Annotated in this window: 122 protein-coding genes, 1 tRNA gene and 1 riboswitch (2 of these 124 running past the window's edge); of the genes, 61 read left to right on the forward strand and 62 right to left on the reverse strand. The window is 70.7% G+C overall.

Translation table 11 applies throughout. From position 1 onward, the window contains the following. Nucleotides 1-1503: the 5' portion of an intein-containing Rv2578c family radical SAM protein gene (locus tag ADL03_RS28405; RefSeq protein ID WP_082373539.1), read on the reverse strand. Its footprint begins 492 nt before the window's first position; 1503 of the gene's 1995 nt are visible here — the first part of the coding sequence; its start codon is at nucleotides 1501-1503; its stop codon lies beyond the left edge, outside the window. A gap of 26 nt (nucleotides 1504-1529) precedes the next feature. Here ADL03_RS28405 and pnuC point away from each other — a divergent pair, with 26 nt between their 5' ends. From pnuC to ADL03_RS28420, 3 genes are read left to right on the forward strand one after another with little or no spacing between them, the layout of a single operon-like run. Next, entirely contained in the window at nucleotides 1530-2099 is a 570-nt protein-coding gene (gene pnuC / locus ADL03_RS28410) for a nicotinamide riboside transporter PnuC (RefSeq protein ID WP_053736624.1), read from the forward strand. Further along, entirely contained in the window at nucleotides 2096-3157 is a 1062-nt protein-coding gene (locus ADL03_RS28415) for an AAA family ATPase (RefSeq protein ID WP_053736625.1), read from the forward strand. The genes pnuC and ADL03_RS28415 overlap by 4 nt, the downstream gene beginning before the upstream one ends. Beyond that, complete coding sequence (locus ADL03_RS28420) at nucleotides 3135-4583, forward strand: YibE/F family protein (RefSeq protein ID WP_197288712.1); 1449 nt, start codon at nucleotides 3135-3137, stop codon at nucleotides 4581-4583. The genes ADL03_RS28415 and ADL03_RS28420 overlap by 23 nt, the downstream gene beginning before the upstream one ends. On the opposite strand, the gene ADL03_RS28425 is transcribed toward ADL03_RS28420, so the two are convergent. After that, nucleotides 4504-4857: a DUF1304 domain-containing protein gene (locus ADL03_RS28425; RefSeq protein WP_053736626.1), complete on the reverse strand. Its 354-nt coding sequence runs from the start codon at nucleotides 4855-4857 to the stop codon at nucleotides 4504-4506. The two genes, ADL03_RS28420 and ADL03_RS28425, sit on opposite strands and share 80 nt — an antisense overlap. A gap of 61 nt (nucleotides 4858-4918) precedes the next feature. Here ADL03_RS28425 and ADL03_RS28430 point away from each other — a divergent pair, with 61 nt between their 5' ends. Then, entirely contained in the window at nucleotides 4919-5755 is an 837-nt protein-coding gene (locus ADL03_RS28430; protein WP_053736627.1) for a spermidine synthase, read from the forward strand. A 6-nt stretch (nucleotides 5756-5761) separates the two neighbouring features. Here the strand turns inward: ADL03_RS28430 and ADL03_RS28435 are convergent, their stop codons facing one another. Genes ADL03_RS28435 through ADL03_RS28445 form a run of 3 tightly spaced genes read right to left on the reverse strand, consistent with a single transcriptional unit; the run spans nucleotide 5762 to nucleotide 8336 of the window. Continuing rightward, a complete protein-coding gene (locus ADL03_RS28435; RefSeq protein WP_053736628.1) occupies nucleotides 5762-6391 on the reverse strand; it encodes a hypothetical protein in 630 nt (209 codons plus the stop codon). After that, nucleotides 6388-7644, reverse strand: coding sequence for a histidine--tRNA ligase (hisS, locus tag ADL03_RS28440; RefSeq protein ID WP_053736629.1), 1257 nt, complete (start codon nucleotides 7642-7644; stop codon nucleotides 6388-6390). The genes ADL03_RS28435 and hisS overlap by 4 nt, the downstream gene beginning before the upstream one ends. Then, nucleotides 7641-8336 carry an MBL fold metallo-hydrolase gene (locus ADL03_RS28445; RefSeq protein ID WP_053736630.1) on the reverse strand — a complete coding sequence of 232 codons (696 nt, stop codon included), beginning with the start codon at nucleotides 8334-8336 and terminating at the stop codon, nucleotides 7641-7643. Before ADL03_RS28445 ends, hisS begins: the two co-directional genes overlap by 4 nt. A 114-nt stretch (nucleotides 8337-8450) precedes the next feature. On the opposite strand from ADL03_RS28445, the gene ADL03_RS28450 reads away from it, so the two are divergent. The 6 genes from ADL03_RS28450 to ADL03_RS28475 all read left to right on the forward strand — a co-directional run bounded on the left by ADL03_RS28450 (nucleotide 8451) and on the right by ADL03_RS28475 (nucleotide 13259). Beyond that, nucleotides 8451-9320 carry a peptidylprolyl isomerase gene (locus tag ADL03_RS28450; protein WP_053736631.1) on the forward strand — a complete coding sequence of 290 codons (870 nt, stop codon included), beginning with the start codon at nucleotides 8451-8453 and terminating at the stop codon, nucleotides 9318-9320. A 328-nt stretch (nucleotides 9321-9648) separates the two neighbouring features. Next, nucleotides 9649-9882 (forward strand): hypothetical protein, encoded by a 234-nt coding sequence (locus ADL03_RS28455; RefSeq protein WP_053736632.1) that lies wholly within the window; start codon nucleotides 9649-9651, stop codon nucleotides 9880-9882. Between the two features lie 64 nt (nucleotides 9883-9946). Further along, entirely contained in the window at nucleotides 9947-10492 is a 546-nt protein-coding gene (locus ADL03_RS28460) for a MauE/DoxX family redox-associated membrane protein (protein ID WP_053736633.1), read from the forward strand. A 12-nt stretch (nucleotides 10493-10504) separates the two neighbouring features. Continuing rightward, nucleotides 10505-11017, forward strand: coding sequence for a hypothetical protein (locus tag ADL03_RS28465; RefSeq protein ID WP_053736634.1), 513 nt, complete (start codon nucleotides 10505-10507; stop codon nucleotides 11015-11017). Next, nucleotides 11017-12834, forward strand: a complete 1818-nt coding sequence (locus tag ADL03_RS28470) for an ABC transporter ATP-binding protein (RefSeq protein ID WP_053736635.1) — start codon at nucleotides 11017-11019, stop codon at nucleotides 12832-12834. The genes ADL03_RS28465 and ADL03_RS28470 overlap by 1 nt, the downstream gene beginning before the upstream one ends. Then, entirely contained in the window at nucleotides 12831-13259 is a 429-nt protein-coding gene (locus tag ADL03_RS28475) for a S26 family signal peptidase (RefSeq protein ID WP_053736636.1), read from the forward strand. Before ADL03_RS28470 ends, ADL03_RS28475 begins: the two co-directional genes overlap by 4 nt. On the opposite strand, the gene ADL03_RS28480 is transcribed toward ADL03_RS28475, so the two are convergent. The 3 genes from ADL03_RS28480 to ADL03_RS28485 form a co-directional block, all read right to left on the reverse strand. Then, complete coding sequence (locus ADL03_RS28480) at nucleotides 13235-15526, reverse strand: bifunctional (p)ppGpp synthetase/guanosine-3',5'-bis(diphosphate) 3'-pyrophosphohydrolase (protein ID WP_197288713.1); 2292 nt, start codon at nucleotides 15524-15526, stop codon at nucleotides 13235-13237. The two genes, ADL03_RS28475 and ADL03_RS28480, sit on opposite strands and share 25 nt — an antisense overlap. Before the next feature lie 116 nt (nucleotides 15527-15642). Then, entirely contained in the window at nucleotides 15643-15819 is a 177-nt protein-coding gene (locus tag ADL03_RS45875; RefSeq protein WP_082373540.1) for a DUF397 domain-containing protein, read from the reverse strand. Further along, a complete protein-coding gene (locus ADL03_RS28485) occupies nucleotides 15794-16690 on the reverse strand; it encodes a helix-turn-helix transcriptional regulator (protein WP_197288714.1) in 897 nt (298 codons plus the stop codon). Before ADL03_RS28485 ends, ADL03_RS45875 begins: the two co-directional genes overlap by 26 nt. Nucleotides 16691-16760: 70 nt before the next feature. Between ADL03_RS28485 and ADL03_RS48820 the strand changes: the two genes are divergently transcribed. Genes ADL03_RS48820 through ADL03_RS28495 form a run of 4 tightly spaced genes read left to right on the forward strand, consistent with a single transcriptional unit; the run spans nucleotide 16761 to nucleotide 18190 of the window. Beyond that, the gene (locus tag ADL03_RS48820; protein ID WP_197288715.1) at nucleotides 16761-17003 is read left to right on the forward strand and encodes a hypothetical protein; all 243 of its coding nucleotides are present in this window, start codon (nucleotides 16761-16763) and stop codon (nucleotides 17001-17003) included. Then, a complete protein-coding gene (locus tag ADL03_RS45880) occupies nucleotides 16973-17485 on the forward strand; it encodes a DddA-like double-stranded DNA deaminase toxin (RefSeq protein WP_197288716.1) in 513 nt (170 codons plus the stop codon). The genes ADL03_RS48820 and ADL03_RS45880 overlap by 31 nt, the downstream gene beginning before the upstream one ends. Continuing rightward, nucleotides 17473-17892, forward strand: a complete 420-nt coding sequence (locus tag ADL03_RS28490; protein WP_053736638.1) for an Imm1 family immunity protein — start codon at nucleotides 17473-17475, stop codon at nucleotides 17890-17892. Before ADL03_RS45880 ends, ADL03_RS28490 begins: the two co-directional genes overlap by 13 nt. 7 nt (nucleotides 17893-17899) lie before the next feature. Beyond that, entirely contained in the window at nucleotides 17900-18190 is a 291-nt protein-coding gene (locus ADL03_RS28495) for a hypothetical protein (RefSeq protein ID WP_157529419.1), read from the forward strand. 126 nt (nucleotides 18191-18316) lie between these two features. Here the strand turns inward: ADL03_RS28495 and ADL03_RS28500 are convergent, their stop codons facing one another. The 7 genes from ADL03_RS28500 to ruvC all read right to left on the reverse strand — a co-directional run bounded on the left by ADL03_RS28500 (nucleotide 18317) and on the right by ruvC (nucleotide 25182). Then, nucleotides 18317-18835: an adenine phosphoribosyltransferase gene (locus ADL03_RS28500; RefSeq protein ID WP_053736640.1), complete on the reverse strand. Its 519-nt coding sequence runs from the start codon at nucleotides 18833-18835 to the stop codon at nucleotides 18317-18319. Then, complete coding sequence (gene secF, locus ADL03_RS28505) at nucleotides 18832-20001, reverse strand: protein translocase subunit SecF (protein ID WP_053736641.1); 1170 nt, start codon at nucleotides 19999-20001, stop codon at nucleotides 18832-18834. The genes ADL03_RS28500 and secF overlap by 4 nt, the downstream gene beginning before the upstream one ends. 1 nt (nucleotide 20002) lies before the next feature. After that, nucleotides 20003-21793, reverse strand: coding sequence for a protein translocase subunit SecD (gene secD, locus ADL03_RS28510; protein WP_082373543.1), 1791 nt, complete (start codon nucleotides 21791-21793; stop codon nucleotides 20003-20005). 350 nt (nucleotides 21794-22143) lie between these two features. After that, nucleotides 22144-22524, reverse strand: a complete 381-nt coding sequence (gene yajC / locus ADL03_RS28515) for a preprotein translocase subunit YajC (RefSeq protein ID WP_053736642.1) — start codon at nucleotides 22522-22524, stop codon at nucleotides 22144-22146. A 93-nt stretch (nucleotides 22525-22617) separates the two neighbouring features. Further along, entirely contained in the window at nucleotides 22618-23631 is a 1014-nt protein-coding gene (gene ruvB, locus ADL03_RS28520) for a Holliday junction branch migration DNA helicase RuvB (RefSeq protein ID WP_053736643.1), read from the reverse strand. Beyond that, nucleotides 23628-24212 carry a Holliday junction branch migration protein RuvA gene (ruvA, locus tag ADL03_RS28525; RefSeq protein WP_053736644.1) on the reverse strand — a complete coding sequence of 195 codons (585 nt, stop codon included), beginning with the start codon at nucleotides 24210-24212 and terminating at the stop codon, nucleotides 23628-23630. The genes ruvB and ruvA overlap by 4 nt, the downstream gene beginning before the upstream one ends. 400 nt (nucleotides 24213-24612) lie before the next feature. Next, entirely contained in the window at nucleotides 24613-25182 is a 570-nt protein-coding gene (gene ruvC, locus ADL03_RS28530) for a crossover junction endodeoxyribonuclease RuvC (protein WP_053736645.1), read from the reverse strand. 159 nt (nucleotides 25183-25341) lie between these two features. Here ruvC and ADL03_RS28535 point away from each other — a divergent pair, with 159 nt between their 5' ends. From ADL03_RS28535 to ADL03_RS28550, 4 genes are read left to right on the forward strand one after another with little or no spacing between them, the layout of a single operon-like run. Next, on the forward strand, nucleotides 25342-26829 hold the full coding sequence (locus tag ADL03_RS28535; protein WP_197288717.1) for a GGDEF domain-containing protein: 1488 nt from the start codon (nucleotides 25342-25344) through the stop codon (nucleotides 26827-26829). Next, nucleotides 26826-27257 carry a cupin domain-containing protein gene (locus tag ADL03_RS28540; protein WP_082373544.1) on the forward strand — a complete coding sequence of 144 codons (432 nt, stop codon included), beginning with the start codon at nucleotides 26826-26828 and terminating at the stop codon, nucleotides 27255-27257. Before ADL03_RS28535 ends, ADL03_RS28540 begins: the two co-directional genes overlap by 4 nt. 18 nt (nucleotides 27258-27275) lie before the next feature. Continuing rightward, nucleotides 27276-28079 carry an alpha/beta fold hydrolase gene (locus ADL03_RS28545; protein ID WP_053736646.1) on the forward strand — a complete coding sequence of 268 codons (804 nt, stop codon included), beginning with the start codon at nucleotides 27276-27278 and terminating at the stop codon, nucleotides 28077-28079. Further along, nucleotides 28076-28588, forward strand: a complete 513-nt coding sequence (locus tag ADL03_RS28550; protein ID WP_053736647.1) for a S1 RNA-binding domain-containing protein — start codon at nucleotides 28076-28078, stop codon at nucleotides 28586-28588. The genes ADL03_RS28545 and ADL03_RS28550 overlap by 4 nt, the downstream gene beginning before the upstream one ends. Here ADL03_RS28550 and ADL03_RS28555 read toward each other — a convergent pair. Next, nucleotides 28572-29447 (reverse strand): SBBP repeat-containing protein, encoded by an 876-nt coding sequence (locus ADL03_RS28555; protein ID WP_197288718.1) that lies wholly within the window; start codon nucleotides 29445-29447, stop codon nucleotides 28572-28574. The two genes, ADL03_RS28550 and ADL03_RS28555, sit on opposite strands and share 17 nt — an antisense overlap. Nucleotides 29448-29529: 82 nt before the next feature. Between ADL03_RS28555 and ADL03_RS28560 the strand changes: the two genes are divergently transcribed. Next, entirely contained in the window at nucleotides 29530-29967 is a 438-nt protein-coding gene (locus tag ADL03_RS28560) for a MarR family winged helix-turn-helix transcriptional regulator (RefSeq protein WP_053736649.1), read from the forward strand. On the opposite strand, the gene ADL03_RS28565 is transcribed toward ADL03_RS28560, so the two are convergent. Next, nucleotides 29942-30622 carry an SDR family oxidoreductase gene (locus ADL03_RS28565; RefSeq protein WP_197288719.1) on the reverse strand — a complete coding sequence of 227 codons (681 nt, stop codon included), beginning with the start codon at nucleotides 30620-30622 and terminating at the stop codon, nucleotides 29942-29944. The genes ADL03_RS28560 and ADL03_RS28565 overlap by 26 nt on opposite strands. Nucleotides 30623-30674: 52 nt before the next feature. On the opposite strand from ADL03_RS28565, the gene ADL03_RS28570 reads away from it, so the two are divergent. Further along, nucleotides 30675-31709 (forward strand): serine hydrolase, encoded by a 1035-nt coding sequence (locus ADL03_RS28570; protein ID WP_157529421.1) that lies wholly within the window; start codon nucleotides 30675-30677, stop codon nucleotides 31707-31709. Nucleotides 31710-31819: 110 nt separating this feature from the next. Here the strand turns inward: ADL03_RS28570 and ADL03_RS28575 are convergent, their stop codons facing one another. The 3 genes from ADL03_RS28575 to ADL03_RS28585 are packed head-to-tail and all read right to left on the reverse strand — an operon-like array spanning nucleotide 31820 to nucleotide 34771. Next, nucleotides 31820-32635, reverse strand: coding sequence for a sugar phosphate isomerase/epimerase (locus ADL03_RS28575; RefSeq protein WP_053736650.1), 816 nt, complete (start codon nucleotides 32633-32635; stop codon nucleotides 31820-31822). Continuing rightward, on the reverse strand, nucleotides 32608-33636 hold the full coding sequence (locus ADL03_RS28580; RefSeq protein ID WP_053736651.1) for a dihydrodipicolinate synthase family protein: 1029 nt from the start codon (nucleotides 33634-33636) through the stop codon (nucleotides 32608-32610). Before ADL03_RS28580 ends, ADL03_RS28575 begins: the two co-directional genes overlap by 28 nt. Next, on the reverse strand, nucleotides 33629-34771 hold the full coding sequence (locus ADL03_RS28585) for a Gfo/Idh/MocA family protein (RefSeq protein ID WP_053736652.1): 1143 nt from the start codon (nucleotides 34769-34771) through the stop codon (nucleotides 33629-33631). The genes ADL03_RS28580 and ADL03_RS28585 overlap by 8 nt, the downstream gene beginning before the upstream one ends. A 122-nt stretch (nucleotides 34772-34893) precedes the next feature. On the opposite strand from ADL03_RS28585, the gene ADL03_RS28590 reads away from it, so the two are divergent. From ADL03_RS28590 to ADL03_RS28600, 3 genes are all read left to right on the forward strand, one after another. Then, nucleotides 34894-35916 (forward strand): LacI family DNA-binding transcriptional regulator, encoded by a 1023-nt coding sequence (locus ADL03_RS28590; RefSeq protein WP_053736786.1) that lies wholly within the window; start codon nucleotides 34894-34896, stop codon nucleotides 35914-35916. Nucleotides 35917-36033: 117 nt separating this feature from the next. Further along, nucleotides 36034-37341, forward strand: coding sequence for a hemolysin family protein (locus ADL03_RS28595; protein ID WP_053736653.1), 1308 nt, complete (start codon nucleotides 36034-36036; stop codon nucleotides 37339-37341). Then, a complete protein-coding gene (locus tag ADL03_RS28600) occupies nucleotides 37338-38363 on the forward strand; it encodes a hemolysin family protein (RefSeq protein WP_053736654.1) in 1026 nt (341 codons plus the stop codon). The genes ADL03_RS28595 and ADL03_RS28600 overlap by 4 nt, the downstream gene beginning before the upstream one ends. A 784-nt stretch (nucleotides 38364-39147) precedes the next feature. On the opposite strand, the gene ADL03_RS28610 is transcribed toward ADL03_RS28600, so the two are convergent. After that, entirely contained in the window at nucleotides 39148-39477 is a 330-nt protein-coding gene (locus tag ADL03_RS28610; RefSeq protein ID WP_231642361.1) for a cupin domain-containing protein, read from the reverse strand. After that, nucleotides 39477-40253: a carbon-nitrogen hydrolase family protein gene (locus ADL03_RS28615; RefSeq protein ID WP_157529423.1), complete on the reverse strand. Its 777-nt coding sequence runs from the start codon at nucleotides 40251-40253 to the stop codon at nucleotides 39477-39479. The genes ADL03_RS28610 and ADL03_RS28615 overlap by 1 nt, the downstream gene beginning before the upstream one ends. Between ADL03_RS28615 and ADL03_RS28620 the strand changes: the two genes are divergently transcribed. Continuing rightward, a complete protein-coding gene (locus ADL03_RS28620; protein ID WP_231642363.1) occupies nucleotides 40252-40914 on the forward strand; it encodes a GntR family transcriptional regulator in 663 nt (220 codons plus the stop codon). The two genes, ADL03_RS28615 and ADL03_RS28620, sit on opposite strands and share 2 nt — an antisense overlap. On the opposite strand, the gene ADL03_RS28625 is transcribed toward ADL03_RS28620, so the two are convergent. Further along, nucleotides 40875-42206, reverse strand: a complete 1332-nt coding sequence (locus tag ADL03_RS28625) for an MFS transporter (RefSeq protein WP_053736659.1) — start codon at nucleotides 42204-42206, stop codon at nucleotides 40875-40877. The genes ADL03_RS28620 and ADL03_RS28625 overlap by 40 nt on opposite strands. Before the next feature lie 46 nt (nucleotides 42207-42252). On the opposite strand from ADL03_RS28625, the gene ADL03_RS28630 reads away from it, so the two are divergent. Beyond that, entirely contained in the window at nucleotides 42253-42933 is a 681-nt protein-coding gene (locus ADL03_RS28630; RefSeq protein WP_053736787.1) for a DUF2848 domain-containing protein, read from the forward strand. 414 nt (nucleotides 42934-43347) lie between these two features. Next, nucleotides 43348-43932 (forward strand): dihydrofolate reductase family protein, encoded by a 585-nt coding sequence (locus ADL03_RS28635; RefSeq protein WP_053736660.1) that lies wholly within the window; start codon nucleotides 43348-43350, stop codon nucleotides 43930-43932. A gap of 72 nt (nucleotides 43933-44004) precedes the next feature. Here ADL03_RS28635 and ADL03_RS28640 read toward each other — a convergent pair whose 3' ends face one another. Next, nucleotides 44005-44661 (reverse strand): SDR family oxidoreductase, encoded by a 657-nt coding sequence (locus ADL03_RS28640; RefSeq protein WP_053736661.1) that lies wholly within the window; start codon nucleotides 44659-44661, stop codon nucleotides 44005-44007. A gap of 79 nt (nucleotides 44662-44740) precedes the next feature. On the opposite strand from ADL03_RS28640, the gene ADL03_RS28645 reads away from it, so the two are divergent. From ADL03_RS28645 to ADL03_RS28660, 4 genes are all read left to right on the forward strand, one after another. Further along, nucleotides 44741-45190, forward strand: a complete 450-nt coding sequence (locus tag ADL03_RS28645; RefSeq protein ID WP_053736662.1) for a helix-turn-helix domain-containing protein — start codon at nucleotides 44741-44743, stop codon at nucleotides 45188-45190. A gap of 76 nt (nucleotides 45191-45266) precedes the next feature. Beyond that, complete coding sequence (locus tag ADL03_RS28650; RefSeq protein WP_053736663.1) at nucleotides 45267-45512, forward strand: hypothetical protein; 246 nt, start codon at nucleotides 45267-45269, stop codon at nucleotides 45510-45512. Nucleotides 45513-45560: 48 nt separating this feature from the next. After that, the gene (locus tag ADL03_RS28655; protein WP_053736664.1) at nucleotides 45561-46433 is read left to right on the forward strand and encodes a hypothetical protein; all 873 of its coding nucleotides are present in this window, start codon (nucleotides 45561-45563) and stop codon (nucleotides 46431-46433) included. Between the two features lie 63 nt (nucleotides 46434-46496). Beyond that, the gene (locus ADL03_RS28660) at nucleotides 46497-48203 is read left to right on the forward strand and encodes a substrate-binding domain-containing protein (protein WP_053736665.1); all 1707 of its coding nucleotides are present in this window, start codon (nucleotides 46497-46499) and stop codon (nucleotides 48201-48203) included. 3 nt (nucleotides 48204-48206) lie between these two features. On the opposite strand, the gene ADL03_RS28665 is transcribed toward ADL03_RS28660, so the two are convergent. Continuing rightward, nucleotides 48207-48908, reverse strand: coding sequence for an SDR family NAD(P)-dependent oxidoreductase (locus ADL03_RS28665; protein WP_053736666.1), 702 nt, complete (start codon nucleotides 48906-48908; stop codon nucleotides 48207-48209). Nucleotides 48909-49008: 100 nt separating this feature from the next. Between ADL03_RS28665 and ADL03_RS28670 the strand changes: the two genes are divergently transcribed. Next, nucleotides 49009-49590: a TetR/AcrR family transcriptional regulator gene (locus ADL03_RS28670; RefSeq protein ID WP_053736788.1), complete on the forward strand. Its 582-nt coding sequence runs from the start codon at nucleotides 49009-49011 to the stop codon at nucleotides 49588-49590. 9 nt (nucleotides 49591-49599) lie between these two features. On the opposite strand, the gene ADL03_RS28675 is transcribed toward ADL03_RS28670, so the two are convergent. Beyond that, complete coding sequence (locus ADL03_RS28675; protein WP_053736667.1) at nucleotides 49600-50412, reverse strand: aldo/keto reductase; 813 nt, start codon at nucleotides 50410-50412, stop codon at nucleotides 49600-49602. Beyond that, nucleotides 50400-51371, reverse strand: a complete 972-nt coding sequence (locus tag ADL03_RS28680) for a YafY family protein (protein WP_053736668.1) — start codon at nucleotides 51369-51371, stop codon at nucleotides 50400-50402. Before ADL03_RS28680 ends, ADL03_RS28675 begins: the two co-directional genes overlap by 13 nt. A 50-nt stretch (nucleotides 51372-51421) precedes the next feature. Here ADL03_RS28680 and ADL03_RS28685 point away from each other — a divergent pair, with 50 nt between their 5' ends. The 4 genes from ADL03_RS28685 to ADL03_RS47505 are packed head-to-tail and all read left to right on the forward strand — an operon-like array spanning nucleotide 51422 to nucleotide 53289. Then, on the forward strand, nucleotides 51422-51799 hold the full coding sequence (locus tag ADL03_RS28685; protein WP_053736669.1) for a DUF3224 domain-containing protein: 378 nt from the start codon (nucleotides 51422-51424) through the stop codon (nucleotides 51797-51799). 4 nt (nucleotides 51800-51803) lie between these two features. Then, a complete protein-coding gene (locus tag ADL03_RS28690) occupies nucleotides 51804-52463 on the forward strand; it encodes a maleylpyruvate isomerase family mycothiol-dependent enzyme (RefSeq protein WP_053736670.1) in 660 nt (219 codons plus the stop codon). 10 nt (nucleotides 52464-52473) lie between these two features. Then, nucleotides 52474-53088, forward strand: coding sequence for a trans-aconitate 2-methyltransferase (locus ADL03_RS28695; RefSeq protein ID WP_231642365.1), 615 nt, complete (start codon nucleotides 52474-52476; stop codon nucleotides 53086-53088). A gap of 12 nt (nucleotides 53089-53100) precedes the next feature. After that, entirely contained in the window at nucleotides 53101-53289 is a 189-nt protein-coding gene (locus ADL03_RS47505; RefSeq protein ID WP_157529424.1) for a hypothetical protein, read from the forward strand. Between the two features lie 54 nt (nucleotides 53290-53343). Here ADL03_RS47505 and gcvP read toward each other — a convergent pair whose 3' ends face one another. The 7 genes from gcvP to ADL03_RS28730 all read right to left on the reverse strand — a co-directional run bounded on the left by gcvP (nucleotide 53344) and on the right by ADL03_RS28730 (nucleotide 60574). Continuing rightward, nucleotides 53344-56235: an aminomethyl-transferring glycine dehydrogenase gene (gene gcvP / locus ADL03_RS28700; protein WP_053736672.1), complete on the reverse strand. Its 2892-nt coding sequence runs from the start codon at nucleotides 56233-56235 to the stop codon at nucleotides 53344-53346. A 150-nt stretch (nucleotides 56236-56385) separates the two neighbouring features. After that, a riboswitch (glycine riboswitch) is annotated at nucleotides 56386-56483 on the reverse strand. Nucleotides 56484-56614: 131 nt separating this feature from the next. Next, nucleotides 56615-57181: a MerR family transcriptional regulator gene (locus ADL03_RS28705; protein WP_053736673.1), complete on the reverse strand. Its 567-nt coding sequence runs from the start codon at nucleotides 57179-57181 to the stop codon at nucleotides 56615-56617. 308 nt (nucleotides 57182-57489) lie between these two features. Then, nucleotides 57490-57963 (reverse strand): bifunctional nuclease family protein, encoded by a 474-nt coding sequence (locus ADL03_RS28710; protein WP_030468959.1) that lies wholly within the window; start codon nucleotides 57961-57963, stop codon nucleotides 57490-57492. A gap of 699 nt (nucleotides 57964-58662) precedes the next feature. Continuing rightward, the gene (gene garA / locus ADL03_RS28715) at nucleotides 58663-59121 is read right to left on the reverse strand and encodes a glycogen accumulation regulator GarA (protein WP_053736674.1); all 459 of its coding nucleotides are present in this window, start codon (nucleotides 59119-59121) and stop codon (nucleotides 58663-58665) included. Between the two features lie 113 nt (nucleotides 59122-59234). Beyond that, nucleotides 59235-59648 (reverse strand): glycine cleavage system protein GcvH, encoded by a 414-nt coding sequence (gcvH, locus tag ADL03_RS28720; protein ID WP_369809034.1) that lies wholly within the window; start codon nucleotides 59646-59648, stop codon nucleotides 59235-59237. Nucleotides 59649-59660: 12 nt separating this feature from the next. Next, the gene (locus ADL03_RS28725; protein WP_053736676.1) at nucleotides 59661-60242 is read right to left on the reverse strand and encodes a CDP-alcohol phosphatidyltransferase family protein; all 582 of its coding nucleotides are present in this window, start codon (nucleotides 60240-60242) and stop codon (nucleotides 59661-59663) included. A gap of 128 nt (nucleotides 60243-60370) precedes the next feature. Further along, on the reverse strand, nucleotides 60371-60574 hold the full coding sequence (locus tag ADL03_RS28730; RefSeq protein WP_053736677.1) for a hypothetical protein: 204 nt from the start codon (nucleotides 60572-60574) through the stop codon (nucleotides 60371-60373). 253 nt (nucleotides 60575-60827) lie between these two features. Between ADL03_RS28730 and ADL03_RS28735 the strand changes: the two genes are divergently transcribed. Next, a complete protein-coding gene (locus ADL03_RS28735; protein WP_053736678.1) occupies nucleotides 60828-61496 on the forward strand; it encodes an ANTAR domain-containing protein in 669 nt (222 codons plus the stop codon). Between the two features lie 148 nt (nucleotides 61497-61644). After that, a complete protein-coding gene (locus ADL03_RS45885) occupies nucleotides 61645-61995 on the forward strand; it encodes an STAS domain-containing protein (protein ID WP_231642367.1) in 351 nt (116 codons plus the stop codon). Here ADL03_RS45885 and ADL03_RS28745 read toward each other — a convergent pair. Further along, the gene (locus ADL03_RS28745) at nucleotides 61988-62665 is read right to left on the reverse strand and encodes an ATP-binding protein (RefSeq protein WP_053736680.1); all 678 of its coding nucleotides are present in this window, start codon (nucleotides 62663-62665) and stop codon (nucleotides 61988-61990) included. The two genes, ADL03_RS45885 and ADL03_RS28745, sit on opposite strands and share 8 nt — an antisense overlap. 135 nt (nucleotides 62666-62800) lie before the next feature. Between ADL03_RS28745 and ADL03_RS28750 the strand changes: the two genes are divergently transcribed. Then, nucleotides 62801-63199 (forward strand): ATP-binding protein, encoded by a 399-nt coding sequence (locus ADL03_RS28750; RefSeq protein ID WP_231642370.1) that lies wholly within the window; start codon nucleotides 62801-62803, stop codon nucleotides 63197-63199. 62 nt (nucleotides 63200-63261) lie between these two features. Next, nucleotides 63262-63993, forward strand: a complete 732-nt coding sequence (locus ADL03_RS28755) for a SigB/SigF/SigG family RNA polymerase sigma factor (protein ID WP_197288736.1) — start codon at nucleotides 63262-63264, stop codon at nucleotides 63991-63993. A 103-nt stretch (nucleotides 63994-64096) separates the two neighbouring features. Here the strand turns inward: ADL03_RS28755 and ADL03_RS28760 are convergent, their stop codons facing one another. The 9 genes from ADL03_RS28760 to ADL03_RS28800 form a co-directional block, all read right to left on the reverse strand. Then, complete coding sequence (locus ADL03_RS28760) at nucleotides 64097-64393, reverse strand: WhiB family transcriptional regulator (RefSeq protein ID WP_053736682.1); 297 nt, start codon at nucleotides 64391-64393, stop codon at nucleotides 64097-64099. Nucleotides 64394-64476: 83 nt separating this feature from the next. Next, a complete protein-coding gene (gene argS, locus ADL03_RS28765) occupies nucleotides 64477-66210 on the reverse strand; it encodes an arginine--tRNA ligase (protein WP_053736683.1) in 1734 nt (577 codons plus the stop codon). A gap of 628 nt (nucleotides 66211-66838) precedes the next feature. Next, nucleotides 66839-67522: a M50 family metallopeptidase gene (locus ADL03_RS28770; RefSeq protein WP_053736684.1), complete on the reverse strand. Its 684-nt coding sequence runs from the start codon at nucleotides 67520-67522 to the stop codon at nucleotides 66839-66841. A 96-nt stretch (nucleotides 67523-67618) separates the two neighbouring features. Next, on the reverse strand, nucleotides 67619-68311 hold the full coding sequence (locus tag ADL03_RS28775) for a DUF4383 domain-containing protein (protein ID WP_063798736.1): 693 nt from the start codon (nucleotides 68309-68311) through the stop codon (nucleotides 67619-67621). 36 nt (nucleotides 68312-68347) lie between these two features. Further along, a complete protein-coding gene (locus ADL03_RS28780; RefSeq protein ID WP_053736685.1) occupies nucleotides 68348-68650 on the reverse strand; it encodes a hypothetical protein in 303 nt (100 codons plus the stop codon). Continuing rightward, complete coding sequence (locus ADL03_RS28785) at nucleotides 68647-68826, reverse strand: hypothetical protein (RefSeq protein ID WP_053736686.1); 180 nt, start codon at nucleotides 68824-68826, stop codon at nucleotides 68647-68649. The genes ADL03_RS28780 and ADL03_RS28785 overlap by 4 nt, the downstream gene beginning before the upstream one ends. Before the next feature lie 52 nt (nucleotides 68827-68878). Beyond that, complete coding sequence (locus ADL03_RS28790; protein WP_053736687.1) at nucleotides 68879-69556, reverse strand: SAM-dependent methyltransferase; 678 nt, start codon at nucleotides 69554-69556, stop codon at nucleotides 68879-68881. A 119-nt stretch (nucleotides 69557-69675) separates the two neighbouring features. Further along, nucleotides 69676-69747: transfer RNA gene (locus ADL03_RS28795), tRNA-Glu, on the reverse strand. A 143-nt stretch (nucleotides 69748-69890) separates the two neighbouring features. After that, a complete protein-coding gene (locus ADL03_RS28800) occupies nucleotides 69891-71249 on the reverse strand; it encodes a PucR family transcriptional regulator (protein WP_053736688.1) in 1359 nt (452 codons plus the stop codon). Between the two features lie 125 nt (nucleotides 71250-71374). Here ADL03_RS28800 and ADL03_RS28805 point away from each other — a divergent pair, with 125 nt between their 5' ends. The 4 genes from ADL03_RS28805 to ADL03_RS28820 all read left to right on the forward strand — a co-directional run bounded on the left by ADL03_RS28805 (nucleotide 71375) and on the right by ADL03_RS28820 (nucleotide 76785). Then, nucleotides 71375-72763 (forward strand): sodium:solute symporter, encoded by a 1389-nt coding sequence (locus ADL03_RS28805; protein ID WP_082373563.1) that lies wholly within the window; start codon nucleotides 71375-71377, stop codon nucleotides 72761-72763. Beyond that, on the forward strand, nucleotides 72760-73698 hold the full coding sequence (speB, locus tag ADL03_RS28810) for an agmatinase (protein ID WP_053736690.1): 939 nt from the start codon (nucleotides 72760-72762) through the stop codon (nucleotides 73696-73698). The genes ADL03_RS28805 and speB overlap by 4 nt, the downstream gene beginning before the upstream one ends. A gap of 88 nt (nucleotides 73699-73786) precedes the next feature. Next, nucleotides 73787-75400, forward strand: a complete 1614-nt coding sequence (locus ADL03_RS28815) for a thiamine pyrophosphate-binding protein (RefSeq protein ID WP_053736691.1) — start codon at nucleotides 73787-73789, stop codon at nucleotides 75398-75400. Continuing rightward, nucleotides 75397-76785 carry an aminobutyraldehyde dehydrogenase gene (locus tag ADL03_RS28820; protein WP_053736692.1) on the forward strand — a complete coding sequence of 463 codons (1389 nt, stop codon included), beginning with the start codon at nucleotides 75397-75399 and terminating at the stop codon, nucleotides 76783-76785. The genes ADL03_RS28815 and ADL03_RS28820 overlap by 4 nt, the downstream gene beginning before the upstream one ends. Before the next feature lie 43 nt (nucleotides 76786-76828). Here ADL03_RS28820 and ADL03_RS28825 read toward each other — a convergent pair whose 3' ends face one another. From ADL03_RS28825 to ADL03_RS28845, 5 genes are all read right to left on the reverse strand, one after another. Then, nucleotides 76829-77047 (reverse strand): hypothetical protein, encoded by a 219-nt coding sequence (locus tag ADL03_RS28825; RefSeq protein WP_053736693.1) that lies wholly within the window; start codon nucleotides 77045-77047, stop codon nucleotides 76829-76831. A gap of 201 nt (nucleotides 77048-77248) precedes the next feature. Further along, complete coding sequence (locus ADL03_RS50890; protein ID WP_369809032.1) at nucleotides 77249-77401, reverse strand: hypothetical protein; 153 nt, start codon at nucleotides 77399-77401, stop codon at nucleotides 77249-77251. 79 nt (nucleotides 77402-77480) lie between these two features. Further along, nucleotides 77481-77702, reverse strand: coding sequence for a hypothetical protein (locus ADL03_RS28835; RefSeq protein WP_053736694.1), 222 nt, complete (start codon nucleotides 77700-77702; stop codon nucleotides 77481-77483). Nucleotides 77703-77753: 51 nt separating this feature from the next. Next, entirely contained in the window at nucleotides 77754-77969 is a 216-nt protein-coding gene (locus tag ADL03_RS28840) for a hypothetical protein (protein ID WP_053736695.1), read from the reverse strand. A 73-nt stretch (nucleotides 77970-78042) separates the two neighbouring features. Further along, a complete protein-coding gene (locus ADL03_RS28845) occupies nucleotides 78043-78366 on the reverse strand; it encodes a hypothetical protein (RefSeq protein WP_053736696.1) in 324 nt (107 codons plus the stop codon). 95 nt (nucleotides 78367-78461) lie between these two features. Between ADL03_RS28845 and ADL03_RS28850 the strand changes: the two genes are divergently transcribed. Continuing rightward, nucleotides 78462-79406 carry a zinc-binding dehydrogenase gene (locus ADL03_RS28850; protein WP_053736697.1) on the forward strand — a complete coding sequence of 315 codons (945 nt, stop codon included), beginning with the start codon at nucleotides 78462-78464 and terminating at the stop codon, nucleotides 79404-79406. A gap of 45 nt (nucleotides 79407-79451) precedes the next feature. Here the strand turns inward: ADL03_RS28850 and ADL03_RS28855 are convergent, their stop codons facing one another. The 4 genes from ADL03_RS28855 to ADL03_RS28870 all read right to left on the reverse strand — a co-directional run bounded on the left by ADL03_RS28855 (nucleotide 79452) and on the right by ADL03_RS28870 (nucleotide 82471). Then, nucleotides 79452-80162, reverse strand: a complete 711-nt coding sequence (locus tag ADL03_RS28855; RefSeq protein WP_053736698.1) for an anti-sigma factor — start codon at nucleotides 80160-80162, stop codon at nucleotides 79452-79454. Further along, the gene (locus tag ADL03_RS28860) at nucleotides 80159-80710 is read right to left on the reverse strand and encodes a sigma-70 family RNA polymerase sigma factor (protein WP_053736699.1); all 552 of its coding nucleotides are present in this window, start codon (nucleotides 80708-80710) and stop codon (nucleotides 80159-80161) included. Before ADL03_RS28860 ends, ADL03_RS28855 begins: the two co-directional genes overlap by 4 nt. Nucleotides 80711-80864: 154 nt before the next feature. Next, complete coding sequence (locus tag ADL03_RS28865; protein ID WP_197288720.1) at nucleotides 80865-81806, reverse strand: DUF1996 domain-containing protein; 942 nt, start codon at nucleotides 81804-81806, stop codon at nucleotides 80865-80867. 173 nt (nucleotides 81807-81979) lie between these two features. After that, a complete protein-coding gene (locus ADL03_RS28870) occupies nucleotides 81980-82471 on the reverse strand; it encodes a hypothetical protein (protein ID WP_053736700.1) in 492 nt (163 codons plus the stop codon). A gap of 265 nt (nucleotides 82472-82736) precedes the next feature. Here ADL03_RS28870 and ADL03_RS28875 point away from each other — a divergent pair, with 265 nt between their 5' ends. The 3 genes from ADL03_RS28875 to araD are packed head-to-tail and all read left to right on the forward strand — an operon-like array spanning nucleotide 82737 to nucleotide 85976. Next, nucleotides 82737-83381, forward strand: a complete 645-nt coding sequence (locus tag ADL03_RS28875; protein ID WP_053736791.1) for a GntR family transcriptional regulator — start codon at nucleotides 82737-82739, stop codon at nucleotides 83379-83381. Next, a complete protein-coding gene (locus tag ADL03_RS28880; protein ID WP_053736701.1) occupies nucleotides 83368-84273 on the forward strand; it encodes a dihydrodipicolinate synthase family protein in 906 nt (301 codons plus the stop codon). The genes ADL03_RS28875 and ADL03_RS28880 overlap by 14 nt, the downstream gene beginning before the upstream one ends. Further along, on the forward strand, nucleotides 84270-85976 hold the full coding sequence (gene araD, locus ADL03_RS28885; protein WP_231642372.1) for an L-arabinonate dehydratase: 1707 nt from the start codon (nucleotides 84270-84272) through the stop codon (nucleotides 85974-85976). Before ADL03_RS28880 ends, araD begins: the two co-directional genes overlap by 4 nt. On the opposite strand, the gene ADL03_RS28890 is transcribed toward araD, so the two are convergent. Continuing rightward, nucleotides 85973-86860, reverse strand: a complete 888-nt coding sequence (locus ADL03_RS28890) for an alpha/beta fold hydrolase (protein WP_053736703.1) — start codon at nucleotides 86858-86860, stop codon at nucleotides 85973-85975. The genes araD and ADL03_RS28890 overlap by 4 nt on opposite strands. 101 nt (nucleotides 86861-86961) lie before the next feature. Here ADL03_RS28890 and ADL03_RS28895 point away from each other — a divergent pair, with 101 nt between their 5' ends. Then, a complete protein-coding gene (locus ADL03_RS28895) occupies nucleotides 86962-87513 on the forward strand; it encodes a TetR/AcrR family transcriptional regulator (protein WP_053736704.1) in 552 nt (183 codons plus the stop codon). A gap of 131 nt (nucleotides 87514-87644) precedes the next feature. Next, the gene (locus ADL03_RS28900; protein WP_197288721.1) at nucleotides 87645-88607 is read left to right on the forward strand and encodes a LacI family DNA-binding transcriptional regulator; all 963 of its coding nucleotides are present in this window, start codon (nucleotides 87645-87647) and stop codon (nucleotides 88605-88607) included. Between the two features lie 168 nt (nucleotides 88608-88775). Here the strand turns inward: ADL03_RS28900 and ADL03_RS28905 are convergent, their stop codons facing one another. The 3 genes from ADL03_RS28905 to ADL03_RS28915 are packed head-to-tail and all read right to left on the reverse strand — an operon-like array spanning nucleotide 88776 to nucleotide 93408. Continuing rightward, entirely contained in the window at nucleotides 88776-90557 is a 1782-nt protein-coding gene (locus ADL03_RS28905; RefSeq protein WP_053736706.1) for a long-chain fatty acid--CoA ligase, read from the reverse strand. Between the two features lie 29 nt (nucleotides 90558-90586). Beyond that, a complete protein-coding gene (locus ADL03_RS28910; protein WP_053736707.1) occupies nucleotides 90587-92725 on the reverse strand; it encodes a molybdopterin oxidoreductase family protein in 2139 nt (712 codons plus the stop codon). 35 nt (nucleotides 92726-92760) lie between these two features. Further along, entirely contained in the window at nucleotides 92761-93408 is a 648-nt protein-coding gene (locus tag ADL03_RS28915; RefSeq protein ID WP_053736708.1) for a zinc-binding dehydrogenase, read from the reverse strand. Between the two features lie 177 nt (nucleotides 93409-93585). Between ADL03_RS28915 and ADL03_RS28920 the strand changes: the two genes are divergently transcribed. Together ADL03_RS28920 and ADL03_RS28925 are read left to right on the forward strand one after the other, a co-directional pair. Continuing rightward, entirely contained in the window at nucleotides 93586-94530 is a 945-nt protein-coding gene (locus ADL03_RS28920; RefSeq protein WP_197288722.1) for an MASE1 domain-containing protein, read from the forward strand. Between the two features lie 27 nt (nucleotides 94531-94557). Continuing rightward, a complete protein-coding gene (locus tag ADL03_RS28925; protein ID WP_231642375.1) occupies nucleotides 94558-95631 on the forward strand; it encodes a protein kinase family protein in 1074 nt (357 codons plus the stop codon). Here the strand turns inward: ADL03_RS28925 and ADL03_RS28930 are convergent. Next, nucleotides 95584-98403: an AAA family ATPase gene (locus ADL03_RS28930; RefSeq protein WP_053736711.1), complete on the reverse strand. Its 2820-nt coding sequence runs from the start codon at nucleotides 98401-98403 to the stop codon at nucleotides 95584-95586. The two genes, ADL03_RS28925 and ADL03_RS28930, sit on opposite strands and share 48 nt — an antisense overlap. 434 nt (nucleotides 98404-98837) lie before the next feature. On the opposite strand from ADL03_RS28930, the gene ADL03_RS28935 reads away from it, so the two are divergent. Next, nucleotides 98838-99824, forward strand: coding sequence for a PHP domain-containing protein (locus ADL03_RS28935; RefSeq protein WP_053736712.1), 987 nt, complete (start codon nucleotides 98838-98840; stop codon nucleotides 99822-99824). Here the strand turns inward: ADL03_RS28935 and ADL03_RS28940 are convergent. Beyond that, on the reverse strand, nucleotides 99787-100365 hold the full coding sequence (locus ADL03_RS28940) for a hypothetical protein (RefSeq protein ID WP_053736713.1): 579 nt from the start codon (nucleotides 100363-100365) through the stop codon (nucleotides 99787-99789). The genes ADL03_RS28935 and ADL03_RS28940 overlap by 38 nt on opposite strands. 248 nt (nucleotides 100366-100613) lie before the next feature. Between ADL03_RS28940 and ADL03_RS28945 the strand changes: the two genes are divergently transcribed. Genes ADL03_RS28945 through ADL03_RS28955 form a run of 3 tightly spaced genes read left to right on the forward strand, consistent with a single transcriptional unit; the run spans nucleotide 100614 to nucleotide 104134 of the window. Beyond that, nucleotides 100614-101975 (forward strand): DNRLRE domain-containing protein, encoded by a 1362-nt coding sequence (locus tag ADL03_RS28945; protein ID WP_053736714.1) that lies wholly within the window; start codon nucleotides 100614-100616, stop codon nucleotides 101973-101975. Between the two features lie 33 nt (nucleotides 101976-102008). Further along, nucleotides 102009-103217, forward strand: a complete 1209-nt coding sequence (locus ADL03_RS28950; RefSeq protein ID WP_053736715.1) for an MFS transporter — start codon at nucleotides 102009-102011, stop codon at nucleotides 103215-103217. Further along, complete coding sequence (locus ADL03_RS28955; protein WP_053736716.1) at nucleotides 103214-104134, forward strand: hypothetical protein; 921 nt, start codon at nucleotides 103214-103216, stop codon at nucleotides 104132-104134. The genes ADL03_RS28950 and ADL03_RS28955 overlap by 4 nt, the downstream gene beginning before the upstream one ends. 61 nt (nucleotides 104135-104195) lie before the next feature. On the opposite strand, the gene ADL03_RS28960 is transcribed toward ADL03_RS28955, so the two are convergent. Further along, a complete protein-coding gene (locus ADL03_RS28960) occupies nucleotides 104196-104459 on the reverse strand; it encodes a hypothetical protein (protein WP_053736717.1) in 264 nt (87 codons plus the stop codon). Nucleotides 104460-104965: 506 nt separating this feature from the next. On the opposite strand from ADL03_RS28960, the gene ADL03_RS28965 reads away from it, so the two are divergent. From ADL03_RS28965 to ADL03_RS28975, 3 genes are read left to right on the forward strand one after another with little or no spacing between them, the layout of a single operon-like run. Further along, nucleotides 104966-105430 carry an SRPBCC family protein gene (locus ADL03_RS28965; RefSeq protein ID WP_053736718.1) on the forward strand — a complete coding sequence of 155 codons (465 nt, stop codon included), beginning with the start codon at nucleotides 104966-104968 and terminating at the stop codon, nucleotides 105428-105430. Nucleotides 105431-105442: 12 nt separating this feature from the next. Further along, nucleotides 105443-106162: a SigB/SigF/SigG family RNA polymerase sigma factor gene (locus ADL03_RS28970; RefSeq protein WP_053736719.1), complete on the forward strand. Its 720-nt coding sequence runs from the start codon at nucleotides 105443-105445 to the stop codon at nucleotides 106160-106162. 42 nt (nucleotides 106163-106204) lie between these two features. Then, nucleotides 106205-106630 carry a DUF4383 domain-containing protein gene (locus tag ADL03_RS28975; RefSeq protein WP_053736720.1) on the forward strand — a complete coding sequence of 142 codons (426 nt, stop codon included), beginning with the start codon at nucleotides 106205-106207 and terminating at the stop codon, nucleotides 106628-106630. Here the strand turns inward: ADL03_RS28975 and ADL03_RS28980 are convergent. After that, nucleotides 106617-107540 (reverse strand): DNA topoisomerase IB, encoded by a 924-nt coding sequence (locus ADL03_RS28980; protein ID WP_053736721.1) that lies wholly within the window; start codon nucleotides 107538-107540, stop codon nucleotides 106617-106619. The two genes, ADL03_RS28975 and ADL03_RS28980, sit on opposite strands and share 14 nt — an antisense overlap. 49 nt (nucleotides 107541-107589) lie before the next feature. Here ADL03_RS28980 and ADL03_RS28985 point away from each other — a divergent pair, with 49 nt between their 5' ends. The 3 genes from ADL03_RS28985 to ADL03_RS28995 are packed head-to-tail and all read left to right on the forward strand — an operon-like array spanning nucleotide 107590 to nucleotide 109810. Beyond that, nucleotides 107590-108660, forward strand: a complete 1071-nt coding sequence (locus ADL03_RS28985) for a glutamate--cysteine ligase (RefSeq protein ID WP_053736722.1) — start codon at nucleotides 107590-107592, stop codon at nucleotides 108658-108660. Next, on the forward strand, nucleotides 108660-109427 hold the full coding sequence (locus tag ADL03_RS28990; RefSeq protein ID WP_082373551.1) for an iron-containing redox enzyme family protein: 768 nt from the start codon (nucleotides 108660-108662) through the stop codon (nucleotides 109425-109427). The genes ADL03_RS28985 and ADL03_RS28990 overlap by 1 nt, the downstream gene beginning before the upstream one ends. A gap of 20 nt (nucleotides 109428-109447) precedes the next feature. Then, nucleotides 109448-109810 (forward strand): STAS domain-containing protein, encoded by a 363-nt coding sequence (locus ADL03_RS28995; protein ID WP_197288723.1) that lies wholly within the window; start codon nucleotides 109448-109450, stop codon nucleotides 109808-109810. A gap of 90 nt (nucleotides 109811-109900) precedes the next feature. Here ADL03_RS28995 and ADL03_RS29000 read toward each other — a convergent pair whose 3' ends face one another. Then, nucleotides 109901-110011 carry the 3' end of a nucleoside deaminase gene (locus ADL03_RS29000; protein ID WP_053736725.1) on the reverse strand. It continues 336 nt past the right edge of the window, so the window shows 111 of its 447 coding nt (coding positions 337-447); its start codon lies off the right edge, out of view; the stop codon is at nucleotides 109901-109903.

Consider the following 110011-nt stretch of genomic DNA (forward strand, 5'->3'; position numbering starts at 1 on the left):
CCGGTGCAGGTCGCGGTCCAGCAACGCGAGCGACACGCCGATGCCGACCGGCACCACCTCCGAGGCCGCCACCAGCAGGGGGAGGTCGCGGGCCAGGAGGGTGCCCTTCGTCAGGATCGAGAAGGGCGTGCGGGAGGCGGTCAGCGCCTCGATGATCCCTGGCATCAGGGCGTACCGGCCCTCCGCCCGCTGGTACGGGTCGGTGTTGGTGCCCAGCGCCACGTGCTCCTGCTTCCACTTCGGCGAACGCAGCTGGCGGGACAGCACCTCGGGGGCGTTGACCTTGACGACCAGCTGGTTGTCGAAGTCCTGGCCGGTGTCGAGGTCCAGGTAGGAGTGCGTCTTGCGGGCGAAGCAGTTGTGCGACACCACGCCGTTCGCGATGAAGTCACCGGTGCCGGTCGTGATGTCGTAGAGCGGCATCTCGCCGACCTCCTCCACGGACACCACGCCGAGCGGCTGCTGCGACTTGATCGCCACGCCGTCGATGTCGCGCTTGCGGGTGATCGCCGGGTCGACGAGGTGGAAGAACCGCAGGTTCTCACGCAGGCCGCCACGCAGTCGCACGACCCGCACGCCACGGCGGCGGCGCAGCTCCTCGATCGCGAAGTCGAAGTGGAAGTGCTTCAACGCCAGGACGATCGCCTCGACCACGGTGGCGTTGCGGGTGGACATGCGCAGGATGCTGCGCGAGCAGGTGCCGAGGTAGTCGAACGCACCCGCGAGGAATCCCTTGAGCCAGTCGGGGTTCGGCGCTATCTGCCAGTGCGCTAGCTCGCGCACCTGGTGCAGAAATCCCCTCCCTTCTCGCACACCGAAGTAGTCGAGGTACTCGCGGGTGCGGTCCATGGCCTCGATGTCGGCCAGGGGGATGCGGAACTCGTGCTCGTCCTCGACCATGCCGCGCAGGTAGCCGCGGCGGTAGTCGTCGGTGACGGTGGGCTGCTCGACGAAAGCCCCCGTGCCCATGAGTTTGTTGCCGGTCGTGAGGTGCGGGCGGCGGCCGGTGCCGGCGGTCTCGCCGGTCACGTGCTTCCAGCCGCGGTCGGTCAGGAAGCGGTGGTCACCGGAGGCGACGACCGTGGTGCCGTCCGACAACGTCAGCCGGTGCGCGACCTTGTGCGTCTCCCAGTGCGCCAGCACGGTGGTGAGCTTGTAGCGGCGGTAGTTGCCGACGAGCTCGGTGCCGTAGATCTGGTCGCCGACGCGGAGTTCGGACAACGGCTTGGTGCGGCCGTCGCCCATGAGGACCGGGGTGTCGCCGGCCATGCAGTACGTGCAGGCGTGTGAGCAGCCCCGGTACGGGTTGACCGTCCACGAGAACGGCAGCGCCGAACCCGGTACCCCGTTGAGCACGGATTTGGCGCGGACCTCGTGGAACACCACGTCCGCGAACTCAGGAGTTCGTACGCTGCGCACCAGTCCCGGTAGCCCCGGTAGTGCCTGCTGCGGCTCTGCCTCGAGTTTCTGTCCGTCCCATCGCACACCTCGATTCGAACACATGTTCGAACAGCGGTCAAGGAGAGCACGTGTCACCCATTGAGGTTGCAGGCTTCGTCACCGGCGCACTGTGCGTGTGGCTGGTCGCCCGGCAGAACCCGTGGAACTGGCCGATCGGCATCGCCAACAACATCGCGTTTCTGGTGCTGTTCTGGGGAAGCGGGCTCTACGCGGACTCCGGGCTGCAGGTCGTCTACATCGTCCTGGCGCTCTACGGGTGGTGGGCGTGGGTGCGCGGCGGCGAGCAGCACAGCGCGTTGAAAGTCAGTCGCACGACCACGAGCCAGTGGATCGCCCTTCTCGTCGCAGGAGTCACAGGAACCGCTTTGCTGCACTGGATCCTCACCAGTTTCACGCAGTCGACGGTGCCGTTCTGGGACGCCGTGACGACGGTGCTGTCCCTGCTGGCCACCTGGGGCCAGGCGCGCAAGAAGGTCGAGAGCTGGTGGCTGTGGATCGCCGCCGACGTCATCTACGTGCCGCTCTACGCCTACAAGGAGCTGTACCTGACCGCCGTGTTGTACGTGGGGTTCATGGGGCTGTGCGTGCTGGGGTTGCGCAACTGGAGCAAGGACCTCAAGAGCGAGGTGAGCGTGTGAAGGAGTTCCGCCACGCGCTGGTGCTGGGCAAGTTCTACCCACCGCACAACGGCCACCACCACCTGATCGAGACGGCCGCCGCCCGCAGCGAACGCACCACGGTCACGGTGCTCGCGGCGTCCACAGAGGCCATACCGCTCGCGCACCGCGTCGAGTGGCTCGCGGAACACCACCGGTATACCGACGGTGTACGCGTGGTCGGCGACCTGGACGACCACCCCATGGACTTCGACGACGACCACGTGTGGTCGCTGCACGTCGAGCTCACCAAGGCGGTGCTGGCCCGGCGCGCGATCGCCGACGGCGATCCGGGCGGGGCGCCGGTCGACGTCGTGTTCTCCAGCGAGAAGTATGGCGACGAGCTGGCCCGCAGGCTGGGTGCCCGGCACGTCCTGGTCGACCTCGACCGCACCACGCACGCCGTCTCCGGCACCGCGGTGCGCACGGACCCGGTGCGCAACTGGCACCACCTCTCCCCCGCCACGCAGCGCGGTCTGGCCCGCCGGGTCGTCGTGCTCGGCGCCGAGAGCACCGGCACAACCACGCTGTCCAAGCAGCTCGCGGCCCACTTCCAGGCGCCGTGGGTTCCCGAGTACGGCCGTGAGCACACCGAGCACAAGCTCAGGGCCGCGCGGGCGTTCGACCCGGACGCCACTGTGGACAGTCTGGTGTGGACGCTCGGCGACTTCGAGGACGTCGCGCGCGAACAGGAACGCCACCTCTGGGCCGAAACCGCGCCGCTGGTCATCGCCGACAACGACGCGTTCGCCGCGACCGTCTGGGGCGAGCGCTACCTCGGCTTCCGCCCGGAGGTCCACCAGGGCACGCGGCCGCACCTGTACCTGCTGACCGACCACGTGGGCGTTCCGTTCGAACAGGACGGCTGGCGCGACGGCGAGCACCTCCGGGAGTGGATGACCGGCGTGTTCGAACGCGAGCTGGCGCGGCGCGGCGTGCCCTGGGTCAAGGTCACCGAGGACCGGTTCGCGACCGCCGTGGCGGAGGTCGAACGGCTGATGGGGCAGGATGTCACGCGTGGGTCACGGTCACGGGCATAGTCATCGGGCGGAACCGGCCTCGCAGCGCGTGAAGACGTTGCTGACGTGGTTGCTGGTGCCGTTGGTGCTGGCGACCGTGGCCGGTGCCGTGCTGCTGTACCCGTTCGGGCACGAACAGCGCACCGGCGCGCAGATCGGCCTGCACCAGAAGCCGGTCGACGCGGTCGTCACGGGCGTGCAGGACGGCGTGTGCGGCGAGAAGTGCACCGCCGTCACCGTGAAGATGTCCGACGGCGACGCGAGCGGCCAGAGCGTCACCATCCCCAACCTGCGCGGGCCGGGCGCGCCGAGCTACCAGACCGGCGACGAGGTCGTGCTGTCCTATTCGGGCAGTCAGCCGCAGGCCGCGGAGTCGTACCAGATCGTCGACTACCAGCGCGGCTGGTCGCTCGTGCTGCTGGCGGTGCTGTTCGCGGCGGCCGTGCTGCTGCTGGGCAGGTGGCAGGGCCTCGCGGCGCTCGGCGCGTTGCTGCTGAGCTTCGTGGTGCTGGTGCTGTTCGTGCTGCCGTCGATCCTGGCCGGCGAGAGCCCGCTGCTGGTGGCGGTGGTCGGCGCCGGGCTGATCATGTTCGTGGTGCTGTACCTGTCGCACGGCGTCTCGGCACGCACCTCGACGGCGGTGCTGGGCACGCTCGTCAGCCTCGTGCTGATCGGCGTGCTGGGCGCGGTGTTCTCGTTGGCCGCCAAGCTGACCGGCCTCGACGAGGACACGATCAACCTCGTCACGGTGCTGGGCACCGACATCGACACGCGCGGGCTGCTGCTCGCGGGCACGATCATCGGCGCGCTGGGCGTGCTGGACGACGTGACCGTGACGCAGACCAGCGCGGTGTGGGAGCTGCGGCGCGCCAACGACAAGCTGGGCTGGCGGGAGCTCTTCGCCGCCGGCTCCCGGATCGGGCGCGACCACATGTCGTCGGTCGTGAACACGCTCGTGATGGCGTACGCGGGCGCGGCGCTGCCGTTGCTGCTCGCGATCTCGCTGGCCGGGCGGTCGATGGGCGAGATCCTGACCGCCCAGCAGATCGCCCAGGAGATCGTGCGCACGCTGGTCGGCAGCATCGGCCTGGTCGCGGCGGTGCCGGTCACGACGGCGCTGGCCGCCCTGGTCGCGGTGCGCCAGGAGGTCGATCCCACGCCCGCGAAGCCCGCCGATCCCGAACCCGCCGATCCTGGGCCCGCCGATCCCGAACCCGCCGGTCCTGGGCCCGAGCCGGAACCCGAGCCCAGGACCGTCAAGCGCCCGAAACCGGCACCGAAACCGGCGGTGCAGCCCGCACGGAGCCGGATCGAGGGCGACCTCTACGGCTACGACCCCGGCAAGGGGCCGTGGGAACGACCGGGCCCTAGTGAGCGAGCAGCACGAAGAGCAGCGCCAGGGCGCCCGGCACCACCTGCACGAAGAAGATCTTCCGGCTCGCCGTGAACGTGCCGTAGATGCCCGCCACGATCACGAACACCGTGAACAGCACGGAGGCGCCGAAGTCCTGCCGGACCAGCGCGTAGACCAGACCGGCGGCCAGGAACCCGTTGTAGAGGCCCTGGTTCGCCGCGAGCGCCTTGGACTCCTGCGCGAACTCGGCGGTGATGCCGAACGCCTTCTGGGCGCGCGGGGTCGTCCAGAGGAACATCTCCAGCACCACGATGTAGACGTGGATGAGCGCCACCAGGGCGATCAGGATGTTCGCGATAAGCTGCACTTACGTCCTCCTCTTAGCGGCGCGCACCCCAAAAGGAGATGGGCACTGAGAGGATAGAGCAGTGGGAAGACAGCGGCCCGAGACCGACGCGCTCACCGAGTCCATCGACTCCGGTGTGGCGGAGCTGGTGCCCGAGGTGGGTGGACGGAGCTCGTGGACGTTGCGGGTCAACGGAACCCCACAGTCGCATGTGGACCTGGACGACCCGACGTACCTGGAGTTCGAGTACGTCCGGCGGCTCGGGCATGTGATCGATTTCATCGCGCCGGCCCGCGTCCTGCACCTCGGTGGCGGCGCTCTCACGCTCGCCCGCTACGTCGCGGCGACCGTGCCGCGCTCGACCCAGCAGGTGGCGGAGATCGACGCGGGGCTGATCGCGTTCATCCGCCGCGAGCTGCCGCCACCGCCACGGGTGAAGATCACGACCGGGGACGCGCGGGCGGTGCTGGCGCGGTCGCGTCCCGGTTCGTTCGACCTGGTCGTGTCGGACTGCTTCGCGGGAGCCCGCACGCCGGCGCACCTGACGTCCGTGGAGTACGTGCGGCAGGCGTCGGCGGCGCTGGCCGAGGACGGCGTCTACGCCGCGAACATCGGCGACGGCAACGGGCTGCAGTTCGCACGTTCGCAGTGCGCGACCGTGCGCGCGGTGTTCGAGCATGTGTGCGTGCTGGCCGAACCGGGCGTGTTCCGCGGGCGGCGGTTCGGGAACTTCGTGATCCTCGCGTCGCACACCGGGTTGCCGATGCAGCAGCTCACCCGTGCCACGGCGAGCGATCCGTTCCCGGGACGCGTGGAGCACGGCACGGGCCTGACGAAGTTCATCGGCGGCGCACCCGTCACGACAGACGAAACGGCGACGCTGTCGCCAGCGCCGCCGTCCGGTCTGTGGGGTACCTGAGCCGCGTCAGTCGAGTGAGGTGACGAACTTCGACACGGCGTCCGGGTGGAGCTTCTGCGCCATCCGGCCCGACGGTGCCAGCGACCCCAGCCGGTACAGCGGCCGGTCGGCCGGGGCGACGCCACGTGCCTCCGCACGCAGCTGGGCCACGAGCAGCTCCGAGAACACCAGCCCCGGCGTGTCGCCGCGGCCGGCCAGCGTGTCCGCGAGCCGCCGCAGCTGGTAGATGCCCAGCTCGCGGCCGCCCGTGCCCGAGTAGATCGACAGGGCGATGTTGATGGCCTTCTTGCCGCCGCGCACGAACAGCCCGACGGTCCTGGCGCCGCGCAGGTCGGTGACGAGCAGGTCCAGGCCGTCGGCCGTGTTGAGGTCGACGGTGCGGGTGCCGAACGCGCGCACGTGCACCGACGTGCCCTCCAGCCACACCGTGCGGCGGGCCTCGGACAGGGCCAGCAGGACCACCGGCAGCGACACGATCAGGAACGTGATCACGCCCGCCCAGCGGCCGCCGATGAAACCGACGACCGCGCCGAACGCCAGCGCCACCATCAGGCCGCCGATCGCGACCATGCGGGCGCGCTTGCGGACGGTCGCCTCGTCCAGCAGGTCCAGGGAGAGCTTGTCGTCGGAGCTCACAGGGCTGCCCGCACCGCCTCGACCACGTCGGTCAGCGCCACGGACACCTGCTCGCCCGTCGCCAGCGTCTTCACGCCGATGGTGCCCGCCTCCAGGTCGCGCTCGCCCAGCACCAGCGCCAGGCGTGCACCCGACCTGTCGGCGGCCTTGAAGCCCGCCTTCATCGACTTGCCGCCGTAGACCAGGTCCACGCGCACACCGGCCGCCCGCAGCTCGCCCGCGACGGCGACCAGGCGGGCCCGCGCGGCCTCACCGAGCGGCACGCCGATCACGTCGATGCGGCTGAACGACGGCAGGACGCCCTCGGCGGTGGCCGCCAGCAGCGCGCGGTCGACGCCGAGACCGAAGCCGACACCGGACAGCTCCTGGCCGCCGAGCTGCGCCATCAGGCCGTCGTAACGGCCGCCGCCGCCGATGCCCGACTGCGCGCCCAGGCCGTCGTGCACGAACTCGAACGTCGTCTTCGTGTAGTAGTCGAGGCCGCGGACCATGCGCGGGTTCTCGACGAACTTCACGCCCAGCTCGGTCAGGTACCCCTTGACGAGCTCGTAGTGCTCACGGCACGCGTCGCACAGGTGGTCCACCATCAGCGGCGCCTCGGCGACCAGAGCGCGCACCTCGGGCCGTTTGTCGTCGAGCACGCGCAACGGGTTCAGCTCCGCGCGCTGGCGGGTCGCCTCGTCCAGCGGCAGCTCCGCCAGGAACTCCTGCAGCAGCGTCCGGTAGGCCGGGCGGCAGTTCGAGTCGCCCAGCGAGGTGAGCTCCAGGCGGTACCCGGTCAGGCCGAGCGCGCGGAAACCCGCGTCGCCGACGGCGATGACCTCGGCGTCCAGCGCCGGGTCGTCCACGCCGATCGCCTCGATGCCGACCTGGTGGAACTGCCGGTACCGGCCGGCCTGCGGGGCCTCGGCGCGGAAGAACTGGCCCGCGTAGTAGAGCTTCACCGGCAGCTGGCCGCGGTCGAGGCTGTGCTCGATCACGGCCCGCATCACGCCCGCGGTGCCTTCCGGGCGCAGTGTGATGGACCGGTCGCCGCGGTCGGCGAAGGTGTACATCTCCTTCGACACGACATCGGTCGACTCGCCGACGCCCCGCGCGAACAGCGCGGTGTCCTCGAAGACGGGCAGCTCGATGTAGCCGTAGCCCGCGAGCTCGGCGGCACGGGTCAGCGTCGACCGGACGTGCGCGAACGCGGCGGAGGTCGGCGGGATGTAGTCGGGAACGCCTTTGGGAGCGGAAAACACGTTTCTCAGAGTCCTCGGTGCGGGGCGGCCGGAGCGTCCTGCAGCTGAACCAGGTAGGGGTTCGTCGCGCGCTCGCGGCCAATGGTCGTCGTCGGTCCGTGGCCGGGCAGCACCACGGTGTCGTCGGGCAAGGTCAGGACCTTGTTCTGCAGAGACGACAGCATGCGCGAGTGGTCGCCACCCGGCAGGTCGGTGCGTCCGATGGAACCGGCGAAGAGCGTGTCACCCGAGATCACGAGGCGACCGCCTTCCTGCGCGCCGGACCGGAACATCACCGACCCGCCGGTATGGCCCGGCGTGTGGTCGACGGTGATCTTCAGCCCGGCGAGGTCGAGGTCGGCGCCGTCGGCGAGCTCGCGGACCTCGGAGGGCTCGCGCATCTCGAGGTTGCCGCCGAAGAAGACCCGCGACTCGGCGCTCACGCCCTTGAGCGGGTCGGAGAGCATCGCGACGTCGTCGGGGTGGATCCACGCCGGGATGTCGTTGCCGTCGCAGACGGGCGTGACGGAGAACGTGTGGTCGAAATGACCGTGTGTGAGCAGCACGGCGACCGGCGCGAGCCGGTGCTTGCGCAGTGCCTGCTCGACCGGCTCGACAGCGTCCTGACCGGGGTCGACGATCACGCAGGGCTCGCCCTCACCGGCCGCCAGGACGTAGCAGTTCGCCTGGAGCGCACCGGTCGGGAACCCGATCACGAGCACGACAATGACCTCCCTGTTCCCCGACAGCCTAACCACTACACAAAGGTCATATGCCCAGGCCCTAGACTGCCGAGCCGACCGCCCTTTTCGCATGAGTCCCTGGGGAGGGAGCACGTGCCCACCAACGAGCAGCGACGCGCGGCAGCCAAGCGCAAGCTTGAGCGTCAGATGGTCTACCGCCAGGAGCGGGCCAAGAAGCGTCGCATCATCGCCGTCATCTCGACGGTCGTCGTTGTTGCGCTCGTCGGCGCCGGCGTGTGGTTCCTCTCCACGCACGACTTCGGCAACGGTGACGCCGCGGCGTCGGAGACCCCGACCGAGACGCCGAAGGTCGAGATCCCCACCGAGATCAAGGCGATGCCCAAGCGGCCGCAGGCGCTGCCGGCGAAGGTGTCCTGCGACTACCGCAAGGACGACTCGACCCCGGCCGCCAAGCAGGTCAACACGCCGACCGCGGCCGACGTCCCGGCCACGGGCACGGTGGCGGTCACGTTGAAGACGAACCAGGGCGACCTGCCGATCACGCTGGACCGCACGCTCGCGCCGTGCGCCGCGAACAGCTTCGAGAGCCTCGTGCAGCAGGGCTACTACAACGGTACGCCGTGCCACCGCCTGTCCACCAAGGGCCTGCAGATGCTGCAGTGCGGTGACCCCAGCGGCACGGGCTCCGGCCACCCCGGCTACAAGTTCGACAACGAGGTGTGGCCCGAGCTGACCTACGGCCGCGGCTACCTCGCGATGGCGAACGCGGGCCCGGACAAGGCCGACCCGGCCAAGGGCACGAACGGCAGCCAGTTCTTCATCGTCTACGGCGACGCGCAGCTGTCCCCCGACTACTCGGTCTTCGGCAGCATCGGCGAGGCCGGCCTGAAGATCGTGGACGACATCGCGCGCGCCGGTGACGACGGCTCGCTCGACCCGTCCCCCGGTGGCGGCAAGCCGAAGAAGGAAGTCAAGATCGAGACCGCGACGGTCGTCAAGTAACCGAGGCGGCGCCGGACCCGTGCAACCGGGGTCCGTCCGACCGGTTCGAACGCAGGAGCCCCCGGCCGGGATCGGCCGGGGGCTCCTGCGTCTTCCCCACGCGCATGACGATGTCAGAGCCCGCTGTCGTTTCGCTGACGTCTCCGCTGTCACCGCCGCCTGCCACCGGCGCAGTTGCACACCTCTGTTGCAGAGCTGAAGAACGGCTCTAGGTTGAGGTGCACCAGGGGGTACCAAGGGGGATCGCGGAACACCGTCCGATGGGGGAACGGTGTTGTCAGCCGTGCCCTCGCGTGTCACCTCCTCGACGCGCAAGGGAGACGAACAGATGACCAAGACGATCAGCCGACTCGGCGACCGCCTGCTGGGAACGTTCCTCAAGAGGGAAGAGGCCGGCGCCTGCACCACGTGCCCCGGCCCGTGCGCCAACCGCCTCGTGAGCACGCGCTGCTCCGGCAGCCGCGTGGAGGAGCTGTGGTGCTCGGCCTTCTACACGTGCGACTGCGGCTGCGTGGTCAACCTCAACAACTGCTGGACGGTCCGGACCACCCGCTCCTGCTGACGTCCGAGCCGGACACCGGGGCCGCCCTCGTGGCGGCCCCGGCCTGACACAGCGGGAGGTTCCCGTGCTGTACCTGGAAGTCTGCTGCCGCGTGGTGGTCGGCCTGGTGTTCCTGCTCGCCGTCGCGGGCAAGCTGCGCGGCCGCGCGGAGCTGACCGCCTTCACGGAGTCGCTGGGCAGCTTCGGCCTGCGGCCGGCCCGCCTGCGCTCCGCGCTCGCCACCACCGTGATCGCGGTCGAGGCCGTCGCGGTGGTGCTGCTGGCCGTCGCGCCGCGGCTCGGCCTCGGGTTCGCCGCGCTGGTGCTCGTGGCGTTCAGCGGCGCCGTGCTGGCGGCGAAGGCGACCGGCCGCGAGGTGCGCTGCCGCTGCTTCGGCGCGGACGGCGGCCTGATGGGGCGCAAGCACCTGATCCGCAACGGGGTGCTCGTCGCGGTCGCGTTGACCGGGCTCGTCCCGGCCACCTCCGCGGCCACCCCGCACCTCGGCCTGCTCGCCGCGACGACGAGCGCCGCCGTGCTCGCGGCGGTCGCCCTGGCCCACTGGGACGACCTGCGGTTCGTCCTGCGCGCCGGGCCCGCCGCCCGGCCCGCCCACGACCACCACCACTGACCGGGGGACGACATGCTCGCCGTACTGACCGCCGCCGTCGCGGTGTGCGTCACGCTCACAGTGCTCAACCTGGTGCTGCTGTTCGCGGTCATCCGCAAGCTGCGCGACCAGCCCCAGCAGCCGGAGTTCGTCCCGCAGACCCTCACCCCGGGCAGTGCGGTGCGCCGGTTCGAGGCCAAGACCACGACCGGTGCGACGATCACCGAGGAGAGCCTGACCTCGATGGTCGTGGCGTTCGTGTCACCGTCGTGCGCGCCGTGCCGCGACCTGGTCGCGTCGATCAGGCAGACGGTGCCGCGGCTCGGTGAGCCGCTGCTGCTCGTCGTGGTGGAGGAGCTGGACGACGCCACCAGGGCCGCCGTGGCCGGGGTGGACGGCGTCACCGTCGTCGCCGACACCGAGAGCAACGCCTTGACCAGCGCGTTCGGTGTGTCGAGCTTCCCGACCGTGGCGCGGCTGGACGGCCGGCTCGTCGTCAGCAGCGGCAGCAAGCTCACCGACGTGCTCGAACCGGTGGCGAGCTGATGGGCCGCGCCGCCGTCGCCGGGCTGCGGCTCACCTGGCGGGCCGCCCGCGCGGGCACCGTGCTGCTGCTGGTCATCGCCGCGCTGGGCGGCGCGGCCGTTCCGGTGGCGGCGTGGCTGGGCAAGCTGCTGATCGACGAGATCGCCCGCGGCCGGGCCGCCGACGAACGCCTCGCGGTGGGCCTCGCGCTCGGTGCGGCGCTCGTCGGCAGCGGCGCGGCCGTGCTCACCTACGTGGGCACGTACGTGGGCGTGCGCGTGCAACGGTCGGTGAACCTGCACGTCGAGGACGAGCTGAACCGCTCGGTGAACGACCTGGTCGGCCTGCGCAACTTCGAGAACCCGGTGTTCCACGACCGGCTGCGGCTGGCCGCCCAGGGCGCGCAGAGCGCCCCGTCCGTGCTCACCGAGCTCAGCATCGAACTGGTGCGCAAGGTGCTGACGATCGCGGGTTTCGTCGGCGCGCTGCTCGCAGTCTGGCCGCTCATGGGCGTCCTGCTGGTGGTCGCCGCGGTGCCCGCGTTCCTCGCGCAGCTGGCGATGTCGAAACGGCACGCGGCGACGGTCGAGACGATGATGAACACCGTCCGCAGGCAGTTCTACTACCGCTCGCTGATCACGGAGAGCCAGGCGGCCAAGGAGATCCGGCTGTTCGGGCTGGGCGACCTGTTCCGCGCGCGGTCACGGGAGGCGCTCGCGTCCTCCTCCGGCGCCGAGCTCGCCGTGCGGCGCCGGAACCTCGTCGTGGAGTCGGGGTTCAGCGTCCTCAACGCGGCGGTCGCGGCGATCGGCACCGCCGTCGTCGTCGCGAGCGCGGTGCGCGGCACGGTGTCGATCGGTGACGTGTCGCTGTTCATCGCGGCCGTGGCGTCGCTGCAGGGCGCGTTCACGTCGTTGATCATGCAGTTCGGTCAGGTGACCGAGTCGCTCAAGCTGTTCCGGCACTTCGTCGACCTCATCGGCGGCGAGCCGGACCTGGTCGACGGCACCGTCGAGGCCCCACCGCTGCGCCAGGGCATCGAGCTGCGCGACGTGTGGTTCCGCTACGACGAGAGCTCACCGTGGGTGCTGCGGGGCGTCACGTGCACGATCCCCGCGGGCACGGCGGTCGGGCTGGTCGGCGTGAACGGCGCGGGCAAGAGCACCCTCGTGAAGCTGCTGTGCCGCATGTACGACCCGGTGCGGGGCTCGATCCACTGGGACGGCACGGACCTGCGCGAGCTGAGCGCGGCGACGGTGCGCCGCCGCACCGCCGCGGTGTTCCAGGACTTCATGAACTACGACCTCACGGCCGCCGAGAACATCGGCGTCGGCGACCTGCCCGGCCTGGCCGACCAGGCCAGGATCGAGCGGGCCGCCGGGGTCGCGGAGATCGACGAGAAGATCCGCTCGCTGCCGCAGGGCTACCAGACGCTGCTCAGCCAGTCCTTCGTCGACTTCGCCGCGTTCGCGGCCGGTGCGGGCTCCTCGGGCGTGAACTTCTCGGGCGGCCAGTGGCAGCGGCTGGCGATCGCCCGGTCGCTGATGCGTGCCGACGCCGACTTCATGATCATGGACGAGCCGAGCTCCGGCCTGGACGCCGACGCCGAGCACCAGCTCGGCACGACGCTGCGGACGTTGCGCGCGGGCCGGACGAGCTTGCTGATCTCGCACCGCCTCAACGCCCTGCGCGACGCGGACCGGATCGTCGTGCTGGCCGGCGGCGTGGTCGCGGAGCACGGCTCGCACGACGAGCTGATGGTCGCCGACGGCGAGTACGCACGCCTGTTCCGACTGCAGGCGAGCAGCTACCAGGACGAGCGGGTGGCGCTGCCGTGAGGTCGCTGCTGGTGCTGCCGGTCGTGGCCGGCGCGGCCCTGTGGTGGCTGCGCGGCCGGTACCTGCTGGTCACGGTGCGCGGCGACAGCATGATGCCGGCGTTGCGACCGGACACGCGGGTGCTGGCCCGGCTGGGCGGCCGGTACCGCACGGGATCGGTCGTGGTGTTCCGGCGCGAGTCCGAGTTCGTGCAGCTGATGGTCAAACGGGTGGCGGCCCGCGCCGGTGAACCGGTGCCGGCGGACTGCCGCGCCGCCGTGCCCGACGCCGTGGTCCCGCCCGGCCACCTGCTGGTGCGCGGCGACAACCCCGGCAGCAGCGACTCCCGCACGTTCGGTTACGTGCGGGAGTCCGCCGTGCTCGGGACCGTCAGGGCCGGAACCCTCAGGGGTCGGGACCGTCAGGACGCGGACGTGACGCGGTAGACGTCGTAGACGCCCTCCACGCTGCGCACGGCCTTCAGGACGTGGCCCAGGTGCTTCGGGTCGCCCATCTCGAACGAGAACCGGCTGACCGCGACCCGGTCGCGTGACGTCGTCACCGACGCCGACAGGATGTTCACCCGTTCGTCCGCCAGCACCTTCGTGACGTCGGACAGCAGCCGGTGCCGGTCGAGCGCCTCCACCTGGATGGCCACCAGGAACACGCTGGAGGCCGACGGCGCCCACTCGACGTCGAGCAGGCGTTCCGGCGACTTCAGCAGCTCGTCGGCGTTCGTGCAGTCGGTCCGGTGCACGGAGACACCGCCACCGCGGGTCACGAACCCGAGGATGTCGTCGCCGGGCACCGGGGTGCAGCAGCGGGCGAGCTTCACCCAGACGTCGCCCGCGTCCTTGACGATCACGCCCGCGTCGCCCGTGGGACGGCGGCGGGTGACCGTGGACGGGGTGGCTCGGTCGGCGAGCTCCTCCTCGGCGTGCTCGACACCGCCGAGCTGGGCCACGAGCCGTTGCACGACGTGGCGGGCCGAGGTGTGGCCCTCGCCCACCGCCGCGTACAGCGCGCTCATGTCCGGGTAGTGCAGCTCCTTGGCGAGGGCCTGCATGGAGTCGACGGAGACCAGGCGCTGGATCGGCAGGCCGACGCGCCGCACCTCCTTGGTGATCGCCTCCTTGCCCTGCTCGATCGCCTCTTCCTTGCGCTCCTTGGCGAACCACTGCTTGATCTTCGCCTTGGCGCGCGGGGAGGCCACGAACGACAGCCAGTCACGGGACGGGCCCGCACCCTCGGCCTTCGACGTGAAGATCTCGACGACCTCGCCGTTCTCGAGCTTGCGCTCCAGGGCGACCAGGCGGCCGTTGACGCGGGCACCGATGCAGCGGTGACCCACCTCGGTGTGCACGGCGTAGGCGAAGTCGACCGGGCAGGAGCCCACCGGGAGCGTCTGCACGTCACCCTTCGGGGTGAACACGAAGATCTCCCGCGCGGCGAGGTCCCAGCGCAGCCCTTCGAGGAACTCACCGGGGTCCGCGGCTTCCCGCTGCCAGTCGAGGAGCTGGCGCATCCACGCCATCTCGTCGATCTCGACGGACTTGCCGTTGTGCGTGCCCTTGGTCTCCTTGTACCGCCAGTGCGCGGCGATGCCGTACTCGGCCCGCTGGTGCATCTCGTGGGTGCGGATCTGCACCTCAAGGGGCTTGCCGTCCGGCCCGATCACGGTCGTGTGCAGCGACTGGTACACGCCGAACCGCGGCTGCGCGATGTAGTCCTTGAACCGGCCCGGCATCGGCTGCCACGCGGCGTGCACGACACCCATGGCGGCGTAGCAGTCACGCACCTCGTCGACCAGGATCCGCACGCCCACCAGGTCGTGGATGTCGTCGAACTCGCGTCCGCGGACGATCATCTTCTGGTTGATCGAGTAGTAGTGCTTCGGCCGCCCCTCGACCTTGGCAACGATCCGCGCGCCCTCCAGCTGGCCGTTGAGCTCCTCGACGACCGTCCGCAGGTACGTGTCACGACTCGGCGCGCGCTTGGCGACCAGCCGCACGATCTCGTCGTACTTCTTCGGCTGGAGGATCGCGAACGCGAGGTCCTCCAGCTCCCACTTCACGGTCGCCATGCCCAGCCGGTGCGCGAGCGGCGCGAGCACTTCGAGCGTCTCGCGGGCCTTGCGGGCCTGCTTCTCCGGCGGCAGGAACCGCATCGTGCGCATGTTGTGCAGCCGGTCGGCGAGCTTGATGACCAGGACCCGCGGGTCCTTGGCCATCGCGATGACCATCTTGCGGATGGTCTCCGCCTCGGCCGCGGCCCCCAGCTTCACCTTGTCGAGCTTCGTGACGCCGTCGACCAGCCGGGCGACCTCCTCGCCGAAGTCCTCCTTCAGCTGGCTGAGCGAGTAGTCGGTGTCCTCCACGGTGTCGTGCAGCAGCGCCGCCACCAGCGTCGTGGTGTCCATGCCCAGCTCGGCGAGGATCGTCGCCACGGCGAGCGGGTGGGTGATGTACGGGTCGCCGGACTTGCGGCGCTGCGGTCGGTGCTTCTCCTCGGCGACGTCGTACGCGTGCTGCAGAAGCGCCAGATCGGCCTTGGGATGGAGGTCGTAGTGCGCGGCGGCGAGAGGTTCGAGGACCTGCTTCACCGGGGCCGCACGTTGGGCGGTGATGCGCCGCGCCAGGCGGGCGCGCACACGCCGGGTAGCCGACGGTTGAACAGCCGTCGCAGCGGGTTCGGTGTCTTGACTCAACCCCACGCTCCTCGGGTCTCGCGAGTACCGAGGATAACGCGTTCACGCTGAGGAAACTTCCGGTGGCGCGCTGAGCGGCACAGCTCACACGGTGAACGCTCCCGGAAGTTCCGCTGAGCCGATCAGGCGACGTGGGCCACGAACGCACGCCAGGCGTGGACCGTGAACACGAGCCGGTCACCGCTCGCGTTCTTCGAGTCACGCACGAGCGCGTCGGCGGCCAACGACACCTCGACGCACGCCTGGCCGTCCTGTCCTCCGCTGTAGGTGCTCTTACGCCAGGTCCGTTCGTGGCTCATGCGGGTCCCTTCGCGGTCCGCTGACGTAGTTCGCCAGCATGCTCCGCGATTGTTCCGCATCCAACGCGTGCCTCTCCAGCCACGCGAAGAACTCCTTGTTCTCGCGCACGACGGCAGGGTCCTGGGAGAACACCATCGCGACCTCGTTCTCGGTGTAGACCAGCGGTTCGGCCTTGGCGAAGCTGAACAACATGCGCGCCGACCGCGTGGCGAGCGCTACGCCTGCCGAGATCGGCACGATCCGCAGAACGTGCGTGTTGAACAGCAGCTGCAGGTACTGGTCCTCCATGACCCGGTCGTCGCCCACACGCAACTGCAAGGCGAGCTCGTGCACAAAGAACAGACATTCCGGACGATCCGGACGCCTCATGGTCGCCTGTCGGTCCATACGCGCTCGAAGGTTTCGTTCGACCAGCTCTGGCGGCTGGCCGTGCTCGGTGAACAGGGAATGCGCGTAGCTCTCCGTTTGAATGAGGCCGGGGAACGTCAGGACGTCGTAGGTGACGATTTTCGTGGCCATCGCCTCGGCCATCGCAAGCGTGCGGATGTTGTCGTGGACCTGCACCACGTTGAGGTCGAACGCGTACCGGTACCGAGTCCGGAACTCCTCGAAGAACTCCGACCCCTTCCCACACAACATCACGTACTGCACGAGGTCGATCTCGCTCGCCCTCGCCTTGCCCTTCTCGATGTTGGACACCTTGCTCGCGTCCCAGCCGAGCCGGTCCGCGAACGCGGCGCCGGTCATGCCGGAGTGGTGTTCGCGCAGCCGGCGCAGCTCATCGCCGAGGTCCCTGCTGTACGCGGTGGAGGTAAGCGCAGTCATACCTGGGCAAATTACGCATTGGAGATTCTCCACGAACTTGCTCATAAGGGTGAAAACCATCGAGGCTTCGTCAGCCCGTGGCATCATTCGCGCCAGGTGACGCGAGGGGCACGGCGTGACTTCGCTGGAGGAAGTGGGCAACGCGCTGCGCCGCGTCCTGGAAAAGATCGAGCAGTCGATCGCGGCGCACCATCGCGCAGCAGATCTTGCCAACGAGGCGCGAGTGCTCATCACCGACGCGGGAACGGGCAGCGACCAGGATGACGTCGCGGACGTGTGTGCCCTGTTCACACGCGTAGTCGAAGGATCACCGAGCCGGAAGGCCAGGTGTCCAGCCTTGCGACCGCCGCGGACCTGACCCGCACGTACCTGGGTGATCTGGGCGTCAGCAACACGACACCGTTCGCCACGTCCTCGACGAGTACCACGACGAGCCGTGTCGAGGCTTTGCGGAAGACGCTTCCGCCACCGGTCCAACCGGGCAGCGGGAGCAAGACGCACGGCCGCTGGTTCGCCGAAGGCCGCATCGGCGGTGAAATCAGCAGCGGTGACGACCCGACAGCCGACGACGTGTGGCGGCTGCTTCGCGAAGCGGGGTTGCCACGCCCAGGACGCCCGTTCACAGCGTCCCACGCAGAGATGAAACTGGCGGCGCACATGCGCGCCAACGACGTCCGGCACGCCGAGATCGTCATCAACAACGTTCCTTGTAAGCTCGACTTCGGGTGTGAAGCTTTGCTCGGAGTGGTTCTGCCCGAGGGTTTTTCACTCACCGTCCACGGAACGAACGGTTACCACCGGACATTCACAGGAGGGAGACGACCGCCGTGGCAACGCTGAAAGCGATCTACGACCTCGCGACGGGCGACTCTCCGGTCATGATCAGCACCGTCGACGAGCTGACCGCGCTGGTGGAGCGGGTGAGTGCTTACTCCGCACGGCACCCGCACGCGTCGATCGTGGAGATCTCCGTTGCGGCTGATCCGTACAGCTTCCCCACCCTGTACGCAGGAATCGGCGCGGAGAACGGGTTCGTGCAGGAATATTGGAATCCCTCCAGGTCGACGATCGGCGATCAGGGAGCAACCGGGACCGTGATCTACGACCTCCAGGGCAACGGCACCGAGGTACCTGCTGTGCAGCAGGTACCGATGGAAATCGTGCGCGAAGTGCTCGAGGCTTACCTGGGACACGACGGTGTGCTTCCCGCGAACTTCCCCGCACTGCATCCGATCCCGCTTGACTGAGCCGAGCATGAGGACGTTCCTGTGGTGTGGCGCGATGAACGTCGCCTGGCTGCTCGCGATGGCCTACGGCGCCCTGCAGGAGGCGGGCCACGTCGACCTGCGCGCGATGCTCGGCACGGCAACGGCGTGGGTGCTGGCGACGGCGGCGAGCTGGTCGTTGCTGCGGCGCTCGACGCGCAGGCACGCCGTGTGGGAGTACGCCGTGGTGACGGCGCCCGCCGCGTTGGTGGCGCTCGTGCTGGTCACGACCGGCGCGTGGTTCGTGTCGCCGCCGGGACCGGTCCGCCCGCTCTCCTGACCCGCCTCGAAGCCGTGAGTGAACGGGTGGCGACGCAGGATCCGGCTTCGGAGCGCACCGTTGTCGGTGTGAAACGACGAAGACCGGCAACGTGGGGCGTTGCCGGTCTTCAGCGGGTCGCGGGTTCTAGACGGCGAGCAGGGCGTTGACCTCACGGCCCGCGAGCCGTGAGCGGCCGCCCAGCGCCGGGATCTCCAACACCACCGACACACCCGTCACGATGCCGCCCGCGCGCTCCACGAGCGTGCAGGCGGCCTCCGCGGTGCCTCCGGTGGCCAGCACGTCGTCCACGACGACCACGCGCTGTCCTGGCTGGATGGCGTCGGCGGGCAGTTCCAGCGACGCCGTGCCGTACTCGAGGTCGTAGGACACCGAGTCGGCCACGGCGGGGAGCTTGCCGGGCTTGCGCAGCGGCACGACGCCGTAGCGCCAGCCGTAGCCGAGCGCGGCGCCCAGGAGGAAGCCGCGCGACTCGATGGCGGCGATCACCTGGGTGCTGTCGTCGATCTTGTCCTGCAGGGCGTCGACCACGGCGCGCAGGGCGTCCGGGTCGGCGAGGACGGGCGTGAAGTCCCGGAAGACGACCCCCGGCCGGGGGAAGTCGGGGACCTCACGCAGCAGTCCCAGAGCACGATCTAGCTTCAACGCTGGCGCTTTCCGGTCGGGCGGCCACGACGGTTGTCGGCGGCCTTGGCGGTGCGGTGCGGCACCGACGCGGCGGCGGCCATCGCTTCTTCCTTGCGCAGGTCGGCGGACAGCGTCTCGTCGTCGACCGACTCGATGCCCTCGGCGACCTCCGGGGAGGCACCCGCCGACGTGGCCTTGGCGCGGCGGGCGGCCACGCGCTTGGCCTGCGTGACGTACTTCGGGTCGCGCATCTTCAGGTCCACCAGGACCGGGGTCGCGATGAAGATCGACGACAGGGCACCGACGAACATGCCGACGAGCTGCACCAGCGCCAGGTCCTGCAGCGTGCCGACGCCCAGGATGCCGACGCCGACGACCAGCAGGCCGATGACCGGCAGCAGCGCGATCAGCGAGGTGTTGATCGAGCGCATCAGCGTCTGGTTCAGCGCCAGGTTCGCCGCCTCCGCGTAGGTGCGGCGGGTCAGGCCCAGCAGGCCTCGGGTGTTCTCCTTGACCTTGTCGAACACGACGACCGTGTCGTACAGCGAGAAGCCGAGGATCGTGAGCAGACCGATGACCGTCGCCGGCGTCACCTCGAAGCCGACGAGCGAGTACACGCCCGCGGTGATGACGACGTCGTGGAACACCGCGACGAGCGCGCCGACGGCCATCCGCCACTCGAAGTAGAACGCCAGGAACAGCGTCACCACCACGAAGAACCAGAACAGCGCCCACAGCGCCTTGCCGCTGATCTCACCGCCCCAGGACGCGGAGACGGCGCTGTCGGAGATCGTCCCCGCGCCGCCGCGCGGGTTGGTGTCCGCCGCCAGCGCCGCCTTGAGGCTCGAGACCTCGGCGATGCTCAGCGCGGGCGACTTGATCTGGATCGAGGCGCTGGCACCGGTGCCGACGGCCTGCACGGCGTTCGGCTTCTTGCCGGGCACCGCCTTCGCGAACGAGTCCTCGACGGCGTTCGTGGTGATCGGCTGGCCCGACTGCGAGACCGACGGCAGCGAGATCTTGGTGCCGCCCTCGAAGTCGATGCCGAGGTTGAAGCCCCTGAACACCATCGAGCCGAGGCAGACCAGCAGGATGATGCCGGAGATGATGTACCAGCGGGTGCGCTTGCCGACGATGTCGAAAGCGCCGTTGCCCACGTAGAGGCGCGTGAACACGTTGCTCATGTCAGGCCTCCTTCACGGCAGCGGGGTTGCCGGACGCGGCGCGGTGCGACGCGCCCTCGCGCAGGGCACCACCCAGGCCGGACAGCTTCGGGTTGGACAGGAGCTTGGACTTCGAGGCCATCGCGACCAGCGGGTGCGTCACGAGGAACACGACCACGAGGTCGAGGACCGTCGACATGCCCAGCGTGAACGCGAAGCCCTTCACCTGGCCGACGGCGATCACGTACAGCACGGCGGCGGCGATGAAGCTGACCGCGTCGGCCGAGAGGATCGTGCGGCGGGAACGGACCCATGCGCGCGGGACGGCCGAACGGAACGACCGGCCTTCACGCACCTCGTCTTTCAGTCGTTCGAAGAAGACGATGAACGAGTCGGCGGTGATACCGATCGCGACGATGAAACCGGCGATGCCGGCCAGGTCGAGGGTGAACCCGATCCAGCGGCCCAGCAGCACCAGCACGCCGTAGACGATCACGCCGGACAGCACCAGCGACAGGATCGTCATGATGCCCAGGAGGCGGTAGTAGAACATGCAGTAGACGAAGACCAGCGCGAGGCCGATGCCGCCGGCGATGAGACCCGCCTTGAGCGACTGGAGGCCGAGCGTCGGGGAGATCGTCTGCGCCTCGGAGGCGTCGAACGACAGCGGCAGCGCGCCGTACTTCAGCGTGTCCGCGAGCGCCTGCGCCTGCTTCAGCGTGAACTTGCCGCTGATCTCGGTCGAGCCGCCGGAGATGGCCGACTGGATGGTCGGCGCGGACATGACCTCACCGTCGAGGACGACGGCGACGGCCTGCTGCACGTTGGCCGCGGTGAACTTCGACCACTTGTCGCCGCCCTCGCTCTTGAACTCGAGGTTCACGACGTAGCCGGTGCCGTTCGGGTTGGCGTTCGCGGCGGCGTTGCTGATGTCCTCACCGGACAGGCGCGAGTACGTGGTGTAGTCGTCCGGCTTGACCGTGGTGTCGCCGGGAGCCGGGTTGACCGGGGCGAGGATGTACTTGAACTCGCCCTTCTCGTCGCAGGTGACGAGCGGCTTGTCCAGGTCGTCGTTGCCGCGCAGCGGGTCCGGCTTGGAGCAGTCGAGCAGGAGCGCCGCCTGCTGCAGCGTCTGCTGGTCGCTGCTCTGGCGCAGCGCCTTGGCCTCCTGGATCTCCTTCGCGACCTTCGGGTCGACGGCGGAGTTGCCGGCGGGCGTGGACGGCGCGGTGCTCGGCGTCGACGGAGCGGTGCTGGCCGACGGCGGCGTGCTGGACGGCTGCGCGGCCAGGTTCGGCGCGGGGCGGCCCTGCGGGGAGTTGCTCGACGAGGGCTGACCGGCCGACGCGCTCGGCGGGGCCGGCGTGCTGCTGGCCGGCGCGTTGCCCGACGAGGGAGCGGACGACGTCTCGGTCTGCATGCCGGTGGACGCCGGGATCGGCTGGCCCACGACCTTGCGGAACGCGAGGCGGGCGGTCTGGCCCAGGCCCTTCGCGCCCTCGCTGTCCGCGCCGGGCACGGTGATCGTCAGGTTGTTGCCGTCGCGGACGACCTCGGCGCCGGAGACACCGAGACCGTTGACGCGCACCTCGATGAGGTCACGCGCGCGGTTCAGCGCTTCCTCGCTCGGCTGCGCGCCGTCTTCCTGACGCGCGGTCAGCGTGACGATCGTGCCGCCCTGCAGGTCGATGCCGAGCTTCGGTTTGGCGGAACCGTTGCCCGTGAAGAACACCAGGGCGTAAAGCGCGACGACGACGATGGCGAAACTCGCCAGATATTTCGCGGGGCGAATTTGCCCGGCCGGAGGTGCCACGGTCCGTCCGTCTCCTCAGTTGACATGTCAGGGCGGAGGCGCAGATTACCGTGCGGGTTGTGAGCTGAGCGTCACTCCCCGGCACCGGACTGCGCCGTTCACACTTGCCAGCACCGTCACCAGTGCTTCGTTGACGCCGCTGAGCGGAGACTGACACAATTGCGGACCGAGGGGCAAGCTGGGGTTTGTTCCTGCTGAGCGGCCGAGCCGCTTTCTCCGCTGACGCACTCCGGGCGATCTCGCGCACTTCCGCGCCGACTACGCCGTTGTGCCGATGCGGCACAGCTGACTGCCACGCCCGTGCCCGGTTTTCGCCGGACACGGGCGATTCATGTCTATGCGCCCGAGTACTACTTCTTGGCGTTGTGGTCCAGCGGCTCGGCGACCTGAGCGGTGGCCGGCTCGGCGACCGTGGTGGTGGTGGTGGTGGCCGGCTCGGCCTCCAGCTCGTGGTCGTCCGCCTTCTCGACCGCGGTCTCCTCGACGTCCACGACCTTCTCGCGGATGGCGGCGCGCAGCCAGCGCGTGACGACGCCCTCGGAGATCTCGATGTCGATGGTGGTGTCGTGGCTCGCGTCGGCCACCGTGCCGTACAGGCCCGACGTCGTCATCACCTTGTCGCCGGGTGCCAGGTCGTTCTGCAGCTTCTGCTGTTCGGCCATCGCGCGCTTCTGCTTGCGCGCGCTGAGGAACAGCGGCACGGCCAGCAGCACCAGCAGCAACGGGAACATCAAAGACGAAAGGTTGCCCATCATTCTCCGATCAGGTGGACATGCCTTCGCGCACGTCCGATATGTCCAGGTGCTTTCACCGATTGTGCCAGGTCACCACAGTTGATCTCCGGCGGGCGGCTCCAGCCCCAGGTGGTGCCACGCGGCGGGCGTCGCCACTCGACCGCGCGGTGTCCGGGCCAGCATGCCAGCCCGCACCAAATACGGTTCGCACACCTCTTCCACCGTGGTCGGTTCCTCACCCACGGCGACCGCGAGCGTGGACACCCCGACCGGTCCCCCATTGAAGCTCCTGACCAGCGCGTTGAGCACCGCGCGGTCGAGCCGGTCGAGCCCGAGGTGGTCGACGTCGTAGACCTCCAGGGCCTGCTTGGCGATCTCCTCCGTGACCCGGCCGTCCGCCCTGACCTCGGCGAAGTCGCGCACCCGGCGCAGCAGCCGGTTCGCGATGCGGGGCGTGCCGCGGGAGCGCCCGGCGATCTCCTTCGCGCCGTCGTCGTGCAGCTCGACGCCGAGGATCTTGGCGCTGCGCCGCACGATCTGGTCGAGGTCCTCCGGGTGGTAGAACTCCATGTGGCCGGTGAAGCCGAAGCGGTCCCGCAGCGGCCCGGTCAGCGCACCCGACCGGGTCGTGGCCCCGACCAGCGTGAACGGGGCGATGTCGAGCGGGATGCTGGTCGCCCCGGGCCCCTTGCCGACGACCACGTCGACGCGGAAGTCCTCCATGGCCAGGTACAGCATCTCCTCGGCGGGCCGGGCCATGCGGTGGATCTCGTCGATGAACAGGACGTCGCCCTCGACGAGGTTGCTGAGCATGGCCGCGAGGTCGCCGGCCCGTTCGAGCGCGGGCCCGCTGGTGATGCGGATCTGGCTGCCGAGCTCCTTCGCGATGATCATCGCGAGGCTGGTCTTGCCGAGTCCCGGCGGCCCGCTGAGCAGCACGTGGTCGGGTGCGGTGCCGCGGCGCATCGCACCGTGCAGGACGAGCTCCAGCTGCTCGCGGACCCGGTGCTGGCCGACGAACTCGCTGAGGTCGCTCGGCCGGAGGCTGGTCTCCAGGTCGCGTTCGGCGGGAACGGCGTAGGGGCTGAGCTCGTCCTCGGTCACTTGCGCCCCAGCGTGGAGAGCGCGCGCCGCAGGACCGCGGCCGTGGACTGGTCGGGGTTGTCGGCGAGGACGGCGTCGACCGTGCTCTCGGCCGCCTTGGCCGGGAAGCCGAGCCCGAGCAGCGCCTCGACGACGTGGTCGCGGGTCTGGCTGTGCTGCGCGGGCGCGGCGGCGCTGGGCAGCTGCCCGACCTTGTCGCGCAGCTCGATGATGAGCCGCTCCGCGCCCTTCTTGCCGATGCCGGGCACCTGGGTCAGCACCGTGATGTTGCCTTCGGCGAGCGCGTGGCGGAGCTTGTCCGGTTCGAGCACGGCCAGCGTGGCCAGCGCGATCCTCGGCCCGATGCCGCTGACCGTCTGCAGCAGCGTGAACAGCTCGCGGGCCTCGGCGTCGGCGAACCCGAACAGCGTCAGGCTGTCCTCACGCACGACCAGCGTGGTGGCGAGCTGCGCCTCCTCGCCGCGGCGCAGGCTCGCGAGGGTGGTCGGGGTGGCCTGGACGGCGAACCCGACACCGCCCACCTCGACGACGGCGTGGTCGAGGCCGACGTGCTGCACCTGGCCGCGCAGTGACGAGATCACCTGGTTCCTCCGATTGTGACCTGCACGCTCGCGCAGGCGTCCCCTCGCAAGGGGGACCCCTTGCTTTCATTCTTCCAGCCGGCACCGACAGTTTCGGCGCGCACTGAAGTCGTCATGATCCGCCCCGGCGTGCGGCCCGCGCGAGGCGGGCCTGCTGCACGCGGACTTGCCGCAGGCGGTCGCAGGATCGTACGAAGACTCCCCGCGTGCGCCAGCAGCGCACGAAAGCGCCCCACGTACGACGCAGCCGACGAAGCCACGGCGTACCCCGGCACGCCGCCCACGCAAAACGGGCCAGACGCACGCGGAATCCACGCGGGCGGTCGCGGGATCGTACGAAAGCTCCCCGCGTACGCCAGCAGCGCACGAAAGCGCCCCACGTGTGAAGGGAACAGCCGGGTCACGACGTGCCTCGGCGGGCCGCCTCCGCCAGCCGTGCCTTGTGCACGCGCGCCAGCTCGGCGGCTTTCGCCTGCGCCTCCTCCATCCGCGACCGCATCGGCGCGCGCCAGTGGTGGCAGATGGCGATGGCCAGCGCGTCGGCGGCGTCGGCGGGCTTCGGCGCGACCTTCAGCCCGAGCAGCTTGGTGACCATCATCGTCACCTGTGCCTTGTCGGCGCGGCCCGAACCGGTGACCGCCGCCTTCACCTCGGACGGGGTGTGGAACTCGACGGGCACGTTCCGCTGTGCCGCGGCCAGGGCCACCACGCCCGACGCCTGCGCGACGCCCATGGCGGTGCGCACGTTGTGTTGTGCGAACACCCGCTCGATGGCGACGACGTTGGGTTCGTAACGGTCCATCCACTCGCACACGCCGTCGTACAGCTCGTTGAGTCGCACGGAAAGAGCAGCGTCCACGGGCGTGCGGAGGACGTCGACGGCCACGGCGCGCACGGTTCGGCCGGGTCCGCCGTCGACGACGCCGAAGCCGCACCTGGTCAGACCGGGGTCGACCCCGAACACCCGCACGACAGCCCACTCCCCTTGCAGAACCCGGCCTGGCGAAACCTGGACGAACACTCGTTCGAACCATATCCGGTGCGCTGCGGGGTGACGCGCACCGACACGGTTCGACAACCACCGCCGCCGTTACTACGGTGGTCAGGTTTCTGATCTCCGGGAGTAGCGGTGAAGCGGTTCTGGCTCGTCGCGGGGTGCGTCGGCACCTCCATGGCGGTCACCGTCGTCACCGTTCTGGCCGCGCCGCGCGATGTCGGGGTCGCGATCGACAAGGTCGTGCAGCTCTTGTTCGCCGTGGCGGCGTTGCTGGCCTACGCGCGCGCTCGCAACCGGTGGATGACGGCGGCGATGGCCAGCCTCACGGTCGGGTTGTCCGCGTGGATCTGGGGGCAGCAGATCCTGGGCGTGCAGCTGCCGACGACCACCATCGCGCCGCTGGGCTTCACGATGGTGCCGGTGCTGTGCCTGGCCGCGGTGATCGCACGGGCCCAAGCCGCGCGCAGGGCCGATGACCTGTTGCCGAACTACCGCAGCCGCACGGTCGTGGTGCTCGACGGGCTGATCGTCATCGGGTCGCTGTTCGTGCTCACGTGGGTGTCGGCGCTGGAGTCGCTGACCCGGCCGTGGGCGACGCAGGGGCCGGGGTTCATCACCGTCGTCGCGCACCCGGCCGCGTATCTCGTGCTGCTCGTGACGATCGTCGTGATGTCGTGGACGCATCAGTCCGTGCGGCAGTGGTCGATGGTGTTCGTGGCGTTGGCCGGTATCGCGCAGTCGTCGTCGGGGTGGGTGTTCGCGTTCTACATCGCCAAGGGCGTCACGGTGATCCCGGCGGCGGTCGACATCGGGTTCATGTTCTGCCCGGCGTTGTTCTTCCTGAGCGCGCTGGCACCGGCGCGCGACGCGATGCCGACGCCCGGCCGCATCCGGATGGCGGACATGCTGCACCTGCTGGTGCCGTACGTGCCGCTCGCGGTCACCGGGCTGTTCGTCCTGTGGAACACGGCGACCGGCGGGCGGCTCAACCCGGTGGAGATCTACGTCGGGCTCGCGGTCGTGTGTCTCGTGATCGTGCGGCAGCTGCTCACGATGATGGACAACGTCAGGCTGATGGACCAGCTACGGCTCAGCAGGGAGCAGCTGCGGCACGAGGCGTCGCACGACCCGTTGACCGGTGTTGCGAACCGTGCGTTGTTCCGTGAGCGTCTCGAACGCGCGTTGGCCGTGCGCGGCCGTGTCACGCCGTTGATCCTGTTGTTCATCGACGTCGACGGCTTCAAGGCGGTCAACGACAACTACGGCCACGCCGAGGGTGACGTCGTGCTGCGCAACGTCGCGGCACGGCTGGAGCACAGCGTGCGGCCGGGAGACACGGTGGCGCGGCTCGGCGGTGACGAGTTCGGCGTGCTGGTCGACGGCGGCGACGCGGAGGAGATCGGCGAACGGCTGCTGTCGGCGCTGGCGCACCCGCACGAGGTGCACGGCCGCGTCCACGAGGTGCGTGCCAGCATCGGTGTGGCACAACGCCTCACCTACGACCCGTCGGTGACCGCCGACGACGTGCTCGGAGCCGCGGACGCCGCGATGTACACGGCGAAACGGCTCGGCAAGGGCATGGTCGTCGTGCACGGTTCCCCGCTTCCGGAGATGACGTGACCCCAGAGCAGTTGATCCAGGACCTCGGCATGCAGGAGCTTCCGGTCGAGGGCGGCTACTTCGCGCAGACGCACCGCTCGGAGGAGGTGTCCGCTATCGCGTACCTGTTGCGGCAGCCGGACTTCTCCGGCATGCACGCGTTGGAGCACGTCGAGATCTACAGCTTCCACGCGGGTTCTCCGTTGCGGATGCTGCTGCTGTACCCGGACGGCAGCGTGCGGCAGCCGTTGCTGTCGGAGTCGAACCCCCAGGTCGTGGTGCCCGCCGGGGTGTGGCAGGGCAGCGCGCCCGCCGGTGAGTGGTCGCTGGTCGGCACGGTGGTGGTGCCGCCCTACACCGACGACATCGTGTCGTTCGGCCATGCGGACGAGCTGTGTGCGCGTTATCCGTCTCATGCTTCGGAGATCCGGCCGTTGTGCCGCTTCTAGCCTCCTAAGATCGGCGGAATGGCGCTTGTCCCGCTCAACGGCATCGAGCTGAACGTCCTGACCGAGGGGTCCGGCGACCTCGTCGTGCTCGTGATGGGCACCGGCAGCCCCGGCCGCGTCTGGCGCACCTACCAGGTGCCCGCGCTGGTCAAGGCCGGCTACCGGGTCGCGTACTTCGACAACCGCGGCATCAAGCCGTCGTCGGAGTGCGCGGACGGCTTCACGATCGACGACATGGCCGCCGACACCGCGGCGGTGATCACCCACCTGGGCGGTCCCGCCCACGTCGTCGGCACGTCGCTGGGCGCACGCGTGGTGCAGGAGCTGGCGCTGGCCCGGCCGGACCTGGTGCGCAGCGCGGTGATGATGGCGACGTGCGCGCGGCCCGACCCGGTGCAGCAGATGTGGTCGCGCGGGATGCTGGAGCTGCACGACAAGGGCATCGAGCTGCCCGCGTCGTTCTTCGCGGCGGCGTCGCTGACCCGCAACGTCGCGGCGGCCACGCTGGCGGACCCGGTCGTGGCACAGGACTGGCTGCAGATGTACGAGTTCGCGAACTCCATGCCCAGCGCGGGCGAACGGGCGCAGCTGGCGCTGGGCGCGTTCGAGCCGCGGGCCGCCGCCTACCGCGCGATCACGGTGCGGTCGCTGGTCATGGGGTTCGCCGAGGACCGCGTCCTGCCGCCCCGGCTGTCGCGCGAGGTGGCGGACGCGATCCCCGGTGCCCGCTACGTCGAGGTGGCCGACTGCGGGCACATCGGGTACCTGGAACGGCCGGACGAGGTGAACCGGCTGCTCGTCGAGTTCCTCCGCGGCGCGTGAGGTCGCCGGAGCTGTCCGCGTTCCTCGCCGCGCTGCGGCCGGGTGAGCTGCTGCCGGGGACGGTCGCGGCGGTCGAGCGGTTCGGCGTGTTCGTTGCGCTGGACGCCGGGCCCGCTCATCCGGTCTTCCCCGGCGCCGGGTTCGTCTCGGCCGCGGAGCTGTCGTGGCGGCCGTTCGACGCGCTGACCGACGTGGTCCAGGCCGGTCAGCGCATCACCTGCGAGTTCCTCCAGTTCGACACCTGGAACCTGCAGGCCAGGCTGTCGCTGAAGGCAACGCTGCCCGACCCGTTCCAGACGTTCACCGCGACCGCGGGGCCCGTGCGCGGCCGGGTCACCAAAGTGGTCCCCTTCGGCGTGTTCGTCGCGCTCGCGGACGGCCTGGAGGGACTTCTGCGCCACGACGACGCGCCGGGCCCGTCCGAGGTCGGCGACGAGATCACCGTCGTGATCACCGAGGTCGACCGCGAACGGCGCCGCATCCGCCTCTCCGCTAGCGGTCCAGCCTGAACTCGTCCGTCGTCGCCCCGCCCACCAGCACGTCGACGTAGCCGCTGAGCACGTACGTGCCGAACGGCGTGCGCGCGGCCGTGGTCGGCGCGGTCTTCCAGTCGCGCTGCGAGCGGATCTGCCACGTGCGGGTGTCGAGCACGGTCACGGCGTTCTTGCCGGGCGCGCTCAGCGAGTTCGTCACCACGACGAGCCCCTGCGGGGTGAGCGTGAGCCCGTCCGCGCCGGGCAGCTTCGGCGCGGGCAGCTCCTCCACGTGGCCCGCGGTGACCTTGAACAGCGTGCCGTTCGTGTAGTGGCCGGTCACGAGGAACCCCCTGGGGTCCCAGACGATGCCGTTGTTGCCGAACGACGCGCCGCCCAGGCGCGGGTCACGGGCGAACGCGGTGAGCCGGCCGGACGGGGTGACCTGCCAGATGGTGTCGCCCGAGGTGCCGGTGACGTAGGCGTTGCCGTGCGGGTCGACGGCGATGTCGTTGGCGCCGCCGGGGACGTCGACGAACCGCAGGGCGCGGCCGGTGCGCAGGTCGAACACGCCGAGACCGGACTGGCCGGGTGCGGAGCGGTCGCCGAAGCCGATGTCGCCGTACGCGACGAGCAGGCGGCCGTGGTCGACCTGGAGGCCGAACGTGGACACCATCTTCGTGCCCGTGACCAGCGGGCGGACCCGGCCGGACGGGCTGACCAGCGACACGGTGCCGTGCCGCAGTGAGCTGACCAGGAACTGGCCGCGGGTCGGGTCCCACTGCACGCCCTCGGGGTGCAGGGACGGCGCGGACGCCACCACAGAGCCGGGCGTGGCCGTGGCCGTGCCCGTGACCAGCAACAACGCTGCCATTACGGCGAGCGCGACGCGCATGACGGTCCTCCAGTAAGAGCACTGATAGCTATCAGAGTTCTGATAACTATCCATACTCTTACCACACTCCTACGATGAACGGATGCGCAGCGGCGATCGGATCGGCGGCGACATCAAGCGCGCCGAGCAGGACCTGATGGCCGCGAAGTCGGCGGCGGTGCGGCCGGCGGGGCTGACCGTGCCGCAGTACTCGGCGTTGCTGGCGCTGAGCGACCACCCCGGCGCGCCCGCCGCGGAGCTGGCGCGGTTGTGCCTGGTCACACCGCAGACGATGACGACGATCCTGCAGAACCTGGTCGCGCTCGGGCTCGTGGAGCGCACGCCGCACCAGTGGCAGCGCAACGTGCTGGAGAACCGGCTGACCGAGGCGGGCTACGCGAAGTTCCGCGAGGCGGACAAGGGCGCGGTCGCGGTGGAGCAGAGGCTGGCGGACGCGTTCACGCCGGAGGAGCGCACGCAGCTGCGCGCGCTCCTGCAGCGGTGCTCAGCGGTGCTCAGCGATGAGCAGCCTGGCCGGTAGGCCGGATCAGGATCTCGTTGACGTCCACAGTGGACGGCTGGGACACCGCGTACAGCACCGCCCTGCCGACGTCGGCGGGTTCGAGCTTCGGATCGTCCACCCGCGAGGCCGGGATCGCGTCGGTGTCCACGAGCCCGGGCTGCACGACCGTGACCCGCACGCCCGTGCCGACCGCCTCCGCCCTGATCGCCTGCGCCAGGCCGGTGATCGCCCACTTGGTCGCGGAGTACAGGTTTCCCGGCCGCACCCCGCGCCCGGCGGCGGACCCGGTCAGCACCAGGTGACCGCCGGAGCGGATCAGCGCCGGCATCGCCGCCCGCGCGGTGAAGGCGGGGCCGCAGACGTTCGTGACGACCATGCCGGTCCACTCCTCCGGCCGCGCACCGGCGGAGGTGGTGAACGACGTGTCCACCGAGACGCCGGCGTTCGCGAAGACGACGTCGACGCGGCCCCAGCGTGACTCCACTCGCGACACGAGGTCCTGCACGGAATCCCACGAGGAAACGTCACATTTGGCGTCCCAGCCGCGATCCCCGACAGATTCTTCAGCCGAACGTGAGGCCCGCACGACGCGATAGCCCGCTTCCAGCGCGAGCGCGGCGGTGGCCGCTCCGATGCCGCGTGACGCGCCGGTGACCACGAAGACCCGTTCCATGATCGGAACCCTAGTCAGGGATATGTCAGTGCCGCCTGTTTTGATGGCGCGCATGACTTTGAACCGCAGGTCCGTGTTCGGGCTGGGAACCGTCGCGGCCGCGACGGCCGTGCTCGGGTCCACCGGCGCAGCGCAGGCCCAGGAGGAGGCGGAGGTGGAGATCGAACGCTTCCCGACCACCGCCGAACGGTCGCGCAAGCGCGTGGCGCAGATCTACCGCAGGCAGGTGAGGAAGGCACGCGGCACCTGGTCGTCGTACATCACGGTCGCCGACCTCGACGGCAACACCAGGCCCGCGGTGGACGAGAACGCGGACGCGGTCGTCGAGGCCTACAGCGTCAACAAGATCGCCGTGGCCGTCGCGGTGCTGGACAAGGTGGACCGCGGGCTGGTCAGGCTGGACCAGACGGTCACCGTGTCGGCCGCGATCGTCATCCAGGACACCGACGGCATCTTCGCGCTCGACGGGGCCTACCCGAGCGAGGTCACCGTGGGCCACGCGCTCGCGAACCTGCTCACGGTCTCGGACAACACCGCCGTCCGGCTGTGCGGCCTGGTCGTCCCGGCGCTGGAGCTCAACGAGATCCTGCGGTCCAAGGGCTTCGTGCACACGCAGGTCGTGCCGGTCGCCAACCCGAACCGGTTCTTCCTCGGCACGACGACGGCGCGCGAGACGCACACGCTGCTGCAGAAACTGGTCGACGGCGAGCTGCTCTCGCCCGCGTCGACGGCCTACCTGCTCAACATCCTGCGGGCCACGGCGAGCTTCACCGACGGCGTCCGGCTGAACCTCACCACCAACGAGCGGCTGCGCGTCGCGACGAAGGCCGGCTGGTACGAGGACGGCCGCAACGAGGCCGGGATCATGTTCAGCGAGGACAACCGGGCGATCCTGGTCTACTCGATGTTCGCCTCCGGCACGTTCACCGGGGACAAGGCGCAGAACGACCAGGACTTCAGCACCACGCACCCGGCCGTCGCGGCGCGCGCGGAGCTCGGCCGGTCCATGTTCGACGCGGTCATCAAGATCACGACCACCAAGCCGAAACATCGTGCAAAGGTTTACAGGTTCTTCAACGGCGGCTGATTCCTGAGATTTCTCTGAATTCGCGCCGCGGGGCACTGCTTCTTCGCTATACACGTACCAACGCCGGGGTCGGTCGTCGCCGCCGTCGACGACCGGCTTCCCCGCGTCGCTCAGAGCGCCGGTTCCACAATGGAGTGGTACCGCCGCGCCACCTCCGCGATCACCTCGTCGAAGTCCGCCGCCCAGATGTCGGCGTTGAAGATTTCCACCTCGACGTCCCCCGCGTACCCCGTGGCCGCGACCTGCCTGGTCAGCCGGTCGAGGTCGATCGCGCCGTCGCCCGGATAACCGCGGCCCAGCAGCACGTCCGCCGGCACCGGCGTGAGCCAGTCGCACACCTGGTACGACGCGATGAGCGAGCCCGCGCGTGCGATCTGCGCGTCCACGTCCGGGTCCCACCAGACGTGCAGCGCGTCGACGACGACCCCCACCGACTCGTGCTGCTCGGCGATGTCGAGCGCCTGCGCCAGCGTCGACAGCACGCCGCGGTCGGCGCAGAACACCGGGTGCATCGGTTCCAGCGCCAGCGTCACGCCCGCCGCGGCCGCGTGGCCGGACAGCTCCGCGATCGCGTCGGCGGCCCGGTGACGTGCGCCGACGAGGTCCTTGTCGGCCGCCACTCCCCCGACGACCATGACCAGCGTGTCCGTGCGCAACGCCGCCGCTTCGTCGATCGCACGGCGGTTGTCGTCCAACGCGGCACGGTTGTCCACGGCGGTGAGGAACCCGCCGCGGCACAACGACGACACGCGCAGCCCGGCGTCCGCGACGAGCTTCGCGGTGCGCTCCAGGCCGTGGTCGGCGACCGGTTCGCGCCACAGCCCGATCGACTCGATGCCGTGCCGCACACAGCCTTCGACCGCCTCGGCCGCGGTGGCGCGCTTGATCGTGGCCTGGTTCAGCGAGAGGCGAGCCACTGCTGCCACCGCCGTTCCGCGAGCTCGGGCTCGACCACGCCGGCGGCGACCGCGAGCCGTTTGGCCTCGGCCAGGTGCTCGGCGCTGCGGGCGGTCTGCAGGCCGTCGAGCAGCAGGAACCGCTCCTGGTGCCCGGCCAGCCACGCCAGGAACACCACGCCGGTCTTGTAGTAGTAGGTCGGCGCGCTGAACAGGTGACGCGACAACGGGACCGTGGGCGCCATGATCCGGTGGAACCCGTCGGTGTCGCCCGCGGCCAACGCGCGCAACGCCCGCGCGGCCACCGGGGCGATCGGGTCGAAGATGCCGAGCAGCGCGTCGCTGTGGCCGTGCTCGTCGCCCGCGATCAGCTCCGGGTAGTTGAAGTCGTCGCCGGTGTAGCAGCGGACGCCGGCCGGGAGCGCGCGCCGCAGCCCGATCTCGTGGCCGGCGTCGAGCAGCGAGACCTTCACGCCGTCGACCTTGTCCGGGCGGGAGTGGATGATCTCCAGGAAGTTGCGGGTGGCCTGCGGGACGTCGTCGGCGCCCCAGTAGCCCGCCAGCGCGGGGTCGAACGCGGTGCCGAGCCAGTGCAGGACGACCGGCTCGCTGACGTTGTCCAGCAGGGTGTCGTAGACCTTCGCGTAGTCCTCCGGTCCGCGCGCGCACGCCGCCAGCTGGCGTGAGCACATCAGCACCGGCTGCGCGCCCGCCTCCTGCACGACCTCCAGCTGCCGCAGGTAGGCCTTGAGCACGTCGTCGAGGCTCGCCTCACCGGTCAGGTGGTCGGTGGCGACGCCCGCGCAGATCCGACCGGCCTTCTCGGCGGCGCTGCGGCGGATCAGCTCGGCGGCGGCCGGCCAGTCCAGGCCCATGCCGCGTTGCGCGGTGTCCATGGCCTCCGCGACGCCCAGGCCGTGCGACCACAGGTGGTGCCGGAACGCCAGCGTCGCGTCCCAGTCGACCGTGCGCTCGTCGGCCGCGACGACGTGCGCTGCCGCGAACACGACGCGCTCGTGGGGGTCAGACATCGGTCAGCTCCACCCTGCGACCCTCCGAAGAGGACCGCAGCCCGGCCGCGGCCAGCGCGACACCGCGCGCACCGGCGCGGAAGTCGTGCGGGAACGGCGTGCCCTGGTAGACGTGCCGCAGGAACTCCGCCCACTGCACCTTGAAGCCGTTGTCGAACTCGTCGTTGTCGGGCACCGGCTGCCACTGCTCGCGGAACGGGTGCGTGACCGGCAGGTCCGGGTTCCAGACCGGTTTCGGCGTGACGGCGCGCGGCTGCACGAAGCACTCGCGCAGACCGGCGACCGCGCTGCCCTCGGTGCCGTCCACTTGGAACTCCACGAGCTCGTCGCGGCGCACCCGCACGCACCAGGACGAGTTGATCTGCGCGATGACCCCGTTCTCGATCTCGAAGATGCCGTACGCGGCGTCGTCGGCGGTGGCGGCGTACTCGGCGCCCTGCTCGTCCCAGCGGGTTGGAATGTGCGTGACGGCGCGCGCGGTGACGGCCTCGACGCGGCCGAAGAGGTTGTGCAGCAGGTAGCTCCAGTGGCAGAACATGTCCGAGACGATGCCGCCGCCGTCCTGCGCCCGGTAGTTCCAGCTCGGGCGTTGCGCGGGCTGCCAGTCGCCCTCGAAGACCCAGTAGCCGAACTCGCCGCGCACGCTGAGGACGCGGCCGAAGAAGCCGCCGTCGAGCAGCCGCTTGAGCTTGCGGATGCCGGGCAGGTAGAGCTTGTCCGCGACGACGCCGTGCCGCAGGCCCTTCTCGTCGGCGAGCGCGGCCAGCCGCAGCGCCTCCTCGACGGTCTCGCTGACCGGCTTCTCGGTGTAGACGTGCTTGCCGGCCTGGAGCGCACTGGTGATCGACTCGACGTGCTTCGAGGTCACCTGCGAGTCGAAGTAGATCTCCACGTCCGGGTCGGCGAGCGCGCTGTCGAGGTCCGTGGTCCAGCGCGCGAGGTCGTGGCGCTGCGCGATCTCCTTGAGCTTGTCGGCGTTGCGGCCGACCAGCACGGGCTCGACCTTCAGCACGGTGCCGTCCGGCAGCCGCACGCCCTCGTCCCGCAGCGGGAGCAGGGACCTGACCAGGTGCTGGCGATATCCCATCCTCCCGGTGACGCCGTTGACCGCCACTCCGATGGTCCGAACCGCCATCGCACCTCCCTGGTAACAGCGCTGGAAAGCGCTTTCCCGCCACGCTAATAGCGGTGCTTCGGGGCCGTCAACCTCCGCGGGAGCTAGTCTCCCGTCCACACATGCACTAGACGGAGGTGGTCGTGTCCGCCCGACAGGTGACGCTCGCCGAGGTGGCGAGGCAGGCGGGTGTGTCGCTGGCGACCGCCTCGCGCGTGCTCAACGGCAGCACGCGGCAGGTGAGCGGCGAGCTGAGCGACCGCGTCCTGCGCACCGCGGAGCAGCTCGGCTACGTGCCGAACGCCTCGGCGCAGGCGCTGGCCCGCAACTCCAGCTCGCTGGTCGGCCTGGTCGTGCACGACATCACCGACCCGTACTTCTCCTGCATCGCCGCCGGCGTGACGCGGGTGGCCGAGGAGAACGGGCTCGTCGTCGTCCTCGGCACGACCAACCGCTCGCCGGACCGCGAGGTGGAGCTGCTGTCCACGCTGCGCGCGCACCGGGCGCGTGCGGTGGTGCTGGCGGGCTCGCGGACCACGGACCGGGCGGCGCAGGCGCGGCTGGCGGCGGAGATCGACGCGTTCGCCGAGCAGGGCGGCCGGGTGGCGTGCGTGTCGCAGGCCAAGCTCGGGACCGACACGGTCGTGCCGGGCAACCGGGCGGGCGGACGTGCGCTGGCCCGTGAGCTGGCGGCGCTCGGGCACCGGAGGTTCGCCGTTCTGGGTGGTCCTTCGGAGCTCGTGGTGGCCCGCGACCGGCTCGCCGGGTTCAAGGCCGGACTGGCCGACGCCGGTGTCGCGCCCCCCGTCGTGATCAACGGCGCGTTCACCCGCGACGGCGGCTACGAGGCCGCCATGGAGCTGCTGAACGCGCGCAGGTCAGCCCGTGCGACCTGCGTCTTCGCCGTCACCGACGTGATGGCGATGGGGGCGATGGCCGCGCTGCGCGAACGGGGCGTGCGGGTGCCGGAGGACATGTCGATCGCCGGGTTCGACGACATCCCGACGCTGCGCGACACGGTGCCCGCGCTGTCGACCGTGCGGCTGCCGCTGGAGCGGATGGGCGAGATCGCCGCAGGTCTCGTGCTGGACGCCGGTGGTGACGAGGCCCGCACCGTCCGGGTCGCCGGCGAGGTGGTGCTCAGGGCGTCGACTGCCCACAATTAGACTCGTCTGGCTGTTCACGTACTTAGTCATGAGGAGTTGAGCCGTCCCCATGGGGTCTGGCCCCGGCTGGCATACCAACCCGGTCCCCTGCTCGCGCCGATCGCGTGGAGCACGCCGGTGACCGGAATCTTGTTGAGCGTGCTCGGTCTGCTCGCCGTCGTGGCGCTGACCGCGGGCACCTTCGTAGCGGTGGCGGCGGAGTTCTCGCTGACCGCGCTGGAACGCAGCACCGTCGAGCGGCACGTCGCCGAGGTCGGCGACGCCAAGTCGCACGTCATCGACCGCGCGCACCGCACGCTGTCGTTCCAGCTCTCCGGCGCGCAGCTCGCCATCACGCTGACCACGCTGATCACCGGGTACATCGCGGAGCCCGCGATCGCCTCGCTGATCGAGCCAGGACTCACCGCGCTGGGCGTACCGGCGTCGGTGGCCGACTGGTTGTCGCTGGCACTGGCGCTGGCGGTGGCCACGGCGTTGTCCATGGTGTTCGGCGAGCTGGTCCCGAAGAACCTCGCGATAGCGAAACCGCTGGAAACGGCCCGTGCGGTGGCCGGGTTCCAGGCCGGTTTCTCGACCGTGTTCCGGTGGCTGATCACCGCGATGAACGGCTCCGCGAACTGGCTCGTGCGCCGCCTGGGCGTGGAACCGGTCGAGGAGCTGGCGTCCGCCCGTTCCCCGGAGGAGCTCGGCGCGCTGGTCCGCACGTCCGCCGAACACGGCACCCTCGACCAGGGCACAGCGGTGCTGCTGGACCGTTCCCTGCGCTTCGGCGACCGGACGGCCGGCGAGCTGATGACCCCCCGTGTGCGGGTGGAGGCCCTTCGCGCCGACGCGACCGTGCTCGACCTCGTGCAGAAAGCCCGCGACACCGGCTTCTCGCGGTTCCCGGTGCACGACGGTTCGCTGGACGAGGTGCGCGGCATGGTGCACGTGAAGCAGGCGTTCGCCGTGCCCGCCGCTCTGCGCGGGACGACTCCTCTGTCCGCGCTGACGCGCCCGGTGACCTCCGTCCCGGAAACCCTGGAGGGCGACGCCCTGCTCGACCGGCTGCGGGCTTCTGGCCTGCAGACGGCGCTGGTGGTCGACGAGTACGGCGGCACCGCCGGCATGGTGACGCTGGAGGACGTGGTCGAGGAGATCGTCGGCGACGTCCGCGACGAGCACGACCGCAGCGAGGCACCCCCGGTGCGCTCGCTGGGCAAGGACAGCTGGCTGGTCTCCGGCCTGCTGCGCGACGACGAGGTGGCCGAGGCAACCGGTTTCCGCATGCCGGAGGGCGACTACGAGACGCTGGCCGGCCTGGTGCTGACCCGCCTCGGCCGCATCCCGGACGTCGGTGACGAGATCAGGGTCGACGGCTGGCGGGTGACGGTGATGAGAATGGACCGCCACCGCGTGGCCGAACTACGGGTGGTGTCGGCGTGAACTTCCTGATCATCGTTCTTCTCCTGGCCGGCAACGCCTTCTTCGTCGCCGCCGAGTTCGCGGTCATCACCGCCCGGCGCGACCGCTTGGAGGCGTTGGCCGACAAGGGTTCCTCCCGCGCCCGCACGGCCATCAAGGCGTCGCAGCAGCTGCCGTTGCTGATCGCGGGCGCACAGCTCGGCATCACCCTGTGCTCCCTGGGCCTGGGCGCCATCGCCGAACCGGCGTTGGCGTCCGTGCTGGAGGGCCCCCTCGGTGCCGTGGGCCTGCCGTCTGCCGTGGTGCACGGTGTGGCGTTCGCGGCGGCGTTGGTCATCGTGGTCGCACTGCACACGATCCTCGGCGAGATGGTGCCGAAGAACCTCGCCATCGCCGGCCCCGAACAGGCCGCACTGTGGCTGGTGCCGGTGCACTACGGCTTCAGCCGGATGATCGCCCCGGTCCTGGCCCTGTTCACCACGTTCGGCCGCTGGGTGCTGCGCCGCTTCGACGTCGAACCGGTCGACGAGCTGGAGTCGGCCTACACCCCCGACGAGCTGGCGTTGCTGATCGGCCAGTCGCGTTCCGAGGGTCTTTTGGAAGACTCCGAACACCGCCGCCTGGCCCAGACCCTGACGTCGGCTTCCCGCACCGTGGCGGACGTGCTGGTCCCGCTCGACCGCCTGACGACCGTGTCGGCCACGCCGACCGTCGGGGAGATCGAGGCGGTGGTGGCGGAGACCGGGTTCTCGCGGTTCCCGGTGCTGTCCGACTCCCGGTTGATCGGGTATCTGCACGTCAAGGACATCCTGGACCTGGACGGGGCTTCGACGCCGGTACCGCGGTCGCGGGTGCGTGGGCTGCCGGAGGTGCCGGTGGACGCGCGGTTGGACGAGGCGTTGACGGCGTTGCGCCGGGCGCAGTCGCATCTGGCTCGGGCTGTCGGCGCCGATGGGACTGTGCTCGGTGTGGTGGCGTTGGAGGATTTGGTGGAGGAGTATGTGGGGACTGTGCGGGATGGGACGCACGTGCGGTGGGTGTAGTGGGGTTGGGTGAGCGGCTCGGGTCGAGCGGTGCGGCTCGGTTGGCTCGGCTCGGTTGGCCCGGCTCGGGTTGAGCGGCGCGGATTCACCCGATCGGGGTGTCCGGATCTGGTCGCTCGGTCGTCCTGCGTATGAGGAAGCGCGCGGGGCGGAGGTGCACGGGGATGCGGACGCGGGTTGAGTGTGGGGGTCCAGGCCCGAGGGTCTGGACCGGACACCTGCGCCAGGCTCGGCTCAGGACCTGAGCCGAGGACCCAGGCCGAGGCTTCGGCCAAGGTCTCGCTGAGGCTTGGCCAGGGCGAGCCGGGAAGGCGGCGCCTGGGCCGAGGGCGGGTGCCGGGAGAGTTGCAACCTCGGGACGTGGCAGCGGGTTGAGCTGCCGCGACACCGCCCAGGGTGCCGGACAGCCGCAAAGCCCAGGACGTCGCGGCAGTGGGATCGCCGCACCACCGGCCAGGGCGCCGTACGGCCGCAAACCCAGGGCGCCGCGGCAGTGGGGTCGCCGCACCACCGGCGAGGGCGCCGGAGCGCAAGGTCCGGGCGTCGTGGCCGGTCGGCTGCCACACGCCACCGGTCACCGGTCACCGGTCACGGTGCCAGGCAGCCGCGAGCCCAGGAGATGGCCGCGGGTGGGCTGCGGCGCCATCGGCCAGGAACGTCGAGAACGCCGCACCGCTCCACGCCGCGGAACCCAGCCGAAAACGTCGTCCCGTTCCACGCCGCGGAACCCGCCGAAGGCGCCGGTCGCGGTGATCGACACGAGCCCAAGCGGCGTGCGCCCGGCTCAGGCGGATGCCGTGCGGATCTCCAGCATGAGGCAGCCGCCGTCTGTCCGATATGGACCGTGCGGCATGCCGGGGCGGCGGCTGGTGAAGTGGCCCGCGGTGAACGTCGTGCCGAGGGTCAGGTCGGTGAGGTCGCCCTCCAGCAGGTACACCTCCTCGTGGTAGTCGTGGCGGATCACGCCGGACGTCGTCAGGCCCGGTTCCCAGCGGGCGAGGCGGGTCAGGGTCGTGGTGGCCGGGTCGTGGCTGAGGACGCGTTCGGTGACGCCCGGTTCGGCTTGGCGCCAGTCGACGGCGGACACGGGGAAGAACTCGTGCTGCGAGCGCATCACAGCCTCCGGTTCGCCAGCACGGGCAGGGTGCGGCGGGCGGTGTCGACCAGGAAAGTGTCCACATCGGACAGCAGGGTGCCCGGGGTGTCGGAGAGGCGGTCGAGCACGGTGCCCAGGGGGTCGACGACGGTGCTGCGGCCGATTCCCGTTGGGGCCGAGCCGTGGTCGGTGGCGGGAAGGGCTTGGCCGCAGGCGAGGATCCACGAGGTCGAGTCCAGGGCTCGGGCGCGGACCAGGAGGTCCCACTGGTCGGCTTTGCCGGGGCCGGCTCCCCACGAGGCGCCGAGGAGGATGACCGGCGCGGTGTCGGCGAGGGTGCGGAAGAGTTCGGGAAAGCGGACGTCGTAGCAGGTCGCGAGGCCGAAGGTGGTGCCGTCGACCTCGAACGTCACCGGCTTGTCGCCGGGGGTCACGGTGTCGGACTCGCGGAAGCCGAACGCGTCGAACAGGTGGATCTTGGCGTAGCCCAGGTGCAGGCCGGGGCCGGTGACGAGGGTCGTGTTCGTGACGCGGCCGTCGGTGCCGGGGGTGAACATGCCGGCGACCACGACGACGTTGTGCTGGACGGCGATTTCCTGGACGGCGGTTGCCCACGGGCCGTCGAGGGGTTCGGCGATCGGGGCCAGGGGCACGCCGAAGCGGCATTGGGTGGCTTCCGGGAACTGGACGATGCGGGCGCCGGACGCTGCCGCCTGGGCGACGTGGGTGCGGACGGTCTCCAGGTTGGTGGCCGGGTCGGCGGTCGAGCTGATTTGGCACAGGGCGATGCGCATGATCCTCCTCTGGTATACATGTTGTATGCAGGTCGCGGACAGCTTGTCAGGCCGGGAGAAGGCCTACGAGTTCATCAAGGACACGATCCTCGCCGCCCCGGAGATGCAGGGGCGGTTCATCAGCGAGCAGGACGTGGCCAACCAGATCGGGGTGTCGCGCACGCCGATCCGTGAGGCGCTCCTTCTTCTCGCGGCCGAAGACCTGGTGCAGCTCGTGCCGAAGAAGGGTGCGTACGTCGCGCCGTTGTCGTCGCGGCAGATCACGGAGCTGATGGAGCTGAGGGGGGTTATCGAGCGGTATGCGGCTGAACGCACGATGACCGAGGGCACGGTTCCGTTGGAGACGATGAAGGCGTACATCGAGGAGCAGCGGGTGCAGCAGCACGACCCGCGCGAGTTCATCGACGTCGACCGGCAGTTCCACGCCGTTCTCGTGTCGGCGACCGGCAACGAGCTGTTGACGAAGACCTACGAGGGGTTGCGCGCACGGCAGGTGCGCGCGGGTGTGGTGGCGTTGTTCCGTGCGAACAACCGGCAGCAGGCCGTGATCGACGAGCACAACGCGATCGTGGCCGCGCTCGAGTCCGGGGACGTCGGCGCGGCCACCGCGGCGATCACCGCTCACTTGGACACGACGCTGAAGGTGCTGCTCAACGGCTGAGCGTCCGCGGCTTCCGGGTCGCGGCCCAGGCGCAGGCCGATCAGCGTGACCACGCATGCGATGGACACGTACACGCCGACGACGACCCACGTGCGGAACTCCGCCAACAGCCAGGTGAACAGCAACGGCGCCACGGCACCGCCGATCACGCCGGCCAGGGTGTAGGCGAGCGAGCTGCCGGTGTAGCGCAGGCGTTCGGTGAACTGCTCGGCGATGAACGCGGCCTGCGGGCCGTACATGAACGCGTGGAACGCGAGCCCGACGACCACCCCGACGACGATCAGCGGGACGGAACCGGTGTCCACCAACGGGAACAGCACGAACGGCCACACCGCACCGCACACCGCGGCGACCGCGTAGAGGCCGCGCCGGTTGACCCGGTCGGACAGCCAGCCCGCGAGCGGCATCAGGAACAGCTGGAAACCGGACGCGATCAGCACGGCGATGAGACCGACGTTGCGCGGCATGCCCAGCTGCGTCGTGATGTACGTGAGCACGAAAACGGTGTGCAGCGCGTACAGCACGTCTGGGCCGACGCGAGAGAGCACGGCGGCGATCAGCGGGCGGGTCTGCGTGCGGAACACCTCGCTGACGGGCGCGGACGGGCGGTCGCCGCGTTCCTCGATCGCCTTGAAGACCGGCGTCTCCTCCAGCTTCACGCGGATCCACAGGCCGAACACGACCAGCACCGCGGACAGCAGGAACGCCACGCGCCAGCCCCACGACATGAACGCCGCGTCGGACAGGGTCACGCCGAGCAGCGCGAGCACGCCGTTGGCCATCAGGTTGCCGGCGGGCGGGCCGATCTGCGCGGCCGACGCCCAGAAGCCGCGTTTCGCCGGGTCGCCGTACTCACTGGACAGCAGCACCGCGCCGCCCCACTCGCCGCCGAGGCCGACGCCTTGTGCGAACCGCAGCAGCACGAGCAGCACACCGGCCGCGGGACCGATCGCGGCGTGCGTGGGCAACAGGCCGATGAGCAACGTCGCGATGCCCGTGATCAGCAGCGTCGTGACCAGCACGCGTTTGCGGCCGATCTTGTCGCCGAGCCGGCCGAACAGGAACCCTCCGAGCGGCCGCGACAGGTAGCCGACGGCGTAGGTGGAGAACGCGAGCAGCGTCGCCGTCAACGGCTCGGAGCTCGGGAAGAACAACGGGCCGAGCACCACGGCGGCGGCCACGTTGTAGATGGCGAAGTCGTACCACTCGAGCGCGGTACCGGAGAGCGAGGCCACGAACGCGCGGACGAGCGCGGACCTCGGTACGTCTGTCGTTGCTGGAGCAGGCGGCATGCGGTAATACTGCCTGTATACAACTCGTATGCGCAAGGAGTACCGGATGTCCACCGCTTGCACACTGTCTTTCGAACTGTCCGACGGCACCGTCACCGAGGTCGCGGTGACGACCTTGCTCAACGGCGGCTACGCGGGCCGCAGCCAGGACGACGTGGCCGCTCACGTGCGCGAACTGGCCGAGCTCGGCGTTCCGGCACCGTCGGTGACGCCGAGCCTCTATCCCGTCGCGCCGTATCTCGCGCAGCAGACGTCCGTGGTGCCCGTGCAGCACGCACGGACCTCCGGTGAGGCCGAGTGGGCGTTGGTGGTGACCGACGACGACGTGCTGCTGACCGTCGCGTGCGATCACACGGACCGTGCGCTGGAAGTGCACGGCGTCGCATGGAGCAAGAACGCGAGCCTGGACGTGCTGGGCGGCAAGGCGTGGCGGCTGTCGGACGTGGCGGACCGGATCGACTCGATCGAGCTCACGGCGTGGGCCGACGGCGTGGAGATCCAGCGCGGCACGCTGGCCGAGCTGCTGACGCCGGCCTACTGGGTGGAGCGGCTGCGGGAGCTGGGGTTGCTGCGGCCTGGGACCGTGCTGCTGTCCGGCACGATCCCGATGCACCACGGGGTGGAGCAGTTCGCGTCGAAGTGGCGCGTCGAGCTGCGCGATCCCGCCACCGGTGACGTGCTCGACTGCGCCTACGAGGTGGCACCGCTGCCGGCGCCGATCGGCTGAGCGGGTGGCCGCGCCACCAGCGCCGGGGCGCTGACCAGGGCAGGCCGCCGACCAGGGCGGGCCGCCGTCGGCGCCGGTCGGCTGAACGGGCAGGCCGCCACCGACGCCGGTCAGCAGGGCGGGAGGGCGAACTGGGCGGGGCAGTCCGCCGCCGACGCCGGTCAGGTGAACGTGCAGGCCGCCGCCAGCGCTGGTCAACTGAGTGGGAGCCCGCCACCGCCGCAGCCCGGCAAGGGCACCGGTCGACTGGGCAAACAGCCCTGCCACCAGCGGCGATCGGCTGGGCCACCCGCCCCTCCCACCTGCCCGCATCGGCCGGGCGGGCACGCCGGTATGTGCCTCCAAAAACCCGTCGAAATCCCCGCCGCGCGCTCGACGCAGGGGTGACGGACCAACACAAGGGAGGCACCCGAAATGGGCAAGGTCTACACCGGCGCCAGCACCTCGATCGACGGCTACGTCTCGGGCCCGGAGTTCTCCGGCTTCGACAAGCTGTTCCGCTGGTACAAGTCGGGCGACGTCGCGTACACGGTGCCCACGGGCGCCATGACCGTGCACCTCACGCCCGCCAGCGCCGCGTACTTCAGCGGCATGGTGCAGGCGACCGGCGCGTTGGTGGTGGGGCGCAAGCTCTACGACATGACCAACGGGTGGGGTGGCCAGCACCCGATGGGCGTGCACACCGTCGTGCTCACCCATCGGCCGTTGGAGGACAACGAGCACTTCACGTTCTGCAGCGATGGCATCGAGAAGGCGGTCGAGATCGCACGGTCGCACGCCGGCGACAAGGGGGTTGGGCTCAACTCCGGCGAGGTGGCGCGGCAGGCCATCGACGCCGGGCTGGTCGACGAGATCTGCCTCGACCTGGTGCCGGTGCTGCTCGGCGGTGGCACGCCGTTCTTCGCGCCCGGCAAGGGATATCAGCTCGAAGGGCCGCTGTCGATCGTCGAGGGTGTCGAGGTCACGCACCTGCGCTACAAGGTGCGGTACGCCGGGTGAGGACGACACGGCGTGCGGCAGCCTTGGTGAGCCCGAGTCGCCGCCGCACGCCGTCGCGCGCACGAGGTCGTCTCACGCGGACAGCGCGGCCTTCACCGCGCGGGTGCGCTCGTCGGCCAGGACCTCGTCGTCGCCGTTCTCGATCGCCCGCAGCACCTGTGAGACCACGTCCTGCGGGGTGATCTTGGGTGCGTCGATCTCGCTGACCATGTCGGTGTCGATGAAGCCGGCGTGCACGGCGATGACGCGGGTCCCCTGTTCCCGCAACGCCTCGCGCGCGGACTTGGTGAACGACCAGCCGGCCGCCTTCGAGGCCGCGTAGCCGCGCCACTGCGCCCTGCCGACGAACGACAGGATGCTCAGCACGTTGACGATCACGCCGCCGCCGTTGGTCTTCAGCACGGGCGCGAACGCGTCCGTCGTGCGCACCAGGCCGTAGAAGTTGACCTCGAACTCCGCCTTGATGCTGTCGACGTCGTCGCCCGCGACCAGCACACCGGCGTTGTTGATGACGATCGTGGTGTCGCCGAGCTCCTTGGCGGCGGCCGCGACCGACGCGTCGTCGGTGACGTCCAGCTGGACCGGCACGACGCCCTCGTCCACGATCGACTCGGCCCTGCGCGCGCCGCCGTAGACCTTCGCGCCGCGCTGGACGAGCTCTGCGGCGAACACCCGGCCGAGGCCGCGGTTGGCGCCGGTCACGAGCACCGTCTGACCCTTGAAGTCCATCACTACCTCCTGAGTTGGTATTTCAAACCAACTCAGGGCAACCAGGTTTGATTTCCCAACCCACTGATACGCTGGTCACATGGCCCCTCGAACCTGTTCCATCGCGAACGCGCTGGAGGTCATCGGCGAACGCTGGTCGCTGCTGGCGTTGCGCGAGGTGTTCTTCGGCAACCACCGCTTCGACCAGATCGCCGCGAACACCGGCGCCTCGCGTGACGTGCTGGCCGCCCGGCTGAAGAAGCTCGTCGCGGCCGGGGTGCTGGAGAGGTGCCAGTACTCCGAGCACCCGCCGCGGCACGAGTACGTGCTCACCGACTCGGGGCGTTCGTTGCACAACGTGATGCTGATGCTCAAGGAATGGGGTGACGCGTACGTGACCGAGGGGCCCCTCCCGCTCGTGTGGGAGCACTCGTGCGGCAACGTCCTGGAGCCCCGTGTCGTGTGCGCGCACTGCGGCGAGGAGGCGACTCCGGAGTCGTTGACGCGCTCCGCCGCAACGCCGGGTGACCCCATCTCGGTGGCGTCGTGACCGCGGCGGATCCGGCCGGTGCGGGCTGAGCGGAGCGTCCCGCGTGGCCGGTCGCTGTCCGTGTAGTTTTGCGGCCATGAGTGAGGACGACGAGGACGAGTTCGCCGAGGACGACGAGTTCGAGGACGAGGAAGACGAGGACGACCTCTTCGCCGTCACGCCGGAACCGCGCACGGTGTGTCACCTGTGCGGGGGTGCGAGCTACATCGCGGCGCCGACGCTGGCGATCATCGGCGGTGCGCCGCGGACCGTGGACAACGGGCGGGAGTGCCCGCACTGCAACGGCGCGCGGACGTTCAACGGGCTGGTGCCACCCCTCTAACGGGCTGGCGCGGCCTCGCCGTGCGGCACGCGCGTACGGTAATCGCTCGTGGAGGTCCTCACCCGAGCCGAATGGCACGAGCTGCGTGACAGGCACGTCGCGCGCATGCGCCGGTACACCGGCCCGCACCTGGAGCGGAAAGCCGGCAAAGAGAAGCACCCGGTGATGGACTTCCTCTTCACGTACTACAGCCATCGGCCCGTGCGCCTCGAACGGTGGCATCCGGGGCCGGGCGTCGTACTGGAGGACGCGGCCGAGTACCTGGAGTTCCCGCACTACCGGGCCACGGCGGACGGCGTGACGCTCGACGTCGAGAGCTTCACCGGGCAGCGCGCCAAGACCCTGGACTTCGTCGAACGGCTGCTCACGGCCACGCTCGGCAGGCCGCCGCGGCTGGGCTGCTTCGGGCTGCACGAGTGGGCCATGGTCTACCGGCAGCGGCCGGAGGAGGTCCGGCACAACGCGTGGCCGTTGCGGCTGGGCAGCGGCGGCACGGACCAGGTGGTCGAGACGAGCCGCATCCAGTGCGGGCACTTCGACGCCTTCCGGTTCTTCACCGAGCCCGCACGGCCGCGCAACACCCTGCGGCCCACGCGGGAAGGGCAGGTCGAGAACGAGCAGCCGGGATGCCTGCACGCGAACATGGACCTGTTCAAGTGGGCCTACAAGCTGGAGCCCGCCACGCCGTCCGACCTGGTCGCCGACTGCTTCGAACTGGCCGTCGACGTGCGGGAGCTCGACATGCGGGCCTCGCCGTACGACCTGGCCGGGCTCGGGTACGAGCCGGTGCGGATCGAGACGCCGGAGGGGCGTGCGGAGTACGCGCGCAGGCAGGCGGAGTTCGCCGACCGGGCGCGGCCGCTGCGGGAACGACTCGTCTCCGTGTGCCAGTCGGTACTTGCCGTGACTTCACCTCGCTGACCGCACCCACCTGTTAGCGTGACCGGCGGTCGTCGGGGGCCGCTGAGTAGTTGTGAGGGATCGATGTCTCGACACCGCTCGCTGCGCGCGAAGGTGCGGCGCGGGATCGCCAAGTGGCCCGTCGCCATCGTGGTCGTCGTCGTGCTGATCGGACTCGGCTGGGGTGCCTGGTCGTACGTCGGCGGCGTGCTGGAGCGGCGCTCGCTGGCCCAGGCGCAGGACTGCAACGAGGGCGACTCGGTGCTGCGGGTGTCCGCGACCCCGAGCGTGGCCGAGTCGGTCGCGGAGGTCGCGCGGGCCTGGAGCGCCACGCGGCCCGTCGTGTACGACCACTGCATCACCATCGAGGTCACCTCGGCCGACTCCTCCGCCGTGCTGGACGGCCTGACCGGCACCTGGGACGCCGCCAAGCTCGGCGAGCGGCCGCACGCGTGGGTGCCGGACTCGACGCTGTGGGCGAACCGGCTGTCGGCGCTGAACGCCAAGCTGGTCGGCGGCACGCCGAAGTCGATCGGCACGTCGCCGGTGCTGCTGGCGGTGCCGGAGGCGGGTGCGCCGGTGCTCAAGGACTTCCGCTGGACGGACATGCCCGAGGTCACCGACTGGCAGCGGTACGGCCCGAACTGGGGCCGGTTCAGCGTCGCGATGCCCGACCCCGCGACGAACACGGCGTCCGCGCTCGCGATCCAGTCCGCGCTCGCCGGGGGCAGGGGGCCGGTGACCGCCGAGACGCTCAGCTCCGACGCCGCCAGGGCGACCCTGACGAAGCTCGCGGCCACCGTGCCGCCCCAGGTGCCCACGACGACGCGCGAGGCGTTGCGGCGGCTCGGGGACAGCGCGACGGTGAACGCGGCCGGCTTCAGCGTCACGCCGGTGTCCGAAGTGGACCTCTACAAGCACAACACCGGCAAGGAGGCGCCGTCCAAGCCGCTCGTCGGCGTGCTGCCGGTCGGTCCGGCACCGGTGGCGGACTTCCCGTACGTGTCGCTGTCCGGCCCCGAGGTCGGTGAGGCCGAGGAACGCGCGGCGCAGGCGTTCCGCGAGTTCATGACCGAGCCCGACCAGCAGAAGATCCTGGCGCACGGCGGTTTGCGCGTCGAGTCCACTCAGGACCGGCCGTCGCCCTCCCCCGGCGTGTCGTGGGCGCCCGTGACGGAGAACCTCGTCGCCGCCGACGCGACGACCACGCAGCAGCTGTCGGCCGCGTGGGCGTCGGCGGACCGCGGCGGCCAGGTCGTGACCGTGCTCGCGGACGTGTCCACGTCGATGAAACCCAGGCTGGACAAGGTGAAGGCGGCCCTGCGCGGGCAGGTGGACAGGTCGGTGTCCGGGTCGTTCGGGTTGTGGGAGTTCGCACGGTCCGTGGACGGCGCCAAGCCCTACAAGCAGCTCGTGGCCACCGGGCCCGTCGCGGACAAGCGCGATGCGCTGCGCAGGGCGGTCGACGGGCTCAAGACGTTCGACGGCTCCCAGCTCTACACGGCGCTGGGTGCCTGCTACGAGGCGGCGCACGACGGGTTCGTGGCCGGGCGGGTCAACCGGGTCGTGGTGATCACCGACGGCACCTCGGACGGCGGCATCGACCTGGCGGCCCTCAAGTCCCGGCTCAAGGGCAAGGACCTGCCGGTCAGCTTCATCGCGATCGGCGGCGAGGTGGACCGGGCCGCGCTGACCGACATCGCGGAGACCACCGGTGGCAGCGTGTCCGTCGTGGAGAACGAGGGCGGCGTCGAGGCCGCGCTCGGTCAGGTGCTGTCGACCTCGGCCTGAGCACTAGCCCAGCGCGTTGAACACCGCTTCCGCGCGGTCGCGGTCGGCGGTGAGCCGCCACGCCGTCTCGGCGATGTCGTCGGGGTTCAGCGTCGGGATCCGGCCGTACCTGGCGGGGTCGGCGGTGAGCATCCGGTGGATGTCGCCGCGTTCGACCAGGCCGCCGATGGTGAGCGTGCCCGCGTAGATCCCCTTGTCCGCCAGTGCCGCGTTGAGCGTCACGGCGTAGTTGCGCAGGGCCGCCGCGTTGAGCGCCAGCGCACCGAGACCGGGCATCGGCACGACCGAGCTGAGGCCGCCCGCGAACAGCAATGCTCCCCCGCCCCGTCCGAGCATGCCCGGCAGCACGTGCCCGACGGCGTCCACAGCGGGGTAGAGCCAGGTCAACGCCCTCTCGGCGTCCGCGGCGGTGATCTCGGTGATCGACTTCATCGGCGCGTCCTCGTCGGCCGCGCCCGGCCCGTAGTACAGCACCTCCACCTCGCCGCCGACGCGGTCCAGCGCGGCCAGCAACTGGTCGCGGTCGCGGACGTCAGCGGTGAACGCCTCCGCCGTCACGCCGGCCCGCGCCAGCTCGGCCACGTAACCCGCGTGCCGCGTGTCGGTGCGGGAGATCAACGCGACGTCGTGGCCTTCCCTGCCGAACCGGTGCGCGATGGCCATACCGAGGCCGGGACCGGCGCCTACGACGACTGCAACGGACATGAGCTCCGCCTTCCACTTAATTCGAGGGTGCCCTCGACTTCGTGTTCGCGACGCTACCACAGGAAGTCGAGGGCACCCTCAGGTTTGTAGAATGCTCCGCATGGCACCCAGGCCCCTGCGCGCCGACGCCGCGCGCAACCGCGACAAGCTGCTGGCCGCGGCCGTCGACGTGTTCGGCAGGCAGGGCCTCGACGCGCCGCTGGAGCACATCGCGCGCAAGGCCGAGGTCAGCATCGGCACGCTCTACGCCCACTTCCCCACGCGCCAGGCGTTCATCGACGCGATCTTCCCGGAGCGGCTGGCGGTGCTCGACGACATCGGCGCGGCGGCGCTGGCCGAGCCGGACCCGTGGCAGGGCTTCGTGCGCTTCGTCGAGGGCACGGTCGGGCTGCAGGCGCAGGACCACGGCCTCAACGACGCGATCGCGCGGCGCCTGCAACCCTCGTCGGAGGCCGTACAGGTGTGTCAGCGGGGCATGGGGCACGCCGTGCTGGTCATCCAGCGCGCCAAGGACGCGGGCCGGTTGCGCGCGGACTTCGAGCCGGCCGACCTGGCCACGCTGACGTGGGCGATGTCGCAGGTGATCAGGGAGTCGATCGACACCGAGCCGGACCGGTGGCGGCGGTTCCTGCGGTTCTACCTGGACGGGCTGCGGGGCACCGGGGACGGCGGACCGGCCTGAGGCGGTGGCTCACGCGACGTTGAACCGGTCCGGGTCGGGGCCGGTGCGGGTGCCGTTGTCCAGTTCGGCGATCACGGTCATGTCGTCCTGGGCGAGCTCGAAGTCGAAGATGTCGATGTTCTCCTTGATCCGGTACGGCGTGACGGACTTGGGGATCACGACGTTGCCGAGCTGGACGTGCCAGCGCAGCACGATCTGGGCCGGTGTCTTGGCGTACTTCTCGGCCAGCCCGGTGATCTCCGGACGGCCCAGCAGCGCGCCCTGGGCGAGCGGCGACCACGCCTCGGTGACGATGCGGTGGGTCACGTGGACCTTGCGCATCTCTTCCTGCTGCAGCAACGGGTGCAGCTCGATCTGGTTCACCGCCGGGGTGGTCGGGAACTCGTCGAAGAGGCGCTGCAGGTGGCGGGTCTGGAAGTTCGAGACGCCGATCGCCCGCACCCGGCCGTCGGCGTAGAGCTGTTCCAGCGCACGCCACGTCTCGGGATACAGCTCGCGTTGTGGCATGGGCCAGTGGATGAGGTAGAGGTCGAGCACGTCGAGGCGCAGCCGGCGCATGCTCGCGTCGAACGCGCGCAGCGTCGAGTCGTAGCCCTGGTCGGAGTTCCACAGCTTGGTGGTGATGAACAGGTCCGGCACGCCCGCGATCGCGTCGCCGACGCCGGACTCGTTGCGGTAGGCGGCCGCCGTGTCGATGCTGCGGTAGCCGGCCTCGATCGCGGTCGTGACCGCACCGGCCACCTGGTCCTCCGGCACCTGGAAGACGCCGAAGCCGAGTTGGGGGATCCGTACTCCGTTGTTCAACGAGATCAGCGGAACCATGCGGGTAGCTTCGCACCGTTGTAGAGCTCCCGCATCGCCTCGACGGCGGCCACGATCTCGTGCCTGAGCTCGGCCGGTGCCACGACCTCGACGTCGGCGCCGAACTTGAGCAGGTCGGCGACCGCGTGCCGGGTCGACTCGGTCGGGAAGCCGAACTCGGCGCCCGGCTCCGGGTCGAGCTCGGCGATCACCCGCGCCTGGTGGCCGCTGAGCAGGTAGCGGGCCTTGTCGAGGCCCGCGCGGGTCATGCGGACGGTGACGCGTTCGCCGTACATGCGCGCCTCGAACTCCTCCGACCACCGCGCCCAGAACGCCGCGAGGTCGAAGCCGGCCGGGCGGTCGAACGTGTCGTTCGTGACCTCCAGCTCCAGCACCCGCGACACCCGGTAGGTGCGCAGACTGCCGACGAAGTACCAGGTGCCCGCCTTCAGGACGAGCCCGAGCGGGTCGACCTCGCGGGTGACGGTCCGGTTGCCCCACCGCCGGTAGGTCATGCGGACGCGGCGCTGCTCCCACACGGCGTCGGCGATCGTGGCGAGGTGGGCGGTGGGCTCGTCGCCGCGGAACCACGACGGCGTGTCGAGGTGGAAGCGCTGCCGGATCTGCTCGGCCTTCGCGCGCAGCTCGGTGGGCAGCGCGGCGAGGAGCTTGAGCTGGGCCGCGGCGGCGAACTCGCGCAGCCCCAGCTCCTCCGCGGGACCGGGCAGTCCGGCGAGGAACAGCGACTGCGCCTCGTCGGTGGTGAGCCCGGTCAGGCGGGTCCGGTAGCCGTCGACGAGCCGGTAGCCACCGGCGGGGCCGCGGTCGGCGTAGATCGGGATGCCGGAGGCGCTGAGGGCGTCGATGTCGCGGTAGATCGTGCGGGGCGAGACCTCCAGGCGGGTCGCCAGCTCGTCGGCGGTCATGCGGCCGCGTGACTGCAGCAGCAGGAGCACCTGGATCAACCGGCTGGACTTCATGTCCGCAAACCTGACACAAACTGTCAGGATCTGCCAGCAGAGTGGCACCCATGAAGGCAACCGGAACCATCGAAGTGAAGAGCTGGGACGAGAAGACCTGGGACGGCCGCCCGTACGCCGAGGTCGAGGGCCGCAAGCTGACCGAGGCGCACGTCTCGTTCGCCTACACCGGCGACGTCGTCGGTGTGTCGCAGTGCCGGTACCTCATGTCCTACTGCGACGACGTGGCGTGGACGACCGCCGTCGAGGAGATCGTCACGGACGCCGGCACGCTGGTCCTGCGGCACGTGGGCGCCTACCGGAAGGCGGTCGAGGGCGAGATCGAGATCCTCGACGGCACCGGCGTGTACGCGGGCGCGAAAGGTGCGGCGAAGGTCGACTGGGCGGAGGATGGCAGCGGCACCTACACGCTGGAGTACGAGGTCTGAGCCCATGACCGGCGCCCCCGTCTACGACGCGGCCAAGCTGCGGATCACCGAGCTGGTGCGCGGCCGGGACCCGCAGACACCCGTCGCGGCGACCCCGGGCTGGTCGGTCAAGGACGTGGTGGCGCACCTGGCCGGCGGTCTGCGCGACTTCGTGGACCGCCGGTACGACGGCGTGGAGTCCGGCGAGTGGGGCGAACGGCAGGTGCGCGACCGTCGCGGCAACTCGCTGGACGACGCCTTCGCCGAGTGGGACGCGAACCGGGAGCTGGCCACCCCGCTGTTCGACACGCCCATGGGCTCCGTGCTGGTCGCGGAGGTCGTCGCGCACGAGCACGACCTCCGTGCGGCGCTGGGCGTTCCCGGCGACCGCGACTCGGCGGCGGTGCGGGCGGCGCTGACCAGGCCGTTGCAGCAGCTCGACCAGCGGATGCGGGAGAACGAGGTGCCGGCGCTGCGGATCGTGCTGGAGCACGGCGAGCGCGTGCTCGGCCACGGCGAGCCCGCCGGGACGCTGCGGACGTCGTCGTTCGAGCTGATGCGGGCGGTCGGCGGGCGGCGGTCGGCCGACCAGATCAAGGCGATGGACTGGGACGGCGACCCGGACACGTGGATCGCGGCGCTGGCGTTGTTCGGACGGCACCGGCCGGAACCGTTCTCCGAGTAGCTTGTCCGGCGTGGACTGGCTGGCGGACACGCGGACCTCGTACGACACGGTCGCTTCGAGCTACGCGGACTACACACGTGACCTGCTGGCGGAGCTGCCGCACATGCGTGCCGCGCTGGGGTTGTTCGCGGCGGAGGTGAGCGGGCCGGTGGCGGACGTCGGGTGCGGGCCGGGCGCCGTCACGGCACACCTGCACGACCTCGGAGCCGACGTGTCCGGGATCGACCTGTCACCGGAGATGATCGCGCTGGCCCGGCGGACGTACCCCGGCCTGCGGTTCGAGGTGGGGTCGATGACCGACCCGCTGCCCGGCCCGGTGGGCGGGGTGATCGCGTGGTGGTCGCTGATCCACGTGCCGGACGCGGTGGTGCCGGAGGTCTTCGCGCACTTCCGCTCGGCGCTGCTGCCGGACGGGTTGCTGGCGCTCGGCTTCCACGTCGGGAACCGGACGAACCGCAAGACGCAGGGCTACGGCGGGCACCCGATGCGGGTGGACGTCCACCTGCGACAGCCCGCGACCGTGGCGGCGTGGCTGCGGGAGGCGGGGTTCCGGATCGAGGCGCAGTGGGTGCTGGAGCCGGACGCCGAGGTGCCGGCGGGGATCCTGTTCGCCCGGCGCGGGTGAGACGATCCGCGGGTGTCCGATGTGAACGAGCAGACGTGTCAGCGTTGTGGTGAGCCGGTGGAGCTGGAGCGGGAGGACTACGAGCTGTTCGAGCGGATGCACCCCGACTGCTTCCACTACGCGTTCGAGCACGACCTGGACAGGCCGGGGCTGGGCGTGGACGAGGACTGCGGCGACCCGGCCTGCCCGTCCGGCGCCTAGCAACGCGAAGGGGCGCGCCCGCCGAAGCGGACGCGCCCCTGTCTCACGACCGGATCAGCCGCTGTACGCCGAGAGCGGCGGGCAGGAGCAGACGAGGTTGCGGTCGCCCTTCGCGCCGTCGATGCGGCGGACCGGCGGCCAGATCTTCGGGGCCGACGTGCCGGCCGGGTGGACGGCCTCCTCGCGGGTGTACGGGTGGTTCCACTCGCCGACGGTCACGCACGCCGCGGTGTGCGGGGCGTTGCGCAGCGGGTTGTCCTCGACGGGCCACTCGCCGGCGCCGACGCGGTCGATCTCGGCCTTGATGGCGATCATGGCGTCGATGAAGCGGTCGATCTCGGCGAGGTCCTCGGACTCGGTGGGCTCGACCATCAGCGTGCCGGCGACCGGGAACGACATGGTCGGGGCGTGCAGGCCGTAGTCGGCGAGGCGCTTGGCCACGTCGTCCACCGTCACGCCGGTGGCCTTGGTGATCGGGCGCAGGTCGAGGATGCACTCGTGGGCCACGAAGCCGCCCTCACCGGTGTAGAGGACCGGGTAGTGCTCGTCGAGGCGGCGGGCCACGTAGTTCGCGGCGGCCACGGCGGTCAGGGTGGCGCGGCGCAGGCCGTCGCCGCCCATCATGCGCACGTAGGCCCACGAGATCGGCAGGATCGACGCGGAACCCCACGGGGCACCGGAGATCGGGCCGACGCCCGTGGCCGGGCCCGCGGTGGGCTGCAGCGGGTGGTTCGGCAGGAACGGGGCGAGGTGGGACTTCACACCGATCGGGCCGACGCCGGGGCCGCCACCGCCGTGCGGGATGCAGAACGTCTTGTGCAGGTTCAGGTGTGAGACGTCGGAGCCGAACTTGCCGTAGCGGGCCAGGCCGATCAACGCGTTGAGGTTCGCGCCGTCGACGTACACCTGGCCGCCCGCCTCGTGGACCAGGCCGCAGACCTCGCGGACGGTGTCCTCGTAGACGCCGTGCGTCGACGGGTAGGTGATCATGATGGCGGCGAGGTCGTCGGCGTGCTCCGCCACGGTCTGCCGCAGGTGGCCCATGTCGATGTTGCCCTTGTCGTCGCACTTCACGACGACGACGCGCATACCGGCCATGACGGCGGACGCGGCGTTCGTGCCGTGCGCGGACGACGGGATCAGGCACACGTCGCGGTCGGCGTTGCCGTTCGCGCGGTGGTAGGCGCGGATGGCCAGCAGACCGGCGAACTCACCCTGCGACCCGGCGTTGGGCTGCAGGGACACCGCGTCGTAGCCGGTGACCTCGGCGAGCCACGCCTCCAGGTCGGAGACGATCTTCAGCAGGCCCTTCGCGTCCTCGACGGGCGCGAACGGGTGCAGCGTCGAGAACTCCGGCCAGGTGATGGACTCCATCTCCGCGGTCGCGTTCAGCTTCATCGTGCAGGAGCCGAGCGGGATCATGCTGCGGTCCAGCGCGACGTCCTTGTCGGACAGCGCGCGCAGGTAGCGCAGCAGCGCCGTCTCCGAGCGGTGCGCGTGGAAGACCGGGTGCGTCAGGTAGTCCGACGTGCGGCGCAGGTCGGTCGGGATGCCGTCGGCGGTGTCGGCGTCGATGGCGTCCACATCGGACCCGGTCACGCCGAACGCCTCCCACACGGCGAGGACGTGCGCACGCGTGGTCTTCTCGTCGCAAGCGATTGCGACGACGTCGGCGTCCACGAGCCGCAGGTTGATGCCCGCCTCGCGCGCCTTCGCGACGACCTCGGCGGCCCGGCCCTCGACGCGAACCTGGACGGTGTCGAAGAACTCGCCGTGCACGACGTCGAGGCCGCCCTCGCACAGACCCGTCGCGAGCACGGTGGCCAGGCGGTGCACCCTGGTCGCGATCGCGCGCAGGCCCTCAGGGCCGTGGTAGACCGCGTACATCGACGCGATCACGGCGAGCAGCACCTGGGCGGTGCAGATGTTCGAGGTGGCCTTCTCGCGGCGGATGTGCTGCTCGCGGGTCTGCAGCGCCAGGCGGTAGGCCAGCGAGCCGTCGGCGTCGACGGAGACGCCCACGAGACGGCCGGGCAGCTGGCGCTCCAGGCCGGAGCGGACGGCCATGTACCCGGCGTGCGGGCCGCCGAAGCCGATCGGCACGCCGAAGCGCTGCGTCGTGCCCACCACGACGTCCGCGCCGATCTCACCGGGCGGGCGCAGCAGCGTCAGCGCCAGCAGGTCGGCGACGACCACGGCCTGCGCACCGGCGGCGTGGATCTCCTCGACCAGCGCGGCCTGGTCGCGCACCACACCGGACGCACCGGGGTAGGACAGCAGCACGCCGAAGAAGTCACCGCCCAGGCCGAGGCCCTCGATGCCCTGCGACAGGTCGGCGACGACGATCTCGATGCCCAGCGGCTCGGCGCGCGTCTCGATCACGGCCAGCGTCTGCGGCAGCGTGTCGGCATCCACGACGAACTTCGCCGACTTCGACCGGCCGGCGCGGCGCACCAGCGTCATCGCCTCGGCCGCGGCGGTCGACTCGTCCAGCATGGACGCGTTGGCCGTCGGCAGGCCGGTCAGGTCGCCGACCATCGTCTGGAAGTTCAGCAACGCCTCCAGGCGGCCCTGCGAGATCTCCGGCTGGTACGGCGTGTACGCGGTGTACCAGGCGGGCGACTCCAGGACGTTGCGCAGGATCACGCCCGGCGTCACGGTGTCGTAGTAGCCCAGGCCGATCATCTGGGTCATCGGCCGGTTCTGGGCGGCGAGCTCACGCAGCTCGGCGAGCGCCTCGGTCTCCGTCGCGGGCGCCGGCAGGTCCAGCACCAGGTCGCGCTCGTGGATGGACGAGGGCACCGCGTGCTGCGCCAGCTCCTCCAGCGACCCGACGCCGATCACGTCGAGGATGCGCGCGAGCTCGGCCGGGCGCGGACCGACGTGGCGGTCGGCGAACGGGGTGCCGTGCTCGAGAGCTGCGAGCGGAATGCGGTCCTGCGTCATCTAACGCCTCCGGGGGCCTGAGGGCACACGTGTCCTGGGCCCTCCCCGCTCTGTCCGTACCCGACATCGGGCGCCTGAGAGGTTCACCCACCACGAGGATGGGCTTTCACCGTCGGCGGGATCCCTGGGGAATCCACTTTCCAGAGGCGTCTCGCTCACGCGGTCCTGGATGCCTGAGAGGTTCCCGGGGAGGAACTTGCTCCTTCGGCGCCGGGTGCGACAACCCCGGTCTCTCCCGCCTGAGTTCAGCGACTACCCGAGAAGAATACCCGCAGGCAGCCCCGCCAGTCCCCCAGGACGCGACCTACGTCTCAGCACCGAAAACGGCGGCGCACCCGCTGACGGGTCGTCAACGGGTGCGTGATGGCCGCAACGCCGGTCAGCCGGTCGCCCGCTCCCTGCGGCGGCGGGCCAGCTCGTCCTCGGTCAGGGGAGCGATCTCGACGCCGTCCGCACGTTCGGCCGGGAACTCGTGGATCGTCCCGCTGATCTCGCGCATCGCCCCGCTCACCGCGATGCCGAACACGCCCTGGCCGCCCTGCAGCAGGTCGACGACCTCCTCCGGCGAGGTGCACTCGTAGACGGTCGTGCCGTCGGAGAACAACGTGATGCGCGCCAGGTCCTGCACGCCGCGGCGGCGCAGGTGGTCGACGGCGACCCTGATGTTCTGCAACGAGACGCCGGTGTCGAGCAGCCGCTTCACGACCTTCAGCACCAGGATGTCCTTGAAGGAGTACAGCCGCTGGCTGCCGGAGCCGTGCGCCATCCGCACGGTCGGCGCGACCAGGCCGGTCCTGGCCCAGTAGTCGAGCTGCCGGTAGGTGATCCCCGCGATCTGACACGCCGCCGGACCCCGGTAACCGACGAGTTCGTCCGGCAGCGAGGAGTCCGGGAACAGCTCACCCTGCTGCCCGGATCCGGCCCACAAGGGCGCTTCCTCGACCACGCCTGCCTCCCCTCGCCAACGGCCACGAAAGTCGGGGCCGTCAAGCCGCCGGATCCACTCGCGCGGACCGGCGACATCCACTCGAGTTCGACGGTAAGACCGGTCCGAGGGCAGGTCAACGCGACGCGCGGGGAGTGTCGGCCCCCAACCTGAGGTCGACCCTCACACCGTCACCCGAACTAGGACGTTCAGGTGACGTTTAGTGATTGTTTAGCGGCCAAGGTGCGCGGAACGTAGTCCGTCCGAGGGACGTCCGAACGGACGGCTACGGCGCCGCGTGAAGCGGAGCGCGACAACCCGGGGCGAACTCAGGTGTCGGCGCCCCGGAAGTCCTCCGGCGAGACAGAGTCGAGGAACTCGCGGAACTTCTCGACCTCGTCCTCCTGCTCGTCCGGGATGATCAGACCGGCCTCCGCCAGCACGGACTCCTCCGCGTGGATCGGCACACCGACGCGCAACGCCAGCGCCACCGAGTCCGAGGGCCGCGCGGACACCCGCACGTCGCCGTCGAACACGAGCTCGGCGAAGAACGTGCCCTCCTGCAGGTCGGTGATGCGGACCTGCTCGAGGTTGCGGCCCAGCGCTCCGATGACGTCCTTGAGCAGGTCGTGGGTCAGCGGGCGGGCCGGACGGACACCCTGCTGCTCCAGCGCGATCGCGGTGGCCTCGACCGAGCCGATCCAGATCGGCAGGTAGCGCTCACCCTCGGTTTCCCGCAGCAGGAGGATCGGCTGGTTCTGGGGCAGCTCCACCCGGACGCCCACGACGCGCATCTCGCTCATCGGGTCTCGCCTCCCTCTGACTCGTTGGGGAGTACCCGGTTCGTCTCCGAGCATCCCCCGGCGTATGCGTTCGACGCTACCCGCCAAGCGGGCCGTGTGCTCAATCGTTGCGGGCGGAACGTGATCAAGACAATCGCGGCAGACCCGCTCGCACCGGCACCGTGTGCAACGAGGCGGGGAGGCCGGCTGATTCCCGGACCGTCCCGGGAGCTGAGAAGGACTGCGGCACGACCACCTCGTGGCTCGCCACAGCGCGGACCGCGCGCAGGTGCCCGCGCTCGACGCCAAAGTCCGGTCATCGCCCGGATCGTGCGGAGCGCGGTGACGTCATCCGCGGTGGAACGACCGCCGGGGCAAGGGCGCGGCAGACCGGCACGCTCCAGCTGGGACAGCCGGGCGGCGCTGGTTCCGGCCTGGGGCGGCACATCACCGCGGGACACCGAAGTGGAGTCCGGCCGGGTTCCTCGCGGATCATGGTGTGGCGGCAGGTGCCTGTCGCGTTGCACGGACAGCACGAACCGCGGCCTCTCGACATCCGCCCGGTCGAACCGGAGGCGGTGCGCCGGGCGGACCACCCCCTCCGCTTCCGGGAAGCGGATCTCGGAGGTGGTCACCTCGGGGAACACGGGGCGGAGCTGCGCGAGCACCGCCCCGGTGCTCATGACCCCACGGCTGAAGGGCCGCCCGGCCGGTACGCGATCAGGCTCCCGCGGAACCGGGACCCGTCAGGAAGACCAGGCGGAACTTGCCGATCTGCACCTCGTCACCGTTCGCGAGGACGGCCTGGTCGACCGGCTCGCGGTTGACGTAGGTGCCGTTCAGGCTGCCCACGTCGATGACGACGAACTCGCCGCTCTCCCTGCGGAACTCGGCGTGGCGGCGCGAGACCGTCACGTCGTCGAGGAAGATGTCGCTGTCGGGGTGGCGCCCCGCGCTCGTCGTGTCGCGGTCCAGCAGGAACCGCGAACCGGCGTTCGGGCCGCGCTTCACCACGAGCAGCGCGGAACCGGCGGGAAGGGCGTCGACACCGGCAACGGCCGGCTCCTGCGCGGGTGCCTCGGTGCCGCCCTCCATCTCCTGGAGGAAGTCCGCCCGGAAGACGGAGGTCCGCTCCGGGGACTGCTCCGGCGGAACGCCTGGGCCGTCGTTCGTGCTCACCTGAGCTCTCCTCCTGCTGCTGGGTCCGTCGTTTCCGGTAAAACCTATCGCGTTCGGGTCGCTGCCCGAGGAGCGGCTCCCCTTCCGGCCGAAGATCCGGCGAAAGATCGACGTCACTCCTTCTCCACCAACGCCTTGTACCCGTCGGCGTCCAGCAGTCCCTCGACCGCCTCGGGGTCGTTCAGGCGCAGCTCGACCATCCAGCCCTCGCCGTACGGGTCCGTGTTGATGGACTCCGGCGACTGGACCAGGGCGTCGTTGATGGCCACGACCTCGCCGTCGAGCGGCGCGTAGAGGTCGGACACGCTCTTGGTGGACTCGACCTCGCCGAACGTGTCGCCGGCCGAGACCGTGTGGCCCACCTCGGGCAGCTGGACGAAGACCACGTCACCGAGCTGTTCCTGGGCGTAGTCGGTGATGCCGACCCGCACGGTGTTCTCACCTGTGCGGACGACCCACTCGTGTTCCTCGGTGTAGCGAAGCTCCTCGGGAATCAACTGACTGCGCTCCTCGTGCTGAACCTGTATGGGGTGATCTTTTCACGCGGCCTTTCCGGGAGTGACCCGCAGGGCCGAGAAGAACTGGTAGACGTACAAAAGCGCCGACCACAGGTATAACGCCCCGCCCCACGCCGTGAACGCGTAGGCGAACGGCTGGGCGATGTGCGCCCACGTCCAGTCGCCCTGCGCGAGCAGCAGCAGGGGGAACGCGTACAGCAGGTTGAACGTCGCGGCCTTGCCCAGGTAGGTGACCTCGAACGGGCCCCAGCCGCGGTGGCGCAGGACCAGCAGGCAGAGGCCGACGACGACCTCGCGCGCGACCAGCACGAGGGCGATCCACAGCGGCACGATGTCCCTGATCACGAACGCGAGCAGCGTGCAGAACACGTACAGGCGGTCGGCGGCCGGGTCGAGCAGCGCGCCCAGCCGGCTCATCTGGTCGAGCCAGCGGGCGAGCTTGCCGTCCAGCCAGTCGGACAGGCCCGCGAAGACGAGGACGAGCAGCGCCCAGCCGTCGGCGCGGGGTCCGAGCAACAGGTACAGGAAGAGCGGAACACCGGCCAGCCGCAACACGCTGAGCAGGTTCGGAATCGTCAGCAGGCGATCAGCCGGGTCACGCACACCCGCACTCTAAACGAGTGGCTGCGCAGGGGCTGCCGGATGGCGTCACGGCACGCGGTGCGACTGGTTGCGGGTGGTGCGTGGTCGGTGCTGTTCTCGTGGTGCCGGGTCCGGTGGTGCGGGGTGGTTCAGGCGGACCTGGTGAGGGTCCAGCCGCGGCGGTTCAGCTCGGCCCCGGTGAGCGCGTGCGGGCGGCCGCGGTCGTCACGCCCCACCCAACGGGCGCGGAAACCCTCAAGCACGTAGGCGTGACCCCTGCTCCACACGACGCTGCACGGCGCGGTGGGCAGCTCTGCGGTCGGCTGCGGCTGGGTCTCCGTGGCGGTTCTCATCTCAATCCCTCCGTGACATCAGGGATGTCGTGCTCCGGGGTTCCGGCGTTATCCCTGTGAACGGATTCTGTCCGACTGTGGTTCAGGACACGTGTCCGATTCGGGTCCGAAGCGTTAACTGGGCGGAACACCGCGCCGAGCTGTTCGGGCCCGAAGCGCGGCGGATGTCCGGGTCGTTGCCTGCGCAACCGTTCGTCGCGCACCGATGACCACACGTCTCGTCAGTTCGATCGGCTCGGCCTAACGTGAGCGCGTGGACCACGTGAAGTTCGGGCCGGAGCTCCTGTCCCGGTTGATGGAGCACCTCTGCTCGCAGCTGCACGGCTGCCGCGGGGTGGGGCTGTCGGTGTGGCCGGACGGAGCGTTGCTCAGCGCCGTGGGGGTCGCGGAGCAGCTGGACCAGGCCCAGGTGGACGGTGCGTGCGGACCGCTCGTCGACGCCTCGCGCGACGAGCGGCAGGTCACCGGCGAGGTCGGGGGCTGCCACGTCGTGGCGGTGCCGGGCAGCTGGGGTGACGGCGGCCCGGTGGTGCTGACGGTGTACCTCGACCACGAACCGCACGCGGAGGACCTGAAGGCGATCGAGGAGACCGAGCCGCTGGTCGCGACGGCGGCCGCGGTGGTCGAGTTCTGCTCGGGCGAGGTGCTGCGGGCCGACCAGATGGTGCGGATGGTGCAGCACCGGCGCTACATCGAGCAGGCCAAGGGACTGCTGATGGCTTCGCGGCTGTGCACGCCCGGTGAGGCGTTCGAGCTGCTCGTGCGGGCGAGCCAGCACGCGAACGCGAAGCTGCGCGACGTGGCGATCGCCCTGGTGCTCGTGGTGGGTGGTGAACTGGAGGACAACGGCGACGAGGTGACGTTGCCGCCGCAGATCGCCTATGACACCGCTCGCAGGCTTTGGGGAGCATTGCATGTTTAGCGGTTCCCCCACTCGGGTACGGACCCCACGATCTGTCCTGTCGAGCGGCCTCTCCCGTACGGTGAGGGCGCAGCGGTTGAGCCAGCAGCCGCGTGGGGGGCCGCTGCTGTGGCGGCCTCCTAGTTGTGTGCGAGTAGGGAGAACATCGGTGACTGTGCAGGACCCGCAGACCATTGAGCTGTCGGCCCGGCAGCCGGCCGAGGGCGTCACGGTGCTCGCCGTGTCCGGCGAGGTCGACATGGTGTCCGCGCCGACGTTGCGCGAAGCCCTGGTGAACGGTCTCACCGACGGCGGGACGTTCGTGGTGGACATGACCGGCGTGACGTTCCTCGGTTCCGCCGGCCTGGCCGTGCTCGTGGAGGCGGCGCGACTGGCGCCGCAGCACAACGCGGCGCTGAAGGTCGTGGCGACCAAACGGGCCGTGACGCGGCCCCTGGAGGCCACCGGCCTGGGTGAGGTGTTCAGCGTGCACGAGTCGGTGGACGCCGCGCTCAGCTGATCCCCTCCGGCACGACGGTGAGCCGGTTGCCCGCTGCCGCCAGCGCCGACGCGACCTCTGCCAGCGCGTGCGCGACACCCTCGCGGTGCGCGCCGAGGCCGGTCAGGTCGACGGTCAGCGGCACGGCGCCGCCGCGCGCCGCGGTGATCAGCGACCGCCGCAACGACGGTCCCGCCGAGGCGGGCGCGTCGCCGCGCACCACCGCCACCACGCCCGAGGAGGTCTCGTAGGCATGCACGTGGCAGTCGGGTGCGGCGTCCGCCGTCGTGGGCGACGGGGTACGGGCCCTGTGCAGCCGCACGGTCGTGCCGTTCGCCGAGCGGTGGATCTCGACGTCGTCCACGCTCTCCCTCATGAGCAGGAGTCCCCTGCCCCGTGTGGTGAGAGCGGGCGGCGGCACGCGCCACCGGCCGTGGTCGACCACGTCCACGGTGATGCCGCCGTCGTGGACGGCACTGGCGTGCACCTCGATGGTGCCGCGCACAGGTCCGGGGTAGGCGTGCTCGATCGAGTTGTTCACCGCCTCGCTGACTGCGAGGACGAGGTCTTCCGCCTCGTCCCCGGTGACACCGCCGCCCTGCAGCCACTCACGCAGCTGATGGCGCACACGCCCGGTCTCGTGCGCGTCTGCCGGAAAACGGAGGGCCAGGAAGTCCTCGTGCACCAGCACAACGCTCCTCCCCTTGATCTCTTGCCTCCAGCAGGGGATTTCCCTGGGCACCGAGCCGATACACGTGTGAAATGAGATCGTTTCGGGTACGGCATTGATGTGCCGGCCTACAGCAGAACGGACTACGAGGTGGGTGTGACGCAATTGTCAGGGGTCGAACTGCGCATGGCAGCGGACCCGACGCAGCTCTCCATCGCGCGCGCCGTCGCGGCGGACATCGCGATGCGGCAGGACTTCGACCTCGACGCGATCGAGGACCTCAAGCTCGCGGTCGACGAGACGTGCTCGACGCTGATCACGCTCGCCGCCGACGACGCGGTCCTGAGCGCCCACTTCGCGGTCGACGCCGCGGGTGCGGTCAGGGTGAGCGCGAAGGTCGCCGCCAAGGCCGCGGCCGGGCCGGACGAAGGCAGCTTCGGCTGGCGGGTGCTGACCGCGCTGGTGGACTCGGTGGAGACCTCTGTCGCCGAGACCGAGGGGTTCGTGGTCCGCATCGACCTCGTGAAGTCCTCCGCTGGGGCGGTGGATGAGTGACCGGGTCCGAAGAGGCGACCACGACGACCTCGACGACCTCGAAGGGCGGTGACTACGACCACCTGGCACCGCTGTTCGCCGAGCTGGCCGTGACGCCGCCGGGGCCGCAGCGGGAGACGTTGCGGGACCGGCTCGTCACCGAGCACCTGCCGGTCGCCCAGCACATCGCGCGGCGCTTCGGCCACCGCGGTGAGCCGCACGAGGACCTCGTCCAGGTGGCGACGGTCGGACTGATCAACGCGGTCGACCGGTTCGACCCCGACCGCGGCAGCGACTTCCTGTCGTTCGCGGTGCCGACGATCATGGGTGAGGTGCGGAAGTACTTCCGCGACTCGTCGTGGTCGGTGCGGATGCCGCGGCGGCTCAAGGAGCTGCACCTCGCGATCAACGCCGGCACCTCGCGGCTCTCGCAGTCGCTGGGCCGCGCGCCGACACCGTCGGAGCTGGCCGAGCACCTGGGTCTGAGCAGGGAAGAGGTCCACGAGGGACTCGCGGCGGGCAACGCCTACCAGAGCGCGTCCCTGGACGACATGCTGATGTCGGAGGACTCGTCGATCTCGCTCGGTTCCACGATCGGCGAGGAAGACCCGGAGATCGCGATGATCGAGCAGCGGGAGGCGTTGCACCCGCTGCTGCAGAAGCTGCCGGAACGCGAGCGCAAGATCGTGATCATGCGGTTCTTCGGCAACATGACGCAGACGCAGATCGCGCAGAAGGTCGGCATTTCGCAGATGCACGTGTCGCGGCTGCTCGCGAAGACGTTGCGTCAGCTGCGCGACGTCCTGGAGGAGTGACCCGTTCCCGAACGGTGAACGTTCCCACGACCCCGCGTCCTCGTTCCGGAACGAGGACGCGGGGTTTCTTCATGTGCCCCGGAGTGCGCAATGCGGGTTGCTCTTACGCGGCACGCACGCGGCGGCGTGCCGCCGAGATGATCTGGCGCCGTTCGTCTTCACCCATGCCACCCCACACGCCGTAGGGCTCCTGGGACTCGAGGGCGTGCGCACGGCACTGCGCGAGCACCGGGCACTGCGAGCAGATCGCCTTGGCCTTCTCCTCGCGCGCGGCCCTGGCGTAGCCGCGCTCGTTGTCCGGGTGGAAGAAGATGGCGCTGTTCTGGCCGCGGCACAGCCCTTCCATTTGCCAGTCCCACACCTCGGTGACGGGTTTGGGCAGACGGGTCGTGCAGGTCATCGCGACTCCCTAGGACTGGGGCGGAAGAGTTGCGATCACTGCGTACCCGTGGTTCGGCCGGGGATAAACCTGTGCGGGCGGTCTTACAGCCGCTCGGGCGCGGAGATTCCGAGCAGGCCGAGTCCCAGGGTCAGCACCCGGCCCGTGAGGCGGAGCAGGTGCAGGCGGGAGTCCTGCAGCTCCTGCGTCTCGGCCTTCTTCACCGGGCAGTTCTCGTAGAACGTGGAGAGGGCCGTCGCGGTGTCGAACAGGTAGGCGGTCAGCTTGTGCGGGGCCAGGTCGTCGATGGCCGCCTGGACCGCCGAGGGCAGCTGGAGCAGCTTCAGCGCGAGGTCCCGTTCGGCCTGCTCGGCGAGGGTGACGGGGGCGTCTTCCGGGACCGTACGACCGACCTTGCGCGCGATGGAGTGCGTGCGCGCGTTGGCGTACTGCACGTAGACGGACGTGTCGCCGGTCTTCGCGAGCATCTTGTCCCACGAGAAGACGTAGTCCTTCTCGCGGTCGTTGTGCAGGTCGGCGTACTTCACCGCGCCGATGCCGAGGACGCGGGCGAGCTCCTCGCGCTCGGCACCCTCCACTTCGGACGTCTCCGGGATCGCCTTCTCGGCGTGCTCCACGGCCTCGGTGAGCAGGTCGACCAGCTTGATCGTGCCGCCGGCGCGGGTGCGGATGGTCTTGCCGTCCTCCCCCAGGATCGTGCCGAACGGCGTGTGGACCGCCGTGTGCGCGTCGTCGAGCCAGCCGGCCTGCTTCGACGTCGCGAAGACCATCTGGAAGTGCAGCGTCTGCGGCGCGCCGACCACGTAGATCAGCTGGTCGACCGCGCGCTCGCGCACCCAGTACCGCACGGTCGCGAAGTCCGTGGTCGCGTACCCGTAGCCGCCGTCGCTCTTGCGCACGATCAACGGCTGCCGGTCGCCCTCACGCCCCTTGAAACCGGGCGGGAACACGCACAGCGCGCCGTCGGACTCCTCGACCAGCCCCTTCTGCTGCAGCTCGGTGATCGTGTCCGCGAGGAACGGGTTGTAGAAGCTCTCGCCGTAGGTGTCCTCGGCGGTGAGCTTGATGCCCAGCACGTCGTAGATGTGGTCGAAGTGCCGCTGCGACTCCGCGACCAGCTCCCGCCACAACCTCAGCGTCGCCTCGTCACCACCCTGCAGCAGCACGACCCGCCGCCGCGCCCGGTCGGCGAACGCCGGGTCGCTGTCGAACTTGGCCCGCGCCGCCTGGTAGAAGCCGTTGAGGTCGCTGATCCGGAACTCGTCACCGTGCCCGAGGTCGGTGAGGTGCTCGATGAGCATGCCGAACGGCGTGCCCCAGTCGCCCAGGTGGTTGTGCGGGATCACCTCGTGCCCCGCGAACGCCAGCAGCCGCGACAACGCGTCACCGATGACCGTCGACCGGACGTGCCCGACGTGCATCTCCTTCGCGACGTTCGGGCTGCTGTAGTCGATCGCGATCCGGCGCGGCTCGTCCGTCGTCGGCACCCCGAGCCGGTCGTCGGTCCCCAGCCGCGCGACCTGCTCCTCCAGCCACCCGCGGGTCAGCCGGAGGTTGATGAACCCCGGCCCCGCGACCTCCGGCGCCTCCACGACGTCCGCCGAGCCGAGGTGCTCGACGATCAGCTGGGCCACCTCGCGCGGGTTCTTGCCGACCTTCTTGGCCAGGCTCATCGCCACGTTGCACTGGTAGTCCACACCGTCTCGGTTGGACGGTCGGATCAGCGCTTCCTCCGCGGTGATGTCGACATCCAGTGCGGCGCGCAACGCCCGCGCGACCCGCTGGCCCAGCTCGAGCCCGACATCCCCACGCAGCACTGAACCCACCTTTCGACCGCGGCTTTGCTGCCCAGTATTTCACCAGCCGCAAACCGAATGGCACCGCGGCTGGATCGGGCGGCGTTCCGGGTGGGCGGGCTGGGTGGGCGGGCTGGCGGCGCGGAGGTGGTGGACGTGGGGTGAGGGGGCGGCGCGGAGGGGGGGCGCGCGGGAGGCGGATGGGGCGGTGCCGGAGGTGGGCGTGCGCGGGTTGAGGTGACACGCACGGTCAGACCGCGGCGAGCGGTCGCGCAATGTGCGCACGGGAGCGCGGCGTGTGGGAGGCCATAGCGCGCGTTAGGGGCGCGCGGGTGTGGGCAGGCACGGCGTGTGTGGGAGGCGTGACGCGCGTTGCGGGCATGGCGCGCGTTGCAACGCCACACGCCAGCGGCGGCACACCGCGCGCACGGGAGGCGCGGCGTTCGTGCGCGAACACGAGCGTTGGCGAGGCGGCAGCGCGCACGGCGTCCCGTAGGCGAGCGGCCGGGCAACGCGCGCAGGAGGTGCGGAGTGCAAGAAGCCCACGTGGGCGAACCGATGCCCCGAAGCGCCACCTCCGAACCCGCGCCCGTGTGCCGAACGAACGGACCGAACCCCTCAGCCGGGTCCGCGCCGTCTCACCAGCCCGTCACCACCGCCCGAGCAACAACGCACCGCCCCCGACGAGTGCCGCCACGCTCACCAGCCCGAACAGCGTCACCCACCCGAACGCCGGAAAGCCGGTCAGCCGGGCCAACTGGTCGGCGTCGGACTGCGGTGCCTGCCGGCGCCACCGCTTGACCTGCAGCTCCCACACCGGCCGGACGCCGCCGAGGAGCAGGAACCAGGCGAACACGTACGCGGCCGCGTCCCTGACCTCCGGTGCGGCGTAGAACGAGATGAAGAAGAACGCGGCGCCGGTCACGATGATGGAGAGGACGCCGAACACGTTGCGGATCATGATCAGCATGGCCGCGAGGAAGCCGATGGTGATCCAGAGCATCAGGCGGATCTGGTCGGTGGTGATGAGCAGTGCGGCGCCGAAGCCGAGCAGTGAGGGTGCGATGTAGCCGGCCAGCGCGGTGAAGACCATGCCGGGGCCGCGGGGTTTGCCGCGGGAGACGGTGAGGCCGCTGGTGTCGGAGTGCAGCTTGATGCCGCTGAGGCGGCGGCCGGTCAGCACCGCGAGCAGGGCGTGGCCGCCCTCGTGGGCGATGGTGATGACGTTGCGGGTGAGGCGCCAGACCGCGGACAGGGCCACGGCCAGGAAGGCGGCGAGCGCGGTGCCCCACGTGATCAGGACCTCGTGCGAGAGCAGTTCGTCCGGAAGCATCGCGACATGGAAGCAGACGCGCCGTGAGAGCCGCATGTGGGCCTCTCACGGCGCGTCTGCTCCGGACAGGGGTCTTCGGTTGTCCGGGTGAAGCGACTAGTGCTTGATCCGGTGGTCGATCTTGTCGCGGTCCACGCGGTCGGTCTTGGGGTCCACCACGGCCTGTTCCTTCGTGATGGGCTCCTGGGCGCGCGGGCTGACCGCCGGGTCCACGTGCTCGATCGTGCGGTCGTCGCCGCGACCGATGTGGTCGTGGGTCATGCCGTCGTGGGTCACGCGGTCGTGCGGGCCGACGTGGTCGTGCCGCTCGTCGTACGCATCGCGCGGCTCCGGCAGGTCGGGGTCCTCCTCGATCAGCTTGCGGCGCGCGGGCAGAACCGCGAGCAGCAGGCCGAAGAGGGCGATGCCGAGGTGCAGCCAGTTGTCGTTCGTGTTGAGCGCCAACGGGTTGCCGATCGCCGACACCGGGTTCTGGGCGACGATTCCCGTGATCATCAGGCCCCAGACGAACAGGGCGCCGAAACCGAGGAACAGCAGCCACCCGTACAGCCGGGCGAGGCCCGAACCGAGAGCCATCACCAGGCCGAGCACGCCGACGATCACGTGCACCAGGTTGTGCAGCGCGTTGACGGAGAACCCGAGCACGAACGAGTGCGTGGCCCAGTCGTTCACCCCCGTGCGGGTGAAGCCCACGACGCCGAACACGATGAACGCGATGCCGGCCAAGGCGGCCAGCAGCTGCACTGGTTGCAGACCGGCGACCTTGACAGTGACGCGGTGGTGGGTCATGACGCCCTCCAGGCTCCGTACTTGGTCGCCGGAGTACTACCCTGCGGCCGCTCCGGCCAAACCGTGCACGGACACATCGGGCATGCCATTGCGCGCCACGACGACGTTGCGCTTGGCGATGTGCACCACGCGCGCACGAGACGGGTTGACCAGCACGGTCACCTCGGCGTTGAGCTCGGCGTGGACGCGGACCTCGACCTGGGTGCCACAGGCGGCGGCGTTGCGCAGGGCAGCGGACAACGTGTCCAGGTTCCACGGTTTGACGAGCCGGAACTCGAACTCGTCGACGTGCAGGACGGCCCACAGCTCGGTGCCGGTGGGTGGGTCGGTCGGGTTCATGCGGCGGTCTCCTCGCGGGCCTGGGACGAACCGGTCCGGCGCCGGGCGGTGCTCGGCTTGCGGCCAGGTTCGTTGCACTGCACCGCGTCGGCCCTGACGCGCTCCCCGCACGTCGCCGCCGCGGTGGGCGGGCGCACGCGCATCTTCCACCGCGGCAACGCCTTCGTCGACGTCACCTGGGAACGCCACGCACACCCCGCCCGTACTCAAAGAGGACGGTGCGGGGTGTCAGATACGGCCGGGCATCGCCTGCGGTTTGCGCCCGATCCCGGCGTACGCACCGGGAACCACGCACGGCGCCTCGATCTCCAGGCCCTCCAGCAGCTGCTCGACCGGCTGCGGGTGGGAGAGCACGAGGAAACCGCCCGCGGGCAGCGCGTGCCGGTAGCGGCGGACGACGCGGCCGGGACCGGTGGCGTCGTCGATGTACCGCAGCACGTCCACCATGAGTACGGCGTAGGGCGCGCGCAGGTCCAGGTGGGACAGCACCCCCGGATGCCGCAGCACCTGCTCCGGCCGGCGCAGGTCCGCCTGGATCGCGCACGTCCGCGGCTCACCGCGCAGCAGACCGCGGGAGAACGCGGCGGTCACCGGGTCGGAGTCCACGTAGACGACGCGGGCGTCGGGCAGCGTCTGGTGCGTCGCACCGCACGTCGGGATGCCGGAGCCGAGGTCGAGGAACTGGCGCACGCCCGACTCCCAGCAGTGCCGGACGGCGTGGCGCAGGAAGAGCCGGTGAGCTCGGGTGACGAGCGGCAGCTCCGGGTCGATCCGGACGGCCTGTTTGGCGAACGCGCGGTCGGCGGCGTAGTTGTGGGCGCCGCCCAGGTAGTAGTCGTGGATCCGCGCGGCGTTCGGCCGACGTACGTCGACCTCGTACCGGGCGAAGGCGGGGACCGCAGCCATTCGCAGAGCGTAACTGGCGCCTAGACCATTCGGGCGAAGTTTTCGAAGATTCTTTGGGGCCGTCTGACATTCACCCGGTTGACGGCGGGCCCGGTCCACCCCACAGAGACCGGGCCACGTAGCACGTACGGGAATCGAACCCGTGTTTCCGGAGTGAGAATCCGACGTCCTGACCACTGGACGAACGCGCCGAGAACGAGCATTAAGAGAAATGCTCGAAGAAAATGGTTGGACATGCTTTCAGCTGGTCACAGCTTGGCCGGAGCTCCGGTCCATTCATCTGCTCGGATCATGCAACAATCATGACCGACCACCCGAGAAGGCCGCAAAGGAATTAATCGAGCCACATCAGGGCGAGCCAGAGCGCGGCTCGCGCGTCGGCGGAACCGAGGTCGCGGCCGAGCAGCCGTTCGGCGTGGGCGATCCGGTGCCGGACGCTGTTGCGGTGCACCCCGAGCACCGCGGCGGCCCGGTCCCAGCTGCCGTGCTGGCCCAGCCAGGCCCTCAGCGTCTCGACCAGCTCCGGCCTTCCGACCAGTCCGGCCAGCTCCCTGCGGGCGAACGCGGACGCCACCGCCGGGTCCAGCAGCGAGGTCAGGTCGGACGAGGCGAACGCGGGCGCGCCGGTCGCCAGTGCGCGTGGCAGCAGGGCGGCGGCCTCCGCCACGGCGGCGCCGATCTCGGGAGCGGGCAGGGTTCCCGACTCGTCGGCGGCCACCGGCGCGGACACGCCGACCGGGCCCGTCACCGCGACCCCCGCCGAGACCAGCGCGAGGAACCCGTCCGCCGCCTTGGACACCAGCGGCCCGTACCGCCGGGCCAGCACGTCGTACTCCACCCGCGACTCCCCCGCCACCACCCGGTACGGGCCGGGCCCCAGCACGGCCGCCAGGTCCGGCACCCGCGACCGCAGCAGCACCGAGGCCGCGAGCCGCGCGAGCCGGCCGCGTTCGCTCTCGACGTCCCTGCGCAGCAGTCCCAGCAACGCCAGCGCGACCGCGACCACGGCCCGTTCGGCCGGCGACAGCGCGGCCGCCCGCCGCACCACGAGCACAGAGGACTCGACCGGGTCGAGCGTCACGTGCTCATCACCCACCCGGGCGGAGGCCGAACGGGGGCCGGTTCCGGACGCGACCCGGTCCACGAGGGACGCGACGTCCGCCGGTGCCGAGGCGGGTTCGACGAGCTCCGCGCGGCAGTCCAGCACGACCGCCAGCGTGGTCAGCACCGACTCCACCGGCCGGACGCGGGTCGCGGCACGGGTGAGCGCGCGCTGGCTGTCCGCGAGCATCCGCTGCTCCCTCACGGCGATCTCCGCGAGCAACGCGCCCAACGCCTGCGACACGGCCAGGAACGGCGTGGACGGTGGCACGACCAGCAGCGGCATCCCCTGCTCCGCGCAGGCTCGCACCAGCGACGGCGGCACCGCGGGGAACTCCGGCTCGACCCCGAACCCGATCGCCGACACGCCTGACGACACCAGCCCGGCCACGTAGCCCGGCACGTCGTCCGGGAACCGCACCCCGGCCGTGAGCAGGAGCTCCTCGCCAACCAGGTACGGCGTCGGGTCGGCGAGCTCGGACACGTGGGCCCAGCGGACCGGCCGGTCCAGTCCCGACGCTCCACTGAGCACGGTCAGCCCGAGGTCGGCTCGGGCGACCAGCGCGCGCAGCGGGACGGTTTGCTCAGCCACAAGCCCAGGATTGTGCAGAACAACCGCTTACCGGCGCCAGCCCGCGTTCCTACTGTGACCTGCAACCTGAGGAGGTCCGAGGAGTGGCTCTCGACTACGCGGTGATCGCCGCCTACGTGCTCGGCATGATCGGCATGGGCTGGTGGGGCCTGCGCCGCGCCACCAGCAGGAGCGAGTACCTGGTCGCCGGACGCAGGCTCGGCTTCGCGATGTACTCCGGCACCATGTCCGCCGTCGTGCTCGGCGGCGCGTCGACCATCGGTGGCGTCGGACTCGGTTACAAATACGGCATCTCCGGCGCGTGGATGGTGTTTGCCATCGGGCTCGGCATCCTGCTGCTGAGCGCCCTGTTCGCGCGCCGGATCGTGCGGCTCAAGGTCTACACCGTCTCCCAGATGCTCGACCTGCGCTACGGCGGCAGCTCGTCGCGGGTGTCCGGCGCGGTGATGTGGGCGTACACGCTGATGCTGACCGTCACGTCCACGATCGCGTACTCCACGATCTTCACCGTCCTCTTCGGACTGCCGAAGGCCGTCGGCGTGGTCGTCGGCGGCAGCATCGTGGTGCTGTACAGCGTTCTCGGCGGCATGTGGTCGATCACGCTGACCGACATCGTGCAGTTCGTCGTGAAGACGATCGGGATCCTGTTCCTGCTGCTGCCGATCTCGCTGTCCGCGGCGGGCGGTTTCGACGGCATCCGGGAACGCCTGAACGACCCGGCGGTGTTCGACGTCGGCAACATCGGCGTCGGCACGATCGTCACCTACCTGCTGATCTACGTGTTCGGCCTGTTGATCGGGCAGGACATCTGGCAGCGGGTGTTCACCGCGCGGTCGCCGGAGGTGGCCGTGGCCGGTGGCGTGACCTCCGGGCTGTACTGCCTGGTCTACGCCGTGGCCGGTGCGTTGATCGGCACCGCGGGCAGGGCGCTCTACCCCGGCATCGCCAACTCCGACGAGGCGTTCGCGACGATCGTGGAGAACCTGCTGCCGACCGGTGTGCGCGGGCTCGTGCTCGCCGCCGCGCTGGCGGCCATGATGTCCACGTCGTCCGGTGCGCTGATCGCGTGCGCGACCGTGGCGTCCAACGACATCTGGAAGCGCGGCAACAAGGGTGACGGCGACGTGCACTCGAACCGGATGTTCACGCTCGTGCTCGGTGTCGTCGCGATCGGCATCGCGGTGGCGCTGAACGACGTCGTGGCCGCGCTGACCGTGGCCTACAACATCCTCGTGGGCGGCCTGCTGGTGGCGATCCTCGGCGGGCTGGTGTGGAAGCGCGGCACGCAGATCGGCGCGATGGCGTCGATGGCGATGGGCTCGCTGACGGCGATCACGTTCATGGTGCTGGACGGCGTGCTCGCCGACTCCCCCATCTACTACAGCCTCGGCGCGTCGCTCGTGACGTACGTCGTGGTCAGCCTCGCCACCCCGCCCACCGACCCGGCCGTGCTGGCCGCCTGGAACCGGCGCGTGGCCGGCGGTGCGACCGAAGAGGAGCTGGTGAGCTCGTGATCGGCCCCGTCGACTCCTCGCGGGTGCCGCGCTACGCGGGCCCCGCGACCTTCGCCCGGCTGCCGCGCCTGGACCAGGTGCCGCACGCGGACGTCGCGGTGGTGGGCGTCCCGTTCGACACCGGCGTCTCGTACCGGCCGGGCGCGCGGTTCGCGCCCGCGGCGGTGCGCGAGGCGTCCCGGCTGCTCCGCCCGTACCACCCGGCGCTGGACGTGTCGCCGTTCGACCGGGTGCAGGTCGTGGACGGCGGGGACATCGCGGTCAACCCGTTCCACATCGGCGAGGCGATCGAGACGATCGAGGCCGCGGCCACCGGCCTGCAGTCCGGCGGCACCCGCCTGGTGACGATCGGCGGCGACCACACGATCGCGCTGCCGCTGCTGCGGGCCGTGTCGCAGATCCACGGACCCGTTGCGCTGCTGCACTTCGACGCGCACCTCGACACGTGGGACACGTACTTCGGCGAGCCGTACACGCACGGGACGCCGTTCCGCCGCGCGGTCGAGGAAGGCGTCCTCGACACCTCGGCGATCTCCCACGTCGGCACGCGCGGACCGTTGTACGGCAAGAAGGACCTGGAGGACGACCGGCGGCTCGGGTTCGGGATCGTGACCTCGGCTGACGTCCTGCGCCGAGGGGTCGACGAGACGGTCGACGCGCTGCGGCAGCGGATCGGGGCCCGGCCGGTGTACGTGTCGGTCGACATCGACGTGCTGGACCCCGCGCACGCGCCCGGAACCGGGACACCGGAGGCCGGGGGCATGACGTCGCGGGAGCTGCTGGAGATCCTGCGCGGGCTGCGGGGGCTGAACCTGGTCGGAGCGGACGTGGTGGAGGTGGCACCGGCCTACGACCACGCGGACATCACCTCTGTGGCAGCCTCGCACGTGGCGTACGACCTGGTGAGCTTGATGGCGTTGAAGGAGGAGACGTGATGACCACGGCGCCATCACCTCTGTGGCAGACAGCGCCCATGGTGGCGTACGACCTGGTGAGCTTGATGGCGTTGAAGGAGGAGGACGCGTGACCGTGTCCCGCACCGGCGGTGACCTCGTGGTCGAGACGCTGGAAGCACTCGGCGCGACCACCGTGTTCGGCATTCCCGGCCAGCACGCCCTGGGCCTGTTCGACGCGTTGCGGCGGTCGGAACTGCGGTACGTGGGTTCGCGGACCGAGGTCAACGCCGCCTTCGCCGCCGACGGGCACGCGCGGATCACCGGTTCGGTGACGCCGTTGCTCGTGTCGACCGGGCCGGGTGCGTTGCAGACGCTGGCCGGGTTGCAGGAGTCGGCCGCTGCTTCGGCGCCCGTGCTGGGGATCTCGTCGCAGATCCCCAAGGCCGGTCTTGGCGGCGTGCGCGGCGGATATCTGCACGAGCTGACGGACCAGCTGGCGTCGTTCCGCGACATCGTGAAGCACGCGCGCGTTGTCCGGCACGCGTCGCAGATCCCGTCGGCGCTGACCGAGGCGTGGGAGATCGCGCTGACCGCGCCCCACGGGCCGGTGTGGCTGGAGATCCCGCAGGACGTGCTGCTCGGCCCGGCCGGCGTGCCGCCCGTGACGACCGTGTCGTGCTCACCGCGCGAGCTGCACCCGCGGCCGGAACTGGTCGCGGAGGCCGTGCGGTTGCTGGACGGCGCGCGACGCCCCGTGATCCTCGCCGGTGGCGGTGCGTCCGGGCCCGAACTGGCCGAGCTGGCCGAGAAGCTGCGCGCGCCGGTGGTGAGCACGTTCGGCGGCAAGGGCAACTTCCCGTGGGAGCACCCGCTGTCCGCGCAGTCGTGGCTGGAGGACCGGCACACCACGGAGTTCCTCGCCGACGCCGACGTGCTGCTCGTCGTGGGGTCCGGCTTGGGCGAGCTGTCCAGCAACTACCGGACGTTCCGGCCGCGCGGCACCGTGGTCCAGATCGAGGCGGACCTCGGCAAGCTGGAGTCGAACTACCCCGCCCTGGGCATCCACGCCGACGCCCGGCACGCGTTGCGCGCGCTGGTTTCCGGTGTCACGGCAAGGGATGCCGACGGCGTCGCCGAGCGGCGGGTCGCGGAGCTGTTGTCGTCGGTGGGCGACCGCCTGCGCGGCCAGGACCTCGACCTGGAGCTCGGGGTGCTGCGGGCGTTGCGCGCCGCCGTGCCCGACGGCACGCCGACCTGCTGGGACATGACGATCCTCGCCTACTGGGCCTGGTCGGCCTGGGACCCGCGCGGCGGCGCGCAGTTCTCCGCCCAGGGCGCGGGCGGCCTCGGCTACGGCTTCCCGGCGGCACTGGGCGTTGCGGCGGCGCACGACGGCCCGGTGCTCGCGGTCTCCGGCGACGGCGGCGCCATGTACGGCATCTCGGAACTGGCCGTCGCCGCCCAGCACGGCTCGCGCGTGGTGTGGCTGATCGTGGACGACGGCGGCTACGGCATCCTGCGCGAGTACATGACCGACGCGTTCGGCCAGGCCACCGGAACCGAGCTGACCCGCCCGGACTTCGTGGCCCTCGCCGCGTCGTTCGGCGTCCCGGCCACCCTCAGCTCGCCCGAGTCCCTGCGCGAGGACCTCGCCAAGGCCTTCGCCGGACCCGGCCCGCACGTGGTGGTCCTGCCCGCCGTGCTGCGCATGTTCGCCCCCACGCACCTGGAGCACCCGTGATCGTCGCGAACTTCATCAACGGCACCTCTTCGGCCGCCACCGACACCTCGCCGCTCGTCGATCCTGCAACAGGTTCCGAGTTCGGCCGTGCCGTCGTCTCCCGTGCCGGTGAAGTCGACGCGGCCGTTGCCGCGGCCGCCGACGCCTTCGTCCCGTGGTCGCGCACCACCCCTTCGGAACGCCAGCAGGCGTTGCTGAGGCTCGCCGACCTGGTCGAGGCGCACGCGTCGGACCTCGCCGACGCCGAGGTCCGCGAAACCGGCAAGATCCGCTCAGTGGTGCTGGAGGAGGAGATCCCCCAGTGCGCCGACCAGCTCCGCTTCTTCGCGGGCGCGGCGCGTGCCCTGTCGTCCGCCTCCGCCGGTGAGTACCTGCCGGGCCACACCTCGTACCAGCGCCGTGAGCCCGTCGGCGTGATCGCGCAGATCACGCCGTGGAACTACCCGCTGATGATGGCCGTGTGGAAGATCGCCCCAGCTCTGGCCGCCGGCAACACGGTCGTGCTGAAGCCCGCGGACACCACCCCGTCGTCCTCGGTGCTGCTCGCATCGCTGGCCTCTCAGGTCCTTCCCGCCGGAGCGTTCAACGTCGTGCTGGGCGACCGCGACACGGGCCGCCTGCTCGTGGAACACCCGGTGCCCGCCATGGTGTCGCTGACCGGCTCGACACGTGCCGGCGTGGAGGTCGCGCGCTCCGCCGCCGCAACCGTGAAGCGCACGCACCTCGAACTCGGCGGCAACGCGCCGGTCCTGGTGTTCGACGACGTGGACGTGGCCGCCGCCGCTTCGGGTGTCGTCGGTGCCGCGTTCTACAACGCGGGCCAGGACTGCACGGCCGCGTCCCGGGTCCTGGTGCACGCGTCGATCTTCGACTCGTTCGTCGAGGCGGTGGTGGAGGTGGCGTCGGCACAGGTTCCCGGGGTCGACTTCGGACCGCTCAACTCGCAGGCGCAGCTGGACCGTGTGCTGGGGTTGCTGTCCCGGTCCTCTGCGGTGGTCCACTGTGGAGGGAAGCGGTACGGGTCGGCCGGGTTCTTCCTGGAGCCCACGGTGGTTTCCGGGCTGTCGCAGGACGACGAGCTGGTGCAGGAGGAGGCGTTCGCGCCGGTGATCACCCTGCAGGCGTTCGGCTCGGATGAGGAGGCCGTGGCGTTGGCCAACGGGGTGCCGCAGGGGTTGGCGTCGTCGATTTGGACGCGTGATGCCGGGCGTGCGGCGGCTTTGAGCGCGCGGTTGGATTTCGGGATCGTGTGGGTGAACACGCACGGGCTGGTGGCGTCGGAGATGCCGCACGGTGGATTTGGGGCGTCGGGGTACGGGAAGGACCTGTCGATGCACGGGTTGGAGGACTACACGCGCGTGAAGCACGTGATGATCGCCCACTGATCACGTTCCAAAGCGTCACCGCCTTGGGTCCGGACAGCGATGCTCAAGGGGCCCGTTGGTCGGGTGCGGCCAGCCCGATCTCCGGGTGCAACAGGTCGCCGGGCAGATCGGCTTCGCGCGCTCCGGTGAAGCTGATGTCCAGAGCCGGGTCCTCCGAGCGGTACCTCACCGTCTCACCGCTCTCCTCACGCGTGAACTTCCACGGCAGGAAGACCCGGAACACGTCGGTCGCGTCAACCCAGCCCTCCGCCATCGCGATCAACTCCCCACCTCGGCCTGTACGTGCGGGTGTTCCTCCAGCAGTGCATCGCGCAACGGACCGAGGATCACCCGGACGATTTCCGCACCCTTGGTCAGGACGGTCATCAGTGGGCGGCCGTGTCCGTCACAGGCCAGGTGGATCTTGGTCGAGGGACCGCCTCGGGACCGGCCGATGGCATGATCATCTGGTTCGGGCTGCCCGCTACCCGACCCGCCCGCCCCCTGTGTGCGCCGCCGCGCGGCGACGGGCACCGGCCGCGTGCTGATGGGCACGCACGATGCTGGAGTCGACCGAGACCTCCCGGTCCAGCTCGTCGATCGCCTCCGCGATCACCCGCACCTTCGACACCAGCATGGTCAGAGCAACCTGCTTCGAGGACGGGCCCTAGCGCGGAAACCGGCCCGGTTCCGGGCAGAACCGGGCCTGACCCGTCTCAGTCCAACCGCGCGGGTTTCTCGTACGGGATCGCCTTCGCCAGCTCGCTGAACTGCTTGGCGTACTCCCACACCTCTTCCCGCGGTCGGCCGACCATGTCGAGATAGCCCTCGTCGGTCGGTGCGATGTTGTTCAGCACGGTGATCACGCTGAGCATCAGCACGAGCTCGGATCGGCTCATCGTCAGCTTGGCTTCCTGCCCGGTGATTTCAGCTTCCACGGCTCCAACTCTTCCAGTTGGTGCCGACCGCGGACTGACCTGCCTCGCCGGTCAGCCGTGGTGCAGCTCGGACGGGATCGCCTTGGCGAGCTCGCTGAACTGCAGGGCGTACTCCCAAACCGCTTCGCGCGGACGTCCGACCATGTCTACATAAGCGAGGTCGGACGGCATGCTGCTGTCCAGCGTCGTGATGACGCTGAGCAGCATCACGAGTTCGGACCGGCTCAAGGTCAGCCTGGCTTCCCGCCCGACGATCTCGGCTTCCACGGTTATGGCTCCCCACCCATCTCATACCTGCTGTTCATCCTCGGTTTCCACTCCCGCTCGGCCGCGTAGACGATCAGCGGACCTCGACGGTCACGCCGTACCAGACCTGCAGCGACGCGGCCAGGTCCGCGCCGGCGTAGGCGGGGATGTGCGCCTGCCACCACGGCCTGTCGTCGCGCACCGGCTCGGGCAGCAGCAGCGCGCGGAACCGGGCGTCGAGCTCGGCGAGCCGTTCCGCCACCCACGGCGGTTCGGCGCCTCTGGCGAGACGGCGCTCGATCCCGTCACGCACCGAGAGGTCGTACATGTACTCGTCGATGTTGTCGTGGTACGAGTCCTCGACGAAGTCGATGACCTGTTCCCACTGGTCGAGCAGCGCAACGCTGGACACCCCCATGTCTTCATAATCTCGCAGTGGACCTTCGCGCGCGCTGCAATTTCGGGACAACGGCCGTTGACCTCCATTTAACTGGAGCTCCTAGCGTCACCCGCATGTTCGCGATTCGGCAGTACGAGTTCGGCCCGGCCTCGACCCTGCGCTTCGAGGAGGTGCCCGATCCCATCCCAGAACCGGGTCAGGTGCGCGTCACCGTGGCGGCCGCCGGTGTGCACCTGGTCGACACGACCATCCGGCAGGGGCGGTTCGGGCCCGTCGAGTTCCCCATGACGCCGGGACGGGAGGTGGCCGGTGTCGTCACGGCGCTGGGGGACGGTGTCGAGGGCGAGTGGCTCGGGCGGCGGGTGGTGGCGCACCTGGGGCAGGCCAGTGGCGGGTACGCGGAGCTGGCCGTGGCCGGTGTGGGGGCGTTGCACGCGGTGCCGGACGACGTGTCGTTCGAGGCGGCCGTGGCCATGATCGGCACCGGGCGCACGGTTGTGGGGGTGCTCGACGCGGCGAAGCTGACGGCGGACGACGTGGTGCTCGTGACGTCGGCGGCGGGTGGGATGGGGGCGCTTCTCGTGCAGGAGGCGCGCAACGTCGGGGCGCGGGTGGTCGGGCTCGCGTCGGGGGCGAAGCTCGGTCACGTGATGGACAACGGTGCCGACGCTGCCATCGACTACACCCTGCCCGGCTGGTCCGACGGGCTCAAGGACCTGACCGTGGTGCTCGACGGGGTTGGCGGGGAGGTCGGCACGGCCGCGTTGCGGACGCTCGGGACGGGTGGGCGCACGATCATCTACGGGTGGGCGTCCGGGGAGGCGGCGGACACCCGTGCCGAGAACCTGTTCCCGAAGAGTCTGACCGCGACGGTCGCGCTGGGGCCGGGGCTGATGCGGCGGGGGCTGCGGGTGTTGGAGGAGGAGTCGATGGCGGGGCTGGCGAGCGGGCGGTTCGTGCCGTTGGTGAACCCGGCGTTCGCGTTGCGCGACGCGGGCAAGGCGCACGAGGCGCTGGAGGCCAGGGGGACCGTCGGCAAGGTCGTGCTCAGGCCGTGAGAGGAGGGCCGTTCCCGCACCGGGAACGGCCCCTCTCGGTCGGCGTCAGGCCTGGACCGGGACCTCGACGAACTTCTTGCCCGCGGTGTTCTCGACGACGACGGACTTGACGTCGTTCGGCGCTACCAGCGCGGAGCCGTCGAGGTTCGTGCCCTCGGCGGCGCCCTTCTTCGACACCAGCCACGAACCGGCCTCCTGGCGGCTGCCGTCCTTGGCCACCACGAAGATCCGGCACTTCTCGCCCTCGGGGATGCCGTTGATCGCGAGGTTGGTCCGCACCCAGCCGGCGGCCGGGACGATCTTCACGGTCATCGACGCGCCGGTCGCCGGGTCGGTGGCCGTGGCGAACCTGGTGCCCGCCGGGTCGGGGGCGACGGTCGGCGGCGTCGGCTGGGCGATGGTGCCGTCGGGTGAGGTGACCTTGCCGACGAAGACGCCGGCGCCCAGCACCAGGGCGGCCACCACCGCGGCGGCGGCGCCCAGTGCGAACTGGCGGCGACGGGCCACGCCGCCGCGTTCCGCGCGCACCTGGCGCAACGTGCGCTGCAGCACCAGGTCTCCGCCCTCGGGCGGGCCGTCGAGCACCGCCTCCGGCGGCACCTCACCGAGGTAGGCCTCCATGGCGCGCAGGTCGTCCAGCTCACGGGTGCAGTCAGGGCAGGACGCCAGGTGCTCGTCCATCGCGCGCACCTCCTGCTCGTCGAGCGCTCCCAGGACATAGGCACCCAGCAGCTGCGGGTCGTGCTGCGTGGTCATCCGGCCACCCCCTTCAGTGCGACCTGTTGACCGACGAACGTCTCCCTCAGGGCTCGCAACGCGTAATACGATCTCGACTTCACCGTTCCCGGTGGCACCCCCAGGGCCTCTGCCGCCTCCGTGACGCTGCGGCCGCGGAAGTAGATCTCCATCAGCACGTCCCGGTGGTCCGACGACAACCGGTCGAGGGCCTCGAGCACCACCACCGAGTCGACCACCTGGTCCGCGTGGTCGCGCTCGACCGGGGGCGTCGCGGGCGACTCGGCCACCTCCTGCGGGCGCGCCGCCTTCGCGCGGAACCGGTCGGTGACGATGTTGCGCGCGACGGTCAACAGCCAGCCGCGCACCGATCCCTTGCCGTTCACGAGGGCGTCGGGGTGGCGCCACGCGCGGACGAGGGTCTCCTGGACCACGTCCTCGGCCGCCGCCCGGTCGCCGGTCAACCGCGTCGCGTACGCCAGCAGCGCGCGACCGTGCTCCTCGTAGAGCGACCGGATCAGTGCCTCGTCGGCCGCTGTCTCCCGTTTGCGGGAGAACAAAGCCGCCATCCACCCACTCCTCCCCGCCCACGAACACCTCTTGTGGGCGTCCTGTTCCAAGACCTCAGCCGACACACGAGCGGGCGGTGGCTTCGGTTCAACGAAGTTCCAGCGAAAGTGAGGCGGATGCTAGCCGGGCTGGTCCCCGGTGCGGGACCGCGGCTCAGCGCGTGCGGTTCAGGTGCGCGACCAGCTCGTTCATCACGGCGGCGGGCATGACGTTGATGAACATGGCGTGGTCGGTCGCCGGGTCGCGCAGCTCCTCGGCGAAGCTGTCGATCGCGAACGGGCGGCCGGGCGGGACGTCGTAGCCGACGGTGACGTGCAGGCGCGGGATGGGGAACGTCTTCGGCGGGCAGGTGCCGCCGGGCAGCGCGAACACGACGTGGGTGCGGTGCGAGGCGCTGTCGGTGTTGTTGCCGTCCCAGCAGCTCGGGAAGTCGTAGCCGCGCAGGGTCCGCACCCCGGCCGGGCACAGCGGGTACTTCACCGTGTACCGGTCCGGCTGGTCGGCGCAGCCCCACCTGGCGCGGGTGTGGGGGCCGTAGCCGTCGGTGAACGCGCTGGGGTCGCCGGTGATCAGGCGCAGGAACCTCGGCATCGGCAGCACGTCGCTGACCGGGCTGCCGTCGTAGCGGATCTCCACGCTGGCCGGCGCCAGCACCTCGCCGGTGTTGCCGTGCAGACCGCCGCCGTCGGCGTGCGCGTCGTGGCCCGTGCCGTCGGTCAGGCGCAGCACCGGCCAGTAGTAGGTCGAGCGGTCGTCCTTCTCGCACGTCGACGTCGCCTGCGCGAGAGAGGTGTTGGTCGACATCGCGTTCGCCGACTCGTTGCCCACGTACTCGTGGGTGTGGTGCGCACCGAACGGGATGCCCGGCGACACGACGGGGTTGTCGGCGTTGAGGTGGCGCTGCTCGTTCGTCCCGCAGCGGATGACGACGCCGGGGGTGCTCGGCTCGTCAACGGTCCGGTCGAGCTCGCTCACGAACATGTCGGCGCCGGGCGTGCCGTTCGACGTGCCACCCAGGAGGACGATTCCGGCGGTCACGACGACGACCACCGCGAGCACCGCGACCACGACGGTCGCCGGTCTGGTCCGTGCCACGGCCACAGCTTGCCCTGTGCGACGGATCGGCGACAGACCGAGGTACCGCTTCCGTTCCGCACGCTGCCCGGCCGGTGTCGCGTCGACGCACGCGGGGAGCTTTCGCACGGCAGAAGCGCACGAACGCTCCCCCAGTGCGTTGACGTGCAGGGATGGTTCGTCGAGACGCGAAGTCAGGCCGCGGTGACCAGCGGCCGGCGGTCGTGGGTCACGACGCTCACGCCGGAGACGTCGGCCGCCCGCACCATCGCGGACCCGGCCAGCGTCACCTCGCCGGGGTCCGCCCGCCACGACCCGGCGGTGAGCGTCCGGCCGTCCTTCGTGTGCACGACCAGCCAGCAGGCCTCCCCGTCCCGCACGCCGTCGACCGTCGCGACGAGCCGCAGCCCGCCCTCGGTGTCGGTGACCCGCACGGCCAGGTGCGCGCCCGCCTGCGAGGTGCCCTGCAGAACCGCGTCGGCATCGGGACCCTGCCCGAGCCACACCCCTCCGGCGAGCACGCCCGCGACCACGAACGACGAGGTCAGCGCCGTGATGCGGCCGCGCCGCCGCACGGCGCGGTGTCTCTCTTGGCGGACCGAGCCCAGTGTGCGCCGCAGGACGTGGTCCGCGTTCGGTGGTGGGCCGTCGAGTGCGGCCTCCGGTGGTAGCTCTTCCATCAGCATGTGTCGATCTCGTTCAGCTCGTCGAGGTGCCCGGGGACGTACCGGTGCCGTGCGCGGGCGGACGCGGCAATGGACACGTGACGCGGGAACACTGCACTTCTTCTTCTCCTTCTCCAGTCCCGCGCTCGTGCGGTGACCGACACCTTCAAAACGGGTCTGCGAGGAACTTGGTTCAACGTGGACACACCGAGGTTGTGGAACCCGCAAAGCACTCGCGTCAAGCGGTTGACCTGGGACGTCAGCGCCTTCTAAGGTCTCATATATGATGTATGACCGGGTGGAGGCGCCACCTGCGTCGCGAACGGACTTCGTTCTGGAATCGATCAAAGAAGCGATTCTCAACGGAAAGCTGAAGCCCGGTCAGGCGCTCGTGGAAACAGATCTCGCCGCGTGGCTGGGTGTCTCGAAGACCCCGGTGCGGGAGGCGTTGAAGACGCTCGCGGGTTCCGGGCTGGTCGTGATGAGCCCGTACAGGGGCGCTGCCGTCCGCACCGTCGACGCCGCGATGGCCGCCGCGGTCCACGACGTGCGCATGCTGCTGGAACCCGAGGCGCTGCGCCGCGCGGTCCTGCGCGGGGCCTCGTTCGACGCGGCCGCGGACGCGCTGGAGGACACCGAGGACCTCGCGCGGCGCAGCCTGGCCAACCGGCGGTTCCACCGCGCGCTGTACGCGGGGTGCGGCAACCCGCTGATGGTCCAGATCCTCGACGGCCTGCGCGACCAGGCCGCGCTCGTCGCGGTCGCCGGCTGGGGCCTGCACCCGACCTGGGAGGCCGAGGACGCGGAGCACCGCGCCATCCTCGCCGCCGCCGTCGAGGGCGCGCACGACGTGGCCGCCGACCTGCTGCACCGCCACATCCAGACGTTCGCCGACCGACTGGCCGAGGAGCTCCCCGATGTCGTTCGATGACCTGTCCGACCAGCTCGCCTCCGTCGTGGCGATCACCGTGACGCCGTTCGACGCCGACGGTGCCGTCGACGAGAAGAACTACGCCGCCGTGGTAGACCGGATGGTGGAGGGCGGGATCTCCGTCGTCACGGCGAACGGCAACACCAGCGAGTTCTCCACGTTGTCGGCGGCGGAGACCGAGCGCGCGCTGCGGATCACCGTCGACACCGCCGGCGGGCGGGCGTCGATCATCGCCGGGGTCGGGCACGACCTCGACACCGCCGTGAGGGCCGCACGGTTCGCCGACGCGCACGGCGCCCAGGGCGTCATGATCCATCAGCCGGTGCACCCGTACGTGTCGCTGGACGGCTGGGTCGACTACCACCGCGCGATCGCGTCCGCCGTGCCCGAGCTGAGCGTCGTCCTCTACGTGCGCACCCCGCGGATCGGCGGCGCGCAGATCGCCGCGCTGGCCGACGCGTGCCCGAACGTCGTGGGCGTGAAGTACGCGGTGCCGGACCCGGTGCGGTTCGCCACGGTGGCACGCGACGCCGGCATCGACCGGCTGACGTGGGTCGCGGGCCTCGCCGAGCTGTCCGCGCCCGGCTACTTCGCCGTCGGCGCAACGGGTTTCACCTCCGGGCTCGCGAACGTGGCGCCGCAGCTGTCGGTGCAGCTCCTCCGCTGCCTGCAGGCAGGCGAGTTTGGTGCGGCGATGGAGCTGTGGGAGTTCGTGCGGGGGTTCGAGGAGCTGCGGGCGGCGAACGAGTCGGCGAACAACGTGTCCGTGGTGAAGGAAGCCTTGGCACAGCTGGGTTTGTGCCGCCGCGACGTGCGCCCGCCCGCCTCCGTGCTGAGTGAGGCCGACCGCTCCGCCGTGGGTGTGCTGCTCGACTCGTGGAGCATGCTGTGAGGTTGCGCAGCGCCGAGTGGTTCGACGGCGAGGGGCTGAGGGCGTTCTCGCACAACGCCCGCATGCGGCAGCTCGGCCTGAACCCGGCCGAGCACCGGGGAAAACCCGTCATCGCGATCCTGAACACGTGGAGCGGCATCAACCCGTGCCACATGCATCTGCGCGAGCGCGCGCAACAGGTCGAGCGCGGTGTGTGGGAGGCGGGCGGGTATCCGCTGGAGTTCCCGGTGTCGACGCTGTCGGAGACCTTCCAGAAGCCGACGCCCATGCTGTACCGCAACATGCTGTCGATGGAGGCGGAGGAGGTCCTCCGCTCGTACCCGGTCGACGGCGCGGTGCTGATGGGCGGCTGCGACAAGACCACGCCCGCGTTGCTGATGGGCGCCGCCTCCGCCGGCCTGCCCGCGGTCTTCGTGCCGGCGGGCCCGATGTTGCGCGGGCACTGGCGTGGGCAGGAGCTCGCGTCCGGCACGGACATGTGGCGGTTCTGGGACGAGAAGCGCGCCGGGACGATCACGGACACCGACTGGGCGGAGATCGGGTCGGGGCTGGCCCGCTCCCCCGGCACGTGCATGACGATGGGCACCGCGTCGACGATGACCGCCGCCGCTGAGGCGCTGGGCCTGACGCTGCCCGGTGCGTCGTCGATCCCGGCCGTGGACTCGGCGCACCACCGGATGGCGGCCGCGGCGGGCATGCGGGTGGTCGAGATGGTCCGCGAGGGACTCACGATCAACGACGTGCTGTCCGCCGAGGCGTACGAGGACGCGGTCCGGACCGTGCTCGCGCTGGGCGGGTCCACGAACTCGTGCATCCACCTGATCGCGATGGCCGGGCGGTCGCAGATCCCGTTGTCGCTGAACGACTTCGACCGGCTCTCACGGGAGGTGCCGGTGCTGGCGTCCGTGCAGCCCGCCGGCGAGCACCTCATGGAGGACTTCTACTACGCCGGCGGGCTGCGCGGACTGCTGTCGCGGTTGACGGACTCGTTGCACCTGGACCGGATCACCGTCACCGGCCGCACGTTCGGAGAGGACCTGGCGGGTGCCGAGGTGTACGACGCCTCGGTGATCCGGCCGCTCGACGACCCGATCTCGGCCGAGGGCGGGCTCGCGGTGCTGCGCGGCAACCTCGCGCCGGACGGTGCGGTGATCAAGTACGTGGCAGCCGATCCCGCGCTGTGGAAGCACACCGGGCCCGCCGTGGTCTTCCACGGCTACCGGGACCTGCAGGCGCGCATCAACGACCCCGCGCTGGAGGTCACGGCGGACTCGGTGATCGTGCTCGCGGGCGCCGGCCCCAAGGGCGGACCCGGCATGCCGGAGTACGGGATGCTGCCGATCCCGGACAGGCTGCTGCGGGCCGGTGTCCGTGACCTGGTCCGGGTGTCGGACGCCCGGATGAGCGGAACTTCCTACGGTGCCTGCGTTCTGCACGTGGCACCGGAGGCGCACGTGGGCGGGCCGCTGGCGTTGGTGCGCGACGGCGACCTGGTGACGCTGGACGTCGAGGCGCGGGTGCTGCGCGTCGAGGTCTCCGACGAGGAGCTGGCCCGGCGGCGGGCCGCCTGGGTCGAGCCGGAACCGAAGTTCGAACGCGGGTACGGCGCGCTTTACCACGAGCACATCACCCAGGCCAACGAGGGCTGCGACTTCGAGTTCCTGTCCCGGCCCGGCACCAACCCCGAGCCCAACGCGCACTAGCCCTTCGACTCGGTGGTGCCGATCGTGGCGGGGAGCCCTTCGACGGCTTCCTGCCAGTCGTTCGTGCCGTAGAGCTCGGTGCGCAGGTACGCGGCCGCGAGCGAGCGGACGGCGTGCATGCGTTCCAGGTTCTCGTCCGTGGTCTCCGCGACGTCGTAGCCGGAGACACCGCCGAGCCCGTGCTCCGCGCCGGCCAGCGTGAGCAGCACCTTCGGTCCGGGCGCCAGGTGGTACGGGTCGGCGTGCCAGGCCGGTCCGGCGACGGTGAGGTGCGCGGAGGCGTCGTTGTCCCCGGCCACCACGAGCGCCGGCGTGGTCATGCCGGTGAAGTCCGAGGTCGCCATGAAGGAGTAGTTGTCCCTGGCGAAGTCGGTCACGGTGTCACCCCGGCCGGTGGCGGCGAGCAGCACGCCCGCCCTGATGCGCTCGTCGCGCAGGCTGACGCCCTCGGTGGTCATGCCCAGCAGCAGGCTCGCGGTGTGGCCGCCCATGGAGTGGCCGACGACGGCGATCCTGGTGGTGTCGAGGCGGTTCTCCAGCTGTGGCACGGCTTTCACGACCTCGTCGAGCCGGTCGACGACGTGTGAGAGGTCCTCGGCCCTCGACCGCCAGAACAGCGGCGCGCCGGGGGTGTCGGCGGGCAGGCTCAGCGTGCGGGAGCTGAGGTGCGTCGGCTGGAGGACGACGAAGCCCTGCTCGGCCCAGTAGTCGGCGAGCGGCGCGTAGCCGTGCAGGGAGGAGAGGTGGTTCGAGTAGCCCTGTCCGTGGGACAGCAGGATGATCGGCAGCTCGCTGCCCTCGGTCGGCGCGGAGACCTTGAGCTGCAGGTCGACGGGCCGTCCGGGGATGTGGAGCACGACGGGGCTCACCGTGAAGACGGTCATGGGGTTCCCTTCGAGTACGCTGTGCTCCGTAAGTGGAGCGACGTTCCGGAACGATACGGAGCACTGTTCCGCTTTGTCAACCGTCCCTCGAAGGGAGTGCCGTGCCTCCACGCAAGCGGGCCGACGCCGTGCGCAACGAGCAGACCCTGCTCGCCGCCGCGGCCGCGGTGTTCGTCCGGTCCGGTGTCGACGCCCCGATCCGTGAGATCGCGGGCGAGGCCGGCGTCGGCATGGGCACGATCTACCGGCACTTCCCCACCCGAGCGGACCTGGTCGTGGCCGTGTACCGGCACCAGGTCGAGTCGTGCGCATCGGCGGGCCCGGAACTGCTGGCGGCCAACGACTCCCCGCTCGTCGCGCTGCGCCGGTGGGTCGACCTGTTCGTGGACTTCCTGGTGACCAAGCACGGGCTGGCGCAGGCGATGCAGTCCGACGACAGCGGGTTCGCGGCACTGCACGCGTACTTCCTCGACACGCTGGGACCGGTGTGCCGGCAGCTGCTCGACGCGGCGGCCGCGGCCGGGGAGATCCGCGGTGACCTGCAGCCGTACGAGCTGATGCGCGGCATCGGCAACCTGTGCATCGGGCAGGACGACGCGCGGTACAACCCGCGCCGGTTGGTGTCGCTGCTGCTGGACGGCCTGCGCGTGTGAAGCTCCCGGCCGGGAACCCTTGCCCGGACCGGTCTTCCGGTCCGACGGCGTGATCCGCACCGGCCGACCCGTCATGATTGGTTGAACCGGCAGCTGAGGGCGAGGTACCAGTGGCAGTCACGATCCGCGACGTGGCACGCAGGGCGCACGTGTCGGTCGCCACCGTTTCGCGTGCGCTGACCTCCCCGGAGCTGGTGCGGCCGGAGACCAGGTCGCGGGTGCTGGCCGCCGCCACGGAGCTCGGCTACCAGCCCAACCGCGCGGCCCGCGGCCTCATCACCGGCAAGACCGGCAACATCGGCATCGTCGTGCCCGACCTCGACAACCCGTTCTTCACCGGCGTGCTCAAGGCCGTGCAGGCGCGGGCGGTGCAGGCCGACTACGCGGTGTTCGTGGCCGACAGCGACGAGGACCCGGTCGCCGAGGCGCAGCTGGTGCACGCGATGGCGAAGCAGGTCGACGGCGTCGTGCTGTGCGCGCCCGGCCTGGAGGACGAGCAGGTGTACGAGGCGGCCGGTGCGACGTCGCTGGTGCTGCTGAACCGGCGGCTGCCCGGCGTGCCGGCGGCGTTGATGGACTCGGCGGGCGGCATGCGGGCCGTGGTCGACCACCTGGTCGCGTTGGGACACCGGCGGATCGCTTACCTGAACGGGCCGCGCACGTCGTGGTCCAACCAGGAGCGTCGCCGCGGCCTGCTGTCGGCGGTGTCGCGCCACGGCGTGGACCTGGTCGACCTGGGACCGTTCGCGCCGCGCTACGAGGGCGGTCTGCAGGCGGCGGACCTGGCCGTGGCGGCGGACACCACCGCGATCATCGCCTACAACGACATCATGGCGCTGGGTGTGCTGGCACGGCTGCGGGACCGCGGGATCTCGGTACCCGGAGACGTGTCGGTGACCGGCTTCGACGACCTGACGTACGCGGCGCTGTGCTCCCCCGCGCTCACCACCGTCGCGATGCCCGTCGCCCAGGCGGGGCGGACGGCGGTGAACCTGTTGCTGGACTGGCTGGACTCCGACAACGCGGAGGTGCCGCAGATCGTGCTGGAGACGCAGCTGATCGTGCGCGGAACCACCACACCGCCCAGGAGGTGAAAAGGCGGCCCCGGCCAGCGCCTGGGGGGAGTGCGCTGAAAGCCGGGGCCGCGAAAGCGGCGGGCCCGAGGGGGGAGGGGGCCAAATGCCGCTGGTCCTACTCTGCACTGGGTTGGGGAAATCCGCCAGGGTGGATGTACCTGTTTTTGGATTTCTCGTACGTACGGGTTACGCGTAGAGGTCTTCGTACAACCCAGCGTGAAGACGGTGCACGACCGTGCGCTTGACCTTCAACGTCGGGGTGAGCTCGCCTTCCTCCTGTGACAGGTCCCTTGCCAGCAGCACGAACTTCTTCACCTGGGAAACACTGGCGAAGTGCGAGTTCGCTTCGTCGACAACTCCCTGCACGAGCGTGCGCACGTCCGGGTGAGCCACCAGTGACTCGATGTCAGCGGGAAGTCCACGTGACGCGGCCCAGGGCACGATCTCGTCCGCATCCAGTGTGATCAGTGCCACACAATAGGGTTTGCGGTCACCGAACAACACCGCGTGGGAGATCCACCGCGACTGGCGCAGCGCGTTCTCCACGTTGGCCGGCGCGATGTTCTTGCCACCCGCGGTGATGATGATGTCCTTCTTGCGCCCGGTGATCGTCACGAACCCGTCGGCGTCGATCTCGCCGAGGTCGCCGGTGTGCAGCCAGCCGTCCTGGATGGTCTCCGCCGTGGCCTCGGGGTTGCGCCAGTAGCCGGCGAAGACGTGCGGGCCGCGCATCAGCAGCTCGCCGTCCTCCCCCAGCGACATCTCCAGGCCCGCGATGCCCGTGGCGCCCACCGAACCGAGCTTGAAGCGGTCGAGGGTGTTGATCGTGCCGACGGCAGTGGACTCGGTCATGCCGTAGCCCTCCAGCACCGGCACACCGGCCGCGTGGAAGAACCTCAGCACCTCCGGTGAGATCGGCGCGGCACCGGACAACGCCTGCTGGAGCCGGCCGCCGAACACCGCGCGCACGTTGGCGAACAGCGCGTCGGCCTGCTCGAACGCCGCCGCCATCGCGGGCGGGACGGGTTCGCCCGCCGCCCTGCGGCGCCGCACCTCCAGGCCCAGGGTGACCGCCTGGGACAGCTGCGCGGGGTCCGCCGACGCGGTGACGACCGTGTAGATCTTCTCGAAGATCCTGGGCACCGAGGGCAGGTAGGTGGGCTGGACCTCGGCGAGCTCGGGCACGATCGCCTTCATGTCACCGCCGAAGTACGCCAGCTCACCGCCGCGGTACATCGTGCCGAACATGACGATCTGCGCGAAGACGTGCGCCAGCGGCAGGAACAGGTAGGTCGTGCCCAGCATGGCGTCGATGCGCGTCTCCTCGGCCACGCGGCACAGCGCGACCCAGTTCGCGTTGGTCAGCACGCAGCCCTTGGGCGGGCCGGTGGTGCCGGAGGTGTAGATGATCAGGCTCGGGTCGTCCGGCCTGATCGCGGCCCGGCGGGAGTCGAGCTCGGCGGCCAGCGGCGCGGTGCGGCCGGTGTCCTGCAGCTGCGCGACCGCGGGCCGGTCACCGGCGGGATCGATCGTGAAAACTGTTCGCAGTTCAGGGAGTTCGCCGCGCACGGCGTCGATCTTGGCGCACTGCGCCTCGTCCTCGGCCACCACGACGACCGCCCCGGAGTCGCTGACCACCCAGGCGATCTCCTCCGGCGTGCTGGACGGGTAGATCGGCACGACGATGCCGCCCGCCGCGAGCACGGCCAGCTCGACCGCCACCCACTCCCACCGGGTCTTGGCGAGCACGCACACCCGGTCCCCGGTGGACAGTCCGGCGTGGACGAACCCGGAGGCGAGGTCCAGCACCAGCTCGGCGACCTCGGCGAAGCTGCGCCGGTGCCAGCGGCCGTCCTGCTTGAACCGCCACGCCACCGCGTCGCCGTAGGCCTGCTCGGCGAGGAACGGCAGGTCGGCTATGCGGCGGACGGCTTTCACCGCGTTCGGGCTGGCGACTCCTGCGGTCATTGCGGCTCCTACGCGCATCGGGGGGAGGGTCACGCGGGAACGACCTGGACGCGGGTGCCGTTGAGGACGGCGGTCCCGGACAGCGGGTCGATCCGGAGGTCGTCGGTGAGGAGGTTGACGTTCACGCCGGCGTGCTCGCGGGCCACGGACATCCGCGTGCCCGGCTGGTCGTGGCCCCAGCCGTGCGGCATCGACACGACACCGGGTGCGATGTCGGCGGTGACCTCGACGAGCACCTCGACCTTGCCGACCCGCGAGGTCACCCGGGCGGTGGCGCCGTCGGTCAGCCCGATCCGCTGCGCGTCGCCGGGGTTGACGAGCAGCGTGCACAACGGCTTGCCCTTCACCAGCGCGGGCACGTTGTGCATCCAGGAGTTGTTGGTGCGCAGGTGCCGGCGGCCGACGAGGACCAGCTCGGTCTCCGGTGTGCGCAACGCCTCCAGCACCCGCGGCAGGTCGTCCACCACGGCCCGCGGGGTCAGCTCGACCTTCCCCGACGGGGTGCGCAGGATCTCCGGCAGACGCGGGGTGAGCGCGCCGAGGTCGATGCCGTGCGGGTGGTCGAGCAGCTGCCGCAACGAGATCCCGTACGCGCCGGTGCGGAGCTTGAGGTCCAGCAGGCGTTCCTCGCGGGTCTCGCCCTCCGGCTCGAAGTCGGCACCGAGCTTCTCCTCCAGCTCCGCGAGCTGGACCGCGGCGATCGCGTCGAGGTCGGCGTCCGGGCCCATGCCGCCGAAGATGGTGGCCAGCCGGAAGAAGATGTCGGTCTCGTCGACGCGGTCGGGCTCCAGCGCGATCGGTGCGCGCGAGTACTTCACGACGTTGCGCACGGAGTTGTTGAAGAACGCGAGGTCGTAGTGCGCACGGCGGGACGGCGGCGGCGTGGGCAGGATGACGTCGGCGTGCCGGGTGGTCTCGTTGAGGTACGGGTCGACGCTGACCATGAAGTCCAGGCCGGCCAGCGCTTCGCTCACGCGCGCGGAGTTCGGCAACGACAGCGCGGGGTTGCCGCCGATCGTGACCAGCGCGCGCACCTGACCCTCGCCGGGCGTCTCGATCTCGTCCACCAGCGTGACGGCCGGGAGCTCCCCCATCACCTCGGGGTGGCCCTTGACCCGGCTGTGCCAGCGGCCGACGCCGAAACCCTTGCCGCGCCCGGGACCGCGCCGGGCGTGCGCGGGCAGCGGCCACATCACGCCGCCGGGCCGGTCGAGGTTGCCGGTGAGGACGTTGAGCGTGTCGACGGCCCACGACGCGACCGTGCCGAACTCGACGGTCGTGGTGCCGATGCGGCCGTAGACCGCCGCACGGTCGGCGGACGCCAGGCGGCGGGCGAGGTCGCGGATCGTGGCGGCGTCGACGCCGGTCCGCCCGGCCACCGCGTCGGGGCCGAAGCCGGCGACGAGCGCGCGGATCGGCGTGTGGTCGGTGACGTGCCCGGCGAGGTCCTTCAGGTTCACGAGGTCCTGCGCGAACAGCTCGTGGATCAGCGCCAGCAGCAGGAACACGTCGGTGCCCGGCCAGATCACCACGTGCCGGTCGGCGGCCTGGGCGGTGCGGCTGCGGCGCGGGTCGACCACGACGAAGGACCCGCCGCGCCTGCGCAGCTCCCGGAACCGGCCCGGCGCATCCGGGACCGTCCACAGGCTGCCGTTGGAGGAGAACGGGTCCGCGCCCAGCACCAGCATGAAGTCGGTGCGGTCGATGTCGGGCACCGGGATCGAGAAGACGCTGCCGTACATGTAGCCGCATTGGACGTGCTTGGGCATCTGGTCGACCGTGCTCGCCGTGAAGACGTTGCGGCTGCCGAGCGCCTTGCGCAGCGGACCGGCGTAGAGGCCGCCCGCGAGGGAGTGCACCACCGGGTTGCCCAGGTACATCGCGACGGTGTCGCGGTCGGGGAAGTCCTTGAGCCGTGCGTCGATGTACGAGAACGCCTCGGCCCAGGTGGTTTCCGCGAACTCGCCGTCCCGTTTGACCAGCGGCGCGCGCAGCCGGTCCGGGTCGGCGTCCAGCGTGCCCAGCGAGGCGCCCTTGGGGCACAGGAAGCCCTTGCTGAACTCGTCGTCGCGGTCGCCGCGCACGCTGGTGATGCGGTCGCCGTCGACCGTCAGCTCCAGCCCGCACGTCGCCTCGCACAGCGGGCAGGTCGTGAACACGGTGCTCATGCGTCCCCTTGTCCGGCCGTTGTTACCAACGGGTACTAGTCGGCGGCCACCGGGCGCAACCGCCCGGCCGAGGTCAACCCGAACAGCTCACTGACCGCCCTCGCGATCATGTCCGGTCGTTGCAGGGTGTGCTCGAAACGGAACCCGATCACGGCCCGCGACCCACCCAGCAGACCGGTCAGCGTGACCGATTCGTCCTGGTCAGCGCCATAGCAGACGATCCGCCCGAACGGCGCGAGCGCGTCCAGGGAGGCCTGCAGCGCGCCTCCCGCGTCGAGCACGACGTCGACCTGCCTGCCCCCGTTCGCCCCGACCAGTCGCTCGGCCAGACCGTTCCGGCCGGAGTCGACGGCGACGTCCGCGCCGAGCTTCAGCACGGTGCGCCGGCGGGCCTGGCTCGATTCCGTGGCGATCACACGGCCCGCAGCGAAGCTGCGCGCGAGTTGGACAGCTATCGCGCCGACCTCGCTCGCCGCGTCGTGCACGACGATCGACTCATCGGGCCTGAGGTGCGCGCACGTGCGGAGGAGGTGCCACGCCGTGGTGCCTGCTCTGGCCAACGCCAGCGCTTCGTCGTCGGTGACACCGGCGGACACGGGCAGGTGCAGCCGGCCGGCGACCACGACGACGCGGCGCCCGCCGTCCTCGACCCTGACCTCGTCGACCGCCCCGGCTGTGCCCATGCGGCCCATCCCACCGGGCCTGCGGCGGCGGGCTGTAGTGCGGCTTCCACAACAGCTAAGGATCAGCGCAGCTCAGCGGTCGGCTGCCGTGGACCGGTCACCGACCGAGTGCGCCCATGCGGGTGTGCCGGGGCGTGCGGACTGGTCAACCCACGTCCACAAGAGCAGCATGTGCCCGTGAACGCCGCATTTCGCAGCGTGGCGACCATCGCCGCGGTCGCGCTCGCCTACTTCGCGACCGCGCAGGTGGGCCTGGTCCTGGCCCTCGTCGGAGGTCAGGTCACCCCGCTGTGGCTGCCGACCGGCATCTCGGTCGCCGCCCTGTTCCTGTTCGGGGGACGCATCGCCCCCGGCATCGCGCTCGGCGCCCTCGCCGCGAACGTCACCCTCAACGGGCTCGGCCCCGCGATCCTGATCACCGCGGGCAACACCGCGGCTCCGCTGGCCGCCTGGTACCTGCTGACCCGCTGCGGCTTCCGCACCGAGCTGGACCGCCTCAGGGACGCGGTCCTGCTGGTGTTCGTCGGGGCGTTCGGCGCGATGCTGGTCAGCGCGCTCGTCGGTGCCTTCGCGCTGCGGATCTTCGGCGTCATCCGGTGGCACGAGGTCGCGGCCGTGTTCTCCGTGTGGTGGACCGGCGACGCGATGGGCGTGCTCGTCTTCACGCCGCTGCTGCTGACGTTCCCCCGCACCTGGCGGGCACCGGGGGTGCGAGCGCTCGAGGCCGCGGCGATCCTCGTGGCCACCGCTGGGCTGTCGCTGTTCGTGACCACCTCCCAGGCGCGGTTCCTGTTCCTGGTGTTCCCGATGCTGATCTGGGCGGCGCTGCGGTTCCAGCACGCGGTGGCGGCACCCTGCGCGGTGATCATCTCGGTGGCGGCGGTGCTGTCCGCCGCGTCCGGCAGCTTCGCCGAGTCCGGCCTGCTGACCACGATGATCGTGCTGCAGGCGTTCAACGGGTCGGTGGCACTGACCGGACTGATCCTCAGCGCGATCACGAGCGAGCGGAACCAGGCCAGGCAGGCGATCGAACGCGCGTGCGAGCAGCTGGCCGAGACCGTGACGCGCTACCAGGAGGAGGGCGTGCGCAAACGGCTCGGCCGCGTCGTGCCGCCCGCGTGATCGCCGTTCTTCCGTACTGTCGGGGTGGTGCGCACACGGCTGGCTGTTCACGGTGCGGTGTCCGCGGCGCTGGCCGGGTGTAGCGACCGGGAGCTCGGCGACCTGCTCGGCGCGGGCACGCGGCTGGGGTCCGGGATCGGCGGGACGGCCGTGCTGGTGCACGTCGGCGGCACGCCGGTGTTCGTCAAGCGGGTGCCGCTGACCGAGCTGGAGCTGCGGCCGGAGCACGTCCGGTCCACCGCGAACCTCTTCGGGATGCCGTCCCCCTGCCACTTCGGTGTCGGGCTCGTCGGCGGGCCGGGCTTCGGGGCGTGGCGGGAGCTGGCGGTGCACGCGATGACGACGGACTGGGTGCTCGCCGGTGACCACGCGGGCTTCCCGCTGACCTACCACTGGCGGGTGCTGCCGCATCCGGGCCAGTCGCCGCCCGAGGAACTGGCCGACGTGGAGCACGCGATCGCCTACTGGGGCGGCGGCGCGGGGATCCGGCGGCGGATCGAGGCGTTGCGCGACTCGACGGCCAGCATCGCGGTGTTCCTGGAGCACTTCCCGCACACCCTGCACGACTGGCTGGACACCCAGGTCGCGGCGGGCGACGAGGCCCTCGACCGGGCGTGCGCCATGGTCGAGACGCAGCTGCACGCCGGCACGTCGTTCATGAACGCGCACGGCCTCCTGCACTTCGACGGCCACTTCCAGAACATCCTCACCGACGGCGACCGGCTGTACTTCGCGGACTACGGCCTGGCGATCTCCTCCCGGTTCGACCTGGCAGCGGACGAGGCCTCATTCTTCGCCGGGCACCGGTCCTACGACCGCTGCTACACGGTCACGCACCTCGTGCTCTGGCTCATCGCCGCCCGGTACGGGTACCGCGGGGACGAGCACCGGGCGTTCCTGCGCGCGTGTGCCCAGGGCGAGCCGCCGCCGGGGGTGCCGCCGGGGGTCGCGGCGGTGCTGACCCGGCACGCCCCGGTCGCCGAGGTGATGACGGGGTTCTACCGGCGGTTCCGCGAGGAGAGCAGGCTGACGCCGTACCCGGCGGCGGCTGGCTCAGCGCTGTTGCATAGCGTCGAGGACGCGGGCGAGCTCCAGGCGTGACGACACGTGCAGCTTCGCGTAGATGCGGGACAGGTAGACCTCGATCGTGCGCGGGCTGTAGTGCAGTGCGGCGGCGATGTCCCGGTTGCGCATGCCCTGCTGGACGAGCCTGGCGACGTTCTCCTCGGCCTCGGTCAGCAGGCCCGGTGCCTTCGACCGCGCCCGCGGCACCTTGGCCCCCAGGGCGCGCAACCGGTTGCCCGCCTGGCGGCGCAGGCCGTGGGCGCCGAGCCGCTGGAAGGTCGTGTAGGCCTCGACGAGCGCCGGTACCTCGTCGTCCGCCAGCTCGCCGAGCACGAGCTGGGCGCGGGCCTTCTCGAACTCCAGCCCGCCCAGCGCGGCCTCGGACACGGCCTCCCGCACCGGGTGCACGTCCCGGCGCACCAGCCCGGTGACCCGCAGGACCGTCGTGCGCGACCACGGCGACACCCGTGCCGGCGAGACCGCGGCGAGCCGGTCGAGCGCCGCCTCCGCATCGGCCGCGCGGCCGCGGTCGAGGTCCAGCTCGATCGCGCGGGCGACCAGGACGCAGGAGTAGGGGGCCTCCAGCCGGTCGCCGACGCCGGACGTGAGCAGGTCGTGCGCCTGGTCGACGGCACCCCGGGCGATCAGGTGCTCGGCGAGCGCGAGGGCGTGCAGGCGGGAGATGTTCACCGACGCCGGGGCGGGCAACGCGGCCAGCCGCGCGGCCACGTCCAGCTCACCGCGCCACGTGCGGATCGACAGCTCGACCGCCCGCAGGACCCCGATCGCCTGGTCGGCCTGGGCGGCCTCGACGTCGGGCCGCCACCGGGCGATGCCGTCCAGTGCCGCATCCCAGCGGCCGCCCAGCCAGTCCAGCACCACGCGCGACGAGGCCCGTTCGGCGCGGAAACCGTGCGAACCCACCTGGTCGACCAGCTCCTCCGCCCGCCGCAGCCGCCACCCGGCGTCGTGCACCAGCCCGGCCAGCGCGCTGATCGACGCGCACACCGACAACGCCTGCAGCTCCAGCATCGGCTGGCCGTCGCTGCACGCCAGCGCGCGGTTCGCGTACTCGACGCTCTCGTCGTGGCGGAACAGCAGCGAGGTCAGCATCGCGAGGTGCTCGTTGACGATCACGCCCTCGTTCGGCGACCCCATCGGCAACGCCTCGACCCGCGCGACCTCGGCCGCCGCCGCGTCGTGCCGGCCGGTGTAGACGAGCAGCACCGCGCGTTGCGCCCGCAGCGACGCGGGCACGTCCGCACCGGCCACCTCGCGGTCGGCCAGCTCCACCGCCTCGGCCGTGCGCCCCACCGAGAACAGCGAGGAGATCACGGCGGTGACGACGCGGGCACGTTCCTGACCGGCGGGCAGCCACCGCAGCGCGGCCAGGCCGGGCTCGATCGCGAGCGCCGGGCGGGAGGCACGCGCGAGCACCCGGCACTGCAGCGCGAGCAGCTCGGCGCGTTCGGGTGCGTTGCGCGGCAACAACTGCAGCGCCCGGCCGCACAACGCGGCCGCGGTCTCCGGCGCCGTGGACCGCGCGAGGGCGGCCGCCTCGGCGAGCACGCCCACCGCCACCCGGTCGCCCGGCGCCGCGGACTCGGCCAGGTGCCAGGCGAGCTGCAGCAGGTCGACGGGCAACCCCTGCGCGCGGTCGTCCAGCAACCGCGCGGAGATCAGGCTGTGCAGGTGACGGCGCTGCGCGGGGCCGACCTCGTGGTAGAGCGCCTCCCCGACCAGCGCGTGCGAGAACCGGTAGCCGCGTTCGTCGTCGTGCACCACGATGTGCGCCCGCAGCAGCGCGTCGAACGCCTCGACCACCGTGTGCTCGGGCAGCGACGCAACCCGTGCCAGCAAAGGGATCTGGTCGAGCCGCACGCGCCGGAACACCGACACGGCCCGCGCGACCAGCCGCGTGTCGTTCTCCAGCGGCGCCACCCGGCGGAGCACCGCTTCACGGCGGGTCAGCCGGATCGCGTCCGGCGACACCGCGAGCCGCGCACGCCCGCCGTCGAGCGTCACCAGGTCGAGCTCCCGCAGCGAACGCGCGATCTCCGTGACGAAGAACGGGTTGCCGTCGGAACGCTGGTGCACCTCACGGGCGAGCGCCTCGTCGACCGGCGTCCGCAGCACCGCCTCCACGATCCGCGCGACATCCGCACCCGACAGCGGCGCGAGCTCGACGCGCACGACCTCCGCGTGCTGCTCGACCCGGTCCAGCAGGTGCTCGGCCCCCGGTTCGCTGACGGGGGACCGGCTCGCGGTGACCAGCACCAGCGGCGCCGCGGACACCCGCCGCAACACCAGCCCCAGCAACGCGAGCGAGTCGTCGTCCACGTGGTCGAGGTCATCGACGAGCAACGCCGCCGGCCGCGCCGCCGTGAGCCCGGTCAGCAACCGCACCACCTGGTCGCACGCCCGCCCGAACCACGCACCGGAGTCGTCGCTGCCGGAGAACTCCAACGCCGCCAACGCCTCCGCGCGCACCCGGTCCACCGGCGCCGGGAGACTCCGGATCGCCGCCACCACCGCGCCGTACGGGATGCGCTTGCCCAGCACGTCCGACGCCGACTCCAGCACCGCGCAGTCACGGGCGCGGAGGGTGCGGGCGATTTCGGTCAGGAGGCTGGTTTTGCCGATGCCCGGTTCGCCGGTGATCTGGATGGAGATCAGGCCGGTGGCGGGGGCTTGGTCGACGCAGGTCAGGACGGTGTGGAGTTCTGGGGTGCGGCCGAAGAAGCGGGGTGGGGTGTCGACGGTGACTGCCCTCCCTCGCTTTGGTGGTACCGGGCAGTAGTGTTCCACGGGGGTGGGGTGGGTCCGTTTGCCTGTCGCCTTGGCACCGGGGTTGGGTTGCGTCCGTGAGCGATCACCTTGACACCGGGGTTGGTCAGGCAGTGACGACGTTCGGGGTTCATCGCCGCTTCGCGACGATCGCGATTGGGGCTTGATACCACTACCCGTCAAGGGAAGGCAGAAACGCCTCGCTTCGCTCGACGGGTGCGGAAAGCCTGAAGTGAGGGAGATTCGTCTCGCTTCGCTCGATAGGCGAGCACCTGCCTGAGGTCAGGGAGAGACGTCTCGCTTCGCTCCATTGCCCTGCGAGGTACGAGGCCTGGCCCGGCCACGTGCGGCTCCGCCTCCCTGCCTGTCTGGCTCCTCCCTCGCACCGAGCACGCCCGCCCGACGCGCCGCGTCGCAACGGAGGCGGGTGGTCGGCGGGTGGGGTAGGAAGAGGTATGGATCCGGTCAAGGCGTTGAAGCAGGTGGCGTTCCACCTCGAACGAGCGGGCGAGCCGACCTACCGCGTCCAGGCCTTCCGCAACGCGGCCGCCGTCCTCGCCGGGTTGGCGCCGGAGGACGTCGAGAAGCGGGCCGAGCTCGGCACGTTGACGGATCTCAAGGGAGTCGGCAAGTCGACCGCCGGTGTGGTCGTGGACGCGCTGGCTGACCGGGAGCCGCAGTACCTCGCGAAGCTCCGGCACGTGGAGATCACCGGGGGCGAGGAGTTGCGCGCGCGGCTCAAAGGGGATTGTCACGTGCATTCGGACTGGTCCGACGGGGGCAGTCCGATCAGGGACATGGCGGAGGCGGCGCGGGACCTCGGGCACGAGTGGATGGTGCTGACCGACCACTCGCCGCGGTTGACCGTCGCCAACGGGCTGTCGCGGGAGCGGTTGGTGAAGCAGCTCGACGTCGTGGCGGAGCTGAACGTGGAGCTGGCGCCGTTCCTCGTGCTCACCGGCATCGAGGTCGACATCCTCGACGACGGGTCGCTGGACCAGGACGACGACCTGTTGGAGCGGTTGGACGTCGTGGTCGCGAGTGTCCACTCGAAGTTGAAGATGCCGCGGGCCGAGATGACCGAGCGCATGGTCACGGCGGTGGCGAACCCGCACGTCGACATCCTCGGGCACTGCACCGGGCGGCTCGTCGTCGGCAAGGGGCGGCCCGAGTCGCAGTTCGACGCGGAGCGGGTTTTCGAGGCGTGTGCGGAGTACGGCACCGCTGTGGAGATCAACTCACGGCCTGAGCGCCTCGATCCGCCGCGCAGGTTGCTGTCGTTGGCGGTGGATGCCGGGTGCACGTTCTCGATCGACAGCGACGCGCACGCGCCCGGTCAGCTGGACTGGCTGAACTACGGTTGCGCGCGGGCGGAGGAGTGCGGGGTGACGGCCGACCTGGTGATCAACACCCGGCCGGCGGCTCGGCTGCTGGCCGGGTGAGGTGTTCGTACCACGACACCAGCGGGCCGGTGTCGGCCAGTGCACGGGCCAGGGCCGCCCGGCACAGGTCGCGGACCGGGGCCGGGTTCCAGGCGCGGAGAAGTTCCGACAGGTCGCCCAGCCGGCCCAGCGCGTAGCGCTCCAGGCCGGTGCAGATCGGCACGACCGTCCCGTCCGCGAGCACCACCAGCGGGTCCACCCGCACGAACGCCTGCGGGTCGGCGCGCAGCAGGGCGGCCGACGTCACGTCGAACTGGACCTCCACCGCGTCGTCCTCGGCGACCCGGTTGAGCTCGACGGCCGCGTGGACGAGGGTGACGCGGTCCAGCCCGTGCGGGCGCACCCGCACCTTGCGCGCTCCGGCGCCGACGGCCTCGGCCGCCATCGTGCGCAGCGATGTCACGTTGTCGGGCACCAGGTCGATCAGCACCGTCACCCGGTAGCCGTCGGCAGCGCAGCGGCCCACGTCGTCCAGCCCGACCACGAGCTCGGCTCCCGGCACCGCGGCGAGCCAGCGAGGGTCGCGGACCTCGACTCCCATACCGGGAAGGAACCGCCGTTCGGACGAGAGATACACCCGCAGGGCTCAGCGGGCCATCCGGTTCGGTGAACGTGGTGGTGACTGCCCGACATCGGCAACGCGGGCCGCGGCGCGGGCGGCCGTGAGGTCACCGTCAACGTCGTTCTTCCCGCGTTCACCCTTTGGCCCTCGTACGATCATCAGCCACCGATGCACCGCGCTCTACCCTTCGCGACGGCCCATGTCCGCCAACAAGGAAGTGCGCCGGCATGTCACGTCGCAGGGCTCCACTGGCCGTGCTCGCCACGGTCGTCGTCACGGCGGCAACGATCACCGCCTCCACCTCAGCGCAAGCAGCCACCACCACGTTCACCGCCACCGCGGACACGTACGTGGACAACGGATCCACCGGCACGAACTACGGCACGTCCGGTCAGCTCGGCGTGGACAACGCGCCGGTCAAGCGGACGTTCCTGAAGTTCGTGGTGTCCGGCCTCACCGAGACGGTCAGCAGCGTCAAGCTGCGCGTCCACACCGACGACGTCTCCGGTGCGGAGAGTCCGAGCGGTGGCACGGTCCGGGCGATGAGCGACACCAGCTGGTCCGAGACCGGTGTCACCTGGAACGCCCAGCCGGGTGTCGACGGTGCCACGCTCGGGTCGCTCGGCTCGGTCAGCCGCAACGCCTGGTACGAGGTCGACGTCACCGGTCTCGTCACGGGCAACGGCACGTTCGCCGTCGCGGTCACGTCGAGCAGCTCCGACGGTGCCGACTTCGACTCGCGGGAGTCCGGTGCCACCACGGCGCCGCGGCTCGTGGTCACCACCGGCACGCCGCCGGCCACCGGGGACCCGGTGTTCGTCGGCGCCGGTGACATCGCGGACTCCGGTACCGGGGACAGCGCGACCGCCGCGTTGCTCGACACCATCCAGGGCACCGTCTGGACGACCGGGGACAACGTGTACCCGGACGGGACGTTGTCGCAGTTCAACTCCTACTACGAGCCCACGTGGGGGCGACACAAGGCGCGCACGCGGCCTTCGCCGGGCAACCACGACTACAACACCAGTGGCGCCTCGGGCTACTACAGCTACTTCGGGTCGCTCGCCGGGCCGTCGGGGCAGGGGTACTACTCCTACGACATCGGCAACTGGCACATCGTGTCGCTCAACTCCAACATCACCATGTCCGCGGGCAGCGCGCAGGAGCAGTGGCTGCGGCAGGACCTGGCGGCGAGCACGAAGCCGTGCACCGCGGCGTACTGGCACCACCCGCTGTTCACCAGTGGTGCCAACCACGCGCCGTCGACGGCGACCAAGCCGTTGTTCCAGGCGTTGTACGACTACAACGCGGACGTGGTGCTGTTCGGCCACAACCACCAGTACGAGCGGTTCGCCCCGCAGAACCCGAGTGGCGGGCTGGACACGGCGCGCGGCATCAGGACGTTCGTCGCGGGCATGGGCGGTGCGGGGGCCTACGGGTTCGGCACGATCAAGCCGAACAGCGAGGCGCGCAACACCGGTACCCGCGGCGTGCTGAAGCTGACGTTGCACAGCAACAGCTTCGACTGGCAGTTCGTGCCCGAGTCGGGCAAGACCTACGCCGACAGCGGCACCACGAACTGCCACTGACGCACGCCACGGGCTGACCGGCTGGAGGCCGACGTGTACCTGTCCACAGTAGACCGACCGAAGGCAGCGAGCTGGAAGGGGCTGAGCGGCAACGTCTTCGCGCTCGGCACGGTCAGCCTGATCACCGACGTCTCGTCGGAGATGGTGGCCGCCGTCCTGCCGCTGTACCTGGTCGTCGGCCTCCAGCTCAGCCCGGCGGCGTACGGGCTGGTCGACGGCGTCTACACCGGCGCCACCACGCTGCTCCGGCTGGCCGGGGGCTACCTCGCCGACCGGACCAGGAAGCGCAAGGCCGTCGCGGGGCTCGGGTACGGGCTCTCCGCGGTGGCGAAGCTCGGGCTGCTGGCCGTGGGCAGCTCCACGGCCGCGCTCGGGCTGGTGATCACCGCCGACCGCGCGGGCAAGGGGCTGCGCACGGCACCGCGTGACGCCCTGATCACGTTGTCCACGACCGGCGCCGACCTCGGCCGGGCGTTCGGCGTGCACCGGGCGATGGACGGCATCGGCGCGTTCGCCGGGCCGCTCGTCGCCATGGCGGTGCTCGCCGCGTCGGCCCAGTCGTTCGACGCGGTGTTCATGACCAGCTTCTGCGTGGCCGCGTTCGGCGTGCTGGTGCTGGTGCTCTACGTGCGCGACCGGCCGGAACCGGTGCAGCGCAGGGAACCCCTCCGGCTGGCCCTGCTGAGGGACCCGGCCGTGCGGAGGATCGTCGCCGGAGCCGCGCTGCTCGGTCTGGTCACCATCGGCGACGGGTTCGTGTACCTGTTGCTGCAGAAGCGGGAGGGGCTGGCGTTCGGCTGGTTCCCGCTGCTCGCGGTCGGCACCAGCCTGGTCTACCTGCTGCTCGCCGCTCCCCTGGGCGCGCTCGCCGACCGGGTCGGGCGGCTGCCGGTGATGCTGTCCGGCTACGGCGCGCTGACCGTCGTCTACCTGCTGCTCTTCGGACCGCTCGGCGGCTGGCCGCTGCTCGTGCTGGTCGTGCTGCTGTACGGCGTCTTCTACGCGGCCACCGACGGCGTGCTGATGGCGCTCGCCGGTCCGGTGCTGCCGGAGTCGCTGCGCACCACCGGTATCGCGTTGATCCAAAGTGGACAGGCGCTGGCCTACCTGGGTTCGTCGGTGCTGTTCGGCCTGGGCTGGCAGTTCCTCGGACCGGAGGCCGCCACCAGGATCGCCGCCCTCGCCGTGGTGCTCGCACTGGCCGCCACCGCCGCCCTGCTCGGAAGGAAGGTGCGCGCGTGAAGCACCGGTTGCTCGTCACCGTGGTCGCCGCCGTGCTGCTGGCCGGCGTCGCGATCGGGTACACCGCGCTGTCCTCGTCCACCGGTGAGGCGGCGGACTCCGTCCCGGTCGGTGGTGGTCCGCGGCTGCTGGTGCTCGACAACGGCCGGCTCGCCACCGTGTCGCGCGCCGACCCGGCCGGGCCCAGGGAGGTCACGGCGCAGCGTTGCGACCGCGTCTACGGCGCCGGTGGCACGATCTCCTGCCTGCGGCCGGTCGGTGCGCTCAAGGCCGGTGAGCTGGCGGTGCTGGACGCGGGCCTGAACGAGCTGCGGACCGTCCCGCTGACCGGGTTCCCCAACCGCACCCGCGTCTCAGCGAGCGGCCGGATGGTGGCCTGGACGTTGTTCGTCGACGGCCACTCCTACGCCGCCAACGGGTTCTCGACGAGCACGGGCATCCTGGACACGAAGACCGGGACGCTCGTGCGGTCGCTGGAGGAGCTCTCCATCGAGGGCATGGCCCCGCTGCCCCCGGACGCGAACTTCTGGGGCGTCACGTTCGCCGCCGACGACAACCGCTTCTACGCCACCATGTCGACCGGCGGCCACCGCTACCTCATCGAGGGCGACCTCGCGGCCCGCAAGGCCCGCACGCTGGTGGACAACGTCGAATGCCCGTCGCTGTCGCCCGACGGCACCCGGATCGCCCACAAGGCCGCGGTCGACGGCGACCCGCAACGCGGCTGGCGCGTCTCCGTGCTCGACCTCGCGACCGGACGGGTCACGCCGCTGGCGGAGACCCGCAGCGTCGACGACCAGCCGGCCTGGCTCGACGACCGCACGGTCGGCTACGGCATCCAGCGCGACGACGGGACCAACGACGTGTGGGCCGTTCCCGCGGACGGCAGCGGTACCGCGCAGGTGCTGGTGCCCTAGGCCGGCTCACCCGCGCCCTGGTGACCGCCCCGCGGACCCGATCGGCTGCCCCGGCGGGCGGTCAGACCGGCAGCGGCCTCATCCGGTCCGGCATGTGCGCCCGCAGCGCGTCGTGCAGCAGCGCCACCTCGGCGGCGGCCAGCAGCACCGACCCCGTCGCGCACGCCAGTTCGGCCTCTCCGGTCCGCTGGTCGGGCACGTAGGTCAGCGCCACGTCCGGCACCGAACACGACTCGGCTTCGCGAATCGCGGCCAACAGCTCCGACACCCGCTCGTACCCCAGTCGCGCGCTCCAGCGCAGCGCGGCCGGGGGACGGACGAACAACCGGAGGCCTCCAGCAGCACGGCGAACCTCCACGCACGTCAACACCGCCGCAACCTCCTAGCACCCCTGCTCACGGCGAGATTAACGATTCTTCCAGCGCGCAAAGGACCGCTGTCACCCGTTCGGTTCAGTGGCGGCAGGGCTTCCCGAACGGGCGCTCCTCCGCCGTCGCACCGGCGACCAAGCCCTCCACCAGCGCACCTGCGGCCGGAGCGGCGTCGCCGGGCCGGTGGGCGGGGATCCGGCGGAACAGGGCATCCCGCGCAGAAGCGGAGAAACCACTTGCACCCGAACGAAGCATGCCCCACGAGCGGCCGCATACGAGCGGTATGCGGCACCCAGGACCTGGACCGCGGTCGGTGCGGGTGAGTCACGGCGCGTACCAGGCGCGCGATCCAGCACGCAGCGTGACTGTCCATTGCGGACTCATCCGGATGTGTAGGTCCGCGTTCGACGGGTAACCACTGGTCGACCACAAGTGATCACAACGATGATGAGGAGGTTTCGTGACCACCATTGAGAAGTCGGTGGACGTCCACGTGCCGGTGAGCACCGCGTACAACCAGTGGACCCAGTTCGAATCCTTCCCGGCGTTCATGGACGGCGTCGAGAAGATCGACCAGGTCACGCCGACCAGGACCCACTGGACCACGAAGATCGGTGGTGTCGTCCGCGAGTTCGACGCGGAGATCACCGAGCAGCACCCCGACGAGCGCGTCGCCTGGACCGCTGTCGAGGGCACGCCGCAGGCCGGTGTGGTCACGTTCCACCGGATCGACAACGACACGACTCGGGTGCACGTCCAGATGGAGTTCACGCCCGAGACCATCACCGAGAAGGCGGGCGCCGCACTCGGCGTCGTCGGCCACCGCGTGGAGGGCGACCTCAAGCGGTTCAAGGAGTTCATCGAGAACCGCGGTGTCGAGACCGGAGCGTGGCGGGGCGACGTCACGCCGCCGCCCCAGGTCTGATCGTGGTGCCCGTTGACGCCGGACCAGCACGCGGCGTTCGAGGAGCTCGCCCGCACCGCACGTGACTCGCCGCGCTACCACGCGCTGCGCGACCGCTTGGTGCGCGAGTACCTCCCGCTCGCACGACACATCGCCCGCCGCTTCAGCGAACGCGGCGAGCCGATGGAGGACCTCGCCCAGGTGGCGGCGGTCGGACTGATCAACGCCATCGACCGGTTCGACGTGGAGCGGCAGACGGACTTCCTGTCCTACGCCGTGCCCACGATCACCGGCGAGGTCCGCCGCCACTTCCGCGACCAGTGCTGGGCCGTGCGCGTGCCCAGGCGCCTGAAGGAGCTGTGCGACGCGATCGACGGTGCCACCGCCGAGCTGTCGCACCGCTCCGGGCGGTCTCCGACCCCGTCGGAGATCGCCCGGCACCTGGGCATCGCGCTCACCGACGTCTACGAGGGCCTGCGGGTCGAGAAGAACGTCGCCTTCGCGCCGCTCGACGCGCTGGAGGACAACACCGTCGACGACCCGGCGCTCGAAGGCGTCGAGATCCACGAGGCCCTGCAGCCGATGCTGCGGGGCCTTCCCCGTCGCGAACGCACGATCGTGGTGCTGCGGTTCTTCGGCCGGCTCACCCAGACGGAGATCGCCCGCCGGGTCGGCGTCTCCCAGATGCACGTGTCACGGCTGCTGACGAAGTCGCTGGAGCAGCTGCGCACCGGCCTGCTGGCCGAGGAGTGACGTGAGCGAGCGGGAACGCCCGGCACTGGTGATACTGAGGGCATGAACCGGTTGCGGTGGCCCCAGAAGCTCGCGATCGGCACCGGGGTGTTGCTCGCGCTCTGGGGCGCGGCCGGCTTCCTCGTCACCGGCTTCTCCGGGTTCGCGGCCGAGTCGGACACCTGGCTGCTCTGGCTGCGGGTCAACCCGCTGCAGAACGTGCTGCACCTCGTCTTCGGCGTCCCGCTGCTGCTCGCGTTGGGCAACCTCAGGGCGCTCGGCAACGTGGCGCTGCTGGTGGCAGCGGCACTGCTGGTGACGTTCGGCCTGGGCATGGCGCGCTACGACGACCAGGTCGTGAACGTGCTCAACGTCAACCCCGGCAGCAACGTGCTGCACCTGCTGGCCGGGTTCGCCGCACTGGCGGTGGCGCAGGGCGCCGTCTGGTGCCGCCAGTGCGACCGCGCCTCAGCGCTCAAGTCGTCCTGAGCAACCGCAGCACCGCCCGTTCCGGGTCACCGCCGCCGATCACCCGGCCGTTCTCGAACGACTCCACCAGCCGCGGGTCCACGTAGGACTTCCGCGCCACCGCCGGGGTGTTGCCCAGGTGCTCGGCCACGTCCTTCATCACCGCGCTGATCGCCCGCTTGGTGGGCTTGCCGCGCTCTTGCAGCGCCGCGGAGAACGCCTTCGCCGCGGCCACCGTGGCGTGCCAGGTCCGCAGGTCCTTGACCGTGAACTCGTCGCCGACCAGCTCGCGGAACCGCTCGTTCACGTCGTAGGCGGTCATGTCGAAGACCCGGCAGTCCGGCGTGCGGTCCTTGAGCAGCGTGCGGACGGCACGGGCCAGCTGCGGGTCGGTGATCTCCTCGTCGACCTGCACGCCGTGCTTCGCGGGGAAGCGGAACCTGACCCGGTCGCCGCGCACGCTCAGGTGCTCGCACAGCAGGGTCGCCACGCCGTGGCTGCCGTTCTCCTCCACGTACTCCTCGTGACCGACGCGGAAGACGCCGAGGTCGAGCATGCGCAGCGCGATGGCGAGCAACCGGGTGCGGCCGCGCTTCTTCATGTCGGCGACGATCTGCGCGCGGAACTTCGGCAGCCTCGGCGCCAGCCGCAGGACGCGGTCGAACTTCTCCGCGTCCCGGTTCGTCCGCCACTGCTCGTGGTAGAGGTACTGGCGCCGGCCCGCGTCGTCCACACCGATCGCCTGGATGTGCCCGTTGGGGTGCGGGCTGATCCACACGTCCCGCCACGCGGGCGGGATGACCAGGGCTTTCACCCTCGCGATCTCGTCCGGCCCGAGCGGCTCGCCGGCGGTGGTCGCGTAGCGGAAACCCTTGCCGTGCCGGCGGCGCGTCCAGCCCGGACCTGCGGTGTTGCTGCGGCGGAGTCTCAACTGGACACCTCGTGGTTGATCAGCATGGGATGCGGGTACCCGCTCGCCGATGAAAGATGACTACACGGTCGGTGTGGAACAGGAGTTCCTCCTCGTCGACCCCGGGACGCGGCGGCCCGTGGCACTCGCGCCCCAGGTCAGGGAGCTGTCCCGCGCGCCGGGGGACCTCGACGTGCAGGGCGAGCTGACGCCGTTCCAGATCGAGGTCGCGACCGGCGTGTGCCACACCTCCGCCGAGCTCGACGAGCAGGTCCGCGCGGCCAGGCGGGTCCTCGTGCGGGCCGCCGACGAGGCCGGGTGCCGGCTGGTGGCCACGGGCATGCCGCCGATCGGCAAGGCCGGTCCCCCACCCGGAACGGACGACCCCCGGTATCACCGGATCGAGTACTCCCACCGCAGGCTGGTGATCGGGCAGGGCGCGTGCGGGCTGCACGTGCACGTGGGCGTGCCGTCGAAGGCGGCGGCGCTGGAGGCGTCCAACAGGCTGCGGACCTGGCTGCCGACGCTGCTCGCGCTGAGCGCGAACTCCCCGTACCAGGACGGTGAGGAGACCGGGTACGCGAGCTGGCGGTCCATGGTGTGGTCGCGGTGGCCGATCAGCGGGCCGCCGCCGGTGTGGCAGGGGCCCGAGCACTACGACCGGACCGTCGAGGCGGTCATCGCGACCGAGGCGCTGATCGACCGGGCGATGGTGTACTGGGACGTCCGCCCGTCGGCCGGTCATCCGACCGTCGAGGTGCGCGTGGCGGACATCCCGCTGCTGGCAACGGAAGTCGTCGTGCTCGCGGAGCTGATCGGCGCCCTCGTGGCGGCCGGGCCCTCCGAACAGCGGGTGGACGACGCCGTGCTGAGGGCGGCATATTGGCGGGCGTCACGCGACGGCATCGACGGCCTGGCCGCCGACCCGTGCACCGGACAGCTCTCCCCCGCGTTCGACCGGGCGGTGGCGCTCGTCGAGCACGTGGCACCCGTGCTGCGCGAACGCGGCACCCTGTCTACTGTGGAGCGGCACATTGACTGGTTGCGCCACAACGGCTCCGGTGCCGCACGTCAGCGTCGCTGCCAGGACCCCGAGTCCCTTGTGGACATGCTGATCGCCCGAACGCGTGAGGACACCTGATGCGCCTGCCTGCTCCCCGCGGCCACATGAGCGCCGCGCTGGTCGCCGCGCTCCGCTCGGCACCGCTGCCGCGGCCCGCGCTGCTCGTCAGCGGCGGCACCAGGGAGACCTGCGCGGACGACGACCTGCAGCTGTCGCTGTGGATCTGCTACCGGCTGCGGACGCGCGGCTTCGACGACGTGCACCCCGCCTGGGACGACCACCCGGCGCTGGCCCAGTTCCAGGGCGCGCTGGAAGCCCGCTGGGAGCAGGGGCTGCGCGCGCTGGAGGAGACCACGCCCGCGGTGCCGCTGGACGACGCCGCCCGGGCCGAGCTGCGCGAGCACCAGGCGTTCTGGCACCCGCGCCGGGAGATGCGCTCGGCGCTGCGCGACATCCACGGCGACGCCTACGGTTCCCGTGACGAACGCACGCACTCCGTGCTGTTCACCGTGACCCTCCGCGACCTGGACTGCGCCACGAGCGTCGACGAGATGCCCGCGCAGACCCTGGCGCTGGCCAACGCGCTGAGCCTGTTCGGCATGCACCAGCGGCTCGTCGGTGCCCTGGTGGGCTTCCTGACCGCCGTCGACACGATCGGCGGCGACCCGTTCGCCCAGCTGCTGCCCGTCCAGTGCCCGCCGGACGACGTGCGCCTGGGCTTCACGGTCTGCCACGAACTGCACGCCCGGCTCGTGCGGCACGTGCACGCCGCCTGTGAGGCAGGCCGCTCTTCGCTGAGGGGACGGTGGCTGGTCACCCAGGCCCGCGTTAACGTGGGATGCTGAACGCCGCGAAAGGAGCCAGCGTGCCCGACCCCACCACACTCGCCACCGTGGTCGTCGACCGGATCTCATCCGACGTCGTCGTGCTGCACGTGTCCGGGGAGCTCGACACCACCAGTTCCAGCGAGCTGACCGCACCCCTCGACACGCACGTGGTGGAGGCGAACCGGGCCGTCGTCGTCGACCTCGGCGGAGTCCGCTTCCTCGGCTCGGCCGGTCTCGAGGCCCTCGTGCTCGGCCAGCAGCGCGCCGGCCGCACCGGTGTCGAGTTCGTCCTCGTCGCGTCGACGCGTGCGGCGCTGCGGCCGATCGAGGCGACCGGCCTCGACACGGTCTTCACGATCCTGCGGTCGATGGACGAGGCGGTCGACCGCTACTCGGGCTGATCCAGGCCCGTTGCGCGGAACGTGATCGGACGCACCTCAGGCCGGGCCCGTCGGCCCGGCCTGAGCCGTGCGCACAGGTGTTCCCCGAGGTCAGTCCTGCCCGATGTCCTCGAACCACAGCTCGGGCCGCTCGGCGATGAACGCCGTCATCATCTCGATGCACGCGGGGTCCTCGACGACCGTGATGCCGACCCCGTGCTC

Source organism: Nocardia sp. NRRL S-836, assembly GCF_001279525.1.
Taxonomy (GTDB): Bacteria; Actinomycetota; Actinomycetes; order Mycobacteriales; family Pseudonocardiaceae; genus Lentzea.

What these genes read in the sequence shown, in the direction of transcription:
- ADL03_RS28945 (WP_053736714.1), top strand. Translation starts at nt 100,614, where the DNA reads ATGTCACGTCGCAGGGCTCCACTGGCCGTGCTCGCCACGGTCGTCGTC.
- ADL03_RS28455 (WP_053736632.1), top strand. Translation starts at nt 9,649, where the DNA reads ATGACCAAGACGATCAGCCGACTCGGCGACCGCCTGCTGGGAACGTTC.
- ADL03_RS28585 (WP_053736652.1), bottom strand. Translation starts at nt 34,771, where the DNA reads ATGGCGGTTCGGACCATCGGAGTGGCGGTCAACGGCGTCACCGGGAGG.
- ADL03_RS28615 (WP_157529423.1), bottom strand. Translation starts at nt 40,253, where the DNA reads ATGCGCATCGCCCTGTGCCAAATCAGCTCGACCGCCGACCCGGCCACC.
- ADL03_RS28710 (WP_030468959.1), bottom strand. Translation starts at nt 57,963, where the DNA reads ATGAGCGAGATGCGCGTCGTGGGCGTCCGGGTGGAGCTGCCCCAGAAC.
- ADL03_RS28805 (WP_082373563.1), top strand. Translation starts at nt 71,375, where the DNA reads ATGATCGGCATGGGCTGGTGGGGCCTGCGCCGCGCCACCAGCAGGAGC.
- ADL03_RS28860 (WP_053736699.1), bottom strand. Translation starts at nt 80,710, where the DNA reads ATGGCGGCTTTGTTCTCCCGCAAACGGGAGACAGCGGCCGACGAGGCA.
- ADL03_RS28775 (WP_063798736.1), bottom strand. Translation starts at nt 68,311, where the DNA reads ATGACCCACCACCGCGTCACTGTCAAGGTCGCCGGTCTGCAACCAGTG.
- ADL03_RS28580 (WP_053736651.1), bottom strand. Translation starts at nt 33,636, where the DNA reads ATGTCTGACCCCCACGAGCGCGTCGTGTTCGCGGCAGCGCACGTCGTC.
- ADL03_RS28625 (WP_053736659.1), bottom strand. Translation starts at nt 42,206, where the DNA reads ATGCCGCCTGCTCCAGCAACGACAGACGTACCGAGGTCCGCGCTCGTC.
- ADL03_RS28635 (WP_053736660.1), top strand. Translation starts at nt 43,348, where the DNA reads ATGGGCAAGGTCTACACCGGCGCCAGCACCTCGATCGACGGCTACGTC.
- ADL03_RS28915 (WP_053736708.1), bottom strand. Translation starts at nt 93,408, where the DNA reads ATGGGCACAGCCGGGGCGGTCGACGAGGTCAGGGTCGAGGACGGCGGG.
- ADL03_RS28620 (WP_231642363.1), top strand. Translation starts at nt 40,252, where the DNA reads ATGATCCTCCTCTGGTATACATGTTGTATGCAGGTCGCGGACAGCTTG.
- ADL03_RS28660 (WP_053736665.1), top strand. Translation starts at nt 46,497, where the DNA reads ATGTCTCGACACCGCTCGCTGCGCGCGAAGGTGCGGCGCGGGATCGCC.
- ADL03_RS28555 (WP_197288718.1), bottom strand. Translation starts at nt 29,447, where the DNA reads ATGCGCGTCGCGCTCGCCGTAATGGCAGCGTTGTTGCTGGTCACGGGC.
- ADL03_RS28880 (WP_053736701.1), top strand. Translation starts at nt 83,368, where the DNA reads ATGTCGTTCGATGACCTGTCCGACCAGCTCGCCTCCGTCGTGGCGATC.
- ADL03_RS28670 (WP_053736788.1), top strand. Translation starts at nt 49,009, where the DNA reads ATGGCACCCAGGCCCCTGCGCGCCGACGCCGCGCGCAACCGCGACAAG.
- ADL03_RS28850 (WP_053736697.1), top strand. Translation starts at nt 78,462, where the DNA reads ATGTTCGCGATTCGGCAGTACGAGTTCGGCCCGGCCTCGACCCTGCGC.
- ADL03_RS28875 (WP_053736791.1), top strand. Translation starts at nt 82,737, where the DNA reads ATGTATGACCGGGTGGAGGCGCCACCTGCGTCGCGAACGGACTTCGTT.
- ADL03_RS28760 (WP_053736682.1), bottom strand. Translation starts at nt 64,393, where the DNA reads ATGACCTGCACGACCCGTCTGCCCAAACCCGTCACCGAGGTGTGGGAC.
- secF (WP_053736641.1), bottom strand. Translation starts at nt 20,001, where the DNA reads ATGAGCAACGTGTTCACGCGCCTCTACGTGGGCAACGGCGCTTTCGAC.
- ADL03_RS28485 (WP_197288714.1), bottom strand. Translation starts at nt 16,690, where the DNA reads ATGAGCAAGTTCGTGGAGAATCTCCAATGCGTAATTTGCCCAGGTATG.
- ADL03_RS28650 (WP_053736663.1), top strand. Translation starts at nt 45,267, where the DNA reads ATGAGTGAGGACGACGAGGACGAGTTCGCCGAGGACGACGAGTTCGAG.
- ADL03_RS28675 (WP_053736667.1), bottom strand. Translation starts at nt 50,412, where the DNA reads ATGGTTCCGCTGATCTCGTTGAACAACGGAGTACGGATCCCCCAACTC.
- ADL03_RS50890 (WP_369809032.1), bottom strand. Translation starts at nt 77,401, where the DNA reads ATGCTGGTGTCGAAGGTGCGGGTGATCGCGGAGGCGATCGACGAGCTG.
- ADL03_RS28690 (WP_053736670.1), top strand. Translation starts at nt 51,804, where the DNA reads ATGACCGGCGCCCCCGTCTACGACGCGGCCAAGCTGCGGATCACCGAG.
- ADL03_RS28645 (WP_053736662.1), top strand. Translation starts at nt 44,741, where the DNA reads ATGGCCCCTCGAACCTGTTCCATCGCGAACGCGCTGGAGGTCATCGGC.
- ADL03_RS28905 (WP_053736706.1), bottom strand. Translation starts at nt 90,557, where the DNA reads ATGACCGCAGGAGTCGCCAGCCCGAACGCGGTGAAAGCCGTCCGCCGC.
- ADL03_RS28855 (WP_053736698.1), bottom strand. Translation starts at nt 80,162, where the DNA reads ATGACCACGCAGCACGACCCGCAGCTGCTGGGTGCCTATGTCCTGGGA.
- ADL03_RS28640 (WP_053736661.1), bottom strand. Translation starts at nt 44,661, where the DNA reads ATGGACTTCAAGGGTCAGACGGTGCTCGTGACCGGCGCCAACCGCGGC.
- ADL03_RS28565 (WP_197288719.1), bottom strand. Translation starts at nt 30,622, where the DNA reads ATGGAACGGGTCTTCGTGGTCACCGGCGCGTCACGCGGCATCGGAGCG.
- ADL03_RS28680 (WP_053736668.1), bottom strand. Translation starts at nt 51,371, where the DNA reads ATGAAGTCCAGCCGGTTGATCCAGGTGCTCCTGCTGCTGCAGTCACGC.
- ADL03_RS28845 (WP_053736696.1), bottom strand. Translation starts at nt 78,366, where the DNA reads ATGGGGGTGTCCAGCGTTGCGCTGCTCGACCAGTGGGAACAGGTCATC.
- ADL03_RS28940 (WP_053736713.1), bottom strand. Translation starts at nt 100,365, where the DNA reads ATGGGAGTCGAGGTCCGCGACCCTCGCTGGCTCGCCGCGGTGCCGGGA.
- ADL03_RS28910 (WP_053736707.1), bottom strand. Translation starts at nt 92,725, where the DNA reads ATGAGCACCGTGTTCACGACCTGCCCGCTGTGCGAGGCGACGTGCGGG.
- ADL03_RS28780 (WP_053736685.1), bottom strand. Translation starts at nt 68,650, where the DNA reads ATGAACCCGACCGACCCACCCACCGGCACCGAGCTGTGGGCCGTCCTG.
- ADL03_RS28570 (WP_157529421.1), top strand. Translation starts at nt 30,675, where the DNA reads ATGACTTTGAACCGCAGGTCCGTGTTCGGGCTGGGAACCGTCGCGGCC.
- ADL03_RS28665 (WP_053736666.1), bottom strand. Translation starts at nt 48,908, where the DNA reads ATGTCCGTTGCAGTCGTCGTAGGCGCCGGTCCCGGCCTCGGTATGGCC.
- gcvP (WP_053736672.1), bottom strand. Translation starts at nt 56,235, where the DNA reads ATGACGCAGGACCGCATTCCGCTCGCAGCTCTCGAGCACGGCACCCCG.
- ADL03_RS28685 (WP_053736669.1), top strand. Translation starts at nt 51,422, where the DNA reads ATGAAGGCAACCGGAACCATCGAAGTGAAGAGCTGGGACGAGAAGACC.
- ADL03_RS28495 (WP_157529419.1), top strand. Translation starts at nt 17,900, where the DNA reads ATGAGGACGTTCCTGTGGTGTGGCGCGATGAACGTCGCCTGGCTGCTC.
- ADL03_RS28560 (WP_053736649.1), top strand. Translation starts at nt 29,530, where the DNA reads ATGCGCAGCGGCGATCGGATCGGCGGCGACATCAAGCGCGCCGAGCAG.
- ADL03_RS28790 (WP_053736687.1), bottom strand. Translation starts at nt 69,556, where the DNA reads ATGGCTGCGGTCCCCGCCTTCGCCCGGTACGAGGTCGACGTACGTCGG.
- ADL03_RS28730 (WP_053736677.1), bottom strand. Translation starts at nt 60,574, where the DNA reads ATGAGAACCGCCACGGAGACCCAGCCGCAGCCGACCGCAGAGCTGCCC.
- ADL03_RS28870 (WP_053736700.1), bottom strand. Translation starts at nt 82,471, where the DNA reads ATGCTGATGGAAGAGCTACCACCGGAGGCCGCACTCGACGGCCCACCA.
- ADL03_RS28985 (WP_053736722.1), top strand. Translation starts at nt 107,590, where the DNA reads ATGAAAGATGACTACACGGTCGGTGTGGAACAGGAGTTCCTCCTCGTC.
- ADL03_RS28545 (WP_053736646.1), top strand. Translation starts at nt 27,276, where the DNA reads ATGGCGCTTGTCCCGCTCAACGGCATCGAGCTGAACGTCCTGACCGAG.
- ADL03_RS28470 (WP_053736635.1), top strand. Translation starts at nt 11,017, where the DNA reads ATGGGCCGCGCCGCCGTCGCCGGGCTGCGGCTCACCTGGCGGGCCGCC.
- ADL03_RS28630 (WP_053736787.1), top strand. Translation starts at nt 42,253, where the DNA reads ATGTCCACCGCTTGCACACTGTCTTTCGAACTGTCCGACGGCACCGTC.
- ADL03_RS28770 (WP_053736684.1), bottom strand. Translation starts at nt 67,522, where the DNA reads ATGCTTCCGGACGAACTGCTCTCGCACGAGGTCCTGATCACGTGGGGC.
- ADL03_RS45875 (WP_082373540.1), bottom strand. Translation starts at nt 15,819, where the DNA reads ATGAGCCACGAACGGACCTGGCGTAAGAGCACCTACAGCGGAGGACAG.
- ADL03_RS28610 (WP_231642361.1), bottom strand. Translation starts at nt 39,477, where the DNA reads ATGCGCTCGCAGCACGAGTTCTTCCCCGTGTCCGCCGTCGACTGGCGC.
- ADL03_RS28990 (WP_082373551.1), top strand. Translation starts at nt 108,660, where the DNA reads ATGCGCCTGCCTGCTCCCCGCGGCCACATGAGCGCCGCGCTGGTCGCC.
- ADL03_RS28465 (WP_053736634.1), top strand. Translation starts at nt 10,505, where the DNA reads ATGCTCGCCGTACTGACCGCCGCCGTCGCGGTGTGCGTCACGCTCACA.
- yajC (WP_053736642.1), bottom strand. Translation starts at nt 22,524, where the DNA reads ATGTTCCCGTTGCTGCTGGTGCTGCTGGCCGTGCCGCTGTTCCTCAGC.
- ADL03_RS28975 (WP_053736720.1), top strand. Translation starts at nt 106,205, where the DNA reads ATGAACCGGTTGCGGTGGCCCCAGAAGCTCGCGATCGGCACCGGGGTG.
- ADL03_RS28935 (WP_053736712.1), top strand. Translation starts at nt 98,838, where the DNA reads ATGGATCCGGTCAAGGCGTTGAAGCAGGTGGCGTTCCACCTCGAACGA.
- ADL03_RS28890 (WP_053736703.1), bottom strand. Translation starts at nt 86,860, where the DNA reads ATGACCGTCTTCACGGTGAGCCCCGTCGTGCTCCACATCCCCGGACGG.